The 115343-nt window shown below is 70.1% G+C and carries 94 protein-coding genes (2 of these 94 running past the window's edge); 50 read left to right on the top strand and 44 right to left on the bottom strand.

The window, feature by feature from the left end; all coding sequences use genetic code 11:
- Together HNR20_RS03130 and HNR20_RS03125 are read right to left on the bottom strand one after the other, a co-directional pair.
- Positions 1 to 694, bottom strand: partial view of a helix-turn-helix transcriptional regulator gene (locus HNR20_RS03130; protein ID WP_184176322.1) — the start only. It extends 2126 nt beyond the left edge of the window; only the first 694 of its 2820 coding nucleotides appear in the window; it begins with the start codon at positions 692 to 694; its stop codon lies beyond the left edge, outside the window.
- Between the two features lie 40 nt (positions 695 to 734).
- Positions 735 to 1556 carry a thioesterase II family protein gene (locus tag HNR20_RS03125; protein ID WP_184176320.1) on the bottom strand — a complete coding sequence of 274 codons (822 nt, stop codon included), beginning with the start codon at positions 1554 to 1556 and terminating at the stop codon, positions 735 to 737.
- A gap of 757 nt (positions 1557 to 2313) precedes the next feature.
- Here HNR20_RS03125 and HNR20_RS03120 point away from each other — a divergent pair.
- Together HNR20_RS03120 and HNR20_RS03115 are read left to right on the top strand one after the other, a co-directional pair.
- Positions 2314 to 2559 (top strand): DUF5988 family protein, encoded by a 246-nt coding sequence (locus HNR20_RS03120; RefSeq protein ID WP_184176318.1) that lies wholly within the window; start codon positions 2314 to 2316, stop codon positions 2557 to 2559.
- A gap of 113 nt (positions 2560 to 2672) precedes the next feature.
- A complete protein-coding gene (locus tag HNR20_RS03115; protein ID WP_184176316.1) occupies positions 2673 to 3104 on the top strand; it encodes a cold-shock protein in 432 nt (143 codons plus the stop codon).
- A gap of 85 nt (positions 3105 to 3189) precedes the next feature.
- On the opposite strand, the gene HNR20_RS03110 is transcribed toward HNR20_RS03115, so the two are convergent.
- Positions 3190 to 3663 (bottom strand): DUF1453 domain-containing protein, encoded by a 474-nt coding sequence (locus HNR20_RS03110; protein ID WP_184176313.1) that lies wholly within the window; start codon positions 3661 to 3663, stop codon positions 3190 to 3192.
- Positions 3664 to 3734: 71 nt separating this feature from the next.
- Between HNR20_RS03110 and HNR20_RS03105 the strand changes: the two genes are divergently transcribed.
- A complete protein-coding gene (locus HNR20_RS03105) occupies positions 3735 to 4373 on the top strand; it encodes a TetR/AcrR family transcriptional regulator (protein ID WP_184176311.1) in 639 nt (212 codons plus the stop codon).
- Here HNR20_RS03105 and HNR20_RS03100 read toward each other — a convergent pair.
- A complete protein-coding gene (locus HNR20_RS03100; protein WP_184176309.1) occupies positions 4328 to 5149 on the bottom strand; it encodes a carbon-nitrogen hydrolase family protein in 822 nt (273 codons plus the stop codon). The genes HNR20_RS03105 and HNR20_RS03100 overlap by 46 nt on opposite strands.
- Positions 5146 to 6561 (bottom strand): class I adenylate-forming enzyme family protein, encoded by a 1416-nt coding sequence (locus HNR20_RS03095; RefSeq protein ID WP_184176307.1) that lies wholly within the window; start codon positions 6559 to 6561, stop codon positions 5146 to 5148. The genes HNR20_RS03100 and HNR20_RS03095 overlap by 4 nt, the downstream gene beginning before the upstream one ends.
- Before the next feature lie 343 nt (positions 6562 to 6904).
- On the opposite strand from HNR20_RS03095, the gene HNR20_RS03090 reads away from it, so the two are divergent.
- Complete coding sequence (locus HNR20_RS03090; RefSeq protein WP_184176305.1) at positions 6905 to 7999, top strand: sensor histidine kinase; 1095 nt, start codon at positions 6905 to 6907, stop codon at positions 7997 to 7999.
- Positions 8000 to 8015: 16 nt separating this feature from the next.
- Here the strand turns inward: HNR20_RS03090 and HNR20_RS03085 are convergent, their stop codons facing one another.
- Positions 8016 to 8693, bottom strand: a complete 678-nt coding sequence (locus HNR20_RS03085; RefSeq protein ID WP_184176303.1) for a response regulator transcription factor — start codon at positions 8691 to 8693, stop codon at positions 8016 to 8018.
- 182 nt (positions 8694 to 8875) lie between these two features.
- On the opposite strand from HNR20_RS03085, the gene HNR20_RS03080 reads away from it, so the two are divergent.
- Together HNR20_RS03080 and HNR20_RS03075 are read left to right on the top strand one after the other, a co-directional pair.
- Positions 8876 to 9838 carry an ATP-binding cassette domain-containing protein gene (locus HNR20_RS03080; protein ID WP_184176301.1) on the top strand — a complete coding sequence of 321 codons (963 nt, stop codon included), beginning with the start codon at positions 8876 to 8878 and terminating at the stop codon, positions 9836 to 9838.
- Positions 9835 to 10590 carry an ABC transporter permease gene (locus tag HNR20_RS03075; protein WP_221309678.1) on the top strand — a complete coding sequence of 252 codons (756 nt, stop codon included), beginning with the start codon at positions 9835 to 9837 and terminating at the stop codon, positions 10588 to 10590. The genes HNR20_RS03080 and HNR20_RS03075 overlap by 4 nt, the downstream gene beginning before the upstream one ends.
- A 58-nt stretch (positions 10591 to 10648) precedes the next feature.
- On the opposite strand, the gene HNR20_RS03070 is transcribed toward HNR20_RS03075, so the two are convergent.
- The 3 genes from HNR20_RS03070 to HNR20_RS03060 form a co-directional block, all read right to left on the bottom strand.
- Positions 10649 to 13378 carry a helix-turn-helix transcriptional regulator gene (locus HNR20_RS03070; RefSeq protein ID WP_184176299.1) on the bottom strand — a complete coding sequence of 910 codons (2730 nt, stop codon included), beginning with the start codon at positions 13376 to 13378 and terminating at the stop codon, positions 10649 to 10651.
- Between the two features lie 702 nt (positions 13379 to 14080).
- A complete protein-coding gene (locus HNR20_RS03065) occupies positions 14081 to 14740 on the bottom strand; it encodes a 4'-phosphopantetheinyl transferase family protein (protein WP_184176297.1) in 660 nt (219 codons plus the stop codon).
- Positions 14737 to 15582, bottom strand: coding sequence for a metallophosphoesterase family protein (locus HNR20_RS03060; RefSeq protein ID WP_184176295.1), 846 nt, complete (start codon positions 15580 to 15582; stop codon positions 14737 to 14739). The genes HNR20_RS03065 and HNR20_RS03060 overlap by 4 nt, the downstream gene beginning before the upstream one ends.
- A gap of 374 nt (positions 15583 to 15956) precedes the next feature.
- Here HNR20_RS03060 and HNR20_RS03055 point away from each other — a divergent pair, with 374 nt between their 5' ends.
- Positions 15957 to 17213, top strand: a complete 1257-nt coding sequence (locus tag HNR20_RS03055) for a cellulose-binding domain-containing protein (protein ID WP_184176293.1) — start codon at positions 15957 to 15959, stop codon at positions 17211 to 17213.
- Positions 17214 to 17320: 107 nt separating this feature from the next.
- On the opposite strand, the gene HNR20_RS03050 is transcribed toward HNR20_RS03055, so the two are convergent.
- Positions 17321 to 18520, bottom strand: coding sequence for a DUF418 domain-containing protein (locus tag HNR20_RS03050; protein WP_184176290.1), 1200 nt, complete (start codon positions 18518 to 18520; stop codon positions 17321 to 17323).
- Positions 18521 to 18628: 108 nt separating this feature from the next.
- Between HNR20_RS03050 and HNR20_RS03045 the strand changes: the two genes are divergently transcribed.
- On the top strand, positions 18629 to 19393 hold the full coding sequence (locus HNR20_RS03045; RefSeq protein WP_184176288.1) for a TetR/AcrR family transcriptional regulator: 765 nt from the start codon (positions 18629 to 18631) through the stop codon (positions 19391 to 19393).
- Between the two features lie 117 nt (positions 19394 to 19510).
- On the opposite strand, the gene HNR20_RS03040 is transcribed toward HNR20_RS03045, so the two are convergent.
- The 9 genes from HNR20_RS03040 to HNR20_RS03000 form a co-directional block, all read right to left on the bottom strand.
- The gene (locus HNR20_RS03040) at positions 19511 to 20920 is read right to left on the bottom strand and encodes an FAD-binding oxidoreductase (RefSeq protein ID WP_184176286.1); all 1410 of its coding nucleotides are present in this window, start codon (positions 20918 to 20920) and stop codon (positions 19511 to 19513) included.
- Positions 20921 to 21320: 400 nt separating this feature from the next.
- On the bottom strand, positions 21321 to 22442 hold the full coding sequence (locus HNR20_RS03035; protein ID WP_184176284.1) for an LLM class flavin-dependent oxidoreductase: 1122 nt from the start codon (positions 22440 to 22442) through the stop codon (positions 21321 to 21323).
- A 70-nt stretch (positions 22443 to 22512) separates the two neighbouring features.
- On the bottom strand, positions 22513 to 23064 hold the full coding sequence (locus HNR20_RS03030; RefSeq protein WP_184176282.1) for an NAD(P)H-dependent oxidoreductase: 552 nt from the start codon (positions 23062 to 23064) through the stop codon (positions 22513 to 22515).
- Positions 23061 to 24125 (bottom strand): aldo/keto reductase, encoded by a 1065-nt coding sequence (locus HNR20_RS03025; protein ID WP_184176280.1) that lies wholly within the window; start codon positions 24123 to 24125, stop codon positions 23061 to 23063. Before HNR20_RS03025 ends, HNR20_RS03030 begins: the two co-directional genes overlap by 4 nt.
- Positions 24126 to 24145: 20 nt before the next feature.
- The gene (locus tag HNR20_RS03020; RefSeq protein WP_184176278.1) at positions 24146 to 25477 is read right to left on the bottom strand and encodes an LLM class flavin-dependent oxidoreductase; all 1332 of its coding nucleotides are present in this window, start codon (positions 25475 to 25477) and stop codon (positions 24146 to 24148) included.
- Position 25478: 1 nt separating this feature from the next.
- Complete coding sequence (locus tag HNR20_RS03015; RefSeq protein ID WP_184176276.1) at positions 25479 to 26216, bottom strand: ABC transporter ATP-binding protein; 738 nt, start codon at positions 26214 to 26216, stop codon at positions 25479 to 25481.
- Complete coding sequence (locus HNR20_RS03010; protein WP_184176274.1) at positions 26192 to 27028, bottom strand: ABC transporter permease; 837 nt, start codon at positions 27026 to 27028, stop codon at positions 26192 to 26194. The genes HNR20_RS03015 and HNR20_RS03010 overlap by 25 nt, the downstream gene beginning before the upstream one ends.
- The gene (locus HNR20_RS03005; protein ID WP_184176272.1) at positions 27025 to 28089 is read right to left on the bottom strand and encodes an ABC transporter substrate-binding protein; all 1065 of its coding nucleotides are present in this window, start codon (positions 28087 to 28089) and stop codon (positions 27025 to 27027) included. Before HNR20_RS03005 ends, HNR20_RS03010 begins: the two co-directional genes overlap by 4 nt.
- Positions 28090 to 28602 (bottom strand): flavin reductase family protein, encoded by a 513-nt coding sequence (locus HNR20_RS03000; protein ID WP_184176270.1) that lies wholly within the window; start codon positions 28600 to 28602, stop codon positions 28090 to 28092.
- 372 nt (positions 28603 to 28974) lie between these two features.
- Here HNR20_RS03000 and HNR20_RS02995 point away from each other — a divergent pair, with 372 nt between their 5' ends.
- Positions 28975 to 30330, top strand: coding sequence for a glycoside hydrolase family 6 protein (locus HNR20_RS02995; RefSeq protein ID WP_221309677.1), 1356 nt, complete (start codon positions 28975 to 28977; stop codon positions 30328 to 30330).
- A 69-nt stretch (positions 30331 to 30399) separates the two neighbouring features.
- Here the strand turns inward: HNR20_RS02995 and HNR20_RS02990 are convergent, their stop codons facing one another.
- Positions 30400 to 32217 carry a bifunctional metallophosphatase/5'-nucleotidase gene (locus HNR20_RS02990; protein WP_184176268.1) on the bottom strand — a complete coding sequence of 606 codons (1818 nt, stop codon included), beginning with the start codon at positions 32215 to 32217 and terminating at the stop codon, positions 30400 to 30402.
- 230 nt (positions 32218 to 32447) lie between these two features.
- Between HNR20_RS02990 and HNR20_RS02985 the strand changes: the two genes are divergently transcribed.
- From HNR20_RS02985 to HNR20_RS02975, 3 genes are all read left to right on the top strand, one after another.
- A complete protein-coding gene (locus HNR20_RS02985) occupies positions 32448 to 33434 on the top strand; it encodes a COG1361 family protein (protein ID WP_184176266.1) in 987 nt (328 codons plus the stop codon).
- Between the two features lie 106 nt (positions 33435 to 33540).
- Positions 33541 to 45255, top strand: coding sequence for a beta strand repeat-containing protein (locus HNR20_RS02980; protein ID WP_184176264.1), 11715 nt, complete (start codon positions 33541 to 33543; stop codon positions 45253 to 45255).
- A 16-nt stretch (positions 45256 to 45271) separates the two neighbouring features.
- Entirely contained in the window at positions 45272 to 45973 is a 702-nt protein-coding gene (locus tag HNR20_RS02975) for a DUF11 domain-containing protein (RefSeq protein WP_184176262.1), read from the top strand.
- 67 nt (positions 45974 to 46040) lie between these two features.
- Here the strand turns inward: HNR20_RS02975 and HNR20_RS02970 are convergent, their stop codons facing one another.
- Positions 46041 to 46592 (bottom strand): hypothetical protein, encoded by a 552-nt coding sequence (locus tag HNR20_RS02970; RefSeq protein ID WP_229687500.1) that lies wholly within the window; start codon positions 46590 to 46592, stop codon positions 46041 to 46043.
- Between the two features lie 205 nt (positions 46593 to 46797).
- Here HNR20_RS02970 and HNR20_RS02965 point away from each other — a divergent pair, with 205 nt between their 5' ends.
- The 6 genes from HNR20_RS02965 to HNR20_RS02940 all read left to right on the top strand — a co-directional run bounded on the left by HNR20_RS02965 (position 46798) and on the right by HNR20_RS02940 (position 52087).
- Positions 46798 to 47382 (top strand): RNA polymerase sigma factor, encoded by a 585-nt coding sequence (locus HNR20_RS02965; RefSeq protein WP_221309676.1) that lies wholly within the window; start codon positions 46798 to 46800, stop codon positions 47380 to 47382.
- On the top strand, positions 47379 to 48506 hold the full coding sequence (locus HNR20_RS02960) for a CU044_5270 family protein (protein WP_184176260.1): 1128 nt from the start codon (positions 47379 to 47381) through the stop codon (positions 48504 to 48506). The genes HNR20_RS02965 and HNR20_RS02960 overlap by 4 nt, the downstream gene beginning before the upstream one ends.
- A 165-nt stretch (positions 48507 to 48671) precedes the next feature.
- Positions 48672 to 49463 carry a class I SAM-dependent methyltransferase gene (locus tag HNR20_RS02955; protein WP_184176258.1) on the top strand — a complete coding sequence of 264 codons (792 nt, stop codon included), beginning with the start codon at positions 48672 to 48674 and terminating at the stop codon, positions 49461 to 49463.
- Between the two features lie 55 nt (positions 49464 to 49518).
- Entirely contained in the window at positions 49519 to 50520 is a 1002-nt protein-coding gene (locus tag HNR20_RS02950; protein ID WP_184176256.1) for a hypothetical protein, read from the top strand.
- Positions 50517 to 51170 carry a hypothetical protein gene (locus HNR20_RS02945; RefSeq protein WP_184176254.1) on the top strand — a complete coding sequence of 218 codons (654 nt, stop codon included), beginning with the start codon at positions 50517 to 50519 and terminating at the stop codon, positions 51168 to 51170. The genes HNR20_RS02950 and HNR20_RS02945 overlap by 4 nt, the downstream gene beginning before the upstream one ends.
- Before the next feature lie 14 nt (positions 51171 to 51184).
- Positions 51185 to 52087: an inositol monophosphatase family protein gene (locus tag HNR20_RS02940; RefSeq protein ID WP_184176252.1), complete on the top strand. Its 903-nt coding sequence runs from the start codon at positions 51185 to 51187 to the stop codon at positions 52085 to 52087.
- A gap of 42 nt (positions 52088 to 52129) precedes the next feature.
- Here HNR20_RS02940 and HNR20_RS02935 read toward each other — a convergent pair whose 3' ends face one another.
- Positions 52130 to 53362 carry an ArsB/NhaD family transporter gene (locus HNR20_RS02935; protein ID WP_184176250.1) on the bottom strand — a complete coding sequence of 411 codons (1233 nt, stop codon included), beginning with the start codon at positions 53360 to 53362 and terminating at the stop codon, positions 52130 to 52132.
- A 104-nt stretch (positions 53363 to 53466) separates the two neighbouring features.
- Here HNR20_RS02935 and HNR20_RS02930 point away from each other — a divergent pair, with 104 nt between their 5' ends.
- Together HNR20_RS02930 and HNR20_RS02925 are read left to right on the top strand one after the other, a co-directional pair.
- Positions 53467 to 59256, top strand: coding sequence for a WD40 domain-containing protein (locus HNR20_RS02930; protein WP_184176248.1), 5790 nt, complete (start codon positions 53467 to 53469; stop codon positions 59254 to 59256).
- A gap of 30 nt (positions 59257 to 59286) precedes the next feature.
- The gene (locus HNR20_RS02925) at positions 59287 to 59568 is read left to right on the top strand and encodes a hypothetical protein (RefSeq protein ID WP_184189371.1); all 282 of its coding nucleotides are present in this window, start codon (positions 59287 to 59289) and stop codon (positions 59566 to 59568) included.
- Positions 59569 to 59689: 121 nt separating this feature from the next.
- On the opposite strand, the gene HNR20_RS02920 is transcribed toward HNR20_RS02925, so the two are convergent.
- Complete coding sequence (locus tag HNR20_RS02920; protein ID WP_229687499.1) at positions 59690 to 62020, bottom strand: S1 family peptidase; 2331 nt, start codon at positions 62018 to 62020, stop codon at positions 59690 to 59692.
- A 180-nt stretch (positions 62021 to 62200) separates the two neighbouring features.
- Here HNR20_RS02920 and HNR20_RS02915 point away from each other — a divergent pair, with 180 nt between their 5' ends.
- Positions 62201 to 63025 carry an SAM-dependent methyltransferase gene (locus tag HNR20_RS02915; protein ID WP_184176246.1) on the top strand — a complete coding sequence of 275 codons (825 nt, stop codon included), beginning with the start codon at positions 62201 to 62203 and terminating at the stop codon, positions 63023 to 63025.
- A gap of 17 nt (positions 63026 to 63042) precedes the next feature.
- On the opposite strand, the gene HNR20_RS02910 is transcribed toward HNR20_RS02915, so the two are convergent.
- The 3 genes from HNR20_RS02910 to HNR20_RS02900 are packed head-to-tail and all read right to left on the bottom strand — an operon-like array spanning position 63043 to position 68715.
- Complete coding sequence (locus HNR20_RS02910; protein ID WP_184176244.1) at positions 63043 to 65916, bottom strand: FAD-binding and (Fe-S)-binding domain-containing protein; 2874 nt, start codon at positions 65914 to 65916, stop codon at positions 63043 to 63045.
- Between the two features lie 25 nt (positions 65917 to 65941).
- Positions 65942 to 67138, bottom strand: coding sequence for an anhydro-N-acetylmuramic acid kinase (locus HNR20_RS02905; RefSeq protein WP_184176242.1), 1197 nt, complete (start codon positions 67136 to 67138; stop codon positions 65942 to 65944).
- Positions 67139 to 67149: 11 nt separating this feature from the next.
- The gene (locus HNR20_RS02900; RefSeq protein ID WP_184176240.1) at positions 67150 to 68715 is read right to left on the bottom strand and encodes a sodium:solute symporter; all 1566 of its coding nucleotides are present in this window, start codon (positions 68713 to 68715) and stop codon (positions 67150 to 67152) included.
- Positions 68716 to 69104: 389 nt separating this feature from the next.
- Between HNR20_RS02900 and murQ the strand changes: the two genes are divergently transcribed.
- A complete protein-coding gene (gene murQ / locus HNR20_RS02895) occupies positions 69105 to 69998 on the top strand; it encodes an N-acetylmuramic acid 6-phosphate etherase (RefSeq protein WP_184176239.1) in 894 nt (297 codons plus the stop codon).
- 189 nt (positions 69999 to 70187) lie between these two features.
- Positions 70188 to 71453 (top strand): prolyl oligopeptidase family serine peptidase, encoded by a 1266-nt coding sequence (locus HNR20_RS02890; RefSeq protein ID WP_184176237.1) that lies wholly within the window; start codon positions 70188 to 70190, stop codon positions 71451 to 71453.
- Between the two features lie 23 nt (positions 71454 to 71476).
- Here HNR20_RS02890 and HNR20_RS02885 read toward each other — a convergent pair whose 3' ends face one another.
- The 4 genes from HNR20_RS02885 to HNR20_RS02870 all read right to left on the bottom strand — a co-directional run bounded on the left by HNR20_RS02885 (position 71477) and on the right by HNR20_RS02870 (position 75576).
- On the bottom strand, positions 71477 to 72961 hold the full coding sequence (locus tag HNR20_RS02885; RefSeq protein WP_184176235.1) for a family 43 glycosylhydrolase: 1485 nt from the start codon (positions 72959 to 72961) through the stop codon (positions 71477 to 71479).
- Between the two features lie 150 nt (positions 72962 to 73111).
- Entirely contained in the window at positions 73112 to 73576 is a 465-nt protein-coding gene (locus HNR20_RS02880; RefSeq protein ID WP_184176233.1) for a DUF6069 family protein, read from the bottom strand.
- Positions 73577 to 73593: 17 nt separating this feature from the next.
- A complete protein-coding gene (locus HNR20_RS02875; protein WP_184176231.1) occupies positions 73594 to 74592 on the bottom strand; it encodes an RNA polymerase subunit sigma-70 in 999 nt (332 codons plus the stop codon).
- Between the two features lie 96 nt (positions 74593 to 74688).
- Entirely contained in the window at positions 74689 to 75576 is an 888-nt protein-coding gene (locus tag HNR20_RS02870; RefSeq protein ID WP_184176230.1) for an NmrA/HSCARG family protein, read from the bottom strand.
- Between the two features lie 60 nt (positions 75577 to 75636).
- On the opposite strand from HNR20_RS02870, the gene HNR20_RS02865 reads away from it, so the two are divergent.
- Complete coding sequence (locus tag HNR20_RS02865) at positions 75637 to 76158, top strand: MarR family winged helix-turn-helix transcriptional regulator (RefSeq protein WP_221309674.1); 522 nt, start codon at positions 75637 to 75639, stop codon at positions 76156 to 76158.
- A gap of 40 nt (positions 76159 to 76198) precedes the next feature.
- On the opposite strand, the gene HNR20_RS02860 is transcribed toward HNR20_RS02865, so the two are convergent.
- Both HNR20_RS02860 and HNR20_RS02855 read right to left on the bottom strand, forming a co-directional pair.
- Complete coding sequence (locus HNR20_RS02860; RefSeq protein WP_184176228.1) at positions 76199 to 76858, bottom strand: response regulator; 660 nt, start codon at positions 76856 to 76858, stop codon at positions 76199 to 76201.
- 88 nt (positions 76859 to 76946) lie between these two features.
- Positions 76947 to 78269, bottom strand: a complete 1323-nt coding sequence (locus tag HNR20_RS02855; RefSeq protein ID WP_184176226.1) for a sensor histidine kinase — start codon at positions 78267 to 78269, stop codon at positions 76947 to 76949.
- A gap of 206 nt (positions 78270 to 78475) precedes the next feature.
- On the opposite strand from HNR20_RS02855, the gene HNR20_RS02850 reads away from it, so the two are divergent.
- From HNR20_RS02850 to HNR20_RS02830, 5 genes are all read left to right on the top strand, one after another.
- On the top strand, positions 78476 to 79168 hold the full coding sequence (locus HNR20_RS02850) for an ABC transporter ATP-binding protein (RefSeq protein WP_184176224.1): 693 nt from the start codon (positions 78476 to 78478) through the stop codon (positions 79166 to 79168).
- A complete protein-coding gene (locus HNR20_RS02845; protein WP_184176222.1) occupies positions 79165 to 81522 on the top strand; it encodes an ABC transporter permease in 2358 nt (785 codons plus the stop codon). The genes HNR20_RS02850 and HNR20_RS02845 overlap by 4 nt, the downstream gene beginning before the upstream one ends.
- 96 nt (positions 81523 to 81618) lie before the next feature.
- Positions 81619 to 82335, top strand: coding sequence for an alpha/beta fold hydrolase (locus HNR20_RS02840; RefSeq protein WP_184176220.1), 717 nt, complete (start codon positions 81619 to 81621; stop codon positions 82333 to 82335).
- A gap of 184 nt (positions 82336 to 82519) precedes the next feature.
- Positions 82520 to 83029: a hypothetical protein gene (locus tag HNR20_RS02835; RefSeq protein ID WP_184176218.1), complete on the top strand. Its 510-nt coding sequence runs from the start codon at positions 82520 to 82522 to the stop codon at positions 83027 to 83029.
- Positions 83030 to 83099: 70 nt separating this feature from the next.
- Positions 83100 to 84194 (top strand): TAXI family TRAP transporter solute-binding subunit, encoded by a 1095-nt coding sequence (locus HNR20_RS02830; RefSeq protein ID WP_221309673.1) that lies wholly within the window; start codon positions 83100 to 83102, stop codon positions 84192 to 84194.
- A 39-nt stretch (positions 84195 to 84233) separates the two neighbouring features.
- Here the strand turns inward: HNR20_RS02830 and HNR20_RS02825 are convergent, their stop codons facing one another.
- Entirely contained in the window at positions 84234 to 85715 is a 1482-nt protein-coding gene (locus HNR20_RS02825; protein ID WP_184176216.1) for a sensor histidine kinase, read from the bottom strand.
- Positions 85716 to 85721: 6 nt separating this feature from the next.
- Positions 85722 to 86405 (bottom strand): response regulator transcription factor, encoded by a 684-nt coding sequence (locus tag HNR20_RS02820; protein WP_184176214.1) that lies wholly within the window; start codon positions 86403 to 86405, stop codon positions 85722 to 85724.
- 175 nt (positions 86406 to 86580) lie between these two features.
- Between HNR20_RS02820 and HNR20_RS02815 the strand changes: the two genes are divergently transcribed.
- The 3 genes from HNR20_RS02815 to HNR20_RS02805 are packed head-to-tail and all read left to right on the top strand — an operon-like array spanning position 86581 to position 89592.
- Positions 86581 to 87603 (top strand): tripartite tricarboxylate transporter substrate-binding protein, encoded by a 1023-nt coding sequence (locus HNR20_RS02815; RefSeq protein ID WP_221309672.1) that lies wholly within the window; start codon positions 86581 to 86583, stop codon positions 87601 to 87603.
- A gap of 1 nt (position 87604) precedes the next feature.
- Entirely contained in the window at positions 87605 to 88066 is a 462-nt protein-coding gene (locus HNR20_RS02810) for a tripartite tricarboxylate transporter TctB family protein (protein WP_184176212.1), read from the top strand.
- A 20-nt stretch (positions 88067 to 88086) separates the two neighbouring features.
- A complete protein-coding gene (locus HNR20_RS02805) occupies positions 88087 to 89592 on the top strand; it encodes a tripartite tricarboxylate transporter permease (protein ID WP_184176210.1) in 1506 nt (501 codons plus the stop codon).
- 37 nt (positions 89593 to 89629) lie between these two features.
- Here the strand turns inward: HNR20_RS02805 and HNR20_RS02800 are convergent, their stop codons facing one another.
- Positions 89630 to 91036, bottom strand: coding sequence for an acyl-CoA synthetase (locus HNR20_RS02800; protein WP_184176208.1), 1407 nt, complete (start codon positions 91034 to 91036; stop codon positions 89630 to 89632).
- A gap of 360 nt (positions 91037 to 91396) precedes the next feature.
- Here HNR20_RS02800 and rph point away from each other — a divergent pair, with 360 nt between their 5' ends.
- Positions 91397 to 93994, top strand: a complete 2598-nt coding sequence (rph, locus tag HNR20_RS02795) for a rifamycin-inactivating phosphotransferase (protein ID WP_184176206.1) — start codon at positions 91397 to 91399, stop codon at positions 93992 to 93994.
- Positions 93995 to 94049: 55 nt separating this feature from the next.
- Here rph and HNR20_RS02790 read toward each other — a convergent pair whose 3' ends face one another.
- Positions 94050 to 94640, bottom strand: a complete 591-nt coding sequence (locus HNR20_RS02790; protein ID WP_184176204.1) for a DinB family protein — start codon at positions 94638 to 94640, stop codon at positions 94050 to 94052.
- A 163-nt stretch (positions 94641 to 94803) separates the two neighbouring features.
- Between HNR20_RS02790 and HNR20_RS02785 the strand changes: the two genes are divergently transcribed.
- On the top strand, positions 94804 to 95292 hold the full coding sequence (locus tag HNR20_RS02785) for a YcxB family protein (RefSeq protein ID WP_184176202.1): 489 nt from the start codon (positions 94804 to 94806) through the stop codon (positions 95290 to 95292).
- 96 nt (positions 95293 to 95388) lie between these two features.
- Here the strand turns inward: HNR20_RS02785 and HNR20_RS02780 are convergent, their stop codons facing one another.
- From HNR20_RS02780 to HNR20_RS02770, 3 genes are all read right to left on the bottom strand, one after another.
- A complete protein-coding gene (locus HNR20_RS02780; RefSeq protein WP_184176200.1) occupies positions 95389 to 96246 on the bottom strand; it encodes a hypothetical protein in 858 nt (285 codons plus the stop codon).
- Between the two features lie 14 nt (positions 96247 to 96260).
- The gene (locus HNR20_RS02775) at positions 96261 to 96752 is read right to left on the bottom strand and encodes a sigma-70 family RNA polymerase sigma factor (protein ID WP_229687498.1); all 492 of its coding nucleotides are present in this window, start codon (positions 96750 to 96752) and stop codon (positions 96261 to 96263) included.
- Positions 96753 to 96914: 162 nt separating this feature from the next.
- Positions 96915 to 98213, bottom strand: coding sequence for a vanadium-dependent haloperoxidase (locus tag HNR20_RS02770; RefSeq protein ID WP_221309671.1), 1299 nt, complete (start codon positions 98211 to 98213; stop codon positions 96915 to 96917).
- A gap of 212 nt (positions 98214 to 98425) precedes the next feature.
- Here HNR20_RS02770 and HNR20_RS02765 point away from each other — a divergent pair, with 212 nt between their 5' ends.
- On the top strand, positions 98426 to 98764 hold the full coding sequence (locus tag HNR20_RS02765) for a putative quinol monooxygenase (protein ID WP_221309670.1): 339 nt from the start codon (positions 98426 to 98428) through the stop codon (positions 98762 to 98764).
- A gap of 108 nt (positions 98765 to 98872) precedes the next feature.
- On the opposite strand, the gene HNR20_RS02760 is transcribed toward HNR20_RS02765, so the two are convergent.
- On the bottom strand, positions 98873 to 99673 hold the full coding sequence (locus HNR20_RS02760; protein ID WP_184176198.1) for an alpha/beta hydrolase: 801 nt from the start codon (positions 99671 to 99673) through the stop codon (positions 98873 to 98875).
- 259 nt (positions 99674 to 99932) lie between these two features.
- Here HNR20_RS02760 and HNR20_RS02755 point away from each other — a divergent pair, with 259 nt between their 5' ends.
- Positions 99933 to 100289 (top strand): PadR family transcriptional regulator, encoded by a 357-nt coding sequence (locus HNR20_RS02755; protein WP_184176196.1) that lies wholly within the window; start codon positions 99933 to 99935, stop codon positions 100287 to 100289.
- Positions 100290 to 100291: 2 nt separating this feature from the next.
- The gene (locus HNR20_RS02750; protein WP_184176194.1) at positions 100292 to 100768 is read left to right on the top strand and encodes a hypothetical protein; all 477 of its coding nucleotides are present in this window, start codon (positions 100292 to 100294) and stop codon (positions 100766 to 100768) included.
- Positions 100769 to 100774: 6 nt separating this feature from the next.
- Here HNR20_RS02750 and HNR20_RS02745 read toward each other — a convergent pair whose 3' ends face one another.
- The gene (locus HNR20_RS02745; protein ID WP_184176192.1) at positions 100775 to 101386 is read right to left on the bottom strand and encodes a VanZ family protein; all 612 of its coding nucleotides are present in this window, start codon (positions 101384 to 101386) and stop codon (positions 100775 to 100777) included.
- A 373-nt stretch (positions 101387 to 101759) separates the two neighbouring features.
- Between HNR20_RS02745 and HNR20_RS02740 the strand changes: the two genes are divergently transcribed.
- The 8 genes from HNR20_RS02740 to HNR20_RS02705 all read left to right on the top strand — a co-directional run bounded on the left by HNR20_RS02740 (position 101760) and on the right by HNR20_RS02705 (position 106405).
- Complete coding sequence (locus HNR20_RS02740) at positions 101760 to 102521, top strand: GNAT family N-acetyltransferase (protein WP_184176190.1); 762 nt, start codon at positions 101760 to 101762, stop codon at positions 102519 to 102521.
- Between the two features lie 106 nt (positions 102522 to 102627).
- Complete coding sequence (locus HNR20_RS02735; RefSeq protein ID WP_221309669.1) at positions 102628 to 103293, top strand: tetratricopeptide repeat protein; 666 nt, start codon at positions 102628 to 102630, stop codon at positions 103291 to 103293.
- Between the two features lie 73 nt (positions 103294 to 103366).
- Positions 103367 to 103711, top strand: a complete 345-nt coding sequence (locus HNR20_RS02730; protein ID WP_184176186.1) for a cupin domain-containing protein — start codon at positions 103367 to 103369, stop codon at positions 103709 to 103711.
- A gap of 70 nt (positions 103712 to 103781) precedes the next feature.
- Positions 103782 to 104009 carry a hypothetical protein gene (locus HNR20_RS02725; protein WP_184176184.1) on the top strand — a complete coding sequence of 76 codons (228 nt, stop codon included), beginning with the start codon at positions 103782 to 103784 and terminating at the stop codon, positions 104007 to 104009.
- Positions 104010 to 104146: 137 nt separating this feature from the next.
- The gene (locus HNR20_RS02720; RefSeq protein ID WP_184176182.1) at positions 104147 to 104611 is read left to right on the top strand and encodes a permease-like cell division protein FtsX; all 465 of its coding nucleotides are present in this window, start codon (positions 104147 to 104149) and stop codon (positions 104609 to 104611) included.
- Positions 104612 to 104705: 94 nt separating this feature from the next.
- Complete coding sequence (locus HNR20_RS02715; protein ID WP_184176180.1) at positions 104706 to 105317, top strand: HIT family protein; 612 nt, start codon at positions 104706 to 104708, stop codon at positions 105315 to 105317.
- Positions 105318 to 105343: 26 nt separating this feature from the next.
- The gene (locus HNR20_RS02710; protein WP_184176178.1) at positions 105344 to 105727 is read left to right on the top strand and encodes a VOC family protein; all 384 of its coding nucleotides are present in this window, start codon (positions 105344 to 105346) and stop codon (positions 105725 to 105727) included.
- A 189-nt stretch (positions 105728 to 105916) separates the two neighbouring features.
- Positions 105917 to 106405: a GNAT family N-acetyltransferase gene (locus tag HNR20_RS02705; RefSeq protein WP_184176176.1), complete on the top strand. Its 489-nt coding sequence runs from the start codon at positions 105917 to 105919 to the stop codon at positions 106403 to 106405.
- A gap of 11 nt (positions 106406 to 106416) precedes the next feature.
- Here the strand turns inward: HNR20_RS02705 and HNR20_RS02700 are convergent, their stop codons facing one another.
- Positions 106417 to 107307, bottom strand: coding sequence for an IclR family transcriptional regulator (locus HNR20_RS02700; RefSeq protein WP_184176174.1), 891 nt, complete (start codon positions 107305 to 107307; stop codon positions 106417 to 106419).
- 137 nt (positions 107308 to 107444) lie between these two features.
- On the opposite strand from HNR20_RS02700, the gene HNR20_RS02695 reads away from it, so the two are divergent.
- From HNR20_RS02695 to HNR20_RS02685, 3 genes are read left to right on the top strand one after another with little or no spacing between them, the layout of a single operon-like run.
- Positions 107445 to 108656, top strand: coding sequence for a fumarylacetoacetate hydrolase family protein (locus HNR20_RS02695; protein ID WP_221309668.1), 1212 nt, complete (start codon positions 107445 to 107447; stop codon positions 108654 to 108656).
- A complete protein-coding gene (locus tag HNR20_RS02690; protein ID WP_184176172.1) occupies positions 108653 to 110170 on the top strand; it encodes an aldehyde dehydrogenase family protein in 1518 nt (505 codons plus the stop codon). The genes HNR20_RS02695 and HNR20_RS02690 overlap by 4 nt, the downstream gene beginning before the upstream one ends.
- A gap of 41 nt (positions 110171 to 110211) precedes the next feature.
- Complete coding sequence (locus HNR20_RS02685; RefSeq protein WP_184176170.1) at positions 110212 to 111939, top strand: IlvD/Edd family dehydratase; 1728 nt, start codon at positions 110212 to 110214, stop codon at positions 111937 to 111939.
- Positions 111940 to 111988: 49 nt separating this feature from the next.
- Here the strand turns inward: HNR20_RS02685 and HNR20_RS02680 are convergent, their stop codons facing one another.
- Positions 111989 to 112924: a hypothetical protein gene (locus HNR20_RS02680; protein ID WP_184176168.1), complete on the bottom strand. Its 936-nt coding sequence runs from the start codon at positions 112922 to 112924 to the stop codon at positions 111989 to 111991.
- A gap of 221 nt (positions 112925 to 113145) precedes the next feature.
- Between HNR20_RS02680 and HNR20_RS02675 the strand changes: the two genes are divergently transcribed.
- Both HNR20_RS02675 and HNR20_RS02670 read left to right on the top strand, forming a co-directional pair.
- Complete coding sequence (locus tag HNR20_RS02675; RefSeq protein ID WP_184176166.1) at positions 113146 to 113658, top strand: SigE family RNA polymerase sigma factor; 513 nt, start codon at positions 113146 to 113148, stop codon at positions 113656 to 113658.
- A complete protein-coding gene (locus tag HNR20_RS02670; protein WP_184176164.1) occupies positions 113655 to 114827 on the top strand; it encodes a hypothetical protein in 1173 nt (390 codons plus the stop codon). The genes HNR20_RS02675 and HNR20_RS02670 overlap by 4 nt, the downstream gene beginning before the upstream one ends.
- Before the next feature lie 65 nt (positions 114828 to 114892).
- On the opposite strand, the gene HNR20_RS02665 is transcribed toward HNR20_RS02670, so the two are convergent.
- A protein-coding gene (locus tag HNR20_RS02665) for an alpha/beta hydrolase (protein WP_184176162.1) crosses the window boundary here: on the bottom strand, positions 114893 to 115343 show its final stretch. 1136 nt of this gene lie beyond the right edge of the window; only the last 451 of its 1587 coding nucleotides appear in the window; the start codon falls outside the window, past its right edge; it ends in the stop codon at positions 114893 to 114895.

Raw genomic sequence — 115343 nt, 5'->3', positions numbered from 1 at the left:
CAAGTGCCCGGACGAGCAGCGGATTGCCGCCGGTGGCGGAGTGGACCTCGTCGGCCAGCCGTGCGGCGGTCTGCGCGCCGAGTTGGCCGCTTATCAGGCGGGTGGTGCCGGACTTCGAGAGCATGCGCAGCCGAAGGCGGGTGAAATGCGGCTGACGCTGTAGTTCCGAGTGGAAGTCCGCCTCGTCGCGATGGGTCCGCACGTTTGTGGTGAGTAATATCAGCACCCTGGCGCGTCTGATCCGCCGGGAGAGGTGCAGCAGGTACTGCTTGGACGCGTTGTCGGCGCGATGTATGTCGTCGATGGCGATGACCACGGGCCGTCGCTCGGAGAGGTGCAGCAGCGTCGTCGATAGATAGGCCATGAGCGCCGCGCAGGCGGACATCGGCTCGGTCGCTTCCTCGAGCAGACGCAGGATCACCGCCATGATGTCGGGTGCCACCGGCAGGCTGTCGATGATCTTCCGGACGACGCCGAACCGCACGTTGCGTTCGGAGCAGGAGGCTACGGCGTCCAGCACTACGGCGCCGCGTGCTACCGCCTGGTCCGCCACCTCCACCAGTAGTTCGGACTTGCCACTGGCCACCGCGCCACTGATCATGGCGATGTGGCCGCTGCCCTCCGTCGCGCCGACCAGCAGGTTCTCCAGTACGGCGATCTGTGTGTCACGTTCGATGAGCGTTGGTGTTGACATGGTGCCCCCGTTTTTCTGACCACAACAACAGACGTTTCGGTTACTCCGGTCCGGTTACCAGTTGGACAGGCGTCCTGGCCTGCTTGTTCGCCCCTTGCCCGACTGAGCGGGAGTCGTTGGCCAGCCGGTCGGCCACCAACCCGTTGATTGCCTCCTGGTGGTTGGCGAGGAAGAAGTGACCACCGGCGAAGGTGCGCGTCGCGAACTCCCCGGTGGTGTGCCGGCGCCAGGCCGCGACCTCGTCGAGGGTCGACCGCGGATCGGCGTCGCCGGTCAGCGCCGTGATCGGCGCGCTGATCACTGCTGCGGCACCGGGCTGATAGCGCTCCACCGCGGTGTAGTCGCTGCGGATCGCCGGCATCGCCATGCGCAGCAACTCCTCGTCGGCCAGGATCCGCGCGTCGGTGCCGCTCAGCTCGCGCATCTCGGCGACGATGCCGTCGTCGTCGCGCAGATGCACCGTCTCGTGCCGGTGCGTGGATGGCGCGCGGCGACCGGAGACGAACACGTGCGTCGGAATGATGCCGTGCTGCTGCTCCAGCCGGCAGGTCACCTCGAAGGCGAGTATCGCCCCCATGCTGTGCCCGAACAGGGCCATCGAGGACCGCAGCCGCGGGCGCAGCGCGGCCGTGATCTGGTCGGCCAGCTGTCCGATGTCCTCGATGCGCGGATCCGTCCGGCGGTCCTGCCGGCCCGGATACTGCACCGCGAGCACGTCGACCCTCGGTGACAGCGCGCGCGACATCGGGAAGTAGAACGATGCCGACCCGCCGGCGTGCGGCAGGCAGATCAGCTGCGCCGCGCCGGGCTCGGCATTATGGAACGAACGGACCCAGGTATCGTCCTCGGGCGTCTCACTCACTGCGATTCTCGCTCTCCTGCCTTGGTCTGACACATCGGGACCTATCCGTCGATCACCATAGGCAGGACCGCCCGGTCGGGAGCACCCCTACTTCGCCGCCGGGTAGGGGTGGGGCGACCCGGTGACCCGACGCTTGCGCCCGACATCGGGAAAGACGTAAGGGAATGTTCACGCACTGTTGCGACGCCTCTGTGGAAGTCGACACCAGGCCGGCTGGTCCCCGTGCTTTCCAAATGCAACCCCGGCGTGTTCGGGCCGGAGCATCGCGCACGCGTCGACCAGCGTCGAGCGTGTTTGTGTCAGATCGATGACGTCGTTGCCACCGGTCAATCACATTCACGACTCCCTCTGCTTTCCCGTCCGCAATCTCGTCCGTTGTCCCGCGCTGGGCAGCGGCCTGTGTCGATGGATCGGGAGCCCATCGCGTGGTGAGTTTCGCCGGAGGCTGGCGCCGGACGAGGTGGACGCGCGGCAGTGCGCGTGCCCCCCGGACTGGTGGCTCCCGGGCGCGATTCGGGCCTGCCGCAACGGTGTCCGAGCGATCCGAGCGGTCGAGACCGTCCGGACCGCCATGGTGACCGCGGGCCCCGCATCCACCGGTGGCTGCCGCTATTCGCTGGTCGCGACCCCCTATTCATCCAGATTCATCCGGTACGGCAGTGGGTGCGCCCAACGGCTAGGGGCGGTTAAGGGTGTCCGGGCTCCTGGTGCATCAATAGGCTTCCATTCCGATGAGTCGTTCGACGTGGAGGACGTCATGAGTGATACGTCAAATTCGTTTTCGGAACCCGTCCTCGATGCCGCGGATGGGACCTTCGTGCAGGCGTTGCTCGAGGGTGGTCCGGCCGACTTCCCGGCCGATCTGCGCACCCAGACCGCAGCCGCCGGGCAGGATCGGATCAAGATTACGTACTGTGGCGGACACGAGCATTTCGATCGGTGCGCCGGTAATGTTTCCCCGGTTATTTTCCGGTGGAGCGGCCGCACCCGCATCGCGGAATGACCGGGTGTGCTGATCGGTGGATGTGATATCACTGCGAGTATTCCGGTATCGTTGCCGGGCAGTGGTGCGGACAATGTCGAGTTCCTGGTTGAGTGGTGGAGTAGGTGGTGGCTGTGGGGTCGGTAGGTAAGGTCATCCGGTTCGACGAGGTGCGTGGTTACGGCTTCATCGCGCCGTCGAGAGGCGGGGACGACATCTTCGTGCACGCGAACGACTTCGGTGAGCAGCGGCATCTCGTGCACCCCGGCATGCGTGTCGAGTACGAAGTGGAGGCCGGCGATCGTGGCCTGAAGGTGGCGTCCTTGCGGATCCTCGAGCCGGTCGCGGTTCCGCGGCCGGAGCGGGCACCTGACGCCGCGCCGACCCGGACCGCCCAGGCCGGTGATGACGACGGGATGTGCGACGTCCTGTCGCCGCGCGAGTTCACGTCCGAGGTGACCGAGTTGCTGATCGAGCGGGTGCCGACGTTGACCGCGGCACAGGTCTCCACGATCCGGCAGTCACTGGTCGACCACGCCCGATCGCACGGCTGGGTCGAGAGCTGAGCCTGCGGCCGTTCTACGGGCCACCTCGTCGCGTCCTCCGGGTGCGATGAGGTGGCCCTTTTCGGCGATGGGCGCCGTGCCGTCGTCATCGGCGTTCGGGTGCGAACGGCACCCGCATGGCGATGCCCTGGCGGGTTACGGCCAGGGCCTCGCCGATGAAGCTGATGCCGATGGAGAGTTGGATCGGACGGGCGGCTGCCTGCATGCCGAACTTGTCGGCGAGCAGGCTGTAGCCGAACATCACGACCAGGGTGCCGACGATGGCCGCGAAGGTCCGACCGCGGTAGCGCTGCCACAGGAAGCCGCGCTTCTCGTAGACCACGACGAGCGAGCCGCGCAGATAGCCGAGGGCGAGACCCAGGGCGGAGCCGCCTACCAGCCATGCGTAGTCGACAGCGTGGAGGCCATCGGTCTTGAACAGGGTGTAGAGGCCGATGGCGGTGAGGATCACCGGTGGCGCCCACAGGTCGCGCCCGTTCAGCGGCTCGCCGATCAGCCGCTTTACCACGATGACGATCAGTGCGATGGCGATGATCGCCGCCAGGACCCAGCCGTTCACTGCGGTACCTCCCCCGTTTTTTGGCATTGCGGTGTCAAATTATCATGGCACCGTCGTGCTATAAAGACCTGATGCCAAAGATCGTCGATCCCCAGCAACGCCGCCGTGCGGTGGCCGACGCCGTGCACGCCGTCGTCGCACGCTGCGGCCTGGAAGCGGCCACGCTGCGCAACGTGGCCGACGAAGCGGGGCTGGCCGTCGGATCGGTTCGGCACTACTTCACCGACCACGACGAGCTGATGATCTTCGCGGTGCAGGAGCTGGGGCGCCGCGTCGGCGAGCGGGTCTGGGCGCACGCCGAGCGCCTGCTCAGCGGGTCCACCGGCAGCCGCGAGGACCGACGCCGCCGCACCGAGGAACTCCTCGCCGAATTCCTGCCGCTCGACGACGTACGGCGCGACGAGGTGGTCCTCCGGCACACGTTCACCACGGCGGCCCGGACTCGTCCGCCGCTGCTCACCCACGCCGAGGCGATGCAGCAGACCCTGCACGAACTGGTTCATCGCACACTGCAGGGTGCGCAGACGTCCGGCGGCCTGCCCGCCGACCTCGACCTGGAGCTGGAGAGCGTCCGCCTGCGTGCGCTGCTCGACGGCCTGGGCCTGCAGGCCGCGTTGTTCCCGCGACGCTTCACGTCGGATCTGCTGCGTGAGGTCCTGCACCATCACCTGGACTCGCTGGTCGCGGCCTCGGACCGCGGTCCAGAGTAGAGATCTTGGCGCAGGTCAGCCAGGTAGGTGGTGTCGCGGCGTGCCGCCGCGATGACCGCCGGATCGATCTCGCCGGTCAGCAACGTCTCCCGATCGGGCGCCGCAACCACCGAGCTGCCGTCCGGCGCGGCGATCGTGGTCATTCCGCAGAAGCGCAACGGCGGCCGCTCGCCGGTCCAGTTGGTGTAGGCGATGTACAGCTGGCTCTCGAAGGCACGTGCTGGCACGAGTGTGCGGGCGACGATCTGCCAGGGTTCCATGAGCGCGGTGGGCACCACCAGCAACTCGGTCCCGGCCAACGCGTGTGCCCGGACGAGCTCGGGGAACTCGACGTCGTAGCAGACGAGCAGGCCCACGGTCAGACCGTCCAGGGACGTCTGCACGACCGGAACCGAACCGGCGGCGAACCAGGCTCCGTCCATCTCGCCAAACAGGTGTGTCTTGCGGTAGACCGCCGCGGTGCGACCCTGGGCGGTGACGAGGGCGACGGAGTTGTAGACCGTCGTGCCGTCCCGCTCCGGCCAGCCGTAGACGATGGCGACGCCGGTTCTGCGGGCTATGGCGTGCACGGCCTCCCGCCACGGCCCGTCGACCGGCTCCGCCGCCTCGGCGAGAGTGGCCGGCCGCAACGGATAGCCGGCGAGCGACATCTCCGGCGCCACCAGCAGCCGAGCCCCGTCGGCCGCTGCCTGCCGGGCCGCGACCTCAAGTCGGCGCAGGAAGTCCGCAACCCCGCCGGGCGTGCATCCGGCCTGCCAACAGGCGATCCTGGTCATGGTTTCGCATCGGCCCGGGCGAGCTGCGCCATCTGCTGCTTGTCCGGCTTGCCATTGCGGTTGAGCGGGAACTCGCCGACGACCAGCACCCGGTTCGGGCGCTCGAACTGCGGCAGCGCTTCGGTCAGCCGACCCCACCAGTAGGACGGGTCACGCTCCTGCTCGTCCTCGACGACGAAGACCAGCCGGGCGTCGAGGCGTTCGTCCTCCAGCGCCACCACCCGCACCGAACACCCGGCGGCGGCGGCCTTGCGCTCGATCAATTCGGGATACAGCGTGTAGCCCATCCGGTGGACGGCAAGCTTGCGGCCGAGGACGGTGAGGTTGCCGTGCTGGTCGAGGTGACCGAGGTCGCCGGTCGACTGCCAGCCGCTCGGGAGCGGGACCAGGGCACCGCCCTCGCTCAGGTGCCCCTCCATCGCGTCCGGGGTGTCGACCTCGATCTCCCCGGCCTCGCCCGGAGCGACCTCTCGCCCATCGTCGTCGGTCACCCGCAGCCGAATGCCCTCCATCGCCTTGCCGCAGGCCACCGGGTTGTCCAGGGTGGCAAACGAGATGTTGCCCAGCTCGGTGCTGCCGTAGCTGTCCAGCAGCGGCAGGTTGAACTCGGCCACGTACCGATCGACGAGGTTGCTGTCGAGCGGGGCGGCGCCGACGCAGAACATCCGCACCGAGTCGAGACAGGAGCGCAGCTTCGGGTTGCGGTGCACGATGTTGAGCATGCTGCGGTAGCTCGCCGGTGTGGCGTCGATGACGGTGCTGCCGGAGATGCCGGCCAGCAGCAGAGAGCGATCCAGCCGCCGATACGGCGCCACCACCAGGGAACACCTGCGCAACCAGGCGATCAGGACCATGGACAGGCCGTACTGGTGGGAGAACGGCAGGAGGGGCAGCAGGACGTCGTCGGAGTGGTGACCCACCTGGTCGGCGTTGCGCTCCAGGTTGCGCAGGAACTTGCGACCTGACTTCACCGCGCCCTTTGGCGCGCCGGTCGAACCGGACGTCCACATGATCAGGCCGTCATCCAGATCGCCCCAGGCGTCGATGTCGAGGCGCCGGTCGTGGACCGGCCGGCCCGCCGTGGCCATCAGCAGTTCGGTGAGGGTGACCGGTTGCAGGTCGGGGTCGATCGGCGCGTCGTCGTCGACCAGTACCGCCTTGACCCCGGCGCGCTGGGCAATCCGGGTGGTCGTCTCGACGTGCTCACGCTGATCGACCAGGACGATCGAGGCGCCAGCGTGCATGAGCCCAAGCAGCGTACCGAGCCAGGCCGTCGAGTTGCCGGCCTTGAGCATGACCCGCTCGCCGAGCCCGACACCACGTTCGCGCAGGACTGCGGCGGTTCGCAGGGCATCCTGTTCGAATGCTTCCAACGTCTGGACCGACTCGGGGCTGATGATGGATGCGGTCATCGGTGGCGAGCTTCCTCTCGTGCCCGGCACGCCCGGTCCGGCACTCACGGCTGCGTGCGGCCGGCCCCGTCTGCGGTGCTCTCGGTCTTCGAGAGACCAGCGTGGGGGCGGCGCGCCATGCCCGGTAACCCCTAGTGTCCCTTGCCCGGACCGCGATAACAGACGGTCCGGAATGGTCCAGCCGAGTCCGCTACTGTGGCTGGATGCCTGGTTTGTCGCCGTGGTGAGAACAGGTCCGGCCCCGCCAAGCGGTGCCAGCCGCCGCCGCGACGGCAAGGGCGGACGACCGGGGAGCAGCTCTTCCGCCCACCTGATCGACCGCCTCGCGCCCAGCTGGCTGGTCATGCAGCTGTTCGGCACCGTGGTGCTGCTCACCGCCCTCGGCACGAGCACGGAAAGCCGATTCTGGGTGTGGTCGTTGTATACGGCGAGCCTGGTGTGCTGGCTGGTCTACCTGGTCAGCGGCCGTCGGTTCCCGCGCTTCGCCTGGGTCGAGCTGGCCATCGGCACACTGCTCGCCGCGGCGACGCTCGGGCACGCCGACGAGATCACCGCCAGTGTGCTTGCCAGCGTTCTGATCGGCCGGTTCACCGCCCTCGCCGAGCCACCGGCGCGCGTCGTCACTGCCGTGGTGAGCGCGGCCGTCGGCATCTCGGTGCTGACCTCGCTCGTCACCCAACAGCCCGCCCAGCAACTCGTCACCTATCCGGTGCTGCTGCTCACCGCGGCGCTGCTCGGCCTCAACCGGCGGCAGTACCTGCTGCGGCTGGTCCAGACGGAGGAGTTGCTCGCCGAGACGCGGCAGCGGCGAACGGAGGAGCAGCGTGCCGCAGCGCTTGCCGAGCGGGCCCGCATCGCCCGGGAGATCCACGATGTCCTGGCGCATTCGCTGGGCGCGCTCGGGGTGCAGTTGCAGGTGGTGGACACGTTGCTTGAGGAGAAGCGCGATGTGGATGCTGCCCTGGCGCGGGTACGCCGTTGCCAGCAGCTGGCCCGGGAGGGCGTCACGGAGGCGCGCCGGGCGGTGGCCGTACTGCGAGGCGACGTCCCGGAAGTGCCAAGCGCGCTGGCCGGGATGGCCGCCGCCCACCGCCACGACCATCAGGTCGCGGTGACCGTCGAGGTCCAGGGCAGTCCGTGCCCGATGACTCAGGACGTCGCGACCTCGTTGGTCCTGGTGGCCCGCGAGGCGCTGACCAACGCGGCACGGCACGCACCCGGTGCGGACGTCGCGATGACGCTGACGTACGAGAGCGCCGGTGTACGGCTCCGCGTCCGTAATGGTCCCACCGCCGGTGCGGTTCGGGTGCCCGGTCCGCGCGCGCCCGGCTACGGCCTGGTGGGGATGCGCGAGCGGCTCGCGCTGGTCGGCGGTACGCTCGCCGCCGGCGCGGAGGCGAACGGTTGTTGGCAGGTGGAGGCCATCCTGCCGAGCTGACACGGACCTGATCGGTTCACTCGCCGAGGCCGTGCCCGACGACGTAACGGACAGCCTCGACGCGGTTCTTGACCCCGGTCTTCGCGTAGGTGTTGTTCAGGTGGGTCTTGACGGTTGCCTCACTGATGAACAGCTCCGCGGCGATCTCGGCGTTGCTGAGGCCGCGGGCGACCAGCCGCAGCACCTGTGCCTCCCGCTTGGTCAGGCCGTCTGGCTGCGGTCCGTCCTGCGGTGCCGCGGCTACGGGCGCCCGCTGTGCGGTCAGGGCCGCCACCAGTGACTGCGAGACGGTGGCGTCGAGTGTCCAGTTGCCGGCCATCGCGGAGCGGATCGCCGTCAGGATCTCGTGCCGGCCGGCGTTCTTCGTCAGGTAACCCCGCGCTCCGGCCCGTAGTGCCTCGGTGATCAGGGCGTCGTCGGCGAATGTGGAGAGCAGGAGCACCGCCACGTCGGGGTACGCCTCGACGATCGCGCGAGTCGCCGCGATGCCGTCCATGACCGGCATCCGCAGGTCCATCAGCACCACGTCGGGTGACGTCTGCTGGACGAGTTGCACGGCCTGCTGGCCGTCGGTCGCCTCGCCGACCACCTCGACCCCGTCGAGCAGCTCCGCGAGTGCCACGAGCCCTTCCCGCACGGTCTGCTGATCGTCGACGATGGCCAGCCTGATGACGGGAGTCTGGTGTTCCTTCACGGAATTCCTCGGGGTCCTGGATGCCGGGCACGGGGGTGCCAGGATAACCGCCGGATCAGGTCCGTCGGGCCGCCTGCGGTGCCGCCCTCGCTGGGGCGGCTAGGGGTTGTCGGCCCGAGTGGTGCCTTCCTACGGTTTGTCCGACGAGCTCGCCGGCAGCCGCTTTCAGACGAGGTGCATTGATGATCAAAGTGCGAGGCCTCGCGAAGACCTTCAAGGCGCGACGCACGGCGGTACCGGCGGTGCGCGGCGTCGACATCGACGTCGCCGAGGGCGAGATGGTGGGCTTCCTGGGGCCGAACGGCGCTGGCAAGAGCACGACGCTGCGGATGCTCGCCACCCTTCTGCGCCCCACCGCGGGTGAGGCCGTCATCGCGGGCTGCGACCTGCTCTCGGATCCCGGCGGGGTACGGTTGCGGATCGGCTACGTGGGCCAGGGCAACGGCGCGGGCACCGGTCAGCGGGTGCGTGAGGAGCTTGTGATCCAGGCCCGCCTGTACGGGCTTCGGCCCGCTGCGGCCCTGCTCCGAGTCGACGAGTTGTTGGCCCGGTACGAGCTGGAGGCCTTGGCCGACCGCCTGGTGGGGACCCTCTCGGGTGGACAACGACGGCGCCTCGACATCGTCATGGGCGTCCTGCACAGGCCAGGACTGGTGTTCCTCGACGAGCCCTCGACGGCCCTCGACCCGCAGAGCCGCAACAACCTCTGGCAGCACATTCGCTCTCTGCGCGACGAGCACGGCTGCACCATCTTCCTCACCACCCACTACCTCGACGAGGTCGACGCACTGTGCGAGCGAATTCTGATCATCGACGACGGCCGCATCATCTCGGAGGGCACTCCGGACGGTCTCAAGGCCGGTATCTCCGGTGACCTGGTCACGCTCGCCACGATCGATCCGCCAGCGGCGGCAGCCGCCGCGGCCCGCATTCCGGACGTGCAGGACGTGACTGTTGACGGCCCACACCTGCGGTTCCGGGTGCCGGGTGGCGACGCCGTCGTGCCGGAGCTGATGCGCGTGCTCGAGTCGTACGGCAACAACGTTCTGTCGGTCCAGATCCAGCGACCCACCCTGGACGACGTCTTTCTCACCCTCACCGGGCGCAGCCTGCGAGAGGCCGACGCGGCCCCGGTGCCGTCATGAGGATGGTCATGCAACTCGCGCGGCAGACCGCACTGATCCTGCTCCGAAGCGCCCGGCCCTGGTACCGCAGCCCCATCGCGGTCTTCGTGGGGCTGTCTGGGCCGCTGATCTACCTCGTCCTCTTCGGCCCGCTGCTCAAGAGCAGCCTGGGCGGTGACTCCTGGCAGTGGTTCGTGCCCGGCATGCTGATGCAGCTCACCGTCTTTGGCGCTGCGTACGCGGGTTTCTCGCTGACTCCGGAGCTGCGCAACGGCGTGATGGAGCGGTTGTGGGTCGCCCCGGTCAGCCGCACGGCGCTGCTGCTGGGCCGGGTGCTCAGCGATGTGGCGCAGTTGATGTTGCAGGGTGTGCTGCTGTTGGTGGTGGCCGTCCTGTTCGGCTTCCACACCTCGCTGGCGGCGATGGGGCTGGCCCTTGCCCTGGTGGCGGTGCTCGGTGCGGGGCTCAGTTCGGCGTCGTACGCGTTGGCGCTGTGGATCCGCGAGGAGAATCGCTTCGCGCCGCTGCTGAGCATGCTGCTGCTGCCGTTGATGCTGCTGTCGGGTGTGCTGCTGCCGATGGAGAGCGCACCCGGCTGGCTGCACACCCTGTCGCGGATCAATCCGCTGACCTACGTGGTCGACGCTCTGCGGGCCATCACGACCCAGCGCTACGCCGCCGACGAGACGCTGATCGGGCTGGCCGTGACCATCGGGCTGGGCGCGGCGTGTGCCTTCTGGGGGCTGCGGGCGATGGCCCGCGAGCAGACCTGACCCGACGGACGTGACGCGGGCCGTCCGCTGCGGAGACAAGCAGCGGACGGCCCGGCCTTCAGGCAATGGCGGTCAGCCGGTCGAGCCCGACCGGCAGGGCGTCGCGGCCGGTCAGCTTCAACTTCCGGTAAACCCGGGTCAGGTGTTGTTCGACAGTGCTCATCGTGATGTAGAGCTTGACGGCGATCTCGCGGTTGGTCAGGCCGGCCGCCGCCAGGGTGGCCACCCGCCGTTCGGCGTCGCTGAGCACCGGCGTGTCGCCGAGGTAGGCACCGTCCGCGTCGCCACCCGCCGAGCCGGATTCGGCGGACGTCGCCGCGAGCCGGGCGAGCATCGGCGTCACCCGCTGCGCCTCGGTCAGCCGGTCGGCGCGCCGCGGCATGGTCCGGGCCCGCCGGTGCTCACCCAGCGTCTGGTACGCGTGGCCGAGCCCGGCCAGCGCCCGACCAGACTCGGCTCTGTCCCTGCCGTCGATCAACTCATCGAACGCCTGGTGCAGCAGGGCCGAACGGTAGCGGGTGTCGGTGTCGGCGACGGCCGCGCGATGCCGCAGCGGGGTGCCGCGGCTGCGGGAGACCGGCCACCCGGTGCGTGAGCTCTGCTCCTCGACCAGCCAGCGGGCCTGCTCCGACTTGCCCAGCCGCAGGTTCGCTCGTGCCGCGGCGGTGCGCCACGGCACAAGGCTGGGGGAGTCGATGCCCCAACCACGCATCAGCTCACCGCAGGTGAGGAAGTCGGCGAGCGCAGCCTGGGAGCGGTTCGTGGCCAGGTGATACTCACCGCGGGCGTACAGGTAGTGCAGGCCGAACCGGGTCCGGAAGATGTCGTCGGGCACCGGCAGGGCGGCGTACTCGACCGCCGCCGCCAGGTCCCCGTCCATGGTGGCCGTCAGCAGCAGGCACGACAGCGGGCCACCTACCGCGACGCCCCAGGCTTCCTCCGGAAGGTGGGCCAGCGCGAGTTGAGCCTGAGCGGTCGTGGCGGCGAGATCGCCCTTGCGCAGTGTCGTCTCGGCGTGCAGGGCAGCGAGCCGGGCCCGCCACGCCGCGCTGCCGACCCGCGCGGCTCGGTCCATCACGACCTCGCAGGCGGCTGCGGCACGGCCGAGCTCGTCGGCGTAGATGAGTGCGAGCAGGGCGGACTCGACCTGGTCGAAGGAGTCCGAGGTGGGCTGCGCCGCCAGCAATATGCGGTCCGCCGCCGCGAGGTCGTGCTCGTCAGCCTGTTGGGTCAGCACGCGGTGCAGGATCGCCGCACCGGTGCGCTCTTCGTTCGGGCCGATCTGGTCGGGATAGCCGAGGTGGTCGACCAGCGTGGGGTAGGAGACCGAGACGAGCAGGCGAAGCTCCTGCAGATCGGCCGGGCGGATGACGTCGGCGTTCTCGCCGACGACGGTCACGGCCTCCGCAACGTCGGCGAAGGATCCCTGCCTCAGCAGGTAGCGCAACAGGGCCGGAGTGTGTTCTCCGCCGGCGCGGATCTCCGCCAGCGCGCCGCGCACATTGGCTGAGCTGCGCGCCATGCTGAACGACGGGAGCTGCCACTCGACGCCGGTCAGTCGGACCAGCACGTCGGCGAGCCGACGACAGTCGGCGCCGTGCTTGCGAGCCAGCTCAAGGCAGCGATGCGCGAAGCCGGCGTCATCGGAGACCGCCTCGTCGGCGGCCTGGCACAAGGTGTCGATCATCCAGTCGTGACCGGGGTCGTCGGCGGCCAGCAGGTGTCGGGCGACGCGCTCGGCTGTGGCACCACGGGCATGCAGGAGCCGTGCGGTCTGCCGGTTGAACCAGCCGATCTCCGCGGGGGCGGCGTCGTCGAGGATGGCGTCGCGCACGGCGGTGTGACACGGCTTGTCCTGGCGCGCCAGCCCGGTGCGGTTCAGCTGCCCGAGGAGCTGCCCGACCCGCGTCGGGTTCAGGCCGAGCAGGGCGGTGACGAGCTCCGCCGAGCTGGAATCGCCCAGCACGGCCGCAGCCCGGGCCACGCCGACGACCCCGTCGTCGTAGCGGCCGAGACAGCTGCGTACCGCCTGGCGGAAGAAGTCGCCGTAACCGAGTGCGGCGCGGGATGCCGTTTCCGTGTCCCCGGCCGTAGGCGCTTCCCAGTCGTCCAGCAAGGCGTGCACCAGTGCCGGGTTGCCACCGCTGATGGCGTGGCAGCGAGCGCTGAGGGCGTCGTCTGACCGACCCGTGCGCCGGGCGACGATCTCGCTCACTCCGAACCGGGAGAGCACCTCCAACTCGATGTGGCGACCCCCCGCCCGCCGCAGTGGCGTAGCCGGGTGCGAGCTGCTGTCGTCCGGCAGATCCGCGACCACGAGCAGGACGCGGCTGCCACCGATGCGCTGAGCGAGTGTCGCCAGGCAGAGCAGCGACGCATCATCCGTCTGGCGGGCGTCGTCGACGCAGATGAGCAGCGGCGTCCGAGTGGCGAGGTCGAGCAGGAGCGCGCAGAGGTCATCGGCCGACGACCTCTGCAAGGCGGCAGGTCCGCCGCCGTCACGACCGGTGGACCACCGACGGGCTGCCTGCTCTGTGCCAGGGGCCGCCAGCGCGGCCTCGCTCAGCAACTGGCCCAGAACGCCGAGCGGAAGGTCGCGCTCGCTCGTCGAGCTGGCGGCGTAGAGAACAGTTGCGCCGGACTGTGCGGCGGTGGAGCAGAGATCGGCCAGGAGTGTGGTCCTGCCGCTGCCAGCCGGACCGGCCACGGTGACCAGACCGCCCTGACCCTGCAGGGCTGCCGCCAGCCGTTCGCGGAGAATCCGAACAGGTTCTTGTCTTTCTACCAAGACGTGCGCGTCTAACACCAGATGCCCCCGTTCAAATGCTGTGCCATATCATCGCGCTTAGAGGATTGTCAATTTGTCCAACGCGCCTCCTTGGGGGTTGATGAATCGCGAGCAACGGGCAACATGCTACGCGAATACTCAGCTGATCTCAGCCGGCCGGGGATGACACGGGCATTGCGTCCATAGCGGACCTGCTTGAATTTCCTAGACCATTGAAATACGGGGCGGTGCCCTAAGTCGGATGGCCCGTTTTGGGTGGTCATGCCGGTTGCGTTGCCACGGGCGACTGAGTGTCGGACGGCTGCGCCGTCCGAACCCTGCGCCCACAGTGGCCGGAATTGGCATGCTTTCCGAACTGCTCGGAATGGTCAGAAACGGGGAAAATGCCTGCCTCGCGGATTGTCTGCCCGCTTCGACCGTCGGTGCCGGGTCGTCGTAGTGCCGTCGCGCCGCGAAGCTTCCTCACGTAGGCGCGGAGAAGTCGTGCACGTGGAAATTTTACTCGTCAATTAAAATAGGCGCGTCATGGCTGTCGACTGGGGAGCTGCCTTGTCCCAATGGCGCAGTCCGATGCGCTGGCAACGTTTCAGACAGGCAGTGTTCTCTGCGTCTTGTCCGGGGCGTTGCGTGGCGGTGCCGGCACGCGGCAGATTTACCGCTGTCGCTTCTGCGCCGACAGGTGGGCAATCGCTCGAGCGCTGCTCAGGCTTCGACCGTTACCGCGGTGAGGATCAGGTCGTCCTTGATCAACCAGCGCCCGGTGAAGCCGGTCAGCGCCAGCGCGCCGTCGACACGTGTGCCCGGCACCAGCAGACGCGCGGTGAAGACTCCGGCCGCCGCATCCACGGTCAGCTCGGCCTCGTCGAAACCCAGCATCCGGTGCGTCAGCGGATACCAGGCCTTGTAGACCGACTCCTTCGCGCTGAACAGCAGCCGGTCCCAGCAGGTGGCGGGAAGCCGCTCGGTCAGCTCGGCCAAGCGCCGCCGTTCGGCCGGCAGTGTGACCGCATCGAGGACCCCCGTCGGTAGGGCCGCATGCGGTTCTGCGTCGATACCCAGGCTGGCAAGGCTGGTGCGGGCCGCGACGGCAGCGCCGCGGTAGCCGGCGCAGTGGGTGATGCTGCCGACCACGCCGGTCGGCCAGGTCGGCTCGCGCCGGGGACCGGGCACGATCGGCGTCGGCGCGACGCCCAGCCCGGCCAGCGCCTCGCGCGCGCAGCGGCGGGCGGTGACGAACTCTCGCCGGCGGGACTCGACCGCCTGGGCGACGGCGGCCTCCTCACCCGGAAACACCGCCTCGTCGTCGAGATCGCGGAAGGTTTCGGAGACGCTGGTGCCCGCCGGGAGCAGGTTCTCAATCACCGTACGCCCGCCGGGACGTCCAGGACGGCGCGCAGGGCGCGGGGAGTGTCACCACGCCGGGGCCGCCACTCCCGCGGGTAGCCCAGCGACACCTCCTCGAATCGTACGCCATCGTGGACGGTGCTCCGGGGAATGTGGAGATGGCCGTAGACCGCCAGCTCAGCACGGAACCGCACGTGCCAGTCCGCGGTCAGCTCGGTGCCGCACCATTGGGCGAACTCGGGGTAGCGCAGCACCTCGGTCGGTCGCCGGATCAGCGGCCAGTGACTGACCAGCACGGTATGCAGGGCCGGATCGACGGCTCCGAGCCGCCGTTCGGTCTCGGCGACCCGGGCCCGGCACCACGCCTCGCGACTCGGGTAGGGATCCGGGTGCAACAACACCTCGTCGCTGCACACCACCCCTGTGTCGTACGCGTACTGCAGCGACTCGCTCTTGTTCCTGGTGCCCGGCGCCCGAAACGAGTAGTCGTAGAGGAGGAACAGTGGCGCGATCAAGAGGGGACCGCCTTCGCCCGGCCAGACCGCGTAGTCATCCTCGGGCGTCAGTACGCCCAACTCACGGCTGGCCTCGACGAGCGCGCGGTAACGGTCGTCGCCCCGCAGCCGTACCGGATCCTGCGGGTGGGTCCACAGCTCGTGATTGCCGGGCGCCCAGATCACCTTGGCAAACCGCCGGCTGAGCATCCGCAGCACCTCGACGACCTCGTCGAATATCTCGCCGACGTCGCCCGCGACGAGAAGCCAGTCCTCGTCGGACTCCGGCCGCAGCGCGTCGGTGACCTGGCGATTTTCCGGGTACGACACGTGCAGGTCGCTGACGGCGAAGAGAGTGCCACTCATGGTGATCACCGTAACGAGCGATCCGGCCCGGGTCCATACACCCCTACCGCAGTCAGGGGTGCTCAAGGGGGTGAGACCGCCGCCCCAGGCGCCGAGTCTCTCGTGCCCGCTGCCGTGCAGGAGAAGGGCGTCCTCCGGGTCGCCACCGCCGAGGGCTGCCCGCTTTCCCGGTCTCATCCCCGGAGCGTCGGCGCTTGATTGGATAGGTATTCGTCAATAGATTGAGGATGGGCGCCGCCGAGGTCCGGGCTACCGGGCCGTCGGCGGCTGACAGGTCCACCCCGAGCCGGGCACGTCGGTCGTACGCACCGACCAGTCGCTGTGGCGCGCCGCCGCGCCGCCTCCGTCCCAGCTCGATGGCAGAAGGACCCTCCATGACGATTCTCCGTGCCCGCCCCGCCTCGACCCTCGCGGTCGTCGCCGCGCTGGCCGCCGTGACCGCGACCGGAACAGCCCTGCTCACCGGCCCGGCTGCGGCCGCCCAGGGCTGCCGGGTCGACTACACGCCCAACCAGTGGCCCGGCGGGTTCACCGCCAGCATCAAGGTCGCTCCCGGCGACACCGCCGTCTCCAACTGGACAGTCACCTGGACGTACGCCGGGGACGAGCGGGTCACCAGCGGCTGGAACGCCACGGTCACCCAGTCCGGATCGACGGTGACCGCTCGCAACATGTCGTACAACGGCAGCGTCCCGGCCGGCGGCTCGACCGAGTTCGGCGTGCAGGGCACGTTCGGCTCCGGCGGCGGCGTGCCGACCGGGTTCAGCCTGAACGGCGTACCGTGCAACGGCGCCGGCCCGACCCCGACCATTGCGCCGCCGACCACCGCGCCGCCGACCATTGCGCCGCCGACCACCGCGCCGCCGACCACGGCGCCTCCGACCACGGCGCCGCCGACCACGGCGCCTCCGACCACGGCGCCGCCGACCACGGCGCCTCCGACCGGGTGTGCCGGGGCGGTGCTCTGCGACGGCTTCGAGAACCAGACCGGCTCGACGCCGTCCGGCGACTGGACGGTGGTGAGCCCGGACTGTTCCGGCGCCGGCACGGCCACCATCGACACGGCAACCACGCACAGTGGCAGCCGGGCGGTCCGGATCAACGGCGCCGCCGGGTACTGCAACCACGTCTTCATCCGGTCCACGAAGAACCTCAGCAGCCTGGGCAGTGTCCGGTACGGCCGGATCTGGGTCCGGCACACCACCGCCCAGCCCACCGATCACACCACGATGATGGCGATGACCGACGCGGCCGACAGCAACAAGGACCTGCGGTTGGGCGGCCAGAACGGCGCCGTGCAGTGGAACCGCGCCTCCGACGACGCGACCCTGCCCGAGCAGAGTCCGGCCGGGGTGGCGCAGAGCGTGCCGCTGCCCACCAACCGCTGGTCGTGTCTGGAGTTCATGGTGGATGGTGCGGGCGGTCAGCTCCGTACCTGGCTGGACGGCACCGCCATCACCGGGCTGACCGCGGACGGTGTGCCGACGCACGACATCGACGGCCAGTGGTACAACCGCACCTGGCGGCCGCAGCTCGCCGACCTGAAGCTGGGCTGGGAGAGCTACGGTGCCGGAGCCGACACGCTCTGGTACGACGATGTCGCGATCGGGGCCAGTCGGATCGGCTGCTGACCCAGTAGATGTGTCAAGGGTGTGACCCGGTAGCCGTGTCACACCCTTGACCATCTTCGACCGTCGACGGCCTCCCGCGGACAACTCTGCGCGGTAGCGGCGCAGACCTAGGTTCGAGGCCCGTAGGTGAGCCGGCGTAGGACGACCTCGGCCGGTCCGGCCTGCCCGCGCCTGTGGAGCAGGCTCGCGATCAGCACGGATACCAGCCAGATGGTGACCGCGATGAGCACACCGGCAACCGTGGGGTTGCCGAGGCGCTGACCCAGGGCGAGCGTGAAGGGCGCCAGGAGGAGGAGCCACGCCACCGACTGGAACAGATACCCGGACAGGGAACGTTGGCCCAGGGCGCTGAGCGCACCGACGACGGGACCGGGCCGGGTCACCCGCAGGGCGACCAGGCCGAAGAGCGCCGCGTAGCCCGGACCGGCGAACATGCCGCTGGCACCGTGGAGCATGAGGATCAGGTTGGCGGTCGGTTCGTCGACGTGCAGCCATCCGGCGCTGACCAGAGCGGCCGGCAGACCCCCGGCGGTGGCGATGCCGAGCCCCAGGGCCGCGGTCCACCGGAGCAGGGCCCGGTGCCGGGTCAGCTCCTCCAGGACGCGGCGGCGGGCGGCCCACATGCCCAGCCAGGCGATGACGATGAAGGGAACGACGGTCAGCGTGTGCGTCGGCCACTCGCCGAGGCGATCCGCGATGGAGGCCAGGTAGTCGGACGCGGCGAGTGAGTCGACGTGGCCCGCCGGCAGCGGTGCTGATCCGCCTGAGCCCGCCATGCTGCTCGCCACGATGGCGCCGAGGATCAGGACCTCGACCGCCATCAGCGCCCAGAGCACCAGGACGATCCGGTGGAGTTTCTCGCCGCGGCGCAGCAGCAGGACGGTCATCACGACCCCGACGATGCCGTACGCGCCGAGGAAGTCGCCGTAGTACAGCAGCGCGGCGTGGGCGAACCCGAAGGCGACGAGCCAGAGGTTGCGGCGCAGCAGCACCGAGCGGACCTGCCGGGGCGTGGCGCCGGCGGCGTCCTGGCGCCGGGCGAGCTGAACCAGTCCGTAGCCGAACATCACGGCGAAGACCGGGTAGCCGCGTGCGTGCACGAGCTCGAAGAGCAGGAAGTTGAGGCCGCGGTCGAGGCCGACCGGTGTGGCATCCAGGCCGGGCTCGCCGGCGAAGACGACCCCGGCGACGTTGGCCAGGGCGATGATCAGCAGCATCGCTCCCCGGGTCAGATCCGGCGCGAGGGCGCGTTCGGCGCGCAGGACCGGCCCTCTCGATGTCCGCCGTGGTGCCGTGTCAATGCTCATGGTCGTCCTCCCCGAAGCCTGCATTAGTATGTCCGAGAAAGTATCACAGGCAAACTAATGCGGTCTGACATGATGGTGCCTGTTTCCGTGAAGGCGAACGAGGGGGCCATGACCAGCGAGGACTTCATCCCGGCTCGGCTGCGCAGGCTGTGGGGCAGGTCGGAGACTTCGCGCCTCGGGCGGCCGGCGGGCCTCGACGTCAACCGCGTCGTCACCGCGTCGGTGGAGATCGCCGACCGCGACGGGCTCGGTGGGGTGACCCTTCCCAAGGTCGCCAAGAACCTCGGCGTCACCGGGATGTCGCTCTACCGGTACGTCGGATCCAAGGACGAACTGCTCGAACTGATGGCCGACGCCGCCCTGGGCGGGCCGCCGAGCATCCCCATTGACGACTGGCGTCACGGGCTGCGCAGCTGGGCCTTCGCGCATCGCGCGGTGCTCCACCGTCGGCCGTGGATGACGCGCGTGCCCACCTCCGGGCCGCCGTCCGGGCCGAACCAGATCGCCTGGATGGAGACGGGGCTGGCGGTGCTGTCCGGCACCCGCCTCGACTGGGCGCACAAGATTGGCGTCCTGTCGCTGATCAGCGGCTACGTCACGCAGTCGGTCCGGCAGTACAGCGACCTCGCCGAGGGCAGGGCCGAAGGCCAGGGACAGGCCGACGCCGAGCGCGACTACGGCCGCGCGCTGGTACGGCTCGTCGAGCCCGAGCGCTTCCCCGAGACTGCCCGGCTGTTCTCCTCGACGCTGTTCGAGGCGCCGCCGTCGGACACTCCTGACGCGACGATCGCCGACGCGGACTTCACGCTCGGACTGGACCTGATCCTCGACGGCGTCGCCGTCCGGGTTGGACGTCCGACCGCGAAGGCGTGAGCCGGAGCCGGGTGTCTTTCGTGCGAGCCGAGCGCGGCTGATGCCGAGCAGCGGCGCGTCGAGGGGGTCCTGTTTCCCGACGTCGCCGCTGCCCGGCCCGGCCCGGGATCTACTCGTTCAGGCCGGGATGATGTTGTGGTTGACGCGGAAGACGTTGGTCGGGTCGTAGCTGCGCTTGACCGAGACCAGCCGCTCGTACGTCTCCGGCGAGTAGGCCGCCGCTACCCCTTCGGCACTGGCATCGCTGGCGCCCAGGAAGTTGACGAACCGCCTGCCGGTGCTCCACGGCTGGATGGCCTGGAACAGGCCGGTCAGGTAACCCCGGAACGCCTCGGCCTGGTCCGGCCCGCCGATCGCGACGGCGTAGAAGGTGAAATCGGCGTCTCGCAGGTCGACCGCGTTCGTCGGCTCCGGGCGGCGGTCGAGAGCCCCACCGAGGTGCCGGATCTCCAGCACGGTCAGCGGGCTGCCCGCGCCCGGGCCGGCCTGAGCGATGATCGTGTCGACCAGTTCCGGGGTGAACTCCCGTAGCAGCGCCGAGCGGTCCACGAACGGGATCGGGGTCGGCGGGTCGGCGTGGATCGAGCCGACCGCGCTGTACGGCATTTCGGTCACCGAGTCGATCAGTGTCGGGGCGATCGCGCGCAGCGGAGCGATCAGCCGCTCGCCCTCCTCCGCCGCGCCGAGGTAGGCGATCCGTACGTGCGCCACCAGCCGGCCGCGCAGCGGCTCGGGCACCTCGGGGGCCGGCGGCAACTGCAGCAACGCGATCGACGAGGTCACCTCGTCCGGTACGCCGGCGGTCCACCGTCCCCACGCCTTCAGCACCTCGGCCGCCTGCTCACCCGGGAAGAAGAGGCCACCGCCGTAGATGTGGCTGACCGGGAACAGGGCGAATTCCAGCGCGGTGACCACGCCGAAGTTGCCCTTGCCGCCCCGCAGCGCCCAGAACAGCTCGGGCTCGTTGGTCGCGGTCACCGTGCGCAGCTCGCCGTCTGCGGTGACGAGTTCGATCAGGTGGACGTGGTCGGAGGCGAGGCCGAAGGTGCGGCCGATCGGGCTCAACCCACCGCCGAGCGTGTAGCTGACCGCGCCGACGGTCGGAGCCGCTCCGTTGAGTGGTGCCAGCCCGTGCTTGGCCGCCGCCTCGACGACCTGCTGCCACCGTACGCCGGCCTCGATCCTGGCCGTGCGTGCCTCGGCGTCGATGGTGACCGCGTCCATCCGCCGGGTGGTGATCAGGAGCGCTCCGGCCGAGGGAAGCGCGGAGTGACCGGTGGCGAGCACCGCGACCGGCAGGCCCTGCTCGGCGGCGAAGCGGACAGCGGCTTGCACGTCGGCGGCGTTGGCGGCGCCGACCACGAGCGCCGGCTGCTGCGGAACGGCGAGGTTGTATGACGCGCATTCGACGTCGTACCGCTCGTTACCGGGGAGTAGTACTGGTCCGACCGTCTGGGCGGCGAGACGTGCTGCGGCATCCTCCGTGATCGGAGCGCCGTTGTCGGTTGGTTTGTGGATGGGGTGCATTTGAGCTTTGCCTTCCGCAGGGACGTGTGACCGTATCCGGAGGCAATGGTGCGCCGATTAGTTCGGAAATTCGGCTCACTTGAGAGCTGGTTCACGCCGCCGATGATCATGTCGACCACATGGCGAGACAGTGGGGCGGCCCAGGTCCGCCCCACTGTCGGCGACGAGTCCGTCACCTATCGATCGCCTTGTCAGGTGGTGACGACGACGGCGGCACGACCATCGCCGTTGACAGACGGATTTCGATGTCCGATCACATTCGCCCCAGCGAAGGTGGGCAAATTTCTGGCATCAGCGGCATCGTGGCAGCGGATTATCTATCGAACGGGTGCCGTGGTTCTGCTTGGCGTTGTAAGGGCAGCGGAAAAGGCTGCGCCACATCGAAAGAGAAAATAGTCGATCAGTCGCTTCCGGGATTGCCTCGGTCCGCCGTGCTGTTCGGCCGTGACGCGACGACTCCACGGCGCAGCAGCGGCAGAAGCTGCTCGCCCTGGCGTTTGATCTCTGGCAGGTAGGGCGTGTCGGAGAGCACGAAGTGGGTGATGCCGATGCTCTCGTACTTGCGCAATGAGCTCGCCACGTCCTCGGCCGAACCGACCAACCAGGTGGTGCCGGCCCCGCCGCCGCCGAACCTGCCGGGTGCGGTGTAGAGGTTGTCGTCGAGCACGTCTCCGCGTGCGATGAGGTCGAGCAGCCGCCGCTGGCCGACGGCAGCCTGCCAGTGCGGGTTGCGTTGGATGCCGCCGGTGCGCTGCGCCAACTGGGAGACCTTCGCCTCGGCGTCGGCCCACGCCTGGTCGGTGGTGTCCCTGACCAGGGTGGTGACCCGTAACCCGAACTCCAACGGAGCGTGCTCGCGCCCCAACTTCTCGCTGAGCTGCTTCAGCCTCTCGATCCGCTCGGCCACGTCGTCGAGTGGCTCGCCCCAGAAGAGTTGGACGTCGGCCTCGGTGGCGGCCACCTCCTCGGCGGCGGCTGACGCGCCGCCGAAGTACAGCGGCGGGTGCCTTCGCTCGCCGCGGACGACCGGTCGGGCCGCCAGGGTGGAGTCGGTGACGCTGAAGTGCTCGCCACGGTAGGTGACGGTGTCGTCGGTCCACAACCTGCGAACGATCTGGAGGAATTCCCTGGTCCGGGCGTAGCGGGCGGACTGGTCGCCGTCGGTGTCGCCGTACGCCGCCAGGTTGTCCTTGCCCGACACGATGTTGATGAGCACCCGCCCCCGGGTGAGGTGGTCCAACGTCGCGGCGGCGGAGGCGAAGTTGGCCGGACGCCAGTAGCCGGGCCGGATAGCGATCAGCGGTTGGAATGTCGTCGTGCGGGCGGCCAGCGCGGTGGCGACCGTGAAGGTGTCGGGGCGTCCCCAGCCGGTGCCGATGAGCGCGCCGGACCACCCGTGCTGCTCCAGGGCCTGGGCGTGGGCGGTGAGGGTGTCGAGGCTGTTGTGGTGCTGGACGACGTCGTCGCCGCGGTGGCCAGGTTCGACCTGGTTGGGGATGTACCAGAGATACTCGGAACTCATCAGCGGCTCTTTCTGCTCGGTCGGGGGAGCCGGTGGGGTGGCGGCACCCGCGGGTCGCGCTGGCGGGCCGTCACGTCCGCGCGATCGGGTGGAGCGTGAACGCGTGGGCATGCTGGTCGGCCCAGTTCGCGGCGACCTCGTCCGCCTGCGCCAACTGCGACTCCCGTACGGCGAGCGGCGGGGCCGGGACCTGCGCGCCCAGTTCGACCAGGAGGTCGCGCAGGGCCGCCGCCGCCGCATCCGCGTGCGTCGGCGACGCGGCCACGGCGACCGGTACGGCGGTCACGTCGGCCAACTGCCGATGCTCGAGCTGGTCGAGGAAGACCTTCAGGAGGCCGGTGTAGCTGCCCTTGTAGGCCGGAGTCGCCACGACGAGCAGCCGCGCCGACCGCACCGTCTCGAACGGATCAGGACCGGCCGTGGCCCCGTACGCCGGTTCCGGCCCGAAGGACACCCCGACGATGTCGGCCAGCTCCAACACCTCGACGCTGTCGGCCGAGTCGCCAGTTCGGGCGAGCAACGCCCTGGCCACGGCCTCGGCGACCGCGCGGGTACGCGACCCGGCGCGCGGGTTCCCGACCAGCACGACGACGTCCGCGCCCGACGGCCGTCCGCCGGTCACCGAGCCACCCCGGCGAGGTGTGGCGTCGGCGCACCCCCACGTCGGCGCGCCGGGTCGGCCAGTGACGGCGGCTGGTATCCGGCGTCGGCGGGGTTGAGCGTGGTGCCGGGCGGAACGATGGCGTCGATGCGGTCCAGCAGGTCCCGGGACAGCGTCACCTTGGCGGCGCCGAGCTGTGACTCCAGGTGGGCCAGCGTGCGCGGCCCGATGATCGCCGACGTGACGGCCGGGTGCTCCAGAACGAACGCGATGGCCAGGTGGATCAGCGACAGCCCGGCCTCGTCGGCGAGGGCGGCCAGCTTGTCGACGGCAGCGAGCTTGGCGGCGTTGGCCGGTTGCGTCGGGTCGAACCGGGCCGGGAGCCGGTCGGCCCGGCGGGAGATCGGGGCGTCGAGCCCGGAGTGGTAACGCCCGGAGAGCCAACCGCCGGCCAGTGGGCTCCACGGGATCACCGCCAGCCCGTAGCGCTGCGCCACGGGCAGCACCTCGCGTTCGATCTCGCGGGCCAGGATCGAGTACGGCGGCTGCTCGCTGACCACCCGCTCCCGGCCGCGTCGCTGCGCCAGCCACTGGCCCTCCACGATGGCCGACGGCTCGAACGTGGAGGTGCCGATGTAGCGGATCTTGCCCTGGCGCACCAGGTCGGTGAGCGCGCCCAGGGTCTCGTCGAAGTCGGTGTCCGGGTCCGGCCGGTGCGCCTGGTACAGGTCGATCCAGTCGGTGCCCAGCCGGCGCAGGCTGTTCTCCACCGCCCGGACGATCCAGCGGCGGGAGTTGCCCCGGTGCTGCGGGTTGTCGCCGACCTGGCCGTGGAACTTGGTGGCGAGGAAGACCTCGTCCCGACGCCCGCCGGCGAGGGCCTTGCCGACGATCTCCTCGGACTCGCCGTGGGAGTAGACGTCGGCGGTGTCGATGGCGTTGATGCCTCCGTCGAGCGCCCGGTGGATGATCCGGATCCCGTCCTCGTGGTCGGGGTTGCCCCGTTGGCCGAAGTTCATCGCACCCAGCGTCAGCGAGCTGATTCGTACGCCGGTGTGCCCGAAGGGTCGTTGGTCGACCATCGTTCGTCCTCTCCAGGTGGTCAGTGGTGTGCGGCGGCGAGCCGCCGTGCGGACTGGTTGGCCGGGCGGGGCAGCCCGTAGTGGTCGCGCAGCGTGGCCCCGGTGTACTCGGTGCGGAACAGACCCCGGCGCTGGAGGATCGGGACGACGTGGTCGACGAACGTCTCCAGCCCGGACGGCAGGACTGGCGGCATGATGTTGAAGCCGTCGGCGGCGCCGCTGCGGTACCACTCCTCGATGGCGTCGGCGACCTGCTCCGGCGTGCCGGCGAAGGTCCGGTGTCCGCGTCCGCCGCCGAGCCGGCCGATGAGCTGGCGTACGGTCAGGCGTTCCCGCCGGGCCAGGGTGACGATCAGCGTGTACCTGCTCTTGGCGCCCTCGATCTCATCCTCGCTGGGCAGGTCGGCGGGCAGTTCCTTGTCCAGGTCGAGGTCTTCCGGGGCGACCCGCAGCGTGGTGGCGAGCTGAGCCCGGGCGTACTCGGGTTTGATCAACCGATCCAGCTCTTCCTCCAGCTTGCGGGCCTCCGCCTCGGTGGCGCCGACCGCCGGCACGATGCCCGGCAGGATCTTGACGGTGCCCGGGTCGCGGCCGAACTGCGCGGCACGCCGCTTGAGGTCGCGATAGAACTCCTGCGCCTCGGCGAGCGTCTGCTGCGCGGTGAAGACGGCCTCGGCGTACCGGGCGGCCAGCTCCTTGCCGTCCTCCGACGACCCGGCCTGCACCAGCAGCGGGTAGCCCTGCGGCGAGCGGGGGACGTTGAGCGGGCCGGCCACCCGGAAGTACCGTCCGACGTGGCCGGGCGGGTAGAGCAGGCCGTCGTCGCCCCACCGCCCGGCGTCCTTGTCGCCGAGCGGCGCGTCGTCGTCCCAGCTGTCCCAGAGCTTCAGCGAGACCTCGAGGAACTCGGCGGCTCGCTCGTACCGGTCCCGGTGGGCGGGCAGCTCGTCCAGGTTGAAGTTCCGGGCCGCATCCACGCCGGCCGTGGTGACGATGTTCCAACCGGCCCGGCCGCCACTGATGTGGTCCAGCGACGCGAACCGGCGGGCCAGGTTGAACGGCTCGTTGTACGTCGTCGAGGCGGTCGCGATGAGCCCGATGTGGTTGGTCGCGCCGGCCAGGGCGGTGAGCAGCACGGTGGGTTCGAGCGTGCCCGACGGCCGTCGGCCGATGCTGTTCCAGAGCACCGGACTGTCGGCCAGGAAGAGCGAGTCGAGTTTGCCCCGCTCGGCGATGCGGGCCAGGCGCGTGAAGTGCTCGACGTCGGTCTGCGCGAACGGGTCGCTCTCCGGCAGCCGCCAGGCCGCCTCGTGGTGGCCCACGCCCATCAGGAACGCGTTGAGGTGCAGCATGTCATCCCTCCGTCTGGTCGACGCCGAGCGCGCGCAGCAGGGTTTCGCGGTACGCGAGGAATTGCGGCTGCCGGTGCGAGCGCGGCGCCGGCAGGTCGATGGCGAGGTCGACCGCGATTCGACCCGCGTCGAGGAGCAGTACCCGGTCGGCCAGCGTGATCGCCTCGTCGACGTCGTGGGTGACGATGAGGACCGTCGGCCGGTGCCGGGCGCACAGTTCACGTAGCAGGCCGTGCATGCGGAGGCGGGTCAGCGCGTCCAGCGCACCGAACGGCTCGTCGGCGAGCAGCAGTTCCGGCTCGGACACCAGCGCCCGGGCCAGCGCCACCCGTTGCTGCTCGCCACCGGACAGCTCATTCGGCCAGGCGCGCTCCCGCCCCGCCAGGCCGACCTCGGCGAGCGCCGCGAGGCCCCGCTGGTGGGCGTCCGGCCCGCGCAGGCCGAGGACGACGTTGTCCAGCACGCGCTGCCAGGGCAGCAGCCGGGCGTCCTGGAAGACGACCGACGAGTTCTCCGGCACGTCGACCAGGCCCGAGCCTTTGACGTCGCCGTCCAGCCCGGCCAGCGCGCGCAGAAGGGTGCTCTTGCCCGAGCCGCTGCGGCCCAGCAGCGCCACGAACTCGCCCGCGCCGATCTCCAGGTCGAAGCCGTCCAGGACGGCCCGATCGCCGAAGCCGCGCACCAACCCCTGGACCCGGACGGTACGGGTGGCGGTCAGTCCGCCAACGTGCGTCGCCACGACAGCGCCCTCCTCTGTGCGAGCCGGACGGCGCCGTCGGACAGCAGCCCGAGCAGTCCGTACAGCACGAGTCCAACGATGATCACGTCGGTCTGGCCGTACTCGCGGGCCAGTTCCATCATGTAGCCGATGCCGCTTGTCGAGTTGATCTGCTCGACGACGACCAGGGACAGCCACGCCCCGACGACCGCGAACCGCATACCGAGCAGGAAGCCGGGCAGCGCGCCGGGCAGCACGATCCGGCGGATGAAGGCGGTCCGCCGCAGCCGCAGGGACTCGCCCAGTTCGACGTACCGGCTGTCGATGGTGCGCAGCCCGTTGTGGGTGTGGATGTAGACGGGGACGAACACGCCCAGCGTGATGGTGATGACCTTCATCTGCTCGCCGATGCCGAACCAGAGGACGAGCAGCGGAATCAGGGCGAGGGCCGGGATGGCCCGCTTGATCTGGATCGGGCCGTCGAGGATGGCCTCACCCCACCGACTCAGGCCCGCGAGCAGGGCCAGCACCGTGCCGATGACGGTGCCGATGGCGAGGCCCAGGCCGGCCCGTTGGGCCGAGATGGCCAGGTTGTCCTGAAGCCGGCCGTCGGCGATGAGGTCACCCGCCGTCGTCACCACGGTCCAGGGCGCCGACAGGGTACGCGGGTCGAGCCAGCCGGCTGCCGAACCGGCCGCCCATACGGCCAGGAGCAGGAGCGGACCAATCGCCGCCCCGAACGGGATGGGGCGACCCGGCTTCAGTCGGCGCCGCGGGCGGCCGGCCGGGGCGGTGGCGGCCGATCTGGGCCGGGTCAGCGTCGTGGCGGTCACGGGGTGCCTCCCGCAGCCAGTGCCTCGGCACCTACGGATTCGTACCGCCGGTCGTACAGGTCCTCGGCCTTGAGGGGCTTGTTGCCCGTCTCCTTGGCCAGCAGGTCGATCGTCTCCTGGTGCCGGCCGATGGCTTCGGTCCAGCTGGCCGGGATGTCGGCCACGCCGCCGTTCTCGACCAGCCACCTACCGTCGTCGACGGTCAGGCCCTGGTCCTTGACGTAGTACCGCTCGATCCATTCGTCGGGATTGGCCTCGCGCCACCGCCAGGCCCGCGCCCACGCCTGCACGTACTCGCGGATCGCCGCGGCCTTGGCCGGATCGCCGAGCACGGTGACGGGCGCGTACAGGTGACCGGGGTCGTCCCGCAGTCCGTGGGCGATCGCGGTCGCGCCGTCCCGGCCGTACTTGGTCTCGTAGCGTTTGATCTGCACGCCGCCGATCGGCGCCACCTCGACCTGGCGGCTCGCGAGCGCCGTCGCGTAGACGTCGCCGGTGCTCGGCAGCTCGACCAGCTTGACGTCCTTCTTGGTAAGGCCGGCCTTGTGCAGTACCCGCAGCACCAGCGCTCCCTGCGCCTGCCCCGGGCTGTACGCGATCTTCTTCCCACGGATGTCGGCGAGGGTGGCGACCGTGACGCCGGGTGCGATGCCGAGCCGGTAGATGGCGTGGTTGAGTGGGTCTTGGCGGTACTTCGAGGCGACGATCTTCGTGGGGATGTTCGTCCAGTGCGAGTGGATCGGCGGGATGTCCGCCACCGACCCGACGTCCAGCGCCTTCGCGCGGAACGCCTCCAGGGTCTGTGGGCCGCCGCTGATGTTGGCCCACTCCACTTCGAAGGTCAGCTTCTCCGCCTCTCCGGAGAACTCGATCGCCTTCTGGTGCTCCTTGTCGCCGATGACGAGCTTGGTGCCCTTCGGCACGGCCTGCGGCAGTGGTGCGGTGGCGGCCAGGGCCGCGGCGGGTGTCTCGTCCCCGGCGCAGGCGGTCAGACCCAGCGTGACCGCGCCGAGGGTGGCGGACAGGAAGGCCCGGCGATCCAGGAGGGATGGTGACGGCACTTACGACTCCTTCGTGGCTGGTTGCAGGGCGGCGTAGCGCCCCATGTGGTAGAGCAGAGGTGCGCCGTCGCTGTGACTACCGATCAGCGGCTCGGCGAGCACGATCGCGTGGTCACCGGCGGGCACCCGCTGGGTCACGCGACACAGGAGCCAGGCGACCGGCTCGTCCAGGAGCGGCACCCGGTGCCGCCCGTAGCGCCAGCGCGGGTGTGCGGCGAACCGGTCGATGCCGCTGGTCGCGAAGTTCCGCGCGACGTCCTCCTGGTCCTCACCGAGCAGGTGCACCGCGACGTGCTCCGCGCCGGCGATCGTCGGCCAACTCGATGACGATCGGGCCAGGCAGAACGACACCAGGGGCGGGTGCAGCGACACCGACGTGAGCGAGGTGACGGTGAACCCGACGGGCGGTTCACCGGCGGCGGTGACCACCGCGACCGTGGCGGCCTGCCGGCGCAGGAGGGCACGGAAGGTGTCCGGGTCGACCGGGGTCACGGGTTCGGCGATGACAGTCATGACGGTCCTCCTGGGTCGACAACGACGGTCACGCGCCGCCACGGGTACGCGTGGGCGTGCGGCGGCGCGGATCCGATGATCGGTTCGAGGAGGCGGCTGCCGGTCGTCGTCGAGCCGGCGGCGCCGCAGGTGGGAGAAGCGGGGAACGCTCGCTCAGCGGCAGCAGCCGCAGGCGGCGGTCCAGCCACGGCAGCAACCCCGCGACACCGCGATGGCGGTGCCCCGAAGCAGGGTGTGCTGGCTGGTCATGGGTACGACGCTAACCCACAATTCCTATGTGTCAACTAGGATTTCATGCGCTGGGACGCGCCCAAGGCTAGAATAGAAGGCCATCGATATATCGCCGGGTCGGGAGCTGAGGGAGCCACCACCATGACCATGCCAGGTCGAGGACGCGTATCCGCCCGGGTCCGCCCGGTCCTCGCCACCGCCGTGTCCGTCCTCGTCGTGGGGGTGCTCGCCAGCGCCGGGCCGGCCAAGGCCGCCGATCCGCCGCACAGGGTGGACAACCCGTACGTCGGAGCCCAGGTCTACGTCAATCCCGAGTGGGCCGATCGCGCCGCCGCCGAGCCGGGCGGCGACGCCGTCGCCGGCCAACCGACCGCCGTCTGGCTGGACCGGATCGCGAGGATCGAGGGAACGGATGGGGTGATGGGCCTACGCGAGCACCTGGACGCCGCAGTGGCACAGCGTGCCGACCTCATCCAGTTGACGCTCTACGATCTGCCGGCCCGCGACTGCGGTCGACGGGCGCCGCCGGGTGAGCTGACGATCGAGGACATCGCCCGGTACCAGACGGAGTTCATCGAACCGATCGTCGAGATCCTCGCTGATCCCCACTACGCCGACCTGCGGATCGTCGCCCTCGTCGAGCCGAACTCGCTGCCCAACCTCGTCGTCAACACCGGCTCCCGCTACACCGCCACCCCGGCCTGCGACGAGGTGCAGGCGCGCGGCACCTACCTGGATGGGATCGGGTACGCCCTGGCCCGGCTCGGCACCGTACCCAACGTCTACGCGTACCTGGACATCAGTCACCACGCCGAAGTCGGTTGGCCGGAGGACTCCGGTCCGCTGACGGCGTTGCTGTACCAGGCCGCGACCACCGCCGGCAGCACGGTGGCGAACGTCCATGGCTTCGTCGCCAACACCGCCAACTACTCGGTCCTGCACGAGGAGTACTTCCGCGCCGACGACGTCGTCAACGGCCAGCCGGTGTACCAGTCCAGGTGGGTCGACTGGAACCCGTTCATCGACGAGGTGCCCTACGCGCGACACCTGCGCGAACTGCTGACGGGCGCCGGCTTCTCCCCGGAGGTGGGCGTAATCGTCGACACCTCTCGCAACGGCTGGGGCGGCCCGGCCCGACCCACCGGTCCGGCGACCACGGGCGATGTGAACCGTTACGTCGACGGCAGCCGGATCGACCGGCGGGCGAAGGTCGGGAACTGGTGCAACCAGGTGGGCTCCGGCCTCGGCCAGCGGCCAACCGCCGAACCGGAACCGGGCATCGACGCCTACGTGTGGGTCAAGCCTCCCGGCGAGTCCGACGGCGCGAGTGGCAGCCCGAACACGGGCGGGCCGTACGAGCCGCTGTGCGACCCGAACTACGTGCCGCCCCGCGGTTCCTCGTACGACACCGGGGCGATGCCGGACGCGCCGCCGTTCGGAGAGTGGTTCCCGGCGCATTTCCGTCAGTTGCTGGCCAATGCCTGGCCACCGGTCTGAGCGTCGCTGAACAGGTCCGGGTGCGGGCGGCGCCTGGCCGCCCGCACCCGTCCGGTCTTGCCGGCTCGACTAGCTCGACCGCACCGGGGTCGCCCGGTTCAGCGCGGGCGGGCGGACCGGGGACGCCTTCTCCAGGTAGCGCCACAGGGCGTCACCGCCGTTGTACAGGCTGCGGTCCTGCTTGCGCGCATCGAAGAGCGCGGTGAAGCCCGGCGTGGCGTTCTTGGCGAAGAAGTTGTTCGCCAGGGTCGCGATCCGGTACGTCGACTTGGGCTTCAGCGGCTTCCCACCGATCCGCACGCTGGCGGGGTCGACCCGGTCGCCGACCGGCCTGGACAGGTCGTAGCGGTACTGGACGTTGCCCGACACCGCCATCTGCCGGTACGTCACAGTGCCGTCCGCGGCCTGCTGCCACTGACTCTCCAGCAGTTTGTCGAGCTGGGCGCCGGTCACGTCACCCCGGACCAGCCCCACCCCGATGCCGCTGTCGTAGACGGTGCCCAGCGCGATCTCGGAGAAGAGCACCTGACCCGGGGCGTCGGCCGGGTTGGCCGGGTCGGCGGCGTACTTGACGTCCCGGCGCAGGATGCCGGGCATCGCGACCGCCAGGTCCGCCTTGCCGTCCTTCTTCGCGGCCCAGAGGAACGCGTCGGCGGCGACGTTGTACATGGTCGACTCGGCGCTGTCGCCCGGGGCCCGGGTCAGGTCGGCGGTCACCCGCCCGGCCGGCAGGTTCGACCGCTTCGCCAGCTCGGCGCGCCAGTAGTCGGCGATCCGCAGGGTCTCGGGGTCCGGGGTCACGTCCTGGGTGTTGGCGTGGTTGACCGAGGTCGTCCGGTCCCGCAGCACCTCGCCGGTACGCGGGTCGAGCTGGAGGTTGATCTCGTTGAACAACCGGCCGTGGTTGGCCGCCTCCACCACCGGGCGCGGGTTGCCGGCCGGGTCGGGGAGCATGCAGTTCACCAGGGCGTGCCAGTGTCCGGTGATGATCGCGTCGACGTCCGCGCTGATCCGGGCGTTGGCGTCGTACATCGGGCCGAACGGGTTGACACACTCGTCGTACCCGGCACCGGCCTCCTGGGAGTAGCCCTCGTGGATGACCGCCACGATGGCCTTCACGCCCTGCCGGCGCAGCACCGCGGCGTACTTGTTGACCGTGTCCGCCTCGTCGAGGAAGTCGAACCCCTCCGGGGTATAGGACATCTGCTCCTCGGACATCAGCTTGGTGGTGGCGTGCACGAAGCCGACCGGCAGCCGGCCGCCGTGCCCGTCGCTGACGTACTCCACGTGGTACGGCGGCATCTTCGGCTTGCCGCTGCGGTCGTCCACCAGGCTGCCGGAGTAGTAGTCGTAGTCCGCGCCGTGGAATCGCCGGCCGGTCGAGTCGGTGAAGCAGATGTCGTTGTCGGGCCGCCACCGGCAGGTGCCGTCGTCCATGTGCCGGAGGAAGTCGTAGCCCCGATCCATCTCGTGGTTGCCGACCGTGGAGAAGTCCAGCCCGACCGAGTTCAGGTACTCGATGGTCGGCTCGTTCCAGAACCAACCGGTCTCGTTCGGCCAACCGCTGAAGTCGTCCCCGGCGGAGAAGAGGATCGAGTTGCGCTGGCCGGCCTGGCGCTGCTTGAGGTGTGTGGTCAGGTAGGCGCCGCCGCCGACCTGACGAGCCGGCTCGCCGGCCCGGGCACCGGGCACGGTCGTGGTGTAGTCGCCGAAGTAGCCGTGCAGGTCCGTGATGGACAACAGTTGCACCGGGACCGGCGTACCCGGCCGGGCCGGCGAGGCCAGGGCGGCCGGCGGGGCCGCTCCACCGGCCAGCAGCAAGCCGGTGGCCACCGCGGCGACCAGAGCGGATCTGCCGCGCCGGAGCAATCGAGCGCTGTCACGCATGTGTCGGGCTCCCAAAGGTGGTACGGGTTGGTTCGCCCGGACAGCCTCTGCCCATTTGATCAACATCGTGTGAACTGCCGTGGTGCTCGACCTGACCACGCACTGACGATGCGCTCTCGGGAAGGGGCCTGAGCCCGTACGACGTGCGAGCCGAGGCATTCCTGGTCGCGCTGCGACGGGGGCCAGTTAGGATAAGAGCCAATTTTTCACCCCAAATCCACCCTGGACAGGTGTCGACCTTGCCTCACATTTCGGGTGCCGTGCTGGCGGTGCTGCTGGCATTGACGCCGATCGTGCCAGCGAACGCGGCTCCGCCGGAGCAGTCGGACTTCTCGCTGACCGTCAGCCCCAGCCGGATGGTCGTACCGGCCGACGAGATCGGGCAGCCGCGGCAGTTCACCGTGACCAACCGGGGTCAGTCGGCGATCGACGTCTCGACGCGAACGGCGAGCTTCGCGGTGGACTCCAGCGGAGAGTTGACGTTCCGCTCGGACGCGGCACACACCGCGATCGACTGGGTCACGGTGGGCCCGGAGCGCTTTCGGCTCGCCCCCGGCGCGGCCAAACTGGTGGACCTCCGGATCGCGGTGCCGGCGAGCGCGGAGCCCGGCGAACATCAGGTCGCGGTGATCTTCTCGACGCCACCGCCGGCCGGCGCTCGTGGGTTGAGCGTGCGCCGCAGCGTCGGGGCACCGGTCTATGTCACGGTGCCGGGGGGCGCGGTCGAGGCGGTGCAGGTCGCCGAGGTCGCCGCGCCCAGGTTCGCCCTGCGTGGTCCGCTGGCGCTCACCGCGACGGTACGCAACGTCGGCACCCTGCACCGCGACTTCGTCGCGGCTGACCGGTTGCGGGCCCGGGTGGCGGGGGAGGACGTGACGTTTCCCGACTTCACCCTGCTGCGGGACGGCAGCCGGCAGGTCAGCGCCCGGTGGGACGATCCACCCCTGCTCTGCGTCTGTCGGGTGAACGTCGCGGTGTCGAACCCGGACGGTCGATCGGGGAGCGCCCAGGCGACGGTTGTCATCCTCCCGTTGCACCTCATCGGCCCGACGGTGGGTGGCCTCGCGCTCCTGCTCCTGCTCGGCTGGATGCGCCGCCGCCGCCGGGTCCGGCCCGCTGCGGTGACGCCGACGACGTCCGTCCGTCCTGATTGGTCCGGCCGACCCGTCGAGCGCGATCCGACGAGTGGCTCTCACGATTCACGTCAGCACGCCTAATCTCGTTACTCCTCGGTGTTTTGTCCCCTTTTTCCCGATTGCCCTCTAACGAGAACTATCGGCTGTCATACCCTTACTGCGGCTTATGAAGGGTTGACGCATGCACATGGCGATGGTGAATGGCTTTACGACGAACGCCCGCACCAACACGCGGTCCCGGCGCGTGTTCGGTCGCGGCGGGGTTCGACGCCGAACTGCCTTCGGCGTCGTCACCACGTTGCTGGCCACTCTGGTCGCCGTACTCAACCCGGTTGTCGCCGAGGCAGCGGGCACCGTCCTGTTCAACCAGCCCTTCCACAACAACACCCCGGACGGACTCGGGCCCGTCGTTCTGCCGGCCCTGCCCGCGGCGTCCACCACCCCGAACTTCGCCTGCCTGAGCGCCTCCGGCAACGTCAGCACCGGAGCGCTGCACAGTTGTGCGACGCAGACCGACGCGCCCGGCAGCGGCAAGCTGCGACTCACCGACGCCACCATCAATCGGACCGGTGGGCTCTTCGGGGCGACAAGCGTGCCCACCGCGTCCGGCCTGGACATGACCTTCAACCTCTACCAGTACGGCAACACCGGCGGTGCGGACGGGATGACCCTGGTGCTCGCCGCGGTAGACCCCGCCAACCCGGCCGCGCCGGCCACCATCGGCCAGTCCGGGGGAGGGCTGGGCTACACCGGTACGAGGACACTGCCCGGTCTGGCCAACGGCTACCTGGGGATCGGGTTCGACGTCTTCGGCAACTACAGCACCACCACATACCAGGGGAGCGGCTGTACCGACCCAGCCTTCGTCACCGCCTCCAGGATTCCGGGTCAGGTGCTCGTCCGGGGACCCGGTCGGGGCACGGTCGGCTACTGCGGGCTGAACAGCACCGCCACCAACGGATCGTCGCCAGTGGTCCCACTGCGGGCGAACAACCGCGCCGGCTCGGTCGTACCGGTCGAGGTGGTCATCAACCCGACCACCTCGTCGTTCACCACCGCCTCTGGTCTGGTGGTAGCGGCCGGACGGTACATGGTGGTCTTCCGGCCGGTCGGCGCGAGCGTCTCGCGGGTCCTGGAGGGGCCGCTACCCGCGGTCGCCCCGGGTCTCTACCCCTCGCCGACCTGGCTGAACAGCAACGGCATCCCGCGCCAACTCGCCTTCGGCTGGGTGGCCTCCACCGGGTCGGTGGTGGACAACCACGAGGTCGACAACACCAACGTGGTGACCTTCAACCCGGTGCCCGACCTGAACGTCACGCAGACGAGCTACACCGGCCCGAACCCGCAACCCGGTGATCCGGTCAACTACACGGTCGTTCCCTCGGTCAGCGTCGGCGCCAACGAGACCGCCCCGGTCTCGGTGACCGCGACCACGCCGACCGGTGTGGTGCCGGTCGGCGCCTTCGGCAGCGGCTGGGTCTGCGCGGCTCCGTCGGGGCAGACCATCACCTGTACCAACAGCAACGGACCGTTCGCCAACGGGACGTCGTTACCACCGATCTCGGTGGTCGCCATCGTCACCGGGTCCGCCGTCACACCGTCAATCATCCAGACCCAGTCGACCGTCACCGCATCGTCCATCGACGCCAACCCCGGAATCTCCACCACCACGGTCGTGGGCACACCGCCGGCGACGCCGAGCGGGATCACCGTCTCGCCCGCGACGAGCACCATCGCCGGCGGCGTCGCGGTGACGGTCGGCGGGACGAACATCGCCGGAGCGACCGCCATCGAGATCGGCACCACGGCGCAGCAGCAGGCTGGTACGCCGGTCGTCCTGCTGCCCTGCCCGTCCGGCCCCGCACCCGGCTGCTTCACGGTGAACGGCGACGGGACGTTGAGCATCTCGTCCATGCCCGCCCGGAGCAGCGCCGCCACGGTGAACGTCACCGTGGTGACCCGGGGTGTCGCCGCCGCGGCCAGCTACGTCTACACCGACGTGCCGGCCACCCCGGCAGCGCCCACCGCGACCGCCGGCCTGGCCAACGCCACGGTGAACTGGACGGCACCGGCGAGCAACGGCAGCCCGATCACCAGCTACATCGTCACCCCGATCCGAAACGGGGTGGCACAGACCCCGATCACCTACGACACGTCCACCACCAGCCGGGTCATCTCCGGTCTGACCCTCGGCGCGAGCTACACGTTCACCGTCGCGGCGGTCAACTCGATCGGCACCAGCGCGACGAGTCCGGCGTCCAACGCGGTGGTGCCGTACGCGCTGCCCGGGGCGCCCACCATCACGGCGGCCAGCGCCGGCGACTCGTCGGCCCGGCTGACCTGGACCGCGCCCAGCACCGGCGGCAGCCCGATCACCTCGTACGTCATCACGCCGTACATCGGCGGAGTGGCGCAGACCCCGCAGACCTTCGCCAGCGCGGCAACCACCCAGACGGTGACCGGGTTGACGCCGGGCACCGCGTACACCTTCACGGTGACGGCCCGCAACGCGGGCGGTGCCGGACCACCGTCGGCGCAGTCCGCGCCGGTCATCCCGAACCAGTCGCCCAGCCTCACCAACCCCGCGCCGCCCGCCGGTCAGGTCAGCGTCCCCTACAGCAACCAGCTCACCGTCAACGGCGGTACGGCACCGTTCGCCTGGTCGATCAGCGCGGGCAGCCTGCCGCCCGGGGTCACCATCAACGCGAGCACCGGCCTGCTCTCCGGCACCCCCACGACCGCCGGGACCTTCGACTTCACCGTCCGGGTGCTCGACGCCAGCAGCCAAGCGGCCACCCAGGCGCTGAGCATCGTCATCGCGCCGCTGCCCACGCTCACGTTCCCGCCGCCGCCGCAGGGGCAGGTCGGCATCGCCTACAGCGACCAGCTCACGGTGAACGGGGGCACCGGCCCGTTCGTCTGGTCGGTGAGCGCGGGCAGCCTGCCGCCCGGGGTGACCCTGAACGCGAGCACCGGTCTGCTCTCCGGCACGCCCACCCTCGGCGGCAACTTCTCGTTCACCGTCCGGGTGGTCGACTCCTTCGGCCAGGCCGCCACCAGGACGGTCGCCCTCGGCATCACCGCCTCGCCGACGCTGACGTTCCCGCCGCCACCGCCCGGCCAGGTCGGCGTCCCGTACAGCACCCAGCTCACGGTGAACGGCGGAACCGCGCCGTTCGTCTGGTCGGTCAGCGCGGGCACACTGCCGCCGGGTCTGACCCTGAACCCCAGCACCGGTCTGCTCTCCGGCACCCCCACCACCGAGGGCAGTTCCAGCTTCACGGTACGGGTCGTCGATGCCGCCGGCCAGCAGGCGACCGCACCGGTCACCCTGGTGATCACCACTGGGCCGCTGGTCGTGACGAAGACCTCGAACGTGTCCACCGTGGCGGCCGGTGGAACGGTGAACTACACGATCAGCGTGACCAACACCGCCACCGTCGCGCTCAGCGGCGTCACCATCACCGACCCGCTCGGCGGGGTGCTCGACGACGCGGTCTACAACGCCGACGCGACCGCCACGTCGGGCACCGTCTCGTTCGTCAACCCGACCCTGAGCTGGACCGGCAACCTGGCCGCCGGCGCGGCCGTGACCATCAGCTACTCGGTCACCGTGGCCAGCCCGCCGACCGGCGACCTGATACTGACCAACACGGTCACCTCGCCGACGCTCGGCACCAACTGCACCGCCGGTAGCCTCGACGCCCGGTGCACGGCCACCGTGCCGATCTCCGCGCTCACCATCGTCAAGACGGCGAACAGGACCACCGCGACGCCCGGCGACGTGGTCAGTTACACCATCGCGGTCACCAACACCGGGCGGGCCGCCTACCCGGCCGCCACCTTCACCGACGCGATGGGCGCGGTGCTCGACGACGCGGTCTACAACAACGATGCGGCGGCGACGACCGGTGCGGTCTCCTTCAGCTCGCCGAACCTGACCTGGACCGGCATCCTGGCGGTCGGCGCCAGCGCCACCATCACGTACACGGTTACCGTTCGCGTGCCGGACCCCGGCGACAAGGCCATGACCAACACGGTCAGCTCCGGCAGCCTGGGCAGCAACTGCCCGGCCGCCGGCAACGACGCCCGTTGCACCGCGACGGTCACCGTGCTGGTGCCCGGCCTGGTCCTGACCAACACCGCGAGCACCGCGAACACGACGCCCAACTCCACCGTCGGCTACACGGTCACCATCACCAACAGCGGGCAGACCGCATACACCAGCATCAGTGTCGCCACCTCGCTGGCCGGGGTGCTCGGTCGGGCCACGTACAACAATGACGCGACCACCACCGCCGGTGCGCTGTCATACACCAGCCCGATCCTGACCTGGAGCGGGGACCTCGCGGTCGGCGCGACGGTGACCGTGACGTTCAGCGTGACGGTCGGCCCGGCGACCACCGGCGACCCGGTGCTGACCAGCGTGGTGTCGTCCTCGGCGGTCGGCAACAACTGCGCCCCCGGCAGCGTCGACCCGCGATGCAGGGCGTCGGTCACCATCCTCATCCCCGGGCTGACGCTGCTCAAGACGGCGAGTGTGCCGAGCGCGACGCCCGGCGCGGTGGTGGCCTACGAGATCGTGGTGACCAACACGGGCCAGTCCGCCTACCTCGGGGCGAGCTTCACCGACTCGCTGGCAGGGGTGCTCGACGATGCCGCCTACAACGGTGACGCCACCGCCACCTCCGGGACCGTCAGCTACACCAACCCGACCATCTCCTGGAGCGGCGACCTCGCCGTCGGCGCGTCCGCCACGATCACGTACTCGGTGACCGTCAGCAGTCCCGCCACCGGTGACCGGTCGATGGCCAACCGGTTGGTCTCCCCGACACCGGGCGCCAACTGCGCCACCGGCAGTGTCGACACCCGCTGCTCGGCGGCGGTCGCCGTGCTGCTGCCGGGGCTGACCCTGACCAACACCCCGAGCGCGGCCACCGCCACGCCCGGCGACACCATCGACTACACCATCACCATCGCCAACACCGGGGAGTCGGCATACCCGGCGACGACAAGTGTCACCAACCCGCTGGCCGGCGTACTCGACGACGCCGTCTACAACGGAGACGCCTCCGCCGACAGCGGGACCGTCGGTGTGTCCGGGTCGGTGCTGACCTGGACCGGCGCGCTCGCGGTGGGAGCGACCGTGACCGTCCGCTTCTCCGTGACGGTGCAGAACCCCGACGCCGGAAACCGGGTGCTGACCTCGACGCTCAGCTCGACGGCGGCCGGTAGCAACTGCCCGCCCGGCACGCCCGCCGCGGCCTGCACGGCCACCGTCACCGTGCTGCTTCCCGGGCTGACCATCGTCAAGACCGCGGACAGCGCCACCACCGTCCCCGGCGGCGTGGTCACCTACACCATCACCGTGACGAACAGCGGTGAGTCGCCGTACGCGGCCGCGCAGTTCACCGACTCGCTGGCCAACCCGCTCAACGACGCCACCTTCAACGGTGACGCGACCGCCTCGTCCGGCACGGTCAGCTACGCCTCGCCGAACCTGAGCTGGGTGGGCGCGCTGGGCATCGGCGCCGTCGCGACCATCACGTACTCGATGACGATTCTCGACCCGGACCCGGGCGACAAGTCGCTGGTCAACAGGGTGGTGTCCAGCACCCCCGGCAGCAACTGCGCGACCGGCAGCAGCGACGCGCGCTGCACCGCCACCGTGCTGGTGCTGGTGCCCGCGCTGACCATCACCAAGACCTCCAGCGTGCCGACCACCACGCCGGGCGCGACCGTCGGCTACACCGTCACCATCAGCAACACCGGGCAGACCGCGTACCCGACGGCGACCGTCACCGACGCGCTGGCCGGTGTGCTCGACGACGCGGCCTACAACAACGACGCGGTGGCCTCCGCCGGCACGGTCGGCTTCGTCAGCCCCAACCTGATCTGGAGCGGATCCCTGGCGATCGGGGCGTCGGTGACGATCACCTACTCGGTGACGGTGGCCGACCCGGTCGGCGGTGACCTGATCCTGACCAACCGGGTCAGCTCGACGGCGGTGGGCAGCAACTGCCCGACCGTCGGCGGCAGCGACGCCCGCTGCACGGTCAGTGTGCCGGTGGCCCGCCTGGTGATCGCGTTGAGCGCCGAACCGGAAACCGTCACGCCGGGTGGGTTGATCCGGGTCGGCGCGACCTTCACCAACACCGGCCAGGTGCCCTACCTGAACACCAGGGTGAATCTCGACTTCGGCGGTTTCATCGACGACGTGCTGCCCACCGGTGACCAGACCGCCTCCTCGGGAACGTTGACCGCCGGCGGTGGCGGTGCGGTCTGGACCGGTGACATCGCGGTGGGGCAGACCATCACGCTGACCGGCACCGCGACCGTGCTCGACCCGGACACCGGCGACCGGCAGATCACCGGCCGCGCGTTCTCCTCGGCTGCGGGCAACAACTGCCCACCCGCGAGTACGGATCCGCGCTGTGTCTTCAGCGTGGCGGTGCTGGTGCCGGGCCTCGCGCTGGACGTCGTCGCGGACACGGCGACCGCGGCGCCGGGGCAGACCGTCGGTTACACCGTGACGATCACCAACTCGGGTACGGCGCCGTACACCGCGATCAGTGTGGCCAACTCGCTGGCGTCGGTGCTGACCGACGCGACGTACAACGGCGACGCGGTGACCAGCGCCGGAGTTCTGGCCTTTGCCGGCACCACCCTCACCTGGAGCGGTGACCTGGCGGTCGGCGCGGTCGTGACGATCACCTACTCGGTGGTGGTGCGCTCACCCGATCCGGGCAACAAGATCATGGTCAACACCCTGCAGTCCACGGCCGTGGGCAGTACCTGCACCCCAACGGCCCAGGCGCCCGGGTGCACCTCGACCGTGCTCGTCCTCACCCCGGCGTTGACCATCGCCAAGTCGACGACCGCCACGACGGCGCTGCCGGGAAGCGCGGTGCCCTACACGCTGACCATCACGAACTCCGGACAGATCGACTACACCGCGGCCAGCGTCGCCGACGACCTGGCCGGCGTGCTCGACGACGCGGCCTACAACGGGGACGCGAGCGCCACGGCCGGTACGGTCTCCTACGCCGAACCGGTGCTCACCTGGACCGGCGACCTGGCCGTCGGCGCCACCGTGACGGTCACCTACACCGTGACCGTCGACAATCCGGCCCTCGGCGACGACGTGCTCACCAACGTCGCCAGCTCCGCCGCGGCCGGCGCCAACTGCCCGGTGGGCGGCACTGATCCCCGGTGCACCGTCACCGTCACGATCGTCGACGAGTCCCAACTGACGTTCGCGAAGTCCGCGAGCGTGGCCTCGGCCACCGTCGGGTCGGTGGTCACGTACACGGTGGTGGTGTCGAATTCGGGACTCACCCCGTACCTGGGCGCGACCTTCGACGATTCGCTCGCCGACGTGCTCGGCAACGCCGTCTACAACAACGACGCCGCGGCCGGAGGGGTCGGCACCATCAGTTACACCGCACCGGTGCTCACCTGGACCGGTGATGTGCCGACGGGCGGATCCGTCACCATCACCTACAGCGTGACGGTGCAGCCGGTCACCGGGGACAACCTGATGGTCAACACCCTGGTCTCCGACTCCGATGGCGGGAACTGTGCTGTCGGCAGCGTCGACCCGCGGTGCACCGCCCAGGTCACCGTGGCGCAGGTGACCATCCTGAACACCGCCGACATGGCCACCGTGCTGCCCGGTGGCACGGTCGTCCTCACCACCACCATCACCAACGACGGCGGCACCGCCTACTTCGGCGCGGTCGTCAACCTGGGCGGCGCGGACCTGCTCGACGACGCCGTACCGATCGGCGACGAGGTCTCCTCCGGCGGGTTGGTGGTCGGCCCGGCTGGTCTCGCGTGGACCGGTGACCTGCCGGTCGGCGGCGTGGTGACCATCGCCTCCACGTTCCTGGTCCGGAATCCGGACCCGGGCGACAAGGTCATCTCCGCCACGGCCAGCTCGGCGATCCAGGGCAACAACTGCCCGGTGGGCGGCACCGATCCGCGTTGCACCGTCCGGGTCGACGTGCTGGTGCCGGCGCTGAGCATCGTCAAGGTAGCCAACACACCCGTCACCACGCCGGGCAGCACGGTCGGCTACACCATCACCGTCAGCAACACCGGCACCGCCCCGTACCTGGGCGCGGTGGTCACCGACGACCTGACCGGCGCACTGGACGACGCGAGCTTCGGCAACCCCACCGCCACCGTCGGCAGCCTGTCGTACGCGGCCCCGACGTTGACCTGGACCGGAGACCTCCTGGCGGGGCAGAGCGCGGTCATCACGTACACCATGACGGTCTTCAGCCCCGACCCGGGCGACAAGACGATGGTGAACGCCGTCTCCTCGACCGAGGTTGGCAGCACCTGCCCGCCGGCCAGCTCCAACCCGGACTGTTCGGTGCTGGTGCCCGTGCTCACCCCCAGCCTGGGCATCACGATCGCTGCCGACAGGGCCAGCACCACGCCCGGCGGCACCGCCGGCTACACCATCTCCATCGTCAACACCGGACAGACCGCGCAGACCGGCGTCACGGTGACCAACTCGTTGGCGGGGCTGCTGGACGACGCGACCTACAACGGCGACGCCGTCGCGAGCACCGGTACGGTCACCTTCACCAGCCCGAACCTGCAGTGGTCCGGGAGCCTCGCTCCCGGGTCGACGGCGACGATCACCTACACCGTGACGGTCGCCAGTCCTGACAACGGCAATCGCCTCCTGACCAGCCAGGTCAGTTCGGCAGCCGCCGGTAGCAGCTGCGTCGTCGGCAGCACCAACCCGGCCTGTACGGCCACCGTGACGGTCTCGGTGCTCAGCATCGTGAACACCCCGAACGCCCCCACTTCGGTGCCGGGCGGCACGGTCGTGTTCACCACCACGGCCACCAACACCGGCACGACCCCGCTGACCGCGATCGAGATCACGACGAACTTCGCCGGCTCGGTCGACGACGCCACGTACAACGGCGACGCCACGGCTTCGACCGGCACCGTGGTCCTGGTGCCCAACACGTCGTCGATCCGGTGGACCGGTGACCTGCCGGTCGGCGCCTCGGTCACCATCACCCGCTCGTTCACGGTGCGCAACCCCGACACCGGCAACCGGATCATGACCTCGGTGGTCACCTCCACCGCACCCGGCAACAACTGTCAGACGGGCGGCACCGACCCGGCGTGCACGGCGACGGTCACCATCCTCGTCCCGGCGCTGACCGTGCTCAAGACCGCGGACCGGGCCAGCACCGTCCCCGGCGGCGTCGTCGGCTACACGATCACCGTCACCAACGTCGGCGAGACCCCGTACAACGGTGCCACCGTCACCGACAACCTGGCCGGCCTGCTCGACGACGCCACCTACAACGGCGACGCCGTCGCCAGTTCGGGCGTCGTCTCCTACGCAGCGCCGGTCCTCAGCTGGACCGGTGACCTGGCGATCGACGGGTCGGTGACCATCACCTACACCATCACCGCCGACGATCCGCAGACCGGCGGGAACGTCCTGGTCAACACGGTGAGCTCCACCGCCGCCGGCAACAACTGCCCGTCCGGCGGCTCCGACCCGGCCTGCACGGCGACCGTCCAGGTGCTGCTGCCGGCCCTGAGCATCAGCAAGCACGCCAACGTCGGCACCACCACCCCGGGTGGAACGGTGGGCTACACCATCACCGTCACCAACAGCGGCCAGACCGACTACACCGGGGCCACCCTGAGCGACAGCCTCGCCGCCGTGCTCGACGATGCCACCTTCAACAACGACGCGGTGGCCACCGGTGGCGTGGTGTCGTACACCGCGCCAACCCTGACCTGGACCGGTGACCTCGCTGTCGGCGGCAGCGCCGTGATCACCTACTCGGTCGCGGTGCACAACCCCTCCGACGGCGACCGGAGCATGACCAACGCCGTCACCTCCACCACGCCGGGCAGCAACTGCCCGGCCGGGGGAACCGACCCGGGCTGCACCGTCACCGTCACCGTGCTCATTCCGGCGTTCAGCATCACCAACGTCGCCGACGTGGCCACCACCACGCCCGGCAGCGTCGTCCGGTTCACCGCCACCTTCACCAACACCGGGCCGACCCCGTACGTCGGCATCCGGGTCGTGACCGACGCCTCGAACGTCTTTGATGACGCCCGGCCCAACGGGGACCAGGTCGCCAGCTCCGGCACCCTGACCGTGGTCGGCGCCGACGTGACCTGGATCGGCGACATCCCGGTCGGCGGCGTCATCGTCATCACCGGCACGGTCACGGTCAACAACCCGGACACCGGCAACCGGACCCTGGCCAGCACCATCACTACCGACGCGCCCGGCAGCAACTGCTCGACCGCCGCGCCCGGACCCGCCTGCACCGTGACGGTCGCCGTGCTGCTGCCCGGCCTTGCCATCGACAAGACCGCGGACAACCCGACCATCACGCCGGGCGGCACCGTCACGTACACCATCACCGCCACGAACACCGGCGAGACGGGGTACGTCGACACGACGATCACCGACTCGCTCGCCGGCCTGCTCGGTGACGCGGTCTACAACGCCGACGCCACCTCCAGTTCCGGGGTGGTCTCGTACACGGCTCCGGTGCTGACCTGGCGCGGTGACCTACCGGTTGGCACCGCCGTGACGATCAGTTATACGGTGACGGTCAGCGGCGGCCAGACGACCGGTCGCATCATGGCCAACACGGTCAGCTCCGACGCACCGGCCTCGAACTGCGCAGTGGGCAGCATCGACCCGCGGTGCAGCGTCCGCGTCGCCATCCTGATCCCCGGGCTGGGCATCACCAAGACCGCGGACACCGCCACCGTCACCGCCGGCGGCACGGTCACGTACACGATCACGGTCACCAACACCGGACAGTCGCCGTACACCGGTGCGACCCTCGCGGACTCGCTCACCGGAGTGCTCGACGACGCCGTCTACAACGCGGATGCCACCGCCAACTCCGGCGTGGTCTCGTACGCGACGCCGGTGCTGACCTGGACCGGTGATCTCCCGGTCGCGGCGGTCGCGGTGATCACCTACTCGGTCACGGTCAACTTCCCGGACAGCGGGGATCGGAGTCTGGTGAACACCGTCAGCTCCAGCACCGTGGGCGCCGACTGTCCGGGATCACCGGCCTGCACCGCCACGGTCGCGGTCCGGATCCCCGAACTGAGCATCACCAAGACCGCCGACACCGGCACGGTCGTCGCCGGCGGGACCGTGCGGTACTCGGTGCTGATCACCAACAGCGGGCAGTCGCCCTACAGCGGCGCCACGGTCACCGACTCGCTCGTGGACGTCCTCGACGACGCCGTCTACGCCGGTGACGCCGTGACCACCACGGGCGTGCTGTCCTACACCGCCCCGGTGCTCACCTGGACCGGTGACCTGCCGATCGGTGCCACCGCCGCGATCACCTACAGCGTCGCCGTCAACCAGCCGGTGTCCGGCGACGGGAGCCTGGTCAACACCGCGGCCTCCACCACCCTCGGCAACACCTGCCCGGCGGGTGGGGGCAGCGCGGAATGCACCGCGACGGTCGTCGTGGCCGCCCAGTCGATCACGCTGTCCGGCCTGCCGGTCGGGTTCACCCTGACCGGCAGGCCCCAGCAGGTGGTCGGCCAGCCGGAGGCGGTCACGATGACCGTCACCACCAACAGTCCCACCGGGTACGCCGTGACGGTGCGCGGGCTGGCGCCCGAACTGGTGGGTGCGAATCCCGAGAACCCGTACACGATTCCGATCGAGAACCTGCGGGTGCGGGAGAGCGGTACCAGCGTCTTCCGGGAACTCTCCGATGTGACGCCGGTGGTGGTGCACCGCCAGTCCGGGCCCTCGGCACCTGGCGGGGACGCGATCGGCAACGACTACGAGGTCAGCATCCCCGCGGTCGTAGCCGACGAGTACTCCGCGACGTTGGAATACGTGGCGATTACCGAGTAACAGCCGGAGGAGCATCATGCGAAGGATCCCTGTCCTGGCGACCGTACTGGCCGCCTGGGTGCTGGCCGGGCCGGCGGTCTCCCCGGCGCAGGCGGCGGCCCCGACGCCGAAGTCGCACGCGTCGGCCCCGAAGCCATCCGCCTCGCCGGACGGGCCGCTGCTCAGCATCACGGTGGACGACGGCCGGACGGCCGTCGCCGCTGGCGACGAGTTGACCTACCGGCTCACCGTCCGCAATCTCGGCGCCAGCACGGTGGCCGACGTCAAGGTCTCGCAGAGCCTGCCGACCGGGTTGACCCTCGTCTCCGCCGACCGCGGGGGCAAAGCCCGCGACGGCGCGGTCACCTGGGCCACCGATCTCAAGGTGGGTCAGGAGTCGACCTTCACCACCGTGGCCCGGGTCGGTGAGACGCCGAAGGATCTGTTGCGACTCGCCACTGTTGCCTGTGCCACCGCCAAGGGTGGTACGAAGCCACTCGTCTGCGCGACCCACTCCGATCTGCTCCCGGCCGGCGCTGTCGCCCCGGTCGCCGAGGACACCGGCACCTCCTGGGTCTGGTACGCGGGTGCGGCGGCGGCGCTGCTCATCATCGGCCTGGGGGCGTTCGCCCTGCTCCGCCGCTACCGGCGGCGTCGGGTCGTACCCGCGCACGCCCACCCGGCGTCCCGCCCGACCGAGAACACCGACCGGATGGCCGGCGCGGTCAGTCTGGATTGAGCGGGCGTCCTGCCCCGGTGGCCGCCGAGCTGCGGCCACCGGGCCTGGGGCTGGCGTACGGTGCCGATCAGGCGACCGAGTGGGTGACCGTTCCGGTGTAGTCGCCGACCACCGTGGACGGTGACAACTCGAGGGTCAGGGTGGGGTTCCAGCTGGCGCTGTTCAGCCCGTCGCCGGTGGTCCTGCTGAACGCCGTCTGCCGTACGGCGAGTGACACCGCCTCGGCCGCGGTGGGTTGACCCGGCACGAGGACGCCCGTGCCGACGTTCTGGGTAGCTGGCCCCGACCAGTACTCGATCGTGCTGGCCGGGATCGTCTCCTCCGGCGTCGCGCCGCCGGTGGTGAAGTCGGTTGCGGTCACGGTCGCCACCCAGGTCGCCGCGAGTTGCGCACGATCGTCGATGACGGTGACCGTGCCGAGTTGACCGGTGACACCCCCGTCGGGTGAGCCCTGACCAAGAAATGCGCTCGCCGGCGTGATGATGGAGAGTTCGCCGCCGACGACGACGACGGTGGCCGTGACGTCGCCGGTGCTGTCGGCGCGGGCGGGGGTGGGAAGACCCACAAGACACGCCGCTCCGATCGCCACGGTCAATTCGAATGACCTACGCATACTCATGCCCGCCATCACGTCCCAGTCCGCTGTCTTTGCTCGCACCGAGCGTAGCGGCTGCATACTCCGCCCACTCGCAAAGCGGGCATATCGGTCTATCCACCGCCGGCGGGCGGAAGGGCGAAGCGGTGATTCCGAGTTCGCCGGTAAGAAATCCGCTTCCCGACGCATTCCCAGGTGACAGAACACCTTCACTAAGGACGGCTCATCAGTGGCAGACCCTGAGACTGCACAGGAGTTCACCGCGCTGTACGCCGACACCCGCGGACGCGTCTACGCCTACGCCGTCGCCCGCGCCGGCAGGTCGCTCGCGGACGAGGTCGTGGCCGAGACGTTTCTCGTCGCGTGGCGGCGCTTCGCGCAGATGCCCAGAGCAGCGGCGCTGCCGTGGCTGCTCGGCGTCGCGCGCAACGTGATCCGCGAGCGGTATCGCGACGAGGAACGGCAACGTGCCATCGCCGCCGAGATGCTGGCGTGGGTAGCCGACGCGCCCGATGTCGCCGACGGCGTCGCCGAACGATCGGCGATCCTGACGGCGCTCGCCGGGCTGTCCGAGAACGACCGGGAAGTGCTGACCCTGACCGCCTGGGACGGGCTCTCGCCCCGTGCGGCGGCCCGAGTCGTGAACTGTTCCGCCCCGGCGTTCCTCGTGCGCCTGCACCGAGCCCGCAACCGCCTCACCCGTGCGGTCGCAGCCGCGGGGGAGCCGGCGGCCGCCACGTCCCGTTCCACGAAGCCGAACATCACCGAGCCGGCCGTCACGAAGCCGGTCGTCACCAAGGAGCCGAGCCGATGAAGAATCACCCCGATGTCATGAAGTCTCTCGCCGACGCGCGGCCGGCGCGGTTGGACCCGCCCGGAACGGCACCATTGCCCATTGCCCTGACGGACGTGAATGCTCCCGTGCGCCGTGCACGACGTTTCCGGGCCGCCGCGCTGATCCCGGCCGGGGGACTCGCTGCCGCCGCCGTCGCCGCGGTCGCTGTGTTCGCGATCGACCCGGGCGGCTCGGCGCCGACGCCCGGCGGGTCCGGGACGTCCGCCGAGGCGGTACGCCCGCTGACCGCGTCCCAGATCCTGCTGGCGGCCGCCGAGCGCAGCAGCCAGGATGCCTCCGGCACCGGCAGGTATCTGGTCGTCCGGGCGGAGAGCGGGTCGGTGCTCACCGTCGGTTCCGGCACCTCGACGTACGAGATGACGACCCGATCGTCGGACGAGACCTGGTTGTCCCGCTCCGGGAAGGAACCCACCCGGGTGATTTCTCAGAACCTCGGCATGACTCCGCTGACGCCCGCAGATGCCGCCGCCTGGCGCGCCGCGGGATCCCCGGAGCAGGTGATGGTCGGCAAGCCGCTGCCGACCGGCGAGGTCGGCCCCGGCTCACCCGTCAGCATCTCCGGTGGGCCGCGGCGCAGCTCCTCGTCGGACGGCGCGGGCGTCTACGCCTTCGGCACCACGAACATCTCCGTACGCGATCTCGAGAAGCTCCCGGCGGACCCGGCGGCCCTGCGGACCGCGTTGCTCAAGCACTTCGACGGCGGCGGTGGTGACATGCCCACCGACCGGGAGCAGTGGCTGCTGGACGTCGCGTCCAACCTGATCGCCGAGATCCCGGTCAGCGGTCCCGTGCGTGCGGCGGCCTTCCGCCTGATCGCGACCCTGCCCGGCGTGCGTTCGCTGGGCGACGTGGCCGACCAGCGAGGGCGCATGGGCCAAGGCTTCGCGTTCACGTCGGTGAGTGCCGCCACCGGCTCGATCGAGCATCGCTTCGTGGTCGACTCCGCGACCGGGCGCGCACTGGGCGAGGAGTCGCGCGTTCTGCGCCCGGAGGGCACGACAGCCAGGCTCGAAGCTGGAAGCCTCCTCGGCTACAGCGTCGTCCTGGAGCAGAAGACCACTGACGAGGCGCCACCGAACTAGAGTGTCGACCTCCGAGCCGCGGAGCACGGGCGGGCCTCCGTCCGTGCTCCGTCGCGGCGACCGGCGCGGATCCGTTCGGGCCTCCATCGAGCTGAGCGACCCCGGATGGTGCGAGGCTGGAGGCGGTCGCCGTCGCCGGAGGCGGCGCCCGCGGTGGGGGGTGCGATGGCCGAGCCACGGACCGGGGCCGCGTCGGGCGGCGCGCAGGCGCACGGCCGGCGCGCCAACCGGCGCAGTTACCACGACGGCGTGTTGGTCAACGGGTACGTCGACGACCCGTACCACCGGGTCCGCCGGGCGGTCGCGGCCCGGCTGATGGTCGACGACGTCCTCGGGGGCGGCCCGGTGTTGGAGCTGGGCTGCGGACCGTGCAGCATGGTCGACCCGGCGGAGTTGCCCGTGCCGCTCGTGGTGGCGGACATGGCCGAGGCCGCGCTGGGCGCGGCCCGTGGGGCCGCTGCCGGTCGGGCGCTACCGGTCTGCCTGGACGCCACTCGTGGCCTGCCGTTTCGCGCCGGCAGCTTCGCCGGGCTGCTGACCGGGGAGCTGATCGAGCACGTCTTCGACCCGGTGGCGCTGCTGCGGGAGTGTCATCGGGTCCTTGCCCCGGGCGGGTTGCTGGTGCTCACCACCCCGAACCTGGCGACCATTCAGGATCGGCTGATGTTCCTCGCCGGCCGCGCGCCCCGCCAGGTCGATCCGCTGCACCCGTACCTCTGGTTGCACATCCGTCCGTTCACCGCGTCGCTGCTGCGACGGGTGCTGCGCGGAGCCGGGTTCGCGCCGCTGGCGCTGCGGTCCAACCACGTGGGGTGGCGGCTGCCCGGCGGGCGCTGGATCACCTCCCGGTTGCTTGCTCGGGTCGCGCCGGGGCTCGGCGGGTCGCTGATCTGCGCCGCTCGACGGCTGGGCGAGCCTTATTCGTCTCAGGATGCGGGGTTCCGGAACAACGCGTAATCATGATATTGACATAGGGCTATCATGGAGCTTCCGTCATCCACGGGGGAATGTCATGGCCCGCCTCCTGACCTGGGTCCTCAAGAATCTCGACGCGTTCATTGGGCTGCTCCTGGCGCTGACCGTCGCGATCCTCGGGCTCAACAACGGCGTCAGCCAGGACGTGGTCAACAGCGCCATCCTGCTCATCCTCGGTCTGCTCGCCCAGGCACTGCTGCGCGACCGGCTGCGCCGGGAAACCGCCGAGCGCGAGGTACGGCAGGTGGTCCGGGACACCCGCGATCGGCTCAGCGAACTCGTGCCGCAGATGCAGGAAATCATCGGCCCGGAGGGGGTGCTGAACCGGACTCGGGAGGCAATCGACAGTGTCTCCATGGTCCGCGTCCTGCACGGCAGCGAGGTCGGGCTGGCCCTGACCGAGGCTCGCCGGCACACCGATCGGTGGGACTTCAAGGGCGGCACCGGCACCTACACCCGCGCGGTCACCCTGCCCGAGTGTCTGGAGCACGCCCGTCGGCGTAACGCCACGCTGCACTTCTCCATCGAGATCATCGACCCGACCGATGAGGAAGTCTGCGAGCGGTACGCGCGGTTCCGGCGCAGTCTCGCCCCGGACGGGCCAGGCGAGAAGTGGACCGTCAACCGCACCCGTAAGGAGTCCTACGCGACAGTGCTGGCCGCCTGCTGGCACCGGCAGCGCTCCGGTCTGCTCACGATCGACGTCCGGGTCTCCGCGCAGATGACCACCTTCCGCTACGACCTCTCCTCGAGCTGCGTCATCATCACCCAGGAAAATCCGCAGACCCCGGCGCTGAGGATCGACCACCAGGAGCTCTACTACAACCGTTACAACATCGAGCTGCAGTACAGCCGTGAACAGAGCCGACGGGTGCCGGTCGAGGCTGCTGGGCAGGTCAAGCTCGACGACGAGCCCTCCGTGGAACAGGTACGTCGTCTGTTCACCGCGCTGGGGCTTCCGCTTCCCCGGTCCTTCGGCGACCGCGACGTCGCCGACATCGTGAGCCGGGCCATCCAGGCGAGGAACCCGTACGCATGATGAGCTACGCCGACCTCGAACGCGAGATCGACCGGGGCGCCCGGCCGGAGCTGCTCCGGGACTGGGTGCTGGCCGTCCTCGACGACGTCGCCGAAGGGCGCCGGCCGTTGCAGGCCGTACGGCACCCGCTCGGCTTCACCTGCCTGCCGGTGAACCGCACCGGTCCCGACGGGATCTGTGTGCACGCCTGGCCGGCCGAACCAGCGGCGGTCCAGCCAACCACCTCCACCGTGCACTCGCACAGCTGGGACCTGCTCAGCCATGTGCTGCACGGACGGGTCCGCAACGAGCTGATCGAGGTGACCGAGGCGCCCGCCGATCCGGCCTGGCGGGTGTACGAGGTGCACAGCCGGGGCGACGTCGACGAGATGGTGGCCACCGATCGGTTGGTGACGGCGGCGACCACCACCGTGGAGACGCACTCCGCGGGCAACTCGTACGCGCTGCGCGCCGGTGGCTTCCACACCTCCGAGGTGGACTCGGGACAACCGGCGGTGACCGTGGCGCTCGGCCGGACCACGCCCGGCTTGTCCGACCTGAGCCTCGGCGCGGTGGACGGTCACAGCCACCAGACACGCCGGGAACGCTGCGCCGTGGCGGAGACCGCTCGGATGGCACGGGAGATCGCTCGACTGCTGGCACGGGGCTGAGGGCTGGAGGAAGCATGGACGTGGCGCCGAGCACATCCGGGCCAGACCTGCGTGAGGCACACCGGTTCGCGGTGGAGGCCGCCCAGGCTGCCGGGCGGCTGTTGCGCCGGGGCACCCGGGGCGAGATGCACGTCCGGGCCAAGAACGACTCCGGTGACGTGGTCACCGACCTGGACCTGGCCGCCGAACAGCTGATCGTCGGGCGGATCCGGGCCCGTTGGCCGGAGCATGGGGTGATCGCCGAGGAGGGCGGCGAGTACGCCGCCGACGACTCCTGGGTGTGGCTGGTGGACCCGCTCGACGGCACCAACAACGTGGCGATCGGCCTGCCCGCGTACGTGGTCGGGATCGCGCTCTGCGACCGGGGGTCGCCAGTGCTCGGGGTGGTGCACGACCCGATCTCCGACCGCACCTGGTCGGCCATCCGTGGCCAGGGCGCCTTCGTGCACGCGGACGGCCTGGCCGGGCAGCCGCTGCGCACGCCGCACCGGCCGGTGCCGGCCGCGCCGGTGCTGGCCTGGACCCAGGGACACGCGGTACGCCGGGACGACAGCACGGCGCGCGCCCTGAAGGTGGTGCTCGACTCCACCGCCCGGCGTGTGCTGCAACTGTGGGCGCCGCTGCTGTCCTGGGTGATGCTGGCCCGCGGCGACATCGACGGCATCGTCGGCTACCGCCCGGAGGCGGTCGACCTGCCGGCCGGGATGCTGCTGGCTGCCGAGGCCGGCATGGTGGTCCGGGCCCTCGACGGTAGCTGCTTCGACGATCGGTACGGCTGCCCGGCTGACCGGCGCAGCTTCGTCGCGGCCCCGCCGGAGACGATCGACCGGCTGGTCAAGCTGGTGACGGCGGCACAGTGGATCGAACCGCAGGTCCGCCAGCTCACGCCGATCAGCCTGACCAATGTCGGCTGGTGAACCAGCGGTTCGTGGTCGTGGACTCCGCCAGTCTGGGTGAGCTCAGACCGACGGGGTGACCAGCAGTGCGGCGACGGTGGCCGTGGTGCCCAGAGCGGCGAGGACGGCACTGGTGGCCATGAACCGGCCCAGCGGGACCTCGACCCCGGCGGCCCGGCAGCGCTCGTACCAGATCAGCGTGGCCAGCGACGCCCACGGGGTGGCGAGCGGGCCGACATTGGCGCCCACCAGCAGGGCCAGCAGTTGGGTGTGGTGGCCGGCGGCGATGACCGCCTCCCCGGCGACGTACGCGGGCAGGTTGTTGACCACGTTGGAGAAGAGCGCGCCGACGGCGCCGGCCCGCATCGCGCCCTCGGCGCCGGGGTCGTTGCCGATCAGCGTGCCCATCAGGGTGTCCAGTCCGTACCGGCCGATGGTCTGCACCACCAGGAACAGCCCGGTGACGAAGATCAGCAGCCGCCAGGGGATCAGCTGGAGTTTCAGGCTGCCTCGGGAGCGGAACGCGAACCCGGCGACGAGGATCGCGGCGGCCACTCCGGAGGCGAGCCCGATCTCGACCTCGGCGAGGATCCCGGCGACGAACAGCAGGCAGGCCACGAGCGCGGTGCGGTAGAGCACGGGGTCGGGCGGCACGTGTGGTGGCGGTGGCACGAACGGGTCCGCGGTGGCCCGCGCGGGCCGCCAGTACCACCACCAGAGCAGCAGCATGGTGATCGCGATCGCGACCAGTTGCGGCCACCACATCCGAGCCGCCCACGACACCGGAGCCAGCCCGATCCGGTCGCTGGCCAGAATGTTGGTCAGATTGGACACGGGCAGCAGCAGGCTCGCGGTGTTCGCCAGCCAGACAGTGGTCATCGCCAGCGGGGTCGGCGGTATCCCCAGCGTACGGGCCAGGGCGATCATCACCGGGGTGAGCAGGACGGCGGTGGTGTCCAGGTTGAGCGCGATCGTGGTCACCGAGGCGAACCCGACGCAGAGCCAGAACAGCGCGCGGAAGCTGCCGCGCGCGGTGATCGCCACCCGGGCGGCGAGCGCGTCGAAGACCCCGGCCACGGCGGTCAGCTCGGCCAGCACCACCACGCTGCCGAGGAAGATCAGGATCGGCAGGATCCGACGGATGGTGGCCTCGGCGTCGGCGCGGGGGAGGAGTCCGGTGAGGACGCAGAGGACACCGGCTGCGACCAGCCCGATCGCGATCCAGTCCAGTACGTGCAGCCGGCCCCAGCGGGATCGGTCCGGCGCGGTCGACGGTGGGTCGCCGATAGTCTCCACAAGGCACGATCCTCGCACACCGAGGCGCGCTCAACCGGGCCGGATCTGACGGGTCGACCGCGTATGGTGGCGACGAATTGACGGAGGGTGGCCATAATGGCGAGGTGGCTGTAGGCACGCAACCGACCCGGTCCGACCGCCCCATCGACTTCTTCATCAGCTACTCGCCTGCCGACGAGCGCTGGGCGACATGGCTGGCGTGGGAGTTCGAGGCTGCCGGCTACCGCACCCTGCTCCAGGCGTGGGACTTCGTGGCCGGCACCAACTTCATCGACTTCATGGACCGAGGCGTCCGAGAGGCCGCGGTCGTGGTCGCCGTCCTGTCCGAACGCTACCTGCACTCCACGTACGGAAAGCTGGAGTGGCAGGCCGCGCTGCGCGCCGACCCGGACGGCACCGGCAACAAGCTGGTCACCGTTCGGGTCGAGGACTGCCCGATCGATGGCCTGCTCGCCACCATCACCTACGTCGACCTGGTCGGGGTCACCGACCCCACGCAGGCGCGTTCCCGGGTGCTGGACCGGCTCCTCGAAGCGCTCGACGGCCGCGCGAAGCCCGTCCGGCAACCCGCCTTCCCGCACCATCCCGCCGACCCGGCCGGGGTGCTCTCCGCACCCGTCGTCGGCCCGCCCGCGCCGCGCCGGGCCCGCCGTACCCCGATCAACCCGCCACCGTTCCCGCCCGCCTCGGCGGCCGTGCCGACCGTGCGGACGGCGCTGACCGTGCTCCAGGTGGCCGGGCCGCGGTTCGGTCGGGGCATGATCGAGCGAGGCGCGCCGGTCACCCCGGGAGAGCTCCAGGAACATCTGATGGGTGACCTCACCCTGCTGATGAACGACGGGGTGCCCCGACCCGACCTGCTGGTGGTGGCGGGCAACCTGACCGAGTCCGGCAGCCCCCGCGAGTTCTCCAGCGCGCTGAGTTTCCTCACCGGGCTGCGGGTGCTGCTCGGGTTGGAACCGCACCGCCTGATCGTGGTGCCCGGTCCGCGCGACGTGACGATGGCCGCGAGCCGCGCGTACTTCGCCACCTGCGAGGCGGACGACGTCGACCCGCAGCCGCCGTACTGGCCGAAGTGGCGGCACTACGCGCGGCTCTTCGACGACCTCTACCAGGGTCTCGAGGACCGGCTCTTCGACAGCGAACAACCCTGGACGCTGTTCCCGGTGCCGGACCTGCGGGTGGTGGTGGCCGGGTTGAACTCCACCGTCGCCGTCACCCACCGCGAGGAGGACCGGTACGGCTTCCTCGGCGAGGCCCAGTCCACCTGGTTCGCTCAGCGGCTGCGCCACTACCAGCAGTCCGGCTGGCTGCGGCTGGGCGCGATGGCGCACGCCCCCGGTCCGCGCACGCCGTACGCCGACGAGGCGGCGGTCCTGGACGGGGTGACGCTGCGCGATCGGGGATCGTTCAACCGCCTGCTCGGGCCGATGCTCAACCTGCAGCTCACCGACGCCGCGCCGACGGGTGTCCGGGTCGACTCGGTGGTGCCGCTGGCCGCCGCGTCCCACAACGGCCGGGCGCAGGTGCTCCGGCTCGCCGCCGACGGGATGACCCGCTGGGTGCTCGGCCGTGACGACCGGCACGAGGTGGGCGAGCCGACGGCCATCCGTTGGTCGCGGACTGAGGCGACGTTCGGGGCTGCCGGGCCGGCTCAGGTGCCCGACCCGCGGCTGCCCACCCCCGTCGAGGGGGCCACTCAGGATGCGGCGGCCAGTACGCCGGCGGTGCTCCCGGTGGCGCCGCTGGACCGACTGCTGGACCGGCTGGCCGAGGTCTGCCAGGCGCGCCATGACCGGGTGCTGGTCCGCAGGGTGGCGGCCGAGCCGCCGCACCTGTTCGTCACCTACCGCGCCGACGGGGTGGTCCGGCAGCAGCGGGTCGGGGCGTTCATCGGCACCCCCACCGCCACGGATCTCGACAACTTCGCCCGGCGGGTGCACGCAACCGACCCGGACATCGCGTCCGAGCTGGTCTACGACGGCGACCGGGTTCCGCGCGGGTTGGCCGAGGAGGCACAGCGGCGCGGCGTACGGGTGCTGCACCTGACCGAGTTCCAGGGGCTGCTCGACCTACGCGACTATGTGGCCGCGCAGACCGCACGGCTGCAGGCCGACCGGCTCTACCCGCCCGGCCAGTACGTGCCGCAGCGCTACCGCCATCTGGTCGGCACCGACCAGCAGGTCCGCGAGGACGTGGTGGACGAGTTGCTCGAGCTTGTCTCCGCGCCGGACGGTCGGTTCGTGCTGGTGCTCGGTGACTTCGGCCGGGGAAAGACGTTCGCGATGCGCGAGGTTGCCCGCCGGCTGCCGACCGCCGCGCCCGACCTGATCCCGATCCTGGTGGAGTTGGGTTCGCTGGACAAGGCGCACTCGGTCGACGGGCTGGTCGCCGCGCACCTGGCGAACCACGGCGAGCAGGTGATCGACCTCAAGGCGTTCCGCTACATGCTCCGGCAGGGGCGGATCGTGCTGCTCTTCGACGGCTTCGACGAGTTGGTGGCCCGGGTCACCTACGACCGGGCGGCGGACCACCTGGAGACGTTGCTCCAGGCGGCCGAGGGTAACGCCAAGGTCGTGGTGAGCAGCCGCACCCAGCACTTCAAGACCAACTCACAGGTGCTCACCGCCCTCGGTGAGCGGGTGGGCATGCTGCCGCACCGGCGGGTGCTGGCCATCGAGGACTTCACCTCCGGGCAGATCAAGGACTTCCTGCGGCACCGCTACGGCGGGGACGAGCGGGCCGCCCGGGAGCGGATGGATCTGCTCGGCGGGGTGAAGGACCTGCTCGGCCTCTCCCGCAACCCGCGCATGCTCGGTTTCATCGCCGGCCTCGACGAGGGACGGCTGACCGCAGTCGCCGGCGCCGGGGGCACGTTCAGCGCCGCTGCGCTCTACCGGGAGATCCTGGAATCCTGGCTGGACTTCGAGGAGCGACGGACCCAGGGAGTGCCGGGCGCCACGGTTGGCCTGCGCCGCCCCGAGCTCTGGCAGGCGGTGAGCCGGTTGGCGTTCCAGCTCTGGGAGAGCGGGGAGTCGTACCTGCGCCTGGCCGAGCTGGCCGAGACCGCCGAGCAGCTTGCCGGGCTGGTCGAGTCCCGGCTATCCGCATCGCAGGCGACGCACGCGGTGGGCGCGGGCAGCCTGCTGGTCCGCACCGACGACGGCCTGTTCGGGTTCATCCACACCTCCGTGATGGAGTGGCTGGTCGCCGAGGGCATCGCCACTCAGCTCAACCAGGGTGAGGAACCGTCGGCCCTGGCGGCGCGCCCCCTGTCGGCGTTGGCGGTGGAGTTCCTCGGCGACCTCGCCGACTCGGCCCGCAGCACCGCCTGGGCGATGCGGGTGCTCGGCGACGAGACGGCCGGCGAGACGGTTCGGGCCAACGCGTTGCGGCTCAGCGCCTGGCTGCGGCTGCCCGACCGGGCCGATCTGCGGGGCGCGGTGCTCCGCGGTGAGGACCTGTCCCATCGGGAGTTGGCCGAGGCGGATCTGACCGGCGCGGATCTGACCGACACCCGCCTGGTCGCCACCAACCTGACCGGAGCTCGACTGGTACACGCCCGGTTACGCGGCGCCCGCCTGGACCAGACCCGCCTCGCCGGGGCCGACCTGCGCTCGGCCGAGCTTGCCGGGGCCCGTCTGTTCCGGGCCGACCTGCGCAACGCGCAGGTTGCCGGCAGTAGTTGGCGGCGGGCAGCGCTGATCGACGTGAACGCTGACGCCGCGCTGCTGCGGGCACCGGAGCTGCGCGGCGCGGTGATCGCCCCGGGCCGTCCGGTGACACCGGGCCTGGCACCGCCCGCCGTCGGCGTCTCGTACGGCTTCGAGGTGGGTCGGCTGCCGGTGCCGGCGGCCTACAGTCCCGACGGCACGGTGCTGGCCGTGGGCAGCGACGACGGCGGTGTGCTGATCTGCGACACGGCCAGCGGCCTGCCGGTGCGGACCCTGCAGGGTCACCGGGGTCGGGTGTACGCGGTCCGCTTCGACGCCGCCTCGCACCACCTGGTCACGGGCGCGGACGACCTCACCGTCCGGCTGTGGGACGCCGATCACGGCGACGTGCGGCACGTCATCGAGGATGTCTTCGCTGGCTGGGTGTGGCCGCTGCTCACCGACGGCGCGCGGGGTCGGCTGGTGGTGGGCGACGCGGCCGGTGTGGTCCGGCTCTACGACACCCGCACCGCCCGGCTGCGCCACGAGTGGCCCGGACATGCCGCGCCCGTCTGGGGCACCTCGTTCAGCCCGGACGGCCGACGGGTCGTGGTCGTGGACAGTGCGGGCGTGCTCCGCGGCTGGGACATCGCCTCGGGCGAGCTCGCCTTCGAGGTTCGGGAGCCAGAGGTGGTCTACCGGGTGGTGCACACCCCGGACGGCCGGGCGCTGGTCGCCGTCGGCCAGCACGGCCGGGTGTGGATCCGTCGGGCCACCGACGGGGAACTGCTGAGCCAACCGCGTGGCCACGAGGCCGACGTGTACGCCCTCGACGTGCATCCCGATGGCGCGTTGATGGCCACCGGTGACACGCATGGTGCGCTGCGACTGTGGGACGTCGAGACCGGCCGCCCGGTGCGGGTGCTGACCCGGCAGCGTGGCGCGATCTACAGCGTCCGGTTCAACGCCGACGGCACCACGCTCGCCACGGCCGCCAGCGACGGCGCGATCCAGCTCTGGGACACCGCCGACGGCCAGCTTCGGCACGAGTTGACCCGGCACCGCGGCTCGGTCTGGCCGGTGGTCTTCCGGCCGGACCAGGCTCAGGTGGCGACCAGCAGCAACGACGGCACCACCCGGCTCTGGGACGCGCGGACCGGGCAGCTTCAGCACACCCTGCGTGGACACGGACGACGGATCACGTCGCTGTCCTTCCGGGACGACGGCGAGGTGCTGGCCGCCTGCGGTAACGACGGTGTGGTGCGGCTGTGGGAGCCGCGTACCGGGCGGCTGGTCCGACAGCTCGCCAGTCCGGCCGACCGGCTGCTCGCCGCTGTGTTCAGCCCGGGTGACTCGCTGGTCGCCGCGCCGAGCGGCGACGGGGGAGTGCACCTGTGGAACTCCGAGACCGGGGCCCACGAACGCGAGCTGAACGTGGACACCGACCATGTCTGGGCAGCGGCGTTCAGCCCGGACGGCGACGCGCTCGCTACCGCCAACGACGACGACACGGTCCGCTTGTGGTACAGGCGTACCGGTCGGCACTTCGCCACCCTCGCCCCGCACCGGGGGCGGGTTCGGGCGGTGGCGTTCAGCCCGGACGGCGAGGTCATCGCCACCGGCTGCGACGACCACCTCGTCCGGCTCTGGGATGCGGCCACCGCGACCTGTCGCCACACCCTGGAGCAGCACACCGACCGGGTGTACTCGGTGTGCTTCAACAACGAGGGGACGTTGCTCGCCAGCGCCAGCAACGACGGCACCGCGGTGGTGTGGGACGCCCCTACCGGCGAGCGCCGTAACGTGCTCACCGCGCACACCGGCCGGCTCTGGTCCTGCGCGTTCAGCCCGAACGGCGCACTGCTCGCCACCGCCGGGGACGACCTGAACATCCGGCTGTGGGATCCGGGCACCGGCCGGCTGCACGGCACCCTGGCAGCGCACACCCGACGCGTCTGGTCGGTGGCGTTCAGCCCGGACAGCAGCATGCTCGCCAGCGCGGGTGACGATGGCACCGTGCGGCTCTGGGACGTCGCGGATCCGGAGCACGCGCAGCTGCGCTCCACCCTGATCGGTCTGCCGGAGGGCTGGGCCGCGGTCAGCCCGGACGGGCGGTACAAGCTGGACGGTGATCCGGCCAACCAGTTCTGGCACGTCATCGGCACCTGCCGGTTCGAGGTGGGGGAGTTGGACCCGTACCTGACGCAGGTGCGCCGGCTGGCGGTGGACGCTCCCTTCTGAGGACCGGCGCGATCCCGGTCAGCGGGGGCGGTGGAGTACGCGCTGCCCCCCGGCACGTTGGCGCAGATCAACCCCGTCGTGGCCAGCGCGGGTGACGATACCGAGCACGGGGGCAACTCCGCGGTTAGAGTCAGCGCCATCAATTCTCTGATCGAGGAGCGCCCCATGTCGGTCCAGGCATTTCTCTACGTCGTCGCCGTCATCCTGATCGCGCTCGCCGCCCTGCCACTGCGCACTCGAGGTGTCTCGCTCGCCCTCCTGGGTGCTGCCTGCGCCGTGCTCGCCTACGCCTGGCCGGTGATCACCGGCTGACCTGCCGATGGTGACCGTTGTCGGTGCGGGTTGACGGAGACGCGCCCTTCGACCTGAGTGGACAGAACAGAAGGCCGTGGCAGGGGGCCGGTTCCGCCCCGATGCCACGGCCTTCTGGTCGTCAGTTACCTGGGCCGACCTCGATGGCCGGTGCCCACGTGGTGGCACCCGAAGCGGTGCCGGGGAGGAGCAGCAGTTTGCCGGTGGCGTCGTCCACCAGGAGCAGGTCGCCGTGGTTGTCGCGGGTGAACGAGCCGGTGAGCAGTTCGCTGCGGGTGGCCCAGGTGTCTCCGGCGATCTCGACTCGGGTGCCCCAGGTGGTGCCTGCGGCGGTGCCGGGGTAGAGCCACAGTTTGCCGGTGGCCTGCTCGACTGCGAGCAGGTCGTCATACTCGTCCGGGTTGAACCGCCCGACCAGCAGTTCCCCCATCGCGGTCCAGCCACCGTTGCCGGCCAGGACCGGGGTGCCCCAGGTGGTGCCGGCGGCGGTGCCGGGGTAGAGCCACAGTTTGCCGGTGGCCTGCTCGACTGCGAGCAGGTCGTCGAAGGCGTCCCGGTTGAACCGGCCGCTGGCGAGTTTGCTCATCGCGTTCCAGCCGCTGTTGCCGGACGCGACCCGGTCACCCGGCTTGCCGCCGGTCGCGGTGCCGGGGTAGAGCCACAGTTTGCCGGTGGCCAACTCGACTGCGAGCAGGTCATCGTAGTTGTCGCGGTTGAACCGGCCCTTTACCGTCTTGGTCATGGTCTGCCAGCCGGTCCCGATCTGGATTCGGGTGCCCCAGGTGAGGCCGGTGGCGGTGCCCGGGTAGAGGAAGTGTCGGCCGGTGAGCGTCTCCACCCCGATCAGGTCCTGGTAGGCGTCCCGGTTGAACTCACCGACGACGAGTTGGCTGAGCCCGTACGGCTGCGGAGCCGGCTTGCGGCCGCCGGGCGGGACTGGGGTGCCCCAGGTGACTCCCGCGGTGATGCCCGGGTAGAGCCATGACTGGCCGCTGTCCGCCTGGACCGCGAGCAGGTCGTCGTGGGCGTCCGTATTGAACCGGCCGACCGCAATGCCACTCATCGCGTTCCAGCCACTGTTACCGGCCAGGACCGGAGTGCCCCAGGTGGTTCCTGCGGCGGTCCCCGGGTAGAGCCAGAGCTTGCCGGTCGCGGATTCCAGCGCGAGCAGGTCGTCGTAGGTGTCGCCCCGGTTGAGTTGCCCGCTGGCGAGTTTGCTCATCGCGTTCCAGCCACTGTTGCCGGATACGACACGGGTACCCAGATTGCCGCCGGCGGCCGTCCCCGGGTAGAGCCAGAGCTTCCCGGTCGAGATCTCCACAGCCATCACGTCGTCGTAGCTGTCCCGGTTGAACCGGCCACTGACGAGCTTGCTCATCGTCAGCCAGCCGGTCCCGATCTGGATCCGGGTGCCCCAGGCGATGCCGGTGGCGGTCCCCGGATAGAGGAACTGCAGCCCGGTGCTGCTCTCCACGGCGATCAGATCGTCGACGGCATCCCGGTTGAATCGACCGACCACCAGATTCGTCATCCGGTTCCAGTCCGTGGTCCCGGTGTCGACCAGGATCCGGGTGCCCCAGGTGTCAGGAGCGGCAGTGCCGGGATACAACCAGAGCTTGCCGGTCGCCGGATCGACCCCGATCAGGTCCTGGTAGCCGTCCCGGTTGAATTCACCCACCACGGGAGACGACAGGTCGTACGGTTGCGTGACACGAACCTGCGCGAGCCAGTCGGCCAAGTCGTCCACCCGGGTTTCGGTCGCCCCGGTGCGGGTCTCCGTCTCGCCGAGGCAACCCCTCTGCCAGGAGGTGTGGTTGATCGCGACCAGCTCGATCTGCCCGCCGACCTCCCGAAAAGCGGGCCCGCCAGCGTCACCCCTGCAGATGGTCGCCTCGGTCGAGGTGCCGACCATGTCGAGCGTGGTGGTGGCAACCGCGTCGACGATGAACGTGGCGGTACGGAGTTGGTTGGGGATCCACTCGGTGGCGGTCCGTCCGTAGCCGCCCACCCGGAGTATCTCGCCAGCGACGGGAGCGGCGCCCAACCTGGGCACGGGGACGTCGGTGATCGGGGCGGCCAACTCGACCAGAGCCAGATTACGGTCCGGGTGCGGTTCCACCCGAGTGACCGCGACGACGTGCCCAGCGGTCGTGGCCAGGTCGGGACGGCCGACGGTCACCGTGGTGGGCCGGGTAGGTGCCCCGGCGGTGACCGGCTGACCGTCGTCAATCAGACAGCCCTTCGCGGTGACCACCCAGTCGGGGGCGATCAGTGCACCGCTGCAACTCTGCACGCCACCGAAGTCGACCTTCGTCACGAACCCGTAGTTGCCGTCTGCGGGCACAGCGCCGCCACCGACCGCATAGGCCGAGGCGCTGGTCAGCGAACCAGTGGCGAGGGCGAGCGTGGCCAGGGCAGCCGTCCATCCGATCCGGCTGTGTCTACCAGGCAAGACATACTCCCAGATATTTGAAGGTCCCAGTCGCGGAGGTATCGATCACCGCCACAGTAGAAGACAACTGTCACCTGGTGTGTCCGTCATCAGCGCCGGGGTTGACTACGGCTCACCGCAGCGACCTTCCTCGATTACTCTCGATGCCGGGTCGTTGAATTCCACAAGGGAGGGCGTCCGATGGCCACAGAAGAGGTAGCACCCCCCGGCGTTGACATCACCACCCCGAGCATCGCCCGCGTCTACGACTTCATGGTCGGTGGCAAGGACAATTTCGCGATCGACCGGATGGTCGCGCAGCGCGCGTTGGAGATCGCGCCGGACGGGCTGGAGGCGGGGCGCGCGTGCCGGGCCCTCCTGCGCCGAGCGGTGCGTTATCTGGCGGCCGAAGCCGGCATCCGGCAGTTCCTCGACATCGGTTCGGGGCTGCCCACCGAGACCAACGTGCACCAGGTCGCGCACGAGGTCGATCCGGCGGCGCGGGTCGTCTACGTCGACAACGATCCGTCGGTGCTCGTGCACGGGCACGCGCTGCTCGCCGGCGACAGCACCAGTGCGCTGATCGAGGCGGACATCCGTTCCCCCGAGGCGATTCTCGAGCACCCCGTGGTGCGGGAGAGGCTCGACTTCACCCAGCCGATCGGTCTGCTGCTCTTCTCGGTCCTGCACCACCTGCACGACGCCGAGGATCCGGCCGGGATCGCGGAGACCCTGCGGGACGCGCTGCCGCCCGGCAGCCATCTGGGGATCACGCATTTCTGGGATCCGGCCGAGGAGCATCCGGAGACGTCCGCGAGGGTGGGTGAGGCCGAGCGGGTGTTCAACGAGAGCCTGGGCACCGGGCGCTGGCGCCGCCGTGCGGAGATTGAGGCGTTCATCGGCGACTTCGAGCTGATCGAGCCGGGGCTGGTGCCGCTGGCCGAGTGGCGGCCCGACGGCGAGGCCGTGGCCGAGCAGAAGGAGACCTACTACACCATGCTCGCCGGGGTGGCCCGCAAACGCTGACGGATGCGGGCCGCTGGCTAAGCTGGCGGCTCGATCGCCTCGACGAGAACTTCGAGCACGTGTCGGTACGGCTGCCCGGTGGCCCGGCTCATGCCCATCTCGCAGGTGCGGTTGCAGGAGGCGTACGCGTCGTACCCGCGCTGGTTGACCTCGGCGGCCTGAGCTGCGGTGGCGCTGGCGGTGACCTCGGGATGCAGCAGCCCTCGGTCGCCGGCGAAGGCGCAGCACCCCCAACTGTCCGGCACGGTCACGGTGTCGGCGACCGCCCGGGCCACCGTGCGCAGGTCGTCGATGCCGCCCAGGTGCACGGTGGAACACGTGGGGTGCAGGGCCATCGAGCCCACCCGCCGGGGCTCCGGCAGCGCCGGCAGGAGGTGTTCGGCGGTGAAGGTAACGCTGTCGACGAAGCGCAGAGCGCGGTAACGTGCCCGGTCCTCCTCGGCCAGCGCATCGGTCAGCTGCGCCAGCCCGTGCGTGCAGGAGGACGCGTCGCACACGACGGGTAGGCGACCCTGGTCGCTGGCCGCCCAGAGCACGGCGAGGGTCCGCTCCGCCATCTCGCGGTGACCGGCGGGGTAGCCCTTGGACTGCCACGGCGTTCCGCAGCACAGGCCCGCGGTGCCGGCCGGTACGACGAGCGGCACCCCTGCCAGTTCGCACAGTCGCAGGAACGCCGCCGCCGAGCCGCCGGAGGAGCCGTCCTCCGGGGCGAAGATGCTGCCGATGCAGGCCGCGAAGAAGACCGCCTGTGCGTCCGACGCGCTGCGCGGTGCGGGGCGGGGAGCGCCGGCGCGCGGGATGTCGTCGCTCCACAGAGGCATGAGTTCGGTGGCACCGAGCCCACGGATCGCCCCGGTGGCGGCGCGGGTCAGTGGGGTCGGCGCGGTGTGTGCGGCGTTCAGGCCCACCCGGACGCCTGCCACGGCGGTCTTCCAGTGCCGAGCGGCACTGCGGGCGGTGCGCTGGGCGAGAGGGCTGTGCCGTTCGGCGCGCAGCCGTTTCATCGCCGCGCCGGTGTCGATGCCGACCGGGCAGGCGGTGACGCAGAGGCTGTCCGCGGCGCAGCTGTCCACCGCGCTGTACGCGTAGTCGGTGGTCAACTCCCGGCGGCGCTCCTCGTCGCCGGCGGCGGTGGCGAGGGCGATCTGCCGTTGCAGGACGATGCGCTGCCGGGGCGTGGTGGTGACGTCGGCGGTGGGGCAGACCGGCTCGCAGTAGCCACACTCGACGCAGGCGTCCAGCTCGGGGTCGACGGTCGGGACGGCCTTGAGCTGCTGCAGGTGCACGGTCGGGTCGTCGTTGAGGAGCACACCGGGGTTGAGCAGGCCGCTCGGGTCGCACAACCGCTTGAGCTCGCGCATCACGTCGTACAGCTCGTCGCCGTACTGGCGGCGGACGAAGGGGGCCATGGCCCGGCCGGTGCCGTGCTCCGCCTTGAGTGTTCCCCCTTCGGCCAGCACGAGGTCGACCATGTCGTCGGTGAACCGGGCGTAGCGGTCGATCTCGGCCGGTGTGTCGAAGGACTGGGTCAGCATGAAGTGCAGGTTGCCGTCGCGAGCGTGTCCGAAGATCACCGCGTCCGAGTAGCCGTGCCGGTCGAACAGGCCGATCAGGCCGTCGCAGGTGCCGGTCAGGCGCGGCATCGGCACCGCGATGTCCTCCAGCAGGGCCGTGGTGCCGGGGGTGCGGGCGCCGGCGACCGCGGTGTAGAGGCCCTTGCGTAGATGCCAGAGCTTCGCCCGTTCGCGCGGGTCGTGGGTCAGCTCGGTGCCGGTGACGGCGGGCAGGCGGTCGAGCACGGGCCGGGCGTCGGCCAGCGTCGCGGCCAGCCGCTCCGCGCTGTCCTCGGTGAACTCCACCAGCAGCGCGGCGTGCCCGGTGATCGTCAGCCCGCGCAGGGCCTGGCTCGCGTCCGGGTCGCGCTGGCTGACCCGTAGTGCGGCTGCGTCGAGCAGCTCGGCGGTGCGGGCGCCGGCGGCGAGCAGGGCGGGCAGCGCGTCGGTGGCGTCGGTGAGGCGGGGCAGGATCAGCAGGCCGGTGGCGGCGTGCTCGTGGATCTCGACGGTACGGAAGACGGCCTCGGCCACGAAGCCGAGCGTGCCCTCGCTGCCGATCATCAGGTGGGCGAGCATGTCGACCGGGCTGGTGTGGTCGAGCAGGGAGTTCAGCCCGTACCCCATGGTGTTCTTCATCGCGAACAGCCGCTCGATCGTGGCGCGCGACCCCGGTGTCGAGCGCACCCGGTCGCGCAGTCGCAGCAGCCCGGCGTGCAGCTCGGGCTCGTCGGCCCGCAGCCGGTCGTCGGCGTCGCGCGCGGCGGAGTCGACGACGGTTCCGGACGGGAGGACGAAGCGCAGCGACTCCATGGTGCGGTACGCGTTGTCGGTGGTGCCGCAGGTCATCCCGCTGGAGTTGTTGGCCACCATGCCACCCACCGTGCAGGCGGCTTCGCTGGCCGGGTCCGGGCCGAGCCGGCGTCGGTAGCGGGCGAGCCGAGCGTTGGCCTGCCGGATCGTCAGGCCCGGCTGGAGCCGGATGCGGCGGCCGTCGTCGAGGACCTCGGCGTGCCGCCAGTCGGTGCGGACGTCCACCAGCACGCCCGCACCGCCGGCCTGCCCGGCGAGGCTGGTGCCGCCGCCGCGCAGGGTCAGCGGCACGCCAGCCTCCCGGGCCCCGGCCATCAGCGCCCCGACCTCGGCCGCCGAGGCGGCGCGCACCACGGCCTGCGGCTCGAACAGGTACGGCGAGGCGTCGTGCGCCGCCGCCAGCCTCCGGGGCAGCTCGTTGCTGGCCCGGGTCGGATCCTGGATGCGCGAGCGCAGCAGCTCGGCAACCTCGCGGGCGTGGACGTCGGCCGCGGTCGGCGTGGGTACTCCTACGACGGGTCTCATCGGTGGGTCCTCCCCGGGAACGTGGTCAGCCGGCCACCGGCGGCACGGAGGGCTGGCCGGCGATCAGCAGTCGGTGCGGAGCGGTGCCGACCGGATCCGGCAGCCGCAGCGGCTGCCGGCCGGGTGTGATGCTGCCGAGCACCGAGGCGTGCCGCGCGCCGGTGCCCGAGGGCAGGGCGCCCGGCAGCCCGTGCACGGTCAGGTAGCCCAGCAGCGCGAAGGCCAGCGCCTCCTTGGCGTCCGATGCGACGCCCAGGTCGTCGCTGGACGACAGGTGGACGTCCGGCAGCTCGTCGGCGATCATGCGCATCAGCGTCGGGTTGTGCGCGCCGCCGCCGGAGACGACGAGCCGGGTGACGCCGTGGTCGCGGCAGGCGCCCGCGACCGTGACCGCCGTCAGTCGGGTGAGCGTGGCCAGCACGTCCCGCGGATCCGGCGTGGGCGCGGCGGCGAGGGCGGCGAGCAGGTAGGGGAGGTGGAACAGCTCCTTCCCGGTGCTCTTCGGGCCAGGTAGCTGGTAGTACGGCTCGTCGAGCAGCCGCCGCAGCAGGACCGGGTTCACCTGCCCGGCTGCGGCTCCGCGCCCGTCCCGGTCGTACTCCTCGGCGCCCCCGCTGAAGTGACGAACGGCGGCGTCGAGGAGCGCGTTGGCCGGCCCGGTGTCGAACGCGAGGGGGTCCGCGTCCGGTGCGACGACGGTGATGTTGGCGATGCCACCCAGGTTCAGGGCGGCGGGTACGCCGGGCAGGCCACGCAGCAGCAACGCGTCGAAGAGGGCGACCAGGGGGGCGCCCTGGCCGCCGGCGGCGACGTCGCGGCTGCGCAGGTCGGCCACGACCGGAAGGCCGGTGGCCTCCGCGATCCAGGCCGGCTGACCCAGCTGGAGAGTGCCGCGGACCACGCCGGCCTCGACCCAGTGGTGCATGGTCTGGCCGTGCGAGACGACCAGGTCGGCGTGGCCGTCGCACAGCTCCGCGAGGGCCCGCACGCCGGCCTCGGCGAAGGCCTGGCCGATGCCGGTGTCCAGCACGCAGATCGCCTCGGTGGTGGTCGGGGCGGGCGGCAGGGCGGCGGCGATCTGGGTGCGCAGCCGCTCGGGGTACGGGTGGCTGAGCCGGCCCAGCGGTCGCATCCGCAGGGTGTCGCCGCTCAGGTCGAACTCGGCCGCGGCGGCTTCGATGCCGTCGTAGGAGGTTCCGGACATCAGGCCGATCACGCGCATCAGGTCCTCCTTCACGCCCGGCCGGCGGGCGCCGCCGCAGCGTCGTCGTCGACCTCGTCGGTGCGTCCATGGTCGTACGGCGTCTCCGGGGCCGGGTGGAACCGGCTCGACACCGTACCGACGAGCAGGGTGATCAGGACGCCGATCGGCACCAGCCACTGCGCGGCGATGGCGGTGGCGGTGGTGGTCCCGGCCGTCGTCACATCGATCTTGACGTAGCGGACGATGTAGGTCATCACCGCCACGGTGACGAGGAAGGCGATCACCGCGTCGACCTGGTTGGCCCGCTTGACGAGACGGCCGAGCAGGAAGGCCCCGAGCAGCGCCCCGTAGGTGTAGCCGGCGATGGTCAGGCCGGTCAGGTAGACGTTTCCGGTGCTTGAGCTGAACGCGCAGGCGAAGATCGCCATCAGCACCGCCCAGACCAGGGTCATCACCCGGGCGAGCCGGAGCATCACGTCATCCGACGGGACCGTCTTGAAGAAGCTGTGGATGAAGTCGGCGACGGTGGAGTTCGACATCGAGTTCAGCGCCGACGACAGCGAACCCATCGCGGCGCCGAGGATGCCGGCCACCAGCAGACCCGAGATGCCCACCGGCAGGGCGTGCAGGATGAAGCTCGGGTAGAGGTTGTCGCTGCTCGCCAGGCCGAGTTCCTTGAAGGTCTGACCCTTGTTGTACGACCACAGCAGCGCACCGACCAGGGAGAACGCCGCGAACTGGATGACCACGAAGATGCCCGAGGAGATCATCGCCTTCTGGCCCTCGCGCAGCGTGCGGGTGGACAGGATGCGCTGGACGATCAGCTGGTCCGACCCGTGGCTGGCCATCGCGAAGATCGCGCCGCCGATGATCGCGGTCGGCAGGGCGAACGGGCTGGTGAGCACGTGCGCGAGCGTGAAGTTGGTGTCGAAGAGCTGGAACTTGCCGGCGTCCAGCGCCTGCGAGTAGCCGTCGAAGCCGACGGCGTGGCTGAGCACCGCGATGGCCAGGATCGCCCCGCCCAGGTAGAGGCCCATCTGGATGGCGTCGGTCCAGATGACCGCCTTGATGCCACCGAGGTAGGTGTAGACCACCGTGATGAGCGTGAGAACGATGATGATGGCCTGGTAGCCGACGTTCAGGCCGAACTCGTCGAGGAGCAGCTTGATGGGGATGGCCGAGGCGAACAGCCGTACGCCCTCGGCGAGCAGGCGGGTGAAGACGAACGTGACCGACGCCAGACCCTGGACTTTCAGGCCGAACCGCTCACCGAGGTACTGGTAGGCGCTGACGAAGCCACCCCGTTTGTAGAGCGGGATGAGCACGGCGGCCACGACGACGCGACCGATGACGTAGCCCAGGGCCAGCTCGACGTTGCCGAAGCCCTGACCGCTGTACGCGCCACCGGGCACGCTGATCACGGTCAGGACGCTGGTCTCGGTGGCGACCACGGAGAACGAGACGGTCCACCACGGCAGCCGACCCTCGCCCACGAAGTAGTCCTTGGCGGATTTCTGCTTGCCGGACAGACGCAGTCCGACGACGGCGATCACAACCAGGTACAGCACGATCACGACAAGGTCGAGTTGACGCATGGCTAACTCCCAACCAGCGGGGCTGTCAATAAGTGACGTTGGCCAAGGGTAACGCGAAACTTTTTGCCACTGCCGGTCTGGGCTGGTTACGCTGTGGTCCCAGCCTGCTGATATGGGGGAACGGTGGCCCAGCAGAACGTGCCCGGCGGCCGCGAGTCGGCACCGGGAGCGGCCCGAAGCGACATTCTGGGCGCACACCATCACACCGTGCGGCCGAGGCTGGCGCGGTCGAAACGGCGCGTTGCCGCCGTAGTTCTGCCGGATCGCCGGCGCCCGTCCCCACCTGCCCTCAGCCTGGCCGCCGCGAGCACGCGCTCGACGTCGACCGCACCGGCGAGCCACCGCCCGCCGGCCGGCGACTGAACACCAGCGAGAGGAACGAACAACCCGTGGACCTCAGCACCCTCGGCACCGAGACCCGCAACGAGAAGACCACTGACCTCGACCAGATGTCCCCCACCGAACTTCTCCTCGCGATGAACGATGAGGACCGCTCGGTCGCGCAGGCCGTCCGTCGGGCCGTGCCGGACATCGCGGCGGCCGTCGACGTCGTCGTGGCGTCGCTGCGCCAGGGCGGAAGGCTGATCTATCTCGGTGCCGGCACCAGCGGCCGGATCGGCATGCTCGACGCGGTCGAGATCCCACCCACCTTCGGCACGCCGCGCGGCCGGGTCGTCGGTCTGCTCGCCGGCGGGGCGGGAGCCTTCGGCGTCGCCGTCGAGGGCGCGGAGGACGACCCGGCCGGCGCCGTCGCCGACCTCGACGCGATCGGCCTGACCGCCCGCGACACGGTGGTCGGGCTCGCCGCCAGCGGCCGTACCCCGTATGTGGTCGGCGGGTTGGCTCACGCCCGCGCGCTCGGAGCGGCGACCGTCTCCGTCGCCTGCAACTCCGACGCGGTGATCAGCCGGTACGCCGACGTCGCCGTCGAGGTGCCCACCGGACCCGAGGTGCTCACCGGCTCCACCCGGCTCAAGGCCGGCACCGCGGAGAAGCTCGTCTGCAACATGATCTCGACCGCCACGATGGCCCGGCTCGGCAAGGTCTACGGCAACCTGATGGTGGATATGAACGCCACCAACGAGAAGCTCGTCGATCGGGCGCGTCGGATCGTCGCCGAGGCCGCCGACACCGATCTCGACACCGCCACGCGGGCGCTCGCGGCGGCCCACGGGCACGCCAAGACGGCCATCGTGCTGCTGCTCGCGAACTGCACCGCCGAGGAGGCCGCCGCGCGCCTGCGCGACGCCAACGATGACGTCCGGGCGGCCGTCGCGGCCTGACCACGAAAGGCCGCCGGGCGCACCGGGGCTTCGGCGGTGGAGACGACAGGCGGTTCAGACCCGGGCTTCGGCGGCTTTCGGAGCGGCGGCGAGCGGCGGCGGCCTTCCTTCCGTGTTGCCAGCGGATCTCCGCGACGCTACGTTGAGGTGCATCGATGAGCATCAACGTAGCCAGGTACGGGGGCCCGCATGTCCACGTCTGTCACTCGTCGCACTGTCCTGGCCGGTGGGGCCGGCGCCGCCATCGGCCTGGCCCTGCCCGGCCTCGCCGCCCACGCCGGTGGCCACCATCCCACCAGCGTGAGCTTCACTCTCGACGCGAGAACGCTCGACGGCGGCGAGCAGGTCACCTCGGTCACCCTCGACACCGGCCGGCTCGGGCCGATCGACCCGGCCGGGCTGACCCCCGGCACGTTCAGCGTGCATGCCAAGGCGACCAGCCCGATCCCGATCGCTCCCGACGATCAGATCTTCAGCGAGTACGACCTGGACCGTACGGTGACCGCGGCCCGGCTCGACCGGCACGGGAACATCGTGCTGGAGTTGAGCTACGCCGAAGGTCAACCCGGTGGCGGCACCCTCGGCTACATCCTGAGCAGAGGCCGCAACGTCCAGCTGGACCTCGTCTACACCATCACGCAGAACACCCCGATCGTCCGACGCCACGGCTCGCCGGTCACCATCACGCGCTTCGTGCAGACACGGCTGTCGAACCCCGAGGTGGACGCCTTCAGCTACCACGCCTCGGGCTCGGGCCTGAAATACCGGCTGTACTCGCCCGACCACTCGCCCCAGCGCGGTCGGCTGCCGCTGATCGTCTGGCTGCACGGCGGCGGCGAGGGCGCCTCGCTGCCCGACGACTACTACGACAACGAGACCACGCTGCGCGCCAACCGCGGGGCGCTAGGCTTCGCCACTCCGCAGGCGCAGCGGATCTTCTCCGGCGCGTACGTCGTCGCCCCGCAGAGCACCTCCTACTGGATGGAGGACGGCCCACGGTTCGCCCCGCTGATCCGCGAGATCGTTCAGGACCTCGTACGCCGGAAGCGTGTCGACCCCGACCGGATCTACGTGGCCGGTTGTAGCAACGGCGGCTACATGTCCCTGGAGATGACCGTTGCCTATCCCGACCTGTTCGCCGCGTCAGTGCCGATCTGCGGCGTCGTCGAACCGCTCGGCGGGGACGGCCCGCCGCTGATCACCGACGCGGAGCTGGCGAAGATCCACACCCCGACCTGGCTGGTCGCCTCCCGCGACGACGACACCGTGCCACCCGAGACCAACACGATCCACGCCCATGACCTCATCCCGGGATCGCTGATCAGTCTGTACGACCATGTCGTCTGGAACGGCTACCAGTTCCCCGGCCACTGGTCCTGGATCTACGTGGCCCGTAACGATCCGAGCCTCAACGGCATCCACATCTGGCAGTGGATGGCCCGCCGTCGTCGGTGATCCATTGTCCACCCGGTGGGCGGCTATTCCAGGTGGAAGGTGGCCGAGCCGCGGTCGGCGCTCGAACTGACCGCCTCCACGTAGAGCAGTCCGTCGCGGTGGCGTACATATCGGCCCGGGAAGTTCTGCGACTCCAGGGACAGCCCGGCGCTGTCGGCAAGGCCGGTCTGGCGACGGAAGCTCGCATCGCCGCCGAAGAGGGCCGAGCCGTCGTTCTTCTCGACGTACAGGGCGAAGCCCCGATGGCGCAGGTAGTACCCGGGGAAGTTGGTCGACTCCAGCGACACCGTTGCGCCACCGGCCAAGCCGCTGACGATCCGGAACTGCGAGTCCGCCAGACTTGTCACGTTCGGCTCGACTCGGGCCCGGTAGTCGTAGTGCCGGATGTAGCTGCTGGCCAGGTCATGCGAACGCAGCCGAACCGGTGTGGCACCGTCGGGCACCGGGATGCCGAAATTCGGAGTGCCGTCGGCGTTCCAGTACAACTTCTGGATCCTGGTCCGCCGGTTCGGATCGTTGAGGGGATCGCCGGTGATGTCGCGGTAGTTGCGGTCGTGATAGACCAGGATGTCGCTCTGCCCGTCCTCGGAGACGGTGAACGAGTTGTGGCCGGGGCCGTACTGGCTGGTGGCCGCGTTGCTGACGAACACCGGGTTGGGGCTCTTGCTCCAGGAGGCGGCGTCGAGCAGGTTCGCGGTGCTGGAGGCGCTCAGCATCCCCAGGCAGTAGTTGGCGTCGGTGGCGCTGGCCGAGTAGGTCAGAAAGATGCGACCGTTGCGCTGGACCACCGCCGGTCCCTCGGCAACCCGGTAGCCGCGGGTCTCCCAGTCGTACGTCGGCACGACGAGCCGGGTCACGGTGCCCGTGATCTGCCAGGGGTTGGCACCCATTCGGGCGATGTAGACGTTGGAGTTGTTGGAGATGCCCGGCTCCTGCTGTGCCCAGGTTAGATAGCGCACCCCGTTCGCGACGAAGGTCGAGGCGTCCAGGCTGAAGGTGTCCCAGGGTGTCGTGATCCGTCCGCGTTCGGTCCACGAACCGGTCAGCGGATTCGCGCTGACGTTCTCCAGCGCGTACATCCGGATCCGCCACACGTCGTCGGTCCGGCCCGCCGCGAAGTAGATGTACCACCGGTTGTTGATGAAATGAATCTCCGGCGCCCAGATGTGAGCGCCCATCTCTCCGCTGGTGTGCCGGTACCAGATCGTCGACTCCGCCGCCGTCGCCAGCCCCTGCAGGGTGGTCGCCCGTCGCAGGACGATCCGGTCGTACTGCGGCACCGTGGCGGTCAGGTAGTAGTAGCCGTCGGTGTGCCGGAAGATGTGCGGGTCGGCCCGCTGGTTCACCAGCGGATTGGTGTAGTTGACGGCCGGTGCGGCCTGCGCCGGCCCGGCCGCTGGCAGGCCAGCCGACAGGGCGAGCAGCACCAACACCGCTGCCACAACCGACCGCAGGTGCCCACGGGTTCGGGGGGTGGCCGGGTCGGTTCCGGGGAGTGGCAGCGGCATCTGTCCTCCGTGAGGTGTGTGAGCGACCGCAACGCCACCGCGGGCGGCTGACACACCCCGCCGGGGGAGGAGCGCGAGCGGGCCGGGAAACGTGACGGTGGCGTTGTGCCCGGGTAGCGGTCATAGTGTTGGCGTTAACATCGACATGTGTCAAGGAATTCTGCTCGTGACCTGCACGAGGCTCCGCGCCAGGGTGGGGATCATGATTGCTGCGGGGACGAGGTGTAGCCCGATCAGGGCGGTGATGGTGGCGGTGTCCGCCCCGGAGAGGAGGGGCGGGACCAACGAGATCACGGTCAGCGACACCGCCGTCCACACGAATCGCTGGGCGGGGCGAGCGCTCCACCGGAGAAGAGCGCCGGCGATGACGATGCCCACGACCGAGAAGAAGCCGGTCACCACGGCGAACCCGGGCAACGGGATCGCCTCTCCACCATCGGGTACCTCGAAGTCGACGCCAACGGCCTGGGCGAGCGCAGCGGCGAGGGTGGTGGCCACGATCGCGGCGAGTGTGGCCACGAGGCCGGTGCCGGCGAGCCTGCGAAGTCGATGGGTGCGCCGGGTCTGGCCCGACGCCGGGCCGGCGACGACCCCGGTGTCATCGATGCTGTTCATGTCGCGCGCCACCGGGACTACTCCGTGCCGTTCGCCGGCAGCCGCGCGGGCAGTCCGAGCCGCGGGAACTGGTCGTCGTGGAACGTGAGGATCTCGGTGATCGCCCCGCCGGTAATGCGCAGGGCGTCGATCGTCAGCGGCAGGTACGCGCCCTCCTCCTTCCGCCAGAGATAGAAGGCCACGGCGGGCTGCCGGTTCACGGAGGTGGCGATGGCGCGCAGGTGCCCCAGGTCCGCGAAGCCGTCGGCGACCCAGTCGTTCACCACCGCGTCGCGGCCGATCTGCAGGCCCGGCGTGGGCGGCATCGAGCAGCGGACGTCGTCCCGCAGCATGGCGGCAAGCCCGTCGATGTCCTTGGCCACGCTCGCATCGGTGAAGCGGCGCACCAGGTCGCGCGTGCCGGCGTCCTCCTCACCTCCGGTCCAGTCCTGCCGCTCGGCGGGCAGGTGCTCCCGCATGCCGGCGCGAGCCCGCTGCAGCGCGCTGTTCACCGAGTTGACGGAGTCCCCGAGGATCTCCGCGACGTCCTTCGCTGGCCAGCCGAGCACGTCCCGCAGGATCAGCACGGCCCGCGGGCGCGGCGCGAGGTGCTGGACCGCGACCAGGTACGCCAGCTCGATCGTCTCCCGCGCGACGGCGAGGGCCTCCGGCTCGTCCGCGTCGCCTGCGGGCAGCTCGTCGAGCAGCCGGTCCGGGTAGGGCTGCAGCCACAGCACCTCGCCACCGGTCGCGGGCTCCGGACGGCGCTTGGCGAGCAGGTCCAGGCAGGCGTTGGTGGCGATCCGGTACAGCCAGGCCCGGAACGTCGACCGCCCCTCGAAGGTCTCCCGCCGCCGCCAGGCTCGGAGGAACGTCTCCTGCACGGTGTCCTCGGCGTCTTCGAACGACCCGAGCATCCGGTAGCAGTGCACGTGCAGCTCCCGCCGGTGCCGCTGCGCCAGCCCTGAGAACGCCGGCTCGTCGACCTCGCCCATCCCGCTCACGCCCAGCTCCTGCAGCCGCGTGTCCGCACTCATCACGTCATCCTTCCGTCTCGTCGTGTCCTGTCCTAGGTGTGACGGGTGCGGGCGCGAGAACTCATCACCAGGGTCGGCCGGTGGGGTGGACGGCTTTCAGTGGCGGCGGTCCGTGGTCGCGGCGGACAGCAGCGTGGGCCAGTCCTGGGCAGTTGCCCAGTCGGCGAAGCTGTGCCAGCCGACCTCCGGGTAGTCGCGGCGCAGCGCGGCGACGTCCACGTCCAGGCCGACGGTGGTGAAGTAGCCGAACATGGCCGCCAGGTCGGCGGACCGCTGTCGGACCTGGGCCAGGGGCACCTGCTGGTGGGTGATCGCGAGGCCGACGGCACCGGCGAGGATTTCGGCGATCTGGGCGGGGGTGCGCTCGTCGGAGGCGATGTCGAGGCGACGGCTGGCGAACTCGCCGGGGCGCTGTAGGACGAGCGCGGCGAACGCGCCGATGTCGGCCGCCGGGATGAGGGTGAGTGGCCGGTCGACCGGCATTGGCCAGGCGAATGTGCCCGTACGCAGACCGTCGAGGGTCCAGCCGGTGGCGTAGTTGTCCATGAATGCCGCCGGCGCGATGACCGTCCAGGGCACGCCGGAGGTGCGGAGGTGCTGCTCAACCAGGTGCTTGCTCTCGTAGTGCGGGACGCCGGTGCCGCGGTCGGCGTGCGCGGCGGTGGTCAGCACGATGTGGCTGAGGTCAGCGGCTGCCGCGGCGTCGACAAGAGCCTTGCCTTGCCGGACCTCGGTGGCGAGGTCGGTGCCGAACGGCGTGGTGACCGCGAACAGCGAGTCGGATCCGGCGAGCGCGGTGTCGAGGGAAACGCGATCGTCAAAGTCGGCTTGGCGCACCTCGGCGCCGATGTTCCACAGGGCCTCGGCGGCCGGTGAGGCGGGCTGGCGGGTGAGTGCGCGTACCCGGTGGCCGGCCTTCAGCAGCGCGCGTGCGGTCGCCCCGCCCTGGGCGCCGGTGGCTCCGGTGACGGCAACGGTGAGCATGAGTTCTCCAGGAGGTAGAATAGCTGCGTTACGCATTAACTGCGTCACGCAGCAGGTTAGGTGGAATCGCTGCGCGGCGCAACTAGTTGGGATGGGATGCGGATGGCTGCGACGCGTCGGACCCGGTTGTACGAGGAGTTGTCGATGGCGTCCCGCCGCTATCTGGCCTCGTACGTGCTGTTCAACCAGGCCATCGCCGACCACCTCGGGTTACACCCGACCGACGTGCAGTTTCTGAGCCTGCTCTCGGCGGCGCCCGCGCCCCGCACGGTGCGAGAGATCGCCGACATGACCGGCCTCACCACAGGATCGGCGACCCGCCTCGTCGATCGGCTCGAACGTGGTGGCTACGTGAGACGCACGCCCGACCAGGAGGACAGGCGCCGGGTGCTGGTCACCCCGGTGCCAGACCGCCTCGAGCGTGTCACCGCGGTCTGGGACGACCTCGGCCAGTCCTGGCAGGCAATCCTCGACGACCACACCGAGGAGGAGCTTGAGGTGATCACCCGCCATATGCAGCGAGCTGATGACCTCAGCCACACCCAGATGCGTCGCCTGCGATCCCGACCGAAGCCCGCCTGAGGCCTCGACCCGAAAGGCTGTCAGGTCCGGGCGAGCGCGATCAGGGGCTGACCAGGCCGGTCCGGTACGCGACGACGACAGCCTGGACCCGGTCGCGCAGTCCCAGCTTGGCCAGAATCCGGGCGACGTGTGTCTTCACGGTCGCCTCCGACAGGTGCAGGCGGCCGGCGAGCTCGGCGTTGCTCAGGCCGTGGGCCAGCAGGCCCAGCACCTCCAGCTCACGCGGGGTGAGGGCGCTCAGGTCCCGGTGGATCGCCGGCGGGTCGGTGTCGTGTTGGGCGAACCGTTGCACGAGCCGCCGAGTGATCGCCGGTGCCAGCAGCGCGTCGCCGGAGCGGACCAGCCGGACGGCGGCCACCAACTGCTCCGGGGTGACGTCCTTGAGCAGGAAGCCGCTGGCCCCGGCGGTCAGCGCCGCGTACACGTACTGGTCGAGGTCGAAGGTCGTGAGCATGATGATGCGGGGCGCCTCGCCAACGCCGGTGAGGATCTGGCGGGCGGCCGCGAGGCCATCCATGTCGGGCATCCGGATGTCCATCAGCACCACGTCGGGTCGGTGCCGATGGACCGCGTCGACGGCCTCGACTCCGGTCGTCGCCTCGGCGACCACGTCGATCCCGTCGGCCGTAAGGATCATCCGGAACCCGGCTCGGACTAACGCCTGGTCGTCGGCGACCACCACTCGCAGCGCTGCGGTCATGCCGTGCCCTCCATCGGTGTGCCCGTCCGGCCGTCGCCCGCGGTGCCCGCCCCGCCCGTGCTGGCTGCCCTGCCGGCCCTGCCCGCGATCATGACTGATCCACCGGGATAAAGGCCTGGACACGGTACCCGCCGGTGAGCCGGGGGCCCGCCTGCAGGGTGCCGCCGTAGACCGAGAGCCGCTCGCGCAGACCGATCAACCCTCGCCCGGTGCCGGTACCGGCGGTCGCGCCGGCTCGGCCGCCGGTGTCGGTCACCTCCACCCGCAGGTGGTCTCCGGCGTACTCAACGAGCACGCGTACGGACGCGCCGGTCGCGTGTTTGACGGTGTTCGTCAACGCCTCCTGCACCAACCGGTACACGGTCAGCTCGATGCCGGACGGCAGAGGTCCACGCTGCCCACGCACGACGAGCTCGACCTCGACCCCGGAGTCGCGGATCCGCTGCACCAGCGCGTCCAACCCGTCGAGCCCTGGCTGCGGCGCCAGATCGGTTTCGCCCTCCGGTCCGATCACGTCGCCGTTCATCGTGAGCAGCCCCATCACGTGTCGCAGCTCGGTCATCGCCGCGCGGCCGCCGGCTTCGACCGCGAGCAGCGCTGCCCGTGCGTCCTCGGGCCTGGACCCCATGACCTTGCGGGCGGCGCCGGCCTGGATCACCATCACGCTGACGTTGTGCGTCACCACGTCGTGCAACTCCCGGGCGATCCGGGCCCGTTCGAACTCCGTCGCCCGGCGCAGCGCCTCGATCTGCTCGTGCTCCATGGCCGACATCCGCGCGCGGCCCTCGTCGGCGTGCTGCTTCCACCGGCGTAGCCCCTCGGCCGCCACCGCGATCGGAAGCAGGATCAGGAACGGCACGGAGCTGTCGGACACCGAGCTGGCGTCCGACTGCAGCCCGGCGTGGAGAATCGCGGCCGCCGGCAGGCTGGCCAACGCCAGAATCTTGTACGGGCTGAAGACCGCGGCGCTGTAGCCGGCGACGACGCACGCGAAGAAGGACAGCCGCAGCGCGGCCGGGTTGTCGTTGACCAGCACGGCGGTGGCCAGCACGACCCAGAGCACCCCCAACGGGTACCGGCGGCGGAACAGCAGCGGCAGCACGACCAGGATGAGCAGGGCCGCCGTCCAGCCGGTCCCGTCATCCTCGACGGGCAGGAAGGGCGGCCACACCGGGTCGGGTGGCCGCGGTGGCACCAGGTGGCCCGGCAGGGGTTCGCCCCGGCTGAACTCGATCCGGTCCGGCGACGGCCGGTCGTTGACGCCCGCCTCGATCGCGACGAGACCGAGCCCGAGCGCCACGAGCGCGTCGAACAGCTGCCCCCGGCGCGACAACGGCGGCAGTTGGCCGACCGGACGGGCCAGGGACCGGATGCCGGCCCACAGCCGGATGAACACCGCACGCCCCGTCATCGGCTCATTCTCGTCGCCGGGCCGGGCCGGTGCTATCGGCCTCAAGAGCGGCGACGCTACATCGCACGCCTACCTCGCAGGGATGACGCCGCCAACGATCATCCCGATGAGGTACCGAAGATGCCTCCCGCTGCCGATGTGTCCGGCTCGTACTCGCTCCTAGCGTCAGCGTGGCCAGCTCAACGACCACCTGAGGAGACGGGGACATGCCCACACCGCTGATCGAACTGCATGAGGTGACACGCCGGTACGACGAAGGGCCGCCGGCGCTGCGTGAGGTGTCGTTGAGCGTCGCGGCCGGCGAGGCGGTGGCGATCCTCGGTCCGTCCGGCAGCGGCAAGTCGACGATGCTCAACCTGGTGGCTGGGCTGGACCGGCCGAGCACCGGCACGGTCACCGTCGACGGGGTCCGGGTCGACCAGCTCGGCGAAGCGGCCTCCGCCCGCTACCGGAGGGCCCGGATCGGTCTGGTGTTCCAGTTCTTCAACCTGCTCGACGACCTGACCGTCGCCGACAACGTCATGCTGCCGGCGCAGCTGGCCGGGATGGGCCGCGGCACCGCCCAGCGCCGGGCCACGGAGCTGCTCGGCCGGCTCGGCGTCGCCCGGCACTCCGGCGCGTACCCGGGGAGGCTTTCCGGCGGTGAACGGCAGCGGGTCGCGGTCGCCCGCGCGCTGATGAACCGGCCGGCGCTGCTGTTGGCCGACGAGCCGACCGGGGCCCTGGACACCGCCTCCGGCGAGGAGGTCATGCGGCTGCTGACCGAGCTGCACGCCGACGGCCAGACCATCGTTGTGGTCACCCACGACCTGGCCCTCGCCGAGACGTGCGCGACCCGGACCGTTCAGCTCCTCGACGGGCAGGTCGCCGCGGATACCGCGATGGAGCAGGTCCGATGAGCGCGTTGGCTCGGGTGGTCCGGGCCGGGGTCGGCCGGCGACGCGTCCAGACGATCGTGGTCGGCCTGGTCGTGATGATCGCGGTGACCTCGGCCGTCCTCGGCGGTTCGCTGATGGTGGCCTCCCAGGGACCCTTCGACCGGGCCTTCAGCCAGCAGCAGGGCGCGCACCTCACCGCTCAGTTCGACGCCGTTGCGGTCACCGAGGCGCAGTTGGCCGCATCAGCGAGCGCCGCAGGGGTTGCCGCGGCGGCGGGACCGTTCCCGAACGCGCAGTTGAACCTGACCAGCCCGGCGGGCAATCCGATACCGCCGGCGAACGTCGTCGGGCGTGCCGACGCGGGCGGCGCGGTCGACCGGGTCATCGTCGTCGAAGGCCGCTGGGCGACCGACCCCGGGGAGATCGTGCTGGCCACGGGGGGTCGCCTGCAGTTGCCACCGCAGATGGTCGGGCAGCAGTGGACGGTGTCCGACGCGCCGGGCAGCCCATCGGTGACCGTCGTCGGGATCGCCCGATCGGCCAGCCAGACCGCCGACGCCTGGACCACCCCGGCGCAGCTCGCCTCCTGGGCCGGAACCGATGGTCCCCGGACGTACCAGATGCTCTACCGCTTCACCGAGGCCGGCACGGCCGAGCAGGTCCAGGCCGGCCGGACCGCGGTGGAGGCGACCGTCCCCGCCGCCGCGCTCGCCACCGCGTCGTCGTGGCTCGATGTCCGCCGGGAGGCGACCGGCGAGACCCTCCTGCTGGTGCCGTTCCTGATCGCGTTCGGCATGCTGGGCGTGGTCATGGCGGTGCTGATCATCGGTAACGTGATCGCCGGCGCGGTTTCCACCGCCACCCGCCGGATCGGCATCCTCAAGGCGCTCGGTTTCACGCCGGCTCAGGTGGTCCGGGCGTACGTGGGCCAGGCGCTCATCCCGGCCACGGTCGGTGCGGCGCTCGGTGTGGTCGCCGGCAACCTGCTGACCATGCCGATCCTCGCGCGGACCAACCAGCTCTACGGCACGAACGACAACGGGGTCGCGCTCTGGGTCGACGCGGTCGTGGTCGGCGGCGCGCTCACCATCGTGGCGGTGACCGCCCTGGCCGCCTCCGCCCGGGCCGGCCGGTTGCGCAGCGTCGACGCGCTCGCCGTCGGCCGTACGCCTCGACCCGGGCGCGGTCAGTGGGCGGCCCGCATGACCAGTCGGTTGCCGATCTCCCGGCCGGTGACGCTCGGCTTGGCGCATCCCTTCGCCCGGCCGGTACGAGCGGTCAGTGTCGTCGCCGCGATCGCGTTCGGTGCGGCCGCAGTCACCTTCGCGGTTGGGCTCGGCACGTCACTCAACCGGGTCCAGGAGGTCGAGGACATCGCCGACGTCCAGGTCGGGGCGCCGCACCGGATGGCGCCCGGCGAGCCGCGGCCGGGTCGACGAGAGCCGCAGCCGTTCGGCGATCCGGCCGCGATCGAGAAGGTGATCGCCGGCCAGGCGGGCACCGGCGGGTACATGGGCGTGGCCCGCAGCGAGATCACCGCTGGTGGGATCGTCGGCGAGCTCGACGCGGTTGCCGTCACCGGGCCTGACTCGGCGCGCTACTACCGAATGGTGTCGGGCACCTGGCTGACCGGGCCGGGGCAGATCGTCGTCTCGACCCCGTTCCTGACCGCGGCGGGCAAACAGGTGGGCGACAGCATCGTGCTGACCGACAACGGCGTCGACATCACCGTCAAGATCGTCGGTGAGGCGTTCAACACCGACGACGACGGGATGCAGGTCGTCACCGACATCGCGACTCTGCGCGCGGCCGAGCCGGAGCTGGCGCCGTCGATGTACTACGTCAGCGTCGATTCCGGCACCGACTCCGGGGCGTACGCCAAGGCGTTGACGACCGCACTGGAGCCGGTCGGCGCGGCGGCCGACCGCCTCAACCACCAACCCGACGAAATGATCATTATCGTCAACGCGCTGACCGGACTGCTCAGCCTCATGCTGATGGTCGTCGCCGGCCTCGGCGTGATGAACACGGTCGTCCTGGAAACCCGGGAACGCGTCCACGACCTGGGCGTGCACAAGGCGCTCGGGATGACCCCCCGGCAAACCACGGCGATGGTCATCGCCTCGGTCGTGGTCACCGGCCTGGCCGGCGGCGCGATCGGTGCGGCGGTCGGCGTGTTGCTGCAACGCACGGTCATCACGGAGATGTCGAGCAGCGTCGGCTTCCGCCTGCCCGACTCGGTCCTCGACGTGTACGGCTCGTTCGATCTGCTGGTCTTCGGTCTCGCCGGGCTGGTCATCGCCGTGGTCGGTGCACTGCTGCCCGCCGGCTGGGCGGCGAAGACGAGGGTCGCGGTGGCACTGCGAACCGAGTGACGAGGACCGGCATGTTTCACCCTCGCGTAAGGGGTATTCAGGCGCACCGGCGCGGCCGGAGGGTGAACAGCGCCACGGAGCAAGGGAGTTCGTGTCATGCCCGATCCGCAGCCCACCATCGTCCTGGTGCACGGAGCGTTCGCCGAGTCGGCGAGCTGGAACGGTGTGATCGACCGGCTGGGTGCCGCGTACGACGTGGTGGCCGCCGCCAACCCGCTGCGGAGCGTCGCAGGCGACGCCGCGTACGTGCGGGACGTGATGCGCGGGATCGGCGGCCCGGTGATCCTCGTCGGCCATTCATATGCCGGCATGGTGATCACGCAGGCCGCCGCTGGCGAAACACTGGTGCAGGCCCTGGTGTACGTCAACGCCTTCGCCCCGGACACCGGCGAATCCGCGCTGTCGCTGTCCGGGAAATTCCCCGGCAGCACGCTCGCCGACACGCTGGTCCAGTACCCGCTGTCGAGCGGTGGCAACGAGGTGGCGATCGGCCAGGACGCCTACCATGCGCAGTTCGCCGCGGACGTGTCGGCGGACGCCGCCGCGCTCATGGCCCGGACCCAGCGGCCGATCACCGAGCAGGCCCTGGGCGACAAACTCACCGGCGACCCGGCCTGGCGATCGCTGCCCAGTTGGTTCGTCCTGGGGGACGGCGACATGAACATCCCGGTCGCCGCGCATCGGTTCATGGCCGAGCGGGCCGGCCCTCGGGGTCAGCGCGAGGTCGCCGGCGCCTCGCACGCGATGGCGGTGTCACGGCCGAGCGAGGTCGCCGAGACGATCATCGAGGCGGTCCGGGGCGTGAGCGGCTGACGTTCCGGCAAGACCCGATAGGCAGGGTGGGCGCTTCGCTCACCCTGCCTTATCTGGTACGGGCACGTCCGCCCCTTCCGGAGCCACCCCTGCGGCAGTTGCCGGCTCAGGGCCGCTGCTCGACCTCCTGCGGCGGCGACAACGATCGGTATGGTGAGTTAAAAATCAACATGGGATGGTGCCGGTGAGTCTGATCCAGGCGGGTGTCACCGCTGCGACGACGATGCTGGCGGTCCTGATCGGCGGATGGCTCACCGTCCGGGCTCAGGACCGGCTGTGGCGCCGCGACCAGGACCGACAGTGGCGTGACATCCGGCTGAACGCGTACATCGAGTTCATCGGCGCGGCCCGGGAGTACGTGGCCTTCGTCCTCAACCCGGCCGCCCGCATCACCGCGGTGCCGCGCCCGCGCGATCCGGGTGACCTCATGCCGTTCTTCGACGACGAGGGCAGCCGCTACCGGGAGCGGTTGGAGAGCACCAAGACCGCGCTCCGGCTGGTGGCCGGGCGACCCGAGGTGGTGAGCGGTTCGTCGGAGTTGGTGCGCCAGGCCAGGCTTCTGGCGGCTGTTCGGGCGGGCAACAGCGTCGACGCATTGCCGGCCGAGCGGTTCGACGCCCTCTGGGCGGCCGAGCGTGGGTTCATCGAGGTCGCCAGGGCCGAACTCGGCCTGCCCTCCGCGTTCGCGCCGTGACCGGGCACGATCCCTGACGCGGCAAGGCGTCCTAGACCCTCCGATGCCAAGAGCATCCGGGGATGTCGGGTTGCCCGGATGCCCCTGGTCGCGGCATCGATCAGGTCGTACGATCCGCGGCTGGCGCGCCGGGCGGCTCGGGCGATGTCGGCTGTGCGTCGCACCTGAGGTCATCGGCGATCGTCGACGCCGTCCGTATCATTTCGGCATGGTGCCGCTGGAGGCAGGGATCAGCCGGCGGGCGGTGCTTCTGGCCGCCGGGGGGATGCTTGCCGGGTGTTCCCGGCAGCCCGAGGTCGACAAGGTCCACCTACGACTGGCCACCGGGCCAGCGGGAGCCGTGTATCGGCGCATCGGCGGTGCCCTGGCCGAACACATCTCCGAGCATGTGCCGGGCGCCGCGGTGACCACGGTGCCGAGCGGCGCGTCCACCGACAACATCCGGATGCTGCGAGCCGGCGAGGTGCACCTTGGGCTGACCAGCCTGGACGCGCTGATCACGGCGGACGGCAGCGCGCCCGAGGGCCTTTCGGCGGTGTGCCGGCTCTACGACAGTCACCTCCACCTCGTGGTCATGGCGGATTCGGCGATCAGTGGGTTCCGGGATCTCGAGGGCAAGCGCGTATCCCTCGGTGCCCGCGACTCGGGAACGGAGTTCACGTCGCTGCGGGTTCTGCAGCTCGGCCCGGTGAACGCCGACGGTCGCTTCCTCAGCCAGGCCGAATCGGCGGGGAAACTGCGCGACGGTGTGATCGACGCGATGTTCTCCCTGACCGGCGTTCCGACACCTGCCATCGCGGAACTGGCGCAGCGGCACCCCATCCGGCTGATCCCGTTGGACGCGCAGGCAGAGGCGCTCTTCACGGCGTACCCGGGTCCCTATGCCCCGGCCACGATTCCCGCGACTGCCTACGCCGGCGTCCCGGCCACCCGTACCGTCGCTGTGCCGAACGTGCTTCTCGCGCGTAACGACCTGCCCGACGACCTGGTCTACGCCATCACCGACACCATCTTCCGGCACACCGGGACGATCGCCTCCCAAAGTCGCGACGACGCCGAAGCCATCCCCGAAGCGTGGCAGATCAACGTGCGTACCGGGATCTCCACCGCATCGATCCCGCTGCATCCAGGCGCGGCCGAATGGTTCCGTGACCGCAAGCGCTGACCTTCAGGAGCGAAAACGGGGGCATCCAGGCTCGGGTCCTCAGGCCGGCCATCGAGCCGGGGCGTCCGGCGACGACGCCACTCGCGGAACGACCGGCAACGCGATCACCGCGGCCAACCCGTACCCCGAACCGTCCGGACGCGGCAGGCCCCGCTCCAGCCGCAGCTCGCCCCCGGCCCCAAGGACCAGGTCGGCGCAGATCGCCAGTCCCAGGCCGGTGCCGGGCACGTTCTGGTGCCGCGGCGACCGCCAGAACCGCCGTACCGCCTGGGCCCTCTCGGCGACGTCGATCCCCTGGCCATTGTCGCGGACGGTGATGGTGACCATGCCTCCGGCCGCGGAGTCGGTGCCGTCCCCGGCGGTCGCGGCACCGGGGACGCTGCGGGCGGTCACCTGCACCACCTGCGCGTCCGACAGCCGTAACGCGTTGCTGATCAGCTCGTCCAGGATGCTGCCCAATCCGCCAGGAGGCTCCAGCAGCCGCAATCCCGGTGGCACGTCGACCGCCAGCGTCTGCCCCGCCGTCGCCGTCAACGCCCGCCAACGCTCGACTCTGGTCGTCAGTACGTCGTCGAGTTCCACCGGCGACGCCGTCCGCATGCTCTCCATCCGCGCACTGGCCTGCAGCGAGTTCAGCAACCGCTGCATCGCCTTCAGCTCGTCGACGGCGACGTCGTACACCTGCTGCCCGTTGCCCTCCGGCCGCAGGTGTGCCTCAAGGCTCTCCACCGCCAGCCGGAGGCTGGTCAACGGGTTGCGCAACTGGTGCGAAGCATCGGAGACGAATGCCCGCTGCCGCTGCGCGGCGTTCTCGACGGCGTCCATCATGGCGTTGAACGACCCGGCCAGCCGCCGCAGCTCGATCGGCCCGGCCTCGGCGTCGGCGCGGATCGTCAGGTCACCCTTGGAGATCCGCGAGGTCGCCGCGTCCAGCCTCCACACCGGCCGCAGCACCCAGGCCGAAACCGGCCACGCGACAGCTACCAGCGCGATCAACGGCAACAGCCCGAGCCCGGCGAGCCGGGCCCAGCGTACGAGGATGCGCTCGCGCGTCCTCGACAGGTCGGAGATCGTCACGACGGCGCCGACGACCTCACTGTCCCGGCCCACCGGCTCGGCCACCACGAGGGCGGAGTCTCCCCACGGCGCCCACTCCCCGGACGGTTCGGACCGCGCCCCGGCCAGCGCGGCAGTCACGATCCGGGACAACGCCGGCTCGGCGGCAGCCGCGTCCTGGTAGGCGCTGGCCGACCCGAGCAGCACCTTGCCCGACGGGTCGATCACCGCGACCGGGATGCCATACAGCCGGTGGTAGCGCGTCAGTTCCTGGTGGAGCGCCTCGGTCCGTCCGGTCGACATCGCGGTCTCGGCCAGCGACGCGAAGCGGCCGACGTCGCCGAGCCGGTCGACGTAGGTCTCCTGCATCTCCCGCTCGGCCACGGTGACGCTGAGCGGCACCCCGAGCGCCGCGACGAGCAGCACCGCCAGGGGCACCAGGACGACGAGCAGGCGACGATGCACGGCGCGTCAGCCAATCAGCTCCGGTTGATCGGCCAGGAGCCGATAGCCGACCCCGTGGATCGTGCGGATGAGCACAGCGGGCCCGAGCTTCTGCCGCAACGCCGCGATGTGGGTGTCCAGCGTGCGGCTCGATGACTCCCAGGTGGCGCCCCAGATCTGGTCGAGGATGACGTCGCGGCTCACCACATTCGGCGCCCGCCGGCCCAGCAGCAGGAGCAGCTCGAACTCCTTGCGGGTCAGCGTCACGGGCGTGCCCTCGACGGTGACCTCGCGGGTGCCGACGCCGATTCGCATCGGGCCGAGGACGAGCTGCCCGTCCGGATGGGACAGCGCCCGAGCCACCCGGGTGCGGCGCAGCACGGCGTCAATCCGGGCCAGCAACTCCGAGACGCCGAACGGCTTCACGATGTAGTCGTCCGCACCGGCGCGCAAGCCACGGACCCGCTCGTGCTCCTCGGCTCGTGCCGTCACGGCGATGACGGCCGTCTCCGGGCGGTCACGCAGCTTGCGGATCACGTCGAGCCCGTCTCCGTCGGGCAGACCCAGGTCGACGAGGACCACATCGGCTGGGACGGCGCGCACTGCCTCCGCGGCGGTGGCGATGCGGTGAACCTCGAAGCCCGCCTGGGCAAGGACGGTCACCAGACCCCGCGCCACGCGGTCGTCGTCCTCGATGACGGTGATCCGCATAGTGGCGGATTGTACGCCCAGGGCCGACACCCCGTTATCCCCTCAGTTCTTGGGATTCCGCTGACATCCGGCGCGTTCCTTGGGATTTATCTGACACCATCCGCGCCCCCGCCAGCCGAGACTGAGGCCGCGCACTAGTCGACCAACGTGGATGCGCTGAGGAGGAGGCCGCAACATGGAAACGACCAGCAGGTACCGGGCCGTCGTGCGGATGAGCGCCGCGATCGGCCTCGCTACGCTCCTCGCCGCGTGTTCCGGCAACGGAGGCGCCACCGGCGGAGGTGACGCCAGCGGCTACCCGGACCAGAACATCACGTTCGTCGTGCCGTTCAGTGCGGGCGGCCCGACGGACACCGTCACCCGCATGATCGCCGAGCCGATGGCCGCAAAGCTCGGCGGCAAAATCGTCGTCCAGAACGTCGAGGGTGCGGGCGGCACGGTCGGCGCCGGCGAGGTCGCGCAGGCCGAGCCAGACGGCTACACCGTGCTCATGCACCACATCGGCATGTCAACGGCGCCCGCCCTCTACCAGAAACTGGGCTACAAGCCGCTTGAGGACTTCGAGACGGTCGGGCTGGTCACCGAGGTGCCGATGACGGTTGTCGCCCGAAAGGACTTCGCGCCGACGACGCTTCAGGAGCTCGTGACCTACGTGAAGGCGAACGCCAACAAGGTCACGCTGGCCAACGCCGGCATCGGCGCCGCGTCCCACCTGTGCGGCCTGCTGTTCCAGACCGCCGCCGGCGTCAAGCTTCAGGAGGTCCCGTACCAGGGCACGGGCCCCGCGCTGACCGACCTCGTCGGCGGCCAGGTCGACTTCATGTGTGACCAGACGACCAACACCAGCGGCCAGATCGCGGCGGGCGAGGTGAAGGCGTACGCGGTCACCACGCCGGAGCGGGTGAAGAGTCTTCCCGACCTGCCCACCACGGCCGAGGCGGGGCTGCCTCAACTCACGGTGAGCGTGTGGCACGGGCTCTACGTTCCGGCCGACACGCCCGCAGAGATCGTTCAGAAGCTGTCCGAGGCTCTGAAGGTGGCACTGGCCGACCAGAAGGTCATCGATCAGATGGCCAAGCTCGGCACCGCGCCGGTCCAGGCCGAGGCCGCGACCCCGCAGGCACACCGGGCCAAGCTCGAAGAGCAGCTCGGCACCTGGTCAAAGGTCATCGCCGACGCCGGTGTCAAGGTCTCCTGACGTGGAGCGCCGCCGGTCCTTCCCGGACGTCCTCGCCGGTGGAGTCTTCGTTCTGATCGGTGGCGCGTTCGTGGTGGGGTCGCTCAACTACGAGTTGGGCAGCCCACTGCGGATGGGCCCCGGCGCCTTCCCGCTGCTGGTCGGCGGGGTGGTGGCCACCCTGGGCCTGGCGATCGTCATCAAGGGCCTCATCGCCGGCGAGGTGGTCTCCTTCGGGCCGGTCCCCTGGCGGGCGGTCGCCGTCATCGCGCTCGCGGTCCTGTTCTTCGGATTCACTGTCCGGCGTCTCGGATTCGTGCCGACGTCGGCGGTGACCGCACTGCTCACCACGCTGGCCAGCTCCCGCGTACGGCTGCTCACGGCTGTTGCCGTAACCGCCGGACTGACCGTGGCCAGCACGCTCATCTTCATCGTCGGACTTCAGCTACGGATCCCGCTCTGGGGTCCGTGGCTCGGGTTCTGACGCGTCGGCCGGATTGGAACATGGAACTCCTCGACAACCTCGCGCTGGGCTTTTCGACCGCCTTCCTGATCCAGAACGTCCTCTACTGCTTCGTGGGTGTGCTGCTCGGGACGGCGGTCGGCGTGCTGCCTGGCATCGGGCCCACTGCGACGGTGGCGATGCTGCTGCCGATCACGTTCAGCTTCGAGCCGGTGACGGCGCTGATCATGCTGGCGGGAATCTATTACGGCGCCCAGTACGGCGGCTCGACGACCGCCATCCTGATCAATCTGCCCGGTGAGTCCTCAGCGGCGGTCACCGCGCTGGACGGGCACGAGATGGCCCGACAGGGCCGGGCTGGCGCGGCTTTGGCCACCGCCGCGATCGGGTCCTTCATCGCGGGTACGGTGGCCACCGTCGCGTTGGCCGTCGCGGCCCCACCGCTGGCCCGCGTCGCGTTGAAGTTCGGCCCGGCCGAGTACTTCTCGCTGGTGCTGCTCGGCCTGATCGTGTCGATCTCGCTGGCGCGAGGCACCGCGCTCAAGGCGCTGGCGATGATCGCGCTCGGTGTGCTGCTCGGCACGGTCGGGCAGGACATCTACACCGGCACGCCCCGGTTCGTGCTCGACCAGCGCGAGCTGTACGGCGGCATCGACTTCGTGTCGGTCGCCGTCGGCATGTTCGGGGTGGCCGAGATCCTACGCAACCTGGAGAACGAACAGACCCGCACGGCGATCGTCAGCAAGGTGCGGAACCTCTGGCCTACACGCGAGGACCGGCGCCGGATCGTCGGCCCGATCCTGCGGGGCACCGGTCTCGGTGCCGCGCTCGGCGTCCTGCCCGGCGGCGGTCACGTGCTGGCCTCGTTCACCTCGTACGCGGTCGAGAAGCGGATCTCGAAACGGCCGCAGGAATTCGGAAAAGGGGCGATCGAGGGTGTCGCCGGCCCGGAGTCGGCGAACAACGCCGCCGCACAGACGTCGTTCATCCCGCTGCTCACGCTGGGTCTGCCGGCCCATCCGGTGATGGCGCTGATGGTCGGCGCGTTCATCGTCCACGGCATCACCCCCGGCCCGAACGTCATCAACGACGAACCGGCGCTGTTCTGGGGCCTGATCGCGTCGATGTGGATCGGCAACGTGCTGCTCCTGCTGCTGAACCTGCCACTGATCGGCCTCTGGGTGCGGATGCTGCGTATCCCGTACCAGGTGTTGTTCCCGATGATCATCCTGTTCGCCGCGATCGGCACGTACTCCCTGAAGTTCAACCCGTTCGACGTCTACGCGATCGCGTTCTTCGGGATCCTGGGCTACATCCTGATCAAGTGCGGCTGCGAGCCGGCGCCGCTGCTGCTCGGCTTCGTCCTCGGGCCCCTGCTGGAGGAGAACCTGCGGCGAGCGCTCATCATTTCCCGCGGCGACCCGTCGGTCTTCCTGACCCGACCGATCTCCGCAGTGCTCCTGGCCCTGGCCGTGGCAGCGCTCGTCCTCGCCGTCGTCCCGGCGATCCACCGGCGACGCGAGGTCGTGTTCGCCGAGGAGGAGTAGGAAACGGTGAGGTCCCCGTGTCCTGGACGGGGACCGGTCACTCCGCGGTGAGCCGACTCTTCTGCACCTTGCCGAGAGCGTTGCGGGGAAGGGCCTCGACGAGCCGCACCTGCCGGGGACGCTTGTGTGTCGACAACTGCCGGGCCACGAAGTCGATCAGTTCCGCCTCGTGGATGCCGTCACCCACCACGTACGCCGTCACCTGCTGACCGAGGTCGGGATGGGGCGTGCCCACCACCGCGGCCTCCCGGACACCGGGATGCGCCAGTAGCGCGTCCTCGACCTCCCCGGCGCCGATCCGGTAGCCGCCGCTCTTGATCAGGTCGGTGGCCGCCCGGCCGACGATGCGATGCCAGCCGTCCGGCCCGATCGTGGCCACGTCCCCGGTGCGGAACCATCCGTCCGCGGTGCGGGCAGCCGCATCAGCGTCGGGCCGTTTCAGGTACCCGTCGAAGAGCGTCGGGCCGCAGACCTCCAGCTCGCCGATCGCCACCCCGTCGGTGGGCACCGAGCGGCCCCGTTCGTCCACCACGCGGGTCCGTACCCCCGGTAGCGGCAGCCCGACGGCGCCCGGGCGGCGGGGTCCGGCAGCGCTGGCGCTCACGGTGATCAACGTTTCGGTCATCCCGTAGCGCTCGACGATCTGGTGACCGGTGAGCCCGGCCAGGTCGGCGAAGACCGTCGTGGGCAGAGCCGCGCTGCCCGACACCAGCAGCCGCGCGGCGCGCAGTGCCCGGGCCGAGGTCGTGTCGGCGGCCACCCGGGACCAGATGGTGGGGACGCCGAAATACAGGGAGCCGTTCGCGGCCGCATACCGCTCGGGGCGGGGCTGACCCACGTGGTGCAGCCGACCACCCACTCGCAGAGGGCCGAGCACGCCGAGCACCAGGCCGTGGACGTGGAAGAGCGGCAGGCCGTGCACGAGCAGGTCCTCCGGCGTCCACTCCCACGCCGCGGCGAGCCCGTCGAGGCAGGCGGCGATGGCTCGGCGGGAGAGCGTCACGCCCTTCGGCGCGCCGGTGGTGCCGCTGGTGTAGAGAATCAGCGCGATGCCAGCCGGATCCGGCTCCGGATGACTGGTGTCCGAGAGTCGCGCCAGATCGATCCGAATGAGCGGCAGCCCCTCGGGTGTATCCCGGCGCTCGTCGTCCGCCGACACGAGCATCGCCCCGGCGGCCGAGTCGCGCAGGATGTGCTCACGTTCCATGGGCCCGGCGTCCGGCGGCACCGGCACCACCGCCGACCCGGCCAGCAGCGCGCCGACGACACCGACCACCGTTGGCAGACTAGCCGTCGCGTCCACCGCGACGCGGTCCACGCCACGCAGGTCGTCGGCCACGGCAGCGGCGAGCCGCCGCAACTCCACCCAGGACACCGCCCGATCGTCGATCCGGATCGCATCCGGGCGTTCGTCGGTTGAGGCGAGCAGCCAACTCAGCAGCACGGGCCCGTGACCCTTCTCGTCGTATCCTGCGGCTGGCGACGCGGCCGAAGTCACCGGCGTCCGGGACTGCGGGGCGCTGTGCCGGCCGTGGGGGTCCGCAATCCGCAGGAGGCGACCCGGCACGCCCCAGGCGGCCGGAGGACCTCCGCCGGCGGCGGAAGAAGGACAAAAAGAAAAGGCACGAAGATCCGTCTCCCTGCCACTTCTAACATATAGCGCACCGGGGGCTTGCGGCAAGGCCCGGGTCATGCCGCAGAATCGGCGGCCGTAAACGGCACCGACGAAAAAACGGGGGTACGACGTGGGTGTGCTTTCGGCCAACGCAGCACAACTGAGCACGGTTGCCGCGGAGGTATCCCGATGATCGAGCAGTCCGTGTTGGATCTTCAAGAGGTCGACGAGACGCTGGTCGCGGTCGTTGGCGGCAAGGCCGCGAACCTGGGCGGGCTGTCCCGGATCGAAGGCATCCGCGTACCGGCCGGCTTCTGCGTCACGACGGCCGCCTTCCGGCGGATCATGGCGGAAGCGCCCTCGATCGACGAGCGGCTCGATCAGTTGTCGCGGCTGAACCCGGATGACCGGGAGACGATCCGCACGCTCAGCGCGGAGATCCGCCGGACCATCGAAGGGATCACCATCCCGGACGATCTCGCTTCGGCGATCACCCGCGCGCTCGGCCAGCTCGGCGAGCAGGCCGCCTACGCCGTGCGATCCAGCGCAACGGCAGAGGACACGCCGACGGCCTCCTTCGCAGGCCAGCAGACCACGTACCTGAACGTCGTGGGCCCGGCGGCGATCCTCCAGCACGTCAGCCGGTGCTGGGCATCCCTGTTCACCGAGCGCGCCGTGATCTACCGCCTGCGAAACGGCGTCGACCACCGGACCGCCCACATGGCCGTGGTCGTGCAGCGGATGGTCCTCTCGGACGCGGCCGGCATCCTGTTCACCGCCGACCCCGTCACCGGCAACCGGAAGGTCGCCACCGTTGACGCCAGCTTCGGCCTCGGTGAGGCCCTGGTCTCCGGCCGGGTGAACCCGGACGTCTTCAAGGTGCGCGACGGCGAGGTCGTCGACAGGGCGGTCGCCGCCAAACAGCGTGCCGTCCACGCCCTGCCGACCGGCGGAACGCAGGAGGTGACGATCGACCCGCAGCGGCAGGAGCAGCCGGCGCTGACCGATGCGCAGGTCGTTCGGCTCGTGCGGCTCGGGCGGCGGATCGAGGCGCACTTCGGCAGCCCGCAGGACATCGAATGGTGCCTGGTCGACGATGACTTCCAGATCGTGCAGAGTCGCCCGATCACCACGCTGTTCCCCATTCCCGCAGCCGGCGACCGGGAGAACCACGTCTACCTCTCCGTTGGTCACCAGCAGATGATGACCGACCCCATGAAGCCACTCGGGCTCTCCATGTGGCGGCTGACGGCCATGGCGCCGATGCACGAGGCCGGTGGGAGGCTCTTCGTCGACGCCACCCGGCTCCTGGGCTCGCCCGCGAGCCGCGCCGGCTTCCTGGAGATGGCGGGGAGGACTGATCCGCTGACCAGGGACGCGCTGGACACCATCCTCGATCGCCACGACTTCGTCCCGGCGCTCCCGGACAGCGGTCCCGGCGGGCCGCCGGCCGGCGGTGCGCCGGCCCCGCTCGAGACCGATCCGGCCATCGTCACCGCGTTGATCGAGCGCAGTCAGGCGTCCATCGCCGCCCTGCGGCGCGACATCCGGACGAAGACCGGACCGGCGCTGTTCGACTTCCTGCTGGAAGCCTTTCAGGAGCACAAACGGGTCCTCGGTGACCCGGTGAACATGCAGGCGATCATGGCGGGGATGGACGCCACCTCATGGCTCAACGAACGGCTGGGGGAGTGGCTTGGCGAGAAGAACGCCGCCGACACCCTCACGCTGTCGGCCCCCGGCAACGTCACGTCCGAGATGGGACTGGCGCTGCTCGACGTCGCGGACGTGATCCGCCCGCATCCGGAGGTGGTGCGGTTCCTGGAGTGCGTCGAGGACGACGACTTCCTGGACGAGCTGCCGAAGCTCGCGGGCGGGACCGAAGCGCGCGACGCCATCGAGGCCTACCTCGACCGGTACGGCATGCGCTGCGTCGGCGAGATCGACATCACGAGGCCGCGTTGGCGCGAACGCCCGGCCACGCTCGTGCCCGTGATCCTCGACAACGTCCGGACCTTCGAGCCGGGCGCCGCCAAGCGGCGCTTCGAGCAAGGGCGGCAGGAGGCGCAGAAGAAGACGCAGGAGGTGCTCGAACGCCTGCGGGCACTGCCGGACGGGGAGCGGAAGGCCGACGAGACCAAGCGGATGATCGACCGCGTCCGGACCTTCATCGGCTACCGGGAGTACCCGAAGTACGGCATCGTCAGCCGCTACCTCATCTACAAGTTGGCCTTGCTCGAGGAAGCCGAGCGCCTCGTGCAGGCCAACGTGCTCTCCACGACGGAGGACGTCTTCTACCTCACCTTCCAGGAGTTCCACGACGTCGTGCGTTCGAAGCAGATGGATGACAAGCTCATCCAGCAGCGCAGGGACGCGTTCCGGTCGTACCACGCGCTCACCCCGCCCCGGGTGCTGACCTCCGACGGCGAGGCCATCACCGGGGCGTACCGGCGTGAGGACGTGCCGACCGGTGCCCTGATCGGCCTACCGGTCTCCGCCGGGACCGTCGAAGGGCGCGCCCGCGTCATCCTGGACATGGCCCAGGCCGATCTCGAACCGGGTGACATCCTCGTCACGGCCCACACGGACCCGAGCTGGACTCCCCTCTTCGTCGGCATCGCAGGCCTGGTGACGGAGGTCGGAGGGCTGATGACACACGGCGCGGTGATCGCACGGGAGTACGGCCTGCCAGCCGTCGTCAGTGTCCTGGACGCCACCCGGCTGATCGCCGATGGGCAGCGGATCCGTGTGCACGGGAGCGACGGTTACGTCGAACTCCTATCGTGACCTTCCACTCGCGTCGACGATCTCGGCGATCGCGACGGGTCTTCGGCAGGAAGCTTCAGGCGAAGCGGTCAGCCAGCTTCGTCAGCTTGGCGACGTACGCCGGCCAGTCGTAGTCGTCGGGGATGTTCGTGCTCTCCCGCCGCAGGCCGATCGCCGTGTCGTGCTGCTCGCGCATGATGTCGGCGTGGCCGGCGTGACGGGCGAGGTCGGTGGTCACGTGGATGATGATCCTTTGCAGCGTCACGTCCTGCCCGCCTGGCCGCCACCACGGCACCCGCCCCGGCGCGTCGAGCGGTAGCTGGTCGATCGTCTGATCCGCGAACACCCCGACACGGCGGTACAGCTCGATCAGCCCATCCTTCGTCTCGCCCTCACCTGCGTACCAGTCTGCCTGCGGGTCCTCCTCGTACGCCTGCATGGGGACCAGTTCCTCGGGCGCCGGGAACTCGCGTCCAAAGGTGGGCCCGAAGTAGCCGGCTTCGACGTTGAGGCAGTGCTTGAGGACTCCCAACAGGTTGTTGCCCGTCGCGGTGCGGGGCAGTCTGGCTTCGCGTTCGCTCAGCCCGTCGAGCTTCCAGACCAGGTCCTGGCGAGTCTCCTGGAGGTAGTGGTGCAGCGCAGCCTTCGCATCGCTCAAGTCAGCCATGCCAGCCAGTCTTCCTCATGCGCGCCGAGCCATCGTGCGAGCTGTCGTGATCAAGATCAGCCGGCGCCGCATCTGCCGCTGACGACGGACGGCGCTCGACCATTCGGCCCGGGGGCGGGAGTCAGGCGCTGCCAGGGGCGGATGGGGGCACTATCGTTCTGGCGTGCACATCCGTTTTGACGTCCCCGCCGATCCCGCCTACCCAGGCCGCGTGGCCGCGGTGCTCGGCAGCGTTCGGCTGCGCAGGTTCAGCTACATCGGCGCGGCGCTGGCGGCGGTCGGGGCGATCGGTTTCGTCGTCTCGCGGGGGTTCGCGTGGGGCGAGCGGACCACGTCGCTGTGGATGACGTTGGTCGTGGGCGGTCTGCTGTCGATGCTGTACCTGCCGTGGGTGCGGTTTCGCGCCCGACGCCGCTCCAGTGGCTACGCGGTCGAGGGCGCCTACGACATCACCGATGACAACATCATGATGCGCAGCGGCTCGGAGTCCGGCGGCATCGCCTGGGACGGGGTCGCCCAGGTAGGGGACACCCCGGATTTCTGGATCGTGTACGTCGGTCGGAACCCGGCGACCGTGATCCCGCGCTGGTTGATGACCGCCGAGGATGCCGAGACGTTGCGGGCTTTCATGGCCCGACGCGGGCTGCTCTGACACGGGTGACCTGACAGACGGGTCCGGGCGGCGAAGCAGGACTGGATCGCTTGACCCCGTCCCAGCCCCGCCGCCCGTTGCGAACCGCCTTGACCGTCAGGCCCTGATCCGCTCGGCGACCCGAACGGCGAGGGCGCTGAGTTGCTCTGCGGAGAGCGGGGGCTCCGGCTGCGCGGCGACGGCCTGCTCGTCGACCCCCACCATGTTGCTGACGCTCGCGTTGAACACCCGGTTGCCGGGCAGTTGGATCGTGACGATGTGCTGCACGCTCCCACCCCGCTTTCCGGTCAGCGTCTCGGTCTTCATCCGGAGACCGCCGGGGGTGGTCCCCTCCACGCAGACGCGGTCGTACCGCTGGTCGCCCGGGTAGCCCGCCGGCAGCTCGCACGGCCAGTGGTGTCCGGCGGGCTCGTCGCGCTTGAAGGGGTCGCCGGGCCGGTCGGTCGGCTTCGACTCGAAGACGTCCGGAGAGATCGACACGCCCAGCGGGCCTCTCCGTCCCCGGTACGACACGCCGGATCCACCGCTGACCATGTCGTCCCGGCCGTGGTGGGTGAACACCGGCGGCCGCCCGTCCGGCTTGCGGGCCTCGCCGACGTGGTCGGGGATCCAGAACCACGTCGACCCGGGCACCACCTCACGCAGCGCGGCTTCGAACTCCGCGCTGAGTCGGCTCGCGCTGGCCTCGGCGCTCTCGTCGGTGTCGAAGACCAGGCGGAACCCGGTGTCCGCGGCCGTGGGGGTGGGCGCGGCCAGCGGCGGGCCCGGAGCCGGGCCTGGCCCCTGATCGCGTACGGCGACACCGACGCCGACCACCAGCGCCAGGAGGGCGGCCAGCGGGCCCCCGATCAGCCGGACACTGCTCGCGCGCCGTTCGCGCCGGACGATGTCCTCCACATCGACCTGGGGCGGCGGTGGCGTCCCGATCAACTCGTCGAACAACTGGTGACCCATCTGCTGCCTCTTTCTCAAGACTGGCCGGTGACGACGGTGCGCAGGTTGGCCAGCCCGCGTGCCGACTGACTCTTGACGGTGCCGGTGGAGACGCCGAGGATCCGCGCGGTCTCCTCGACCGAACAGTCCAGGTAGTAGCGGAGCACGAGCACCGCCCGCTGCTTCGGGGCGAGGGATCGCAGCAACGCGGCGAGCCCTTCACGGTCGGTGACCGTTTCCGGGACCGCCGCGGCCACGTCCGGCAGCGTCGCGCTCGCCTGTTCCCGCCGCTTCCAGGGCCGGCGCCGCTCGTCGAGCCAGGCGCGGGTCAGGACCCGCTGGGCGTACGCGTCACGGTTGTCCGCCTGACCCGCTCGGCGCCAGTTCCGGTAGAGCTTCGCCACCGTGGCCGACACGACGTCGTCGGCGGTGTGCCAGTCCTGACAGAGCAGGAACGCACTGCGTCGCCAGCGATCCATCCGGCACGCCACGAAGTCGTGGAAGTCGTCCTCGTCGGCCCGCCTCACCCGGGTCGTTCCTCTCCGCGGACCAGCACGGCTCTGTTCTCGTTCTCTGCACTGACTGTCACGGCCGTACGACGCGGGCTTCGCGCCCCGGGGTTGCACCGCCCGGTCAGGATTCCGCCCGTGTCTGCCGAGAATCCCATTCGGGCAGGTGAGGCCGGCGGGCTACCGCAGAGGGCGGAAGTAGTGCCGGACCGTGTAGCGGTAGACCTCCGCACCGAGCTTCGCTCCCTCGACGTCGGCGGTGCGGAAGTGGACGCCGCCCCAGACCCGCGCGCCGATGAGCTCGTCGAGCGCTTGCGAGAAGCTGGTGAAGTGCCGAGTCGTGCCGGAGTCGACGCTGGACCCACTGAAGGCGATGTCGTCGCGGCCGAAGAAGTACCGGTACAGCGACATCCGCGCGCCGGTGCCGCAGGCGTGGCCGGAGGGATACTCAGGGAAGGGCGGCGTGACCAGCAACGACTGCCAGCCGGGGTCGGCGGCCGTCCTCGGGTTGCCGTCCGTGTCGGCCAGTGGGATCGCCGTGACCGGACGCCAGTAGCTCCAGAAGTCCTTCTGGCTGAAGCACGCCACTCCCGAGTCGGCGACGATGAGGTCGGTCATCGCGAAGAAGCGGGCGGTCTGCAGGGCGTCCAGCCGTTGGCTGGTGGCGAGCTGCCGCTTGATCTCCCAGGAGGCGGATCGCCGGTCGTGCCACCAGATCGCGGCCTCGGTCTGGTCCGCGGTGCGCACGGTGCTCGTCGCCGAGCCGACCTCCTTCACCTCGTTGAGGTCGCGGGCGTACGCCTTGCTGGTCAGTCGTGGCGGCTCGGGGGAGCGGAACATCGACACCCGCGGCATGAGGAACGGCCGCATGTGTCCGGTCCATGCTCCCTGAGACAGGAACAGCGGCGGCGTGGGTCGCCACTGGCCGGGCAGTGTCCCGTTGCGCCACTGCTGGTCCCCGAACGCGCCGTCGTCCTGCCGCGCGGTGACCATCGCAGCCGCGGCTCGTGCCCCGACCCGTTTGCCGCCCTGCTTCGACGGCCCGTCGGGGATCGCGGCGAGAGCTGCGTCGTACTGTGCTCGAAGCCGCTCCTGCTGCGCGGGGAAGAGAGCGGCGAGTACGTCGTGGGCGGCGGCGGCGACGGCAGCGTCCGCCGACTCGGTCCCGCGTGACGACGGTGCGACGAGGTACGGCTGGTACGGGGTGCCGGCGATCGCGTTCAGCGCGTCGTAGACGGCTCCGCTCACCATGGCGAAGCTGCGCACCTGCTCATTCGGTTGCTGAGCCGCGACGTCCCAGATCGCCGTCTGGGCGTTGAGGTCCCAGGTGACCACCGGATTGGCGGTGCCGGTGCCGAAGATCGCCGCCACGGCGGGCGTCGGCCCGGCCATAGTGGTTGCGACCAGCGAGCCGAGCGCGACGGTTGCGGGAATGATGCGTGACCAGAGCGCACGGTGTTCTTGGTTTCGGCTCGTCATGATTTCCCCGTCGGTAGGTTGTCGATGCGTTCTGTCGATCGCATGCGACACACGAAGTGGAATCGATGAAGCTCGATCCTAACACCAGTGAGCCTGGAGCGAGCTTGTCCTATCCCTGTGCTCCAATCCCGTCATGCATGTCGTCGTCTGCGGCGCACTCGTGGACTGCTCGGTAAGCTCGGAACCGCGGAAATCCGCTCTCCGTCGCTCGTATGAGCGTGATCAGCCTGCCGCCGCATCAGGGAGTTGCTGTGTCGTACGGCTACATCGGATCGATGAAGACCACGCCGGGTCACCGGGATGACGTCGTGGACATCCTGCTGAGCGGCGTTGATGGCCTGCGCGAGGCCGGATGCGACCTGTATGTCGTGAGCGTCTCGGACACCGACGACGTCACGATCTGGGTGAGTGAGGTGTGGCAGAGCAAGGAGAAGCACGACGCCTCCCTGCAGCTGCCCGAAACCAAGGCGGCAATCGGCAAGGCGATGCCGATGCTCACGGGCGAGTTCACCAGCCAGGAAGTGACCGTGTTGGGAGGTCTGGGCCTGTAGGCCCAGGCGTCCCGCCATCATGCCGACCGCCTGCCATACCGGCGCGGCGACCATAGCGGCGCCGGCTGTCGCCGACGACTGAAGGTGGCCCCACGGCGGAGACGGCGGTTACCCGAGGTGCTGTCGCATCCAGGCCAGTGTGGCGTCGGCGATCTCGCGCCAGCCGCCGTCGATCGGCATCGAGTGCCCCCGGTCGGGGAACTCCTGGTAGTCGGTGACCGCTGGCGAAGCGAGGTATCGCTTGACCGTGGCCTTGACGACGCCTTTGTGTGCACTGTGGTCTCTGCCGCCGGCGATCATGAGCAGAGGCCCCCGGGCCGGGTTGGCGGTGTCGATCGTGGCTGGTGAGCGTCGGGAGAGATTCGCGGACACCAGCTCGAAGACCGGCCTGCCGGGTGATGGGATGGCCCACTGCCGGTACAACTGGTCGGATGCGGTCGTGGTGAGCGCATTGCCGTGGCTGTAGCGGAACTGTCGTGCGGTCAGCGACAGCGCCCTCCGTCGGTTGGCCGGGTTGCGGAGCAGGGGCCAGCCCACGGGAATGCTCGATGGCGCGAGGTTGGCCACACCTTTGATCGGTGGAGGTTGCAGCGCCACCGCCGCCGCTGCGAGGTCCTGATCGAGGAGGCGCTGTGCGACCAGGGCGCCGGTCGAGTGGCCGATGACGATTGGCCGTTTGCCGAGGGTGCCGATGATCTGTGCGTAGTGCGCGACGATGTCGTCGATGCCGATGCCTGCGACCCGGTCAGGCTCTTGCCGCGCTTCTGCGACTGTGCCCGGCTCACCCGGCCAGCCTGGAGTTGCCGGGTCATATCCCGCCGTCCGGAACAGCTCGACCCAACTGGCCCACGACGCGGCGTGCAGGAACATGCCATGGACGAACACCACCGGCGTGCCTGTCGCTGCCATCTCTGTCCCTCCCGTGGGCATCTGCGGCTACGTTAAGAGCCGACGCGCCAGGATGTACTCCCTCGACCGGGGGAGGACATCCCACAGAGGGGTGGCGGTAGGCGCCGCCGCACACCGCCGGCCGTGGCTCGTTGAAGTGAGGTCGTCCACGTGCAGGTGGTGAGTCGAGACGACGGGCCTGCGACTGCTAGCGCGCGTCACCCGCGAAGACCGGAGCATTCCGCTTGACGTATATCCGTCACGGATATAGTTTCGGTTCATGGCGAGTACCAGATCCGGCGGGCCCCTCACCCCCGCGGTGCTGCACATCCTGCTCGTGCTCTCGACCCAGGAACGCCATGGCTACGGGATCATGAAACAGGTCGAGTCCGACTCCGGGGGGAAGGTCAGGATGGGGCCCGGAACGCTTTATGGCTCGATCCGCCGGATGACCGAAGCGGGCTTGATCCGCGAAAGCGACAAGAAGATCGACCCGAGCCTGGACGATGAGCGCCGCGTCTACTACGGCATCACCGCGCTCGGTCAACAGACCCTCGCGGCGGAGTTGCAGCGATACCGCCAGGTCGTCGCGGTTGCCCACGAGCGATCCCTCATACCCAAGGCGATGGGTGCCTGACCATGGACGGACAGACGCGATATCGGCGCTGGTACCGAAGGCTGCTCGGTCTCTACCCGAGGCCGTACCGCGAACGCTTCGCCGACAGCATGGAGCAGACGTTCACCGACCTCTGCCGTGAACGGGCCGGAACCGAGGGCCGCGGACATGGCGCCCTCATCCTCTGGATCTTCACCGAAACGTTCGCGGGCATCATCCGGGAGCGCGCGACGGACCTTGCGAGGTGGACCATGGCCAGGAACGCAACCAACGTCTACAGGATCGTCAAGTACCTCGCGCTGGCCGTCGGCGGCCTGATGGTGGCGGGGATCGCCACGGTCATGGTGCTGGCGCGGGGAACCGGCGAAGACATTGCAGGCGTCGTGGCGCCGGCGTTGCTGCTCACACTTCTCTCGGTGGTGGCCGCCGTCGTCGCGGCCATCCTGCAAGGCGCGAGCGATCGTCGCAGGCACGGCGCAGGCGACGATCTGGCCGGCTGACGCCGCTCAGGGGACGTCTGGCGTCTGCAGAACCGGTGCCGGGGCCGTTCGAGGTTGATCTGACGAGACGCTGGCGGTGGTACGCCACCAGCGGCGCGACGCCAGCGCGGCCAGCCCGGCGCCGACGGCATTGAGCAGCACGTCGTCCACGGAGGACACCCGGTCCAGCCGCAGGACGTACTGCGCGGCCTCGACCAGGACCGAGCAGCCCGCCGCGAGCATCAGGATCCGCGGTACCGACGCGAGCGCCGCGAACCGCAGCGGGGCGAGGAACCCCAGCGCCGCGAACACCAGTAGATTGCCGACCACCTGCACCGTCGCCCTCAGCGGCTCGCCGTCGGCGAGGATCGTGAACAGATCCCGCAGCGGCACCAGGCTCACCCGACCGGGGACTGCGCCGGCCTGGTCGCCCGGCAACATGATCATCCAAACCCACGGCACTGTCCCATAGACGATGCCGACCTCGGCCAGCGACTTTCGCCACGCCAGCGTGGTGCCGGTGACCCTGCGGCGACGCGCCAGAGCCCACGCCGCGAGAACGGCAAACGGCAGTACGGCCACCGTGATGAGTACGACGCCAGTGAACGTGCCGACCCAACCGTGCCATCCGTCGACCATGCCACCCCCGCTTTCGTCTGACTGCGAAATCTACCGGGCCTCCGGCGCGTGAGGCGCCGCTTACCACTGTGGAATTCGTGGTCGCGAAAATTGTCAATGCGGCCCGAGCCGCCCGGGCCGAGATCCGTCAGGGTGGCTACACGTCCGGACAGGTTGAAGCTTCCGAAAACCACATCTGCCCATACCCGGCTGCCTGTGGATAAAGAGTCCCGATATTCTAGACGAAAGCATTTATGCAGATGTCGGACGGCTCGCACCCGCAGTTCCGTCGCACCGGAAGCGGCGACGGCAGCGTCGGCCGCAGCTCAAATGTTTCAGGTCAGTGCTTGTCACGTCGCCTGGGTCGGGCTGTGGCGAACATGAGGAGGTTGTTATGGGCACCAGCACCGCCGACCGGATGGCGGCGGCGTACTTCGACGCCATCGAGGTTCTCTGCGGGGTCACTCCGAAGGGCTGGTACGCCGAGCGGGGTACCGTCCGTGCGGCGGTGACCCACGCTGGTGTGGCGACGCTGAACGTGGCCTACGACACGACGCTGGAGCCGGATCTCGGGTCGCTCGACGAGTTGGCGTTCGAGGTCGGTAGGCAGACCGCGCATTGGTCGATCATGGTTCGGGGTGAAGTGAACGCTGGAGTCGTCGACCTCGCGGCCCGGCACGGGCTACTCAAGCGCAGTGATCTGCCGCTGCTGGCCTGCGCTGCGGGCGAGATCGTGTTCCGGGCTGACACAGCGCAGCGGGAACTGGTCCGCCAGGTCGGCGCGGCGGAGGCTGACCTTTACACCGAGACTCTTGCTGGAGGCTTCGAAGCTCCCGAGGACGCCTTCGGGCCATTGATGGGTGGTGGGGTGCTCGACGCCGATCCCATCACCGGCTATCTGGCCGAGTTGTCCGGTCGGCCCGTCGGCACTGGGCTCGGGATGCGCACCGCCGGCGTGGTGGGAGTGTTCAACATCGCCGTGGTTCCGTCCGCGCGAGGTCGTGGCCTGGGCCGGTTGGTCACGGAAGCCGTGGTGCGCGATGGCATCGCGGCCGGCGCCGACGCCGCCTACCTGCACACCAGCGCGATGGCCAGGCCACTCTACGAGTCGATGGGGTTCCGTCTCGTGGAGAGCTGGACCGTGTTCGAAGCGTGAGGAAGCTTCCAGCACGAAGCGTTCGTCAGGGAGGGGACCAGAGGTGAGTTTCAGCGACGATGTTCGCTCGGCCTTTCGTCGAGGCGAGACCGACGCGGTGGTGCGGATGAGCGAGGCTGAGATCGTCCGGGCATCGGCGGCCAGCGACCCGGCGGGAGAGGTGGAAGCCCGCTACAGCCTCGCCCGGGTCGCCATCCGCCGGGGCGACCTGTCTGCCGGTGAGGCGCGCGCTCGGGAGGCGCTCGCAGTGGCACTGCGCTCCGGCGATCGGAGCCTGGAGGAGCGGCCCCGGCACGTGCTGGCCGCCGTGGCACGGATGTCCGGCGACCTGACCCGAGCGCGGGAGCTCTACCAGGAGAGCATCGCGCTCAATGAGGCTCTGGGCCAGCCCAGGGCCGTCAACTCGGAGACGCACAACCTTGGGTTCTGCGAGCTGGGTCTCGGCAATCTCAAGGTGGCGAGGGAGTTGTTCGCCGTGAGCCGCGAGCGGGTCTTCCAGCACGGCTGGGCGGACTTCGTACCCTATGTCTGTCTGGCGGATGCCGCGCTCGCGTCGGCTGAGGGCGACCAGGCGCGGGCAGCGCGGATGGTCGCCGTCACGGACACCGCGTTCGCGGCGCTGGGCCAGGTGCCGGATCCCGACGACGCGGCCGACCTGGCCGCCGTGCGGGCGGCCGCGGTCGAAGCGCTGGGCACGGCCGGCTTCGCCGAGGAGTACGCGCTGGGCCAGCATCTCGAACCGCGTGCGGCGTTCGACGACGCCGACCACTGACGTCCGACACGTGACGATCCTCAGGCCAGCTCACACCTGGCATCGGCTTCGGCACAGGCTCTAGGCTTCCGCCATGCTGATCATCGATGGCGCGGGCCGGTGGGCCGCACCCGCCGGGGCGGCCAACGACTGGGTCGAACACCTGAGAGTGCCGGACCTGTCGGTGGGGACTTACTGCATCCCGGCGGGCGGTCTCGACGAGCAGAGCCCGCACACCGAGGATGAGATCTACGTGGTCACTGCGGGGCGGGCCCGGATCGTGACCCCGGACGGCGCGGCCGAGGTGGGCCCGGGTTCGGTGATCTTCGTGCCGGCTGGCGAGGAGCACCGGTTCGACGAGGTGACCGAGGACCTGGCGCTGCTGGTGGTGTTCGGCCCGGCGTACGGCTCGCGCGCTCCGGGTCGGCGAGCAGAGTAGCGCCGAGATGCTCCGGCAGGCCGCGGCCGACGTCGTTTGGGGTGCGCGGGCGTCGGGCACAAGAAAGACCATGGCGAATGAACGAGTCAAGTCCGTCGGCGGCTACGTCATGCGACTCCTCGGCGGAGTGGCAATCATCGTGGGCATTCTGATGTTCTTCGGCAGCCTGCCCGAGGGCAATCTCGTCGGGGTGGTGCTCAGTATCGCCTTCGTCGCGGGTGGGGCGGTGCTGCTCAAGCGCTCGGGTGGCGGCGGCCGAGGGGAGCAGGTGGCGTCTGCGCCACGCGGCCAGCGCTGAGGACCACACGGTCGAGGGCACCACGCGGAACCGCAGGTGCTGCTTTACTGTGCGCCGTGTCAGAGCCGCACTCCTTTTCGTCCCTGCCTGAGCCGCTCCCTGCGGAGAGCCCGCCCGCGACGTCCACGTCGCCCGCCGTGCCTGAGCCGCCCGCTCCCCGCAAGAGGCAGTGGATTCCGCTGGTGATCGTGGGCGGGGTGGCGGCAATCGTCGGCGCGCTCGCCGCGACGGCGGTAACCCTTGCCGTGACACGGCCCCAGCCGCACGAGTACGCCGTCAACGTCTTCCTGGAGCGGGACGCGACCCCCGAGCAGAAGGCCGCTGTCGAGTCGGCGCTCGACGCCCTGGAGCCGGTGGAGCGCAAGTTCGAGAGCCGGGAACAGGCGTGGGAGAACTACCGGAAGCTCTTCAAGGACCGTCCCGATCTGCTCGAGGCAGGCTCGCTGGAAGCGATGCCTGAGTCGTTCCGGCTCAGGACGAAGGGCCGGGTGTTCGACTGCGCTGTCCTGGTACCTGTCCGAGACCTGGCCGGGGTGGACGAGATTCAGGTGTTGAAGCGGCCCACCGAGGACGAGGCCGGGGCGGAGATTGCCTGCGGCTGAGCCGCGGCCCGTCGGCAGTTGAGGGTGGGACCCACTCCCTTACGGCCGGGAACTGCTTTACCGGCCAGATTCTTGTCGGACTAGTCTTCGCCGCATGGCTTTGCGACCGGACGAGTTCTATGACCATGCAGTCGCCGCCGCGGACGGCGAGCGCAGACTGCCGTTGGCGCGCATGACCGGATGGGACATCAGTCCGTTCGATCCAGCCGGACTGCGCGTCGCGCCGTTGCGTCCGCCGGTCCTTCCGGAGCCTGCGCGCCACGGTGAGGATCCGTCGGACTGTGACGCCTGCCGCGACCGGGACGAAGGGATCTGGTTCAACGACCACTGGCGGCTGGCCCGGATCTCGGGAGTGGGCGTTCCTCTGGTGCTCATGCTGTATCCGCGTGACCACTACGACATGGCGGATCTACCTGACGAACTGGCCGCCGAGCTGGGGTTGTTGAGCACTCGCATCGTCCGCCACATCCAGGCGTTGCCGCACGTCTCGCGGGCCCACGTCTACCGAGTCGGAGATGGTGGCGCGCACCTGCACGTGTGGTTCTTCGCTCGGCCCGAGGGGCAGACCCAGCTGTACGGGTCGTGGCTGGTCATCTGGGACGACCTGCTGCCGGAGTACCCGGCGGACGTCGCGGTGGCTGACGCCGAAATCGTGGCAGACGCGTTGGTCGCGAGCCACGGTGGCCACCGGTCGTCGGCCGGCTGAGTCCCGTCTGCGCGTACGTTGGTGCCATGGCGACCTTCTGGACCGTGGGGTTCGATGCCGACGATCCTCAGCGGATCGCTGGCTTCTGGGCGTTGGCGCTGGGCTACGTCCAGGAGCCCGGCTTCGACGAGCCAGACAACGCGTCCATCATCGACCCTGATGGCCGAGGCCCGGCTATCGCTTTCCTGAGGGTGCCCGAGGGTAAGTCCGCCAAGAATCGGGTGCACATCGATATCCGGGTCGCCGGCCCAGGTCCGTGGGACATGGCCGAGCGGGCTCGACTGATCCGACAGCGGGTGCCCGAGCTGACTGCCGCCGGCGCGACAGTGGTCCGCGAGGAGTGGTACGGCGACGTCCTCGGTCACGTTGTCATGCAGGACCCTGAGGGCAACGAGTTCTGCGTCGCTTGATCGGACCGCGCTGCCAGCTATCCAGAAATAGACATCGGGGTCGGAAATTCAATTGAAGTCTTCGATAAATGTGCCCCGATGAAGAATGTCGCAACGCCCGTGTAAAGATGTTGTGTGGGGTGTGAATCTACAGATGTGCCAGCGGTCGATCCGACCGGCTCTCCTCTCGTCCTGACAGCGGAGGGGGTGGTGCTGCGGGAATGGGCTGACTCCGATACACCGTTCATGCGGCAGTTGTTCGACGCGGATGACATGGCCGCGAACACCGACATTCCCTCTCCGTTCGACGCGGACGCCTTTCTGGTCAGAATTCGGCGGCGCCGCGCACAGGGCATCATCGATCTGGCCGTGACGCGCGACGGCGGTGAGCCGCTCGGCCTCGTCGCGCTCCATGTGGCGAGTGGGGTGTTGGGGTATGCCATCGGCCCGGCACACCGCGGCCGGGGTCTGGCGTCGCGGTCTCTGCGGCTGATGACGGCGTTCTGCCACGACAAGCTCGGCTTCTCCCGGCTGCGGCTCGGCATCGTGCAGGGCAACGTGCCCTCGCAGGGCGTCGCCCAGTCCGCCGGATACGTCCGTGGCGACGACGCCCTCGTCGGGAGGGTGAACGGGCTAGGGCAGCCGAAGCTGCTCGAAACGTGGTACTGGACCGCGCCCGTGGCACCCGGGCAGCAGTAGGGGGCAGGCCCTCAGTCGACTCGATCGTTGGCCGGGGTCTCGTCGTGGTCTGAGTGGTCCGGACTCGCGGACGAGGGTGTGTAGCCGAGTTCGTACGAGATCCGGTCTGCGGTCTCCAACAGGAGCGGAAGGCTGCTCTTCAGTTTGTCGAGGCTTGCGATGACCTCGATCGCCGTAATCGAGGCGGCGGCGACGACCAGCCCTCGCGAATCTCTGATCGGCGCCGCTACGCACATGACGTAGGCGTCATGCTCGCCGTCGTCGGTGGCCCAGCCGTTCTTGCGGATACGGGCGAGTTCGGCTTCGAGTGAGTCGTGGTCGGCGAAGGTGGTGCTGGTGAATCTCTCGAAGACGACGTGGGAGAGGAGGCGGCCGCGTTCCTCCGGAGGTAGATAGGCCAGGATCGTCTTGCCGACGGCGCTCGCGTAGATCGACACCGCGCGCCCCACCCGGGACGGCAGCTTCACGGCGTCGAACGCTGGACTGTCCACTTTGTCGATGTAGATGATCTCATCGCCGGTCAGTTGCGCCAGGTGCACGGTGTGGCTGGTCTCGCGTTGCAGCGCGCGCAGGTGAGCGGCTGCGAACTGGCGTAGGTCCATCGATCCGAGCGCAAGCTCGGACAGCTCGATCACCCCGCTGCCGAGCACATAGGTGCCGGCGCCGGTCCGGCGCACGAAGCGCGCGGATTCCAGCGTCTGCAGGATCCGCAGGGCCGTGGACTTGTGGACGCCGAGCACCTCTGCCGCCTCCGTGAGCGACAGGGGGTGCTCCGCCGATCGACGGATGAGGTCGATCGCGCGACGAATCGATTGCGCCAAGGCGGTGTCTCCCCTCGCGCGACGGAGGACCATCGCATCCGTTGCAGTATGTGCAATGTAGTTGATGCTATGTGCAACCACCACTTGACACCGTTGCACATGGCGCTACGATCGTTGCAATCTCATCCGGAGGGCTCTGAGGCATAACAGTTCCGGGACGTCGCCTACGACCTCCGTCCCCGGGACGAGCGGTCCTTCTTGAACCTGGAGAGCGGCTCATGACGGTGCCACAGCCCCGTGGGTTGGCCGCCGATGCGCACTGGTTCGGGACCGGTGCCGAGGCACTGCCGGACGACGCCGACCACAGCGTCCTGATCGGCCGGATCTGGGACCCGTCCGTCGACGGCCCCGCACCCGTGGCCGTTCGAGGCGGCGAGGTCATCGACCTCAGTCACCGGTTCCCGACCGTCCGGGACATCTGCGAGCTGACCGATCCGGCCGCGACGGTGGCCGGGCTCGACGGGCCGCGGGTGGGCGGGTTCGGGGAGATACTGGCCAACACCGGTGCCGCGAACCGGGACCACAACCGGCCCTGGTTGCTCGCCCCGGTCGACCTCCAGGCGCTCAAGGCCGCCGGCGTGACCTTTCCCGTCTCGTTGATCGAACGCGTCATCGAGGAACGGGCCCGGGGAGATCTGGCGCTCGCGGCGGACCTCCGGCGCCGGATGCTCGCCGACATCGGTGCCGACCTGCACAGCCTGACTCCGGGCTCGGCCGAGGCGGAGAAGCTCAAGGATCTGCTGGTCGCCGAGGGCATGTGGAGTCAGTACCTGGAGGTGGGGATCGGGCCGGACGCCGAGATCTTCACCAAGGGGCAGATCCTCTCCGCCGTCGGTACCGCCGTCCCGGTCGGCGTGCTCGCCGCGTCGACCTGGAACAACCCGGAGCCCGAGGTCGTGCTCATCGTCCAGTCCAGCGGCCGGGTCGTCGGCGCCACCCTCGGCAACGACGTGAACCTGCGCGATGTCGAGGGCCGCTCGGCGCTCCTGCTTCCCCTGGCGAAGGACAACAACGCCTCGTGTGCCCTCGGTCCGTTGATCAGGCTGTTCGACGAGCGGTTCGGCCTGGAGCAGGTGCGCGAGCTGGAAGTGGGTCTGGAGGTCCGCGGCGTGGACGGCTTCCAACTGGAGGCCGTCTCGGAGATGGCCCAGATGTCGCGCGAGCCGGAAGCGTTGGTGCGGCAGCTGATCGGCCCTCACCACCACTATCCCGACGGCGCCGCCCTGATGCTCGGCACGATGTTCGCACCGATTCAGGACCGTGACCGCGTCGGTGAGGGCTTCACCCACAAGGTCGACGACGTGGTACGGATCAGCTGCCCCGCGCTCGGCACCCTGGTCAATCGTGTGCGGCACGCCGAGGAGTGCGAGCCCTGGCAGTTCGGCGTCCGCGATCTCATGAGCAATCTGGCGAGGAGAGAACTGCTGTGAACGTGGTCAGCACGGTCGATCCGCGCGACGGCCGACGTCGCGCGACGGATCTCACCGAGACGGACGAGTCTCGGCTGGAGGCGATTGCCGACCAGGCGGCCGGGGCCGCACAGTGGCTGTCCGGCCTGGGGCGACTCGGCAGAGCCGACATGATGGACGCGATCGCGGCGTCCCTGGAGTCCCGTCGCGTGGACCTGGTCGCGGCCGCGGAGGCGGAGACCGGGCTGAGTCAGGCGCGACTCGACGGGGAACTCACGCGAGCGGCGGTCCAGTTCCGGATGTTCGCCGCCGTGCTGCGCGACGGAGGTTACGTCGAGGCGGCCATCGACCACGCCGACGACACACCGCTCGGGCGCGGGCCGGACCTGCGACGGATGCTCGTACCCCTCGGGCCGGTCGCGGTCTTCGGGGCGAGCAATTTCCCGTTCGCCTTCTCGGTCGCCGGCGGCGACACCGCCGCCGCGCTCGCCGCGGGTTGTCCCACGGTCCTGAAGGCCCACCCGTCCCACCCTCTGACATCGCACGCCTCGGCCGAGGCGATCGAGTCGGCCATCCGCGACATGGGCGGGCCCGATGGTGTGATCGCGACCGTGTACGGGGAGGAGGCGGGCCGCTCGCTGGTGCGCCACCCCGTGATCCGCGCGGCCGCCCTGACCGGCTCCGTCGCTGCCGCCCGCGCCATCCAGGCGGCCATCGGCGAACGGTCTGATCCCATTCCGCTCTACGCCGAGTTGAGCAGCGTGAACCCGATCGTCGTCCTGCCCGGTGCGGCAACCGACCGGGGCGACCAGATCGCCGAGGGGCTGTTCGCCTCCTTCACCGGCTCGGGCGGTCAACTGTGCACCAAGCCAGGGCTGGCGTTCATCCCGTCGGACCCGGGCGCTGACCACCTGGTCGAGACGCTGCGGGGGAGGGTCGCCGCCTCCGGCGGTACGGTCCTGCTCAACGAGCGCATCCGTGACGCGTACGAGGACCGGGCCGCCGCGTTCGAGCGGGCCGGCGCCCATGTCTCGGCGCGGCCCCGGGTCGACACCGGCGCGGGTTACACCGTCGCACCGATGCTCCTGGAGATCGGTCTGCCGGATCTGACCACCGAGATCGCCGACGAGTGCTTCGGCCCGCTCATGGTCGTGGTCCGGTATCACGACGTCGCCGAACTCGACGCGGTGTTGGCGACCATCGCACCGTCGCTGACCGGTTCCATCCACCGTGGACCGGACGACGACGCAGCTGTCGTACGCCGGCTGGTCGACGTGCTCGCCGCCCGCTCGGGTCGCATCGTCTTCGACGGCTATCCCACGGGTGTCCGCGTGTCGTGGGCCCAGCACCACGGTGGGCCCTGGCCGTCGACGAACGCCGTGCACACCTCGGTGGGCGCCACGTCGATCCGGCGATTCCTTCGCCCCCTGGCGTGGCAGGACGCGCCGGTTTGGATCCTTCCCGAGGAACTACGGGACGAGTACAACACCATTCCCCGCAGAGTTGACGGGAAATTGGAACCAGGGGTGGCATGACGGTCACCCCGCGGCCGGACGGATGACAGAGAGGTGTGCTGATGTCGACGACGAATCGGCCATTGCGCAGCGAGCAGTGGTTTGGTGCGGAGGGCCGTAACGGGTTCATCCATCGGTCCTGGATGCGCAATCAGGGGTTCGCTGACGACGTCTTCGACGGGCGTCCGGTGATCGGCATCGCCACCACCTGGTCGGAGCTGACACCCTGCAACGCCCACCTGCGCGACCTGGCCGAATCGGTGAAGCGGGGCGTGTGGGAGAGCGGTGGCCTGCCGCTGGAGTTCCCCGCGATGAGCCTGGGCGAGCCCCTCATGCGACCCACGACCATGCTCTACCGCAACCTGCTGGCGATGGAGTTGGAGGAGTCGGTCCGAGCCAACCCGCTCGACGGGGTGATCCTGCTCTCCGGCTGTGACAAGACCACTCCCGGCCTGCTGATGGGCGCGGCGAGCGTCGACCTGCCGACTCTGATGATCACCGGCGGCCCGATGCTCAACGGGAAGTTCCGTGGCCAGGACATCGGATCCGGCACCGTCGTCTGGCGCTTCACCGAGGAGATGCGCGCCGGTCGGATGACCGCCGCCGACTGCTCAGAGGCGGAGGTCGGCATGTCCCGCAGCCGGGGTCACTGCATGACCATGGGTACCGCGTCCACGATGGCCTGCGTGACCGAGGCGTTGGGAGTGCAACTGCCGGGGGCGGCCGCCGTGCCGGCGGTCGACTCGCGGAGGTACGCGCTCGCGCAGGCCGCCGGCCGCCGGATCGTCACCATGGTCGAACAGGACCAACGGTTGTCCACGGTGCTGACCCGGGATGCGTTCGAGAACGCCATCCGAGTCAACGCCGCGATCGGTGGCTCCACCAATGCGGTCGTACACCTGCTCGCGATTGCCGGACGCCTCGGCGTCCCGCTGTCGCTGGAGGACTTCGACACGCTCACGGCCGAGGTGCCCATGCTCGTCAACCTGATGCCGTCCGGGGCGTACCTGATGGAGGACTTCGCCTACGCGGGCGGCGTTCCGGTGGTGATGAAGGAGATCGCCTCGCTGCTGCACCTGGACCACGTCACCGTCAGCGGGAGGAGCGTGGCCGACAACATCAGCGGAGCCCAGTGCTGGAACCGGGACGTCATCGCCGCCCTGGACGAACCGTTCCAACCCGCCGGCTCGGGCACCGTGGTGCTGCGCGGGTCACTCGCGCCGTCCGGGGCGGTATTGAAGGTCTCCGCGGCCTCGCCCCACCTCCTCAAGCACACCGGAGTGGCGCTCGTCTTCGACCGGATCGAGGACTACGTCGTCGCAGCCGACGATCCGGACCTCGATGTCACCCCCGACACGGTGATCGTGGTGCGAAACGCCGGTCCCCGCGGCTACCCCGGCTTCCCGGAGGTGGGTAACGTGCCCATGCCGCGGCGGCTGCTCGCCGACGGCATCACGGACATGGTGCGGATCTCCGACGCCCGCATGAGCGGCACCGGATATGGCACCTGCGTCCTGCACGTGGCGCCGGAGGCGTCCGTGGGCGGCCCGCTCGCACTGGTGCGTACCGGCGACCTGGTCCGAGTCGACGTCCCGGCTCGGCAACTGGACCTCCTGGTCGACGACGTGGAACTCGCAGAACGCCGCGCCGCCTGGCAGCCACCACCGATGGCGGCCGACCGAGGATGGACGCGGCTCTACAGCGAGCACGTGCTGCAGGCCGACGAGGGTGCCGATCTCGACTTCCTCGTCGGCGGCAGCGGCAGCGCCGTGCCGCGCCACTCACACTGACCGCCGCGCAACGCTCTGCGGCCGGCTTCTGGGGGAGCGCACAGCGCTGTCACCGGCCGCAGGTCGCGCACGCGCTGCGGGTGCGCAGGTGGTAGTCGCTCGACGCCGCGACGAGGCCGAGCCCCAGGATGGAGTACGCCGACATCGCCACCCAGAGGAACGCGTCGGAGAACTGGCTGACCGATCCGGACATCAACTGCACCATTCCCATGCCGAAGTAGGCCACGATGCCGGCCCCGAGTCCGAAGCCGGGCACCAGCAACAGCAGCCGAGGGATCGTGCGGCCGGCGAGCAGCGGCACCCATCCCGGCCAGACCTCACCCCAACGGTGTACGAGCGCCAGCGGCAACAGCACCCCGGCCAGCAACAGGCCGATCTCCAACCCGATCACCGATGCGTCCTGTGTGAGGCTGTCGAAGCCCACCGCGACCTGGGCCGCGAAGCGGGCGACAAGCCCGGCTACCGCGGCGTACGCGGCCCAGCGCGCCCACCGCGCGGGTGCTGAGCGTCGCGTACCCGGCGGAACTGTCCTGCAGCAGGCCGGACAGTCCCCCCGGGTATGCCGCTGATATCGCGCGGTGGCAAGGGCGAGCAGGATCGCTCCGGTGACACAACCGACCCGGCTGACGAACGCTGTCGGTTCGAAGTACGGGCCGACCGTGAACAGCAGGAAGCCCACCAACTCCGGCAGCAGGATCGCCGCTGCCGCGACAAGTGCCCCGGCAACCGCCCAGGCGACTCCTGCGAGCGCCGGTCGCCATCCCGGCACCCGGTCCAGAGCAACCGCCACGGCACCCGCGGCCACGCACAACGCCACCGACCACCAGCCGGTGAACCCCAGCAGGTCCGACCCGAACTGTCGGAACTCCGGAGCCCCACCGATGGTCCACGCCAGACGTACGCCCCCGTATGCCACAGCCCAGCCGAGCACCGCGTACGTCAGGCCTCGCCCGCTCCTGCGCGCGGTCGATGCCGATGTCGTCATACCCCCGATCCTTCCGGTGCACCGGCGCGGGCGACCCCCGCCGACAGGGGAAGGCACTCCCTCGCAGGTGGGATCTGCTCTGCACGCCGAGGACGGAACGCTCTCCGGGAGGTCAGCGGTGCTACGGTCACCGGCGCTGATCTGGCATCCCGCCGAACCTCGGCGTCGACGCAACCTGACGGTCGTCCGGACCCGTCGAGCTTGCGGAGGAGGGAGCCTCAATGATGGATGCCGAGCGGGAGTTCGTGGAGTACGTCTCCGCGCGACTGCCGAGCCTGCATCGGACCGCGTTCCTGATGTGCGGTGATGCCCATTTGGCTGACGACGTGGTGCAGCAGACGCTCACCGCGTTGTACGTGAACTGGCGCAAGGTCAGCCGGGCCGACAACGTCGACGCGTACGTGCACCGGATGCTGGTGCACAAGCTCGTCGACGAGAAGCGGCTGAGCTGGTCGAAGGTCCGGCTGTTCGGGTCGACGCCGGAGCCGGAGCGCCCGGTGGTGCCACACGACGAGGTGGCCGAGCGGGACAGCCTGGTCGACGCGCTCGCCCATCTTCCCCGCGGTCAGCGCACCGTCCTTGTCCTGCGGTTTCTGTGTGATCTGTCGCTGACCGACACGGCTGCGGCGATGGGCTGCTCCGAAGGCAACGTGAAGTCGCAGACGGCTCGAGCGCTGACGGCGATCCGCCAGGTGCTCGCCGTTACCGAGATGGCCGGGAGGAATTCGAAATGACGATGTTGGATGACCAGCGAATCACCGAACTGCTGCGCTCGGCGTCGGTTCCCGAGCCGCGGGTGGACGTGGGTCGTGCGATCCGCGACGGCCGGCGTCGCCGCCGACGTCGCCGCGTCGGCGGTGCCGTCGCGGGGACGGTGCTCGCCGGGCTCGGCGTCGTGGGCGCCGTCCAGTTCGGCGGTGTCACCAGAGATCCCGCTCCGGCCCCGCCGGCCCTGGCAGCGTCACCGACCGTGGGCACGCCGGCCGCCCCGGCCTCGTCGCTCACCTGCGAGGCGTCGTGGCTGCCGCAGCCGATTGACGGACCGGTCGCGGTGGCGATCGACGTCGACCCCACCGGGCGACACATCGTCGGTGAGATCGGCACCGGCAACGAGGACGGGCGGGTCGTGCTCTGGACCGACGGCCAGGCATCTGTCCTGCCGGCCGCCGTGCGGCACGGGAACGCGGTCAACGCCGAGGGGTACGTGATCGGCACCAACGGCGACGGCACCGGCTGGGTCTATCGGAACGGGTCGCTGCGCACCCTGGCCACCCCGCCCGGCTACGACGCGGTCCTCCTATACGCGATCAACGGCCGAGGCGACATCGCCGGCACCGCCAGGGGCGCCAACGACTCGCACCACGCCGTGCTGTGGTCGGTGGACCGCCCGCAGGAGTACCGGTTGATCGGCCGGCCGGGATCCACCGCCTCCGGGATCACCGAGGACGGCACGGTCGTCGGCACGATGGGCCAACTTCCCTACCGTTGGACGCCCCAGGGGACGGGTACGGCGCTCCCGTTGCCCGACGGCTCCTCGCACGCCTCGGTCGACTCGGCGCAGGGCAAGTGGGCGATCGGCATGGTCCCCGGAGCCAAGAAGGGCGGTGCCGTGCAGATGCTGCCGGTTCGGTGGGATCTCACGACCGGGGCGGTTAGCCGGTTGCCGTTCCCCGGGGCGGCCGGAATCGCCGGCAACGGCGACCTGCTGGTCGGCGACGGTGCGCCGCTGGTCGTCGCCCCGGACGGCACATCCCGCAGGTTGCCTGGCCGGCCCGACGTCCGAGCGACCGAAGCGGGCACGTACACGGCCGATGGGATCAGTGACGACGGCCTGACCGTGGTCGGGGCCGTCTACGAGAACGAGGTGCACCGGCCACTGGTGTGGCGCTGCACCCGCGATTAAGGCGTACGCCGAGCAGTGGTTGCCGGGTTGGCGCCGAGGCTGGGGCCTCGGCGCCAACCCGGGTGTCAGGCCGGGGCGGTCGGGCAGCTCGCGCCGGCCGGCGGCAGGGCTCTGTCGATCAGGTACCGCTCGACGCGGCTCCGGGTGCACTCCGTGCGGGGGTAGCTGGCGTGGCCAGACCCCTCGTAGGTGAGGAGGCGGCCGTGCGTGCCGAGTTGGCGCGCCACCCGCTGCGCCCCGTCGTACGGGGTGGCGGGATCGTAGCGACCGTTGAGCACCAGCACCGGGGTGCTCGTCCGCGCCCGCAGCCGATGCTGCGGGTTGACCGCCGTCCAGCCCAGGCAGATCGCGGCGAAGCGGACGACCAGCGGGGAGGCCCGCAGGTGCGGTGCCGCGGCGCGGGACAGTTCCAGATACCGGTTCCACTCGGCGAACCCGTCGACCGGCAGCGACCAGTCCTGGCAGAACGCGGGTAGGGCGTACTCGGTCAGGTCCTCGTCGCTGTCGACCGACACC

Origin of the sequence: Micromonospora parathelypteridis (assembly GCF_014201145.1) — a bacterium.
GTDB lineage: Bacteria > Actinomycetota > Actinomycetes > Mycobacteriales > Micromonosporaceae > Micromonospora > Micromonospora parathelypteridis.
This window is presented reverse-complemented; position numbering and strand designations above follow the sequence as displayed.

What these genes read in the sequence shown, in the direction of transcription:
- HNR20_RS03120 (WP_184176318.1), top strand. Translation starts at nt 2,314, where the DNA reads ATGAGTGATACGTCAAATTCGTTTTCGGAACCCGTCCTCGATGCCGCG.
- HNR20_RS03105 (WP_184176311.1), top strand. Translation starts at nt 3,735, where the DNA reads ATGCCAAAGATCGTCGATCCCCAGCAACGCCGCCGTGCGGTGGCCGAC.
- HNR20_RS03100 (WP_184176309.1), bottom strand. Translation starts at nt 5,149, where the DNA reads ATGACCAGGATCGCCTGTTGGCAGGCCGGATGCACGCCCGGCGGGGTT.
- HNR20_RS03095 (WP_184176307.1), bottom strand. Translation starts at nt 6,561, where the DNA reads ATGACCGCATCCATCATCAGCCCCGAGTCGGTCCAGACGTTGGAAGCA.
- HNR20_RS03090 (WP_184176305.1), top strand. Translation starts at nt 6,905, where the DNA reads ATGCAGCTGTTCGGCACCGTGGTGCTGCTCACCGCCCTCGGCACGAGC.
- HNR20_RS03080 (WP_184176301.1), top strand. Translation starts at nt 8,876, where the DNA reads ATGATCAAAGTGCGAGGCCTCGCGAAGACCTTCAAGGCGCGACGCACG.
- HNR20_RS03075 (WP_221309678.1), top strand. Translation starts at nt 9,835, where the DNA reads ATGAGGATGGTCATGCAACTCGCGCGGCAGACCGCACTGATCCTGCTC.
- HNR20_RS03060 (WP_184176295.1), bottom strand. Translation starts at nt 15,582, where the DNA reads ATGAGTGGCACTCTCTTCGCCGTCAGCGACCTGCACGTGTCGTACCCG.
- HNR20_RS03055 (WP_184176293.1), top strand. Translation starts at nt 15,957, where the DNA reads ATGACGATTCTCCGTGCCCGCCCCGCCTCGACCCTCGCGGTCGTCGCC.
- HNR20_RS03050 (WP_184176290.1), bottom strand. Translation starts at nt 18,520, where the DNA reads ATGAGCATTGACACGGCACCACGGCGGACATCGAGAGGGCCGGTCCTG.
- HNR20_RS03045 (WP_184176288.1), top strand. Translation starts at nt 18,629, where the DNA reads ATGACCAGCGAGGACTTCATCCCGGCTCGGCTGCGCAGGCTGTGGGGC.
- HNR20_RS03040 (WP_184176286.1), bottom strand. Translation starts at nt 20,920, where the DNA reads ATGCACCCCATCCACAAACCAACCGACAACGGCGCTCCGATCACGGAG.
- HNR20_RS03035 (WP_184176284.1), bottom strand. Translation starts at nt 22,442, where the DNA reads ATGAGTTCCGAGTATCTCTGGTACATCCCCAACCAGGTCGAACCTGGC.
- HNR20_RS03025 (WP_184176280.1), bottom strand. Translation starts at nt 24,125, where the DNA reads ATGGTCGACCAACGACCCTTCGGGCACACCGGCGTACGAATCAGCTCG.
- HNR20_RS03020 (WP_184176278.1), bottom strand. Translation starts at nt 25,477, where the DNA reads ATGCTGCACCTCAACGCGTTCCTGATGGGCGTGGGCCACCACGAGGCG.
- HNR20_RS03000 (WP_184176270.1), bottom strand. Translation starts at nt 28,602, where the DNA reads ATGACTGTCATCGCCGAACCCGTGACCCCGGTCGACCCGGACACCTTC.
- HNR20_RS02995 (WP_221309677.1), top strand. Translation starts at nt 28,975, where the DNA reads ATGACCATGCCAGGTCGAGGACGCGTATCCGCCCGGGTCCGCCCGGTC.
- HNR20_RS02990 (WP_184176268.1), bottom strand. Translation starts at nt 32,217, where the DNA reads ATGCGTGACAGCGCTCGATTGCTCCGGCGCGGCAGATCCGCTCTGGTC.
- HNR20_RS02980 (WP_184176264.1), top strand. Translation starts at nt 33,541, where the DNA reads ATGGCGATGGTGAATGGCTTTACGACGAACGCCCGCACCAACACGCGG.
- HNR20_RS02975 (WP_184176262.1), top strand. Translation starts at nt 45,272, where the DNA reads ATGCGAAGGATCCCTGTCCTGGCGACCGTACTGGCCGCCTGGGTGCTG.
- HNR20_RS02970 (WP_229687500.1), bottom strand. Translation starts at nt 46,592, where the DNA reads ATGAGTATGCGTAGGTCATTCGAATTGACCGTGGCGATCGGAGCGGCG.
- HNR20_RS02960 (WP_184176260.1), top strand. Translation starts at nt 47,379, where the DNA reads ATGAAGAATCACCCCGATGTCATGAAGTCTCTCGCCGACGCGCGGCCG.
- HNR20_RS02955 (WP_184176258.1), top strand. Translation starts at nt 48,672, where the DNA reads ATGGCCGAGCCACGGACCGGGGCCGCGTCGGGCGGCGCGCAGGCGCAC.
- HNR20_RS02950 (WP_184176256.1), top strand. Translation starts at nt 49,519, where the DNA reads ATGGCCCGCCTCCTGACCTGGGTCCTCAAGAATCTCGACGCGTTCATT.
- HNR20_RS02945 (WP_184176254.1), top strand. Translation starts at nt 50,517, where the DNA reads ATGATGAGCTACGCCGACCTCGAACGCGAGATCGACCGGGGCGCCCGG.
- HNR20_RS02940 (WP_184176252.1), top strand. Translation starts at nt 51,185, where the DNA reads ATGGACGTGGCGCCGAGCACATCCGGGCCAGACCTGCGTGAGGCACAC.
- HNR20_RS02915 (WP_184176246.1), top strand. Translation starts at nt 62,201, where the DNA reads ATGGCCACAGAAGAGGTAGCACCCCCCGGCGTTGACATCACCACCCCG.
- HNR20_RS02910 (WP_184176244.1), bottom strand. Translation starts at nt 65,916, where the DNA reads ATGAGACCCGTCGTAGGAGTACCCACGCCGACCGCGGCCGACGTCCAC.
- HNR20_RS02905 (WP_184176242.1), bottom strand. Translation starts at nt 67,138, where the DNA reads ATGCGCGTGATCGGCCTGATGTCCGGAACCTCCTACGACGGCATCGAA.
- HNR20_RS02900 (WP_184176240.1), bottom strand. Translation starts at nt 68,715, where the DNA reads ATGCGTCAACTCGACCTTGTCGTGATCGTGCTGTACCTGGTTGTGATC.
- HNR20_RS02890 (WP_184176237.1), top strand. Translation starts at nt 70,188, where the DNA reads ATGTCCACGTCTGTCACTCGTCGCACTGTCCTGGCCGGTGGGGCCGGC.
- HNR20_RS02885 (WP_184176235.1), bottom strand. Translation starts at nt 72,961, where the DNA reads ATGCCGCTGCCACTCCCCGGAACCGACCCGGCCACCCCCCGAACCCGT.
- HNR20_RS02880 (WP_184176233.1), bottom strand. Translation starts at nt 73,576, where the DNA reads ATGAACAGCATCGATGACACCGGGGTCGTCGCCGGCCCGGCGTCGGGC.
- HNR20_RS02875 (WP_184176231.1), bottom strand. Translation starts at nt 74,592, where the DNA reads ATGAGTGCGGACACGCGGCTGCAGGAGCTGGGCGTGAGCGGGATGGGC.
- HNR20_RS02870 (WP_184176230.1), bottom strand. Translation starts at nt 75,576, where the DNA reads ATGCTCACCGTTGCCGTCACCGGAGCCACCGGCGCCCAGGGCGGGGCG.
- HNR20_RS02860 (WP_184176228.1), bottom strand. Translation starts at nt 76,858, where the DNA reads ATGACCGCAGCGCTGCGAGTGGTGGTCGCCGACGACCAGGCGTTAGTC.
- HNR20_RS02855 (WP_184176226.1), bottom strand. Translation starts at nt 78,269, where the DNA reads ATGACGGGGCGTGCGGTGTTCATCCGGCTGTGGGCCGGCATCCGGTCC.
- HNR20_RS02850 (WP_184176224.1), top strand. Translation starts at nt 78,476, where the DNA reads ATGCCCACACCGCTGATCGAACTGCATGAGGTGACACGCCGGTACGAC.
- HNR20_RS02845 (WP_184176222.1), top strand. Translation starts at nt 79,165, where the DNA reads ATGAGCGCGTTGGCTCGGGTGGTCCGGGCCGGGGTCGGCCGGCGACGC.
- HNR20_RS02840 (WP_184176220.1), top strand. Translation starts at nt 81,619, where the DNA reads ATGCCCGATCCGCAGCCCACCATCGTCCTGGTGCACGGAGCGTTCGCC.
- HNR20_RS02820 (WP_184176214.1), bottom strand. Translation starts at nt 86,405, where the DNA reads ATGCGGATCACCGTCATCGAGGACGACGACCGCGTGGCGCGGGGTCTG.
- HNR20_RS02815 (WP_221309672.1), top strand. Translation starts at nt 86,581, where the DNA reads ATGGAAACGACCAGCAGGTACCGGGCCGTCGTGCGGATGAGCGCCGCG.
- HNR20_RS02805 (WP_184176210.1), top strand. Translation starts at nt 88,087, where the DNA reads ATGGAACTCCTCGACAACCTCGCGCTGGGCTTTTCGACCGCCTTCCTG.
- rph (WP_184176206.1), top strand. Translation starts at nt 91,397, where the DNA reads ATGATCGAGCAGTCCGTGTTGGATCTTCAAGAGGTCGACGAGACGCTG.
- HNR20_RS02790 (WP_184176204.1), bottom strand. Translation starts at nt 94,640, where the DNA reads ATGGCTGACTTGAGCGATGCGAAGGCTGCGCTGCACCACTACCTCCAG.
- HNR20_RS02780 (WP_184176200.1), bottom strand. Translation starts at nt 96,246, where the DNA reads ATGGGTCACCAGTTGTTCGACGAGTTGATCGGGACGCCACCGCCGCCC.
- HNR20_RS02770 (WP_221309671.1), bottom strand. Translation starts at nt 98,213, where the DNA reads ATGACGAGCCGAAACCAAGAACACCGTGCGCTCTGGTCACGCATCATT.
- HNR20_RS02765 (WP_221309670.1), top strand. Translation starts at nt 98,426, where the DNA reads ATGAGCGTGATCAGCCTGCCGCCGCATCAGGGAGTTGCTGTGTCGTAC.
- HNR20_RS02760 (WP_184176198.1), bottom strand. Translation starts at nt 99,673, where the DNA reads ATGGCAGCGACAGGCACGCCGGTGGTGTTCGTCCATGGCATGTTCCTG.
- HNR20_RS02755 (WP_184176196.1), top strand. Translation starts at nt 99,933, where the DNA reads ATGGCGAGTACCAGATCCGGCGGGCCCCTCACCCCCGCGGTGCTGCAC.
- HNR20_RS02750 (WP_184176194.1), top strand. Translation starts at nt 100,292, where the DNA reads ATGGACGGACAGACGCGATATCGGCGCTGGTACCGAAGGCTGCTCGGT.
- HNR20_RS02745 (WP_184176192.1), bottom strand. Translation starts at nt 101,386, where the DNA reads ATGGTCGACGGATGGCACGGTTGGGTCGGCACGTTCACTGGCGTCGTA.
- HNR20_RS02740 (WP_184176190.1), top strand. Translation starts at nt 101,760, where the DNA reads ATGGGCACCAGCACCGCCGACCGGATGGCGGCGGCGTACTTCGACGCC.
- HNR20_RS02735 (WP_221309669.1), top strand. Translation starts at nt 102,628, where the DNA reads ATGAGCGAGGCTGAGATCGTCCGGGCATCGGCGGCCAGCGACCCGGCG.
- HNR20_RS02730 (WP_184176186.1), top strand. Translation starts at nt 103,367, where the DNA reads ATGCTGATCATCGATGGCGCGGGCCGGTGGGCCGCACCCGCCGGGGCG.
- HNR20_RS02725 (WP_184176184.1), top strand. Translation starts at nt 103,782, where the DNA reads ATGGCGAATGAACGAGTCAAGTCCGTCGGCGGCTACGTCATGCGACTC.
- HNR20_RS02715 (WP_184176180.1), top strand. Translation starts at nt 104,706, where the DNA reads ATGGCTTTGCGACCGGACGAGTTCTATGACCATGCAGTCGCCGCCGCG.
- HNR20_RS02710 (WP_184176178.1), top strand. Translation starts at nt 105,344, where the DNA reads ATGGCGACCTTCTGGACCGTGGGGTTCGATGCCGACGATCCTCAGCGG.
- HNR20_RS02695 (WP_221309668.1), top strand. Translation starts at nt 107,445, where the DNA reads ATGACGGTGCCACAGCCCCGTGGGTTGGCCGCCGATGCGCACTGGTTC.
- HNR20_RS02685 (WP_184176170.1), top strand. Translation starts at nt 110,212, where the DNA reads ATGTCGACGACGAATCGGCCATTGCGCAGCGAGCAGTGGTTTGGTGCG.
- HNR20_RS02680 (WP_184176168.1), bottom strand. Translation starts at nt 112,924, where the DNA reads ATGACGACATCGGCATCGACCGCGCGCAGGAGCGGGCGAGGCCTGACG.
- HNR20_RS02675 (WP_184176166.1), top strand. Translation starts at nt 113,146, where the DNA reads ATGATGGATGCCGAGCGGGAGTTCGTGGAGTACGTCTCCGCGCGACTG.
- HNR20_RS02670 (WP_184176164.1), top strand. Translation starts at nt 113,655, where the DNA reads ATGACGATGTTGGATGACCAGCGAATCACCGAACTGCTGCGCTCGGCG.